Source organism: uncultured Anaerovibrio sp. (assembly GCA_902786545.1).
In the GTDB taxonomy this organism is placed as follows: Bacteria; Bacillota; Negativicutes; order Selenomonadales; family Selenomonadaceae; genus Anaerovibrio.
The window spans coordinates 1-107,207 of sequence record CADACU010000001.1; the positions used below are offsets into that span (position 1 = coordinate 1).

General features: G+C 45.6%; 96 protein-coding genes and 7 tRNA genes. 5 read left to right on the top strand and 98 right to left on the bottom strand.

Annotated features, from left to right (window positions below; translation table 11 throughout):
* Positions 1-479: 479 nt before the first annotated feature.
* The 9 genes from QZV24_RS00005 to QZV24_RS00045 all read right to left on the bottom strand — a co-directional run bounded on the left by QZV24_RS00005 (position 480) and on the right by QZV24_RS00045 (position 6,722).
* Positions 480-564, bottom strand: a tRNA-Tyr gene (locus tag QZV24_RS00005).
* Between the two features lie 8 nt (positions 565-572).
* Positions 573-650, bottom strand: a tRNA-Arg gene (locus QZV24_RS00010).
* 28 nt (positions 651-678) lie between these two features.
* Positions 679-755: transfer RNA gene (locus QZV24_RS00015), tRNA-Ile, on the bottom strand.
* A gap of 57 nt (positions 756-812) precedes the next feature.
* A tRNA-Gly gene (locus QZV24_RS00020) sits at positions 813-888 on the bottom strand.
* 6 nt (positions 889-894) lie between these two features.
* Positions 895-970: transfer RNA gene (locus tag QZV24_RS00025), tRNA-Gly, on the bottom strand.
* Between the two features lie 97 nt (positions 971-1,067).
* Positions 1,068-3,602: a heavy metal translocating P-type ATPase gene (locus QZV24_RS00030; RefSeq protein WP_294518364.1), complete on the bottom strand. Its 2,535-nt coding sequence runs from the start codon at positions 3,600-3,602 to the stop codon at positions 1,068-1,070.
* A 99-nt stretch (positions 3,603-3,701) separates the two neighbouring features.
* Positions 3,702-3,777: transfer RNA gene (locus tag QZV24_RS00035), tRNA-Thr, on the bottom strand.
* A gap of 40 nt (positions 3,778-3,817) precedes the next feature.
* Complete coding sequence (locus QZV24_RS00040) at positions 3,818-5,290, bottom strand: hypothetical protein (protein WP_294518367.1); 1,473 nt, start codon at positions 5,288-5,290, stop codon at positions 3,818-3,820.
* An 85-nt stretch (positions 5,291-5,375) separates the two neighbouring features.
* Positions 5,376-6,722, bottom strand: a complete 1,347-nt coding sequence (locus QZV24_RS00045; RefSeq protein ID WP_290655877.1) for an amino acid permease — start codon at positions 6,720-6,722, stop codon at positions 5,376-5,378.
* A gap of 266 nt (positions 6,723-6,988) precedes the next feature.
* On the opposite strand from QZV24_RS00045, the gene QZV24_RS00050 reads away from it, so the two are divergent.
* Complete coding sequence (locus QZV24_RS00050) at positions 6,989-7,375, top strand: hypothetical protein (protein ID WP_294518374.1); 387 nt, start codon at positions 6,989-6,991, stop codon at positions 7,373-7,375.
* A 49-nt stretch (positions 7,376-7,424) separates the two neighbouring features.
* Here QZV24_RS00050 and QZV24_RS00055 read toward each other — a convergent pair whose 3' ends face one another.
* The 10 genes from QZV24_RS00055 to serA form a co-directional block, all read right to left on the bottom strand.
* Complete coding sequence (locus tag QZV24_RS00055; protein WP_294518377.1) at positions 7,425-9,119, bottom strand: bifunctional diguanylate cyclase/phosphodiesterase; 1,695 nt, start codon at positions 9,117-9,119, stop codon at positions 7,425-7,427.
* Positions 9,120-9,322: 203 nt separating this feature from the next.
* Positions 9,323-10,099, bottom strand: coding sequence for a G5 and 3D domain-containing protein (locus tag QZV24_RS00060; RefSeq protein WP_294518379.1), 777 nt, complete (start codon positions 10,097-10,099; stop codon positions 9,323-9,325).
* A 179-nt stretch (positions 10,100-10,278) separates the two neighbouring features.
* Positions 10,279-11,061, bottom strand: coding sequence for a TatD family hydrolase (locus tag QZV24_RS00065; protein WP_294518382.1), 783 nt, complete (start codon positions 11,059-11,061; stop codon positions 10,279-10,281).
* 108 nt (positions 11,062-11,169) lie between these two features.
* Positions 11,170-13,098: a methionine--tRNA ligase gene (gene metG, locus QZV24_RS00070; protein ID WP_294518385.1), complete on the bottom strand. Its 1,929-nt coding sequence runs from the start codon at positions 13,096-13,098 to the stop codon at positions 11,170-11,172.
* 92 nt (positions 13,099-13,190) lie between these two features.
* Positions 13,191-14,054 (bottom strand): 16S rRNA (cytidine(1402)-2'-O)-methyltransferase, encoded by an 864-nt coding sequence (gene rsmI / locus QZV24_RS00075; RefSeq protein WP_294518388.1) that lies wholly within the window; start codon positions 14,052-14,054, stop codon positions 13,191-13,193.
* Between the two features lie 36 nt (positions 14,055-14,090).
* On the bottom strand, positions 14,091-14,867 hold the full coding sequence (locus tag QZV24_RS00080; RefSeq protein WP_294518585.1) for a tRNA1(Val) (adenine(37)-N6)-methyltransferase: 777 nt from the start codon (positions 14,865-14,867) through the stop codon (positions 14,091-14,093).
* Entirely contained in the window at positions 14,857-15,684 is an 828-nt protein-coding gene (locus QZV24_RS00085) for a stage 0 sporulation family protein (RefSeq protein ID WP_290655888.1), read from the bottom strand. The genes QZV24_RS00080 and QZV24_RS00085 overlap by 11 nt, the downstream gene beginning before the upstream one ends.
* 1 nt (position 15,685) lies before the next feature.
* Positions 15,686-16,696, bottom strand: coding sequence for a DNA polymerase III subunit delta' (gene holB, locus QZV24_RS00090; RefSeq protein ID WP_294518391.1), 1,011 nt, complete (start codon positions 16,694-16,696; stop codon positions 15,686-15,688).
* A complete protein-coding gene (locus QZV24_RS00095; protein ID WP_294518588.1) occupies positions 16,696-17,109 on the bottom strand; it encodes a YaaR family protein in 414 nt (137 codons plus the stop codon). The genes holB and QZV24_RS00095 overlap by 1 nt, the downstream gene beginning before the upstream one ends.
* A gap of 167 nt (positions 17,110-17,276) precedes the next feature.
* A complete protein-coding gene (gene serA / locus QZV24_RS00100) occupies positions 17,277-18,857 on the bottom strand; it encodes a phosphoglycerate dehydrogenase (protein ID WP_294518394.1) in 1,581 nt (526 codons plus the stop codon).
* A 218-nt stretch (positions 18,858-19,075) separates the two neighbouring features.
* Here serA and serC point away from each other — a divergent pair, with 218 nt between their 5' ends.
* Complete coding sequence (serC, locus tag QZV24_RS00105) at positions 19,076-20,167, top strand: 3-phosphoserine/phosphohydroxythreonine transaminase (RefSeq protein WP_294518396.1); 1,092 nt, start codon at positions 19,076-19,078, stop codon at positions 20,165-20,167.
* Positions 20,168-20,221: 54 nt separating this feature from the next.
* Here serC and QZV24_RS00110 read toward each other — a convergent pair whose 3' ends face one another.
* The 6 genes from QZV24_RS00110 to QZV24_RS00135 form a co-directional block, all read right to left on the bottom strand.
* Positions 20,222-21,916, bottom strand: a complete 1,695-nt coding sequence (locus QZV24_RS00110) for a DUF4127 family protein (RefSeq protein WP_294518399.1) — start codon at positions 21,914-21,916, stop codon at positions 20,222-20,224.
* An 11-nt stretch (positions 21,917-21,927) separates the two neighbouring features.
* Positions 21,928-22,605: a hypothetical protein gene (locus QZV24_RS00115; protein ID WP_294518402.1), complete on the bottom strand. Its 678-nt coding sequence runs from the start codon at positions 22,603-22,605 to the stop codon at positions 21,928-21,930.
* A 14-nt stretch (positions 22,606-22,619) separates the two neighbouring features.
* Positions 22,620-23,330: a DUF2225 domain-containing protein gene (locus QZV24_RS00120; protein ID WP_294518405.1), complete on the bottom strand. Its 711-nt coding sequence runs from the start codon at positions 23,328-23,330 to the stop codon at positions 22,620-22,622.
* Positions 23,331-23,376: 46 nt separating this feature from the next.
* Entirely contained in the window at positions 23,377-23,997 is a 621-nt protein-coding gene (locus QZV24_RS00125; protein ID WP_294518408.1) for a hypothetical protein, read from the bottom strand.
* Between the two features lie 81 nt (positions 23,998-24,078).
* Positions 24,079-25,020, bottom strand: a complete 942-nt coding sequence (gene metA, locus QZV24_RS00130; protein ID WP_290655903.1) for a homoserine O-succinyltransferase — start codon at positions 25,018-25,020, stop codon at positions 24,079-24,081.
* Positions 25,021-25,048: 28 nt separating this feature from the next.
* Entirely contained in the window at positions 25,049-25,924 is an 876-nt protein-coding gene (locus QZV24_RS00135; protein WP_294518411.1) for a hypothetical protein, read from the bottom strand.
* Between the two features lie 165 nt (positions 25,925-26,089).
* On the opposite strand from QZV24_RS00135, the gene QZV24_RS00140 reads away from it, so the two are divergent.
* On the top strand, positions 26,090-26,653 hold the full coding sequence (locus QZV24_RS00140) for a hypothetical protein (protein ID WP_294518414.1): 564 nt from the start codon (positions 26,090-26,092) through the stop codon (positions 26,651-26,653).
* 51 nt (positions 26,654-26,704) lie between these two features.
* Here QZV24_RS00140 and QZV24_RS00145 read toward each other — a convergent pair whose 3' ends face one another.
* From QZV24_RS00145 to QZV24_RS00205, 13 genes are all read right to left on the bottom strand, one after another.
* On the bottom strand, positions 26,705-27,556 hold the full coding sequence (locus QZV24_RS00145) for a histidinol-phosphatase (protein ID WP_294518417.1): 852 nt from the start codon (positions 27,554-27,556) through the stop codon (positions 26,705-26,707).
* A 32-nt stretch (positions 27,557-27,588) separates the two neighbouring features.
* Positions 27,589-28,389, bottom strand: coding sequence for an HAD family hydrolase (locus QZV24_RS00150; RefSeq protein ID WP_294518419.1), 801 nt, complete (start codon positions 28,387-28,389; stop codon positions 27,589-27,591).
* 4 nt (positions 28,390-28,393) lie between these two features.
* The gene (gene nirJ2 / locus QZV24_RS00155; protein WP_294518422.1) at positions 28,394-29,386 is read right to left on the bottom strand and encodes a putative heme d1 biosynthesis radical SAM protein NirJ2; all 993 of its coding nucleotides are present in this window, start codon (positions 29,384-29,386) and stop codon (positions 28,394-28,396) included.
* Positions 29,386-30,579, bottom strand: a complete 1,194-nt coding sequence (nirJ1, locus tag QZV24_RS00160) for a putative heme d1 biosynthesis radical SAM protein NirJ1 (RefSeq protein WP_294518425.1) — start codon at positions 30,577-30,579, stop codon at positions 29,386-29,388. The genes nirJ2 and nirJ1 overlap by 1 nt, the downstream gene beginning before the upstream one ends.
* A gap of 30 nt (positions 30,580-30,609) precedes the next feature.
* Positions 30,610-31,209 (bottom strand): TetR/AcrR family transcriptional regulator, encoded by a 600-nt coding sequence (locus QZV24_RS00165; RefSeq protein WP_294518427.1) that lies wholly within the window; start codon positions 31,207-31,209, stop codon positions 30,610-30,612.
* Positions 31,210-31,366: 157 nt separating this feature from the next.
* Positions 31,367-31,444 (bottom strand) — tRNA-Arg (locus tag QZV24_RS00170).
* Between the two features lie 252 nt (positions 31,445-31,696).
* On the bottom strand, positions 31,697-32,056 hold the full coding sequence (locus tag QZV24_RS00175) for a hypothetical protein (protein ID WP_294518431.1): 360 nt from the start codon (positions 32,054-32,056) through the stop codon (positions 31,697-31,699).
* A complete protein-coding gene (gene yqeB / locus QZV24_RS00180; protein WP_294518433.1) occupies positions 32,056-32,919 on the bottom strand; it encodes a selenium-dependent molybdenum cofactor biosynthesis protein YqeB in 864 nt (287 codons plus the stop codon). The genes QZV24_RS00175 and yqeB overlap by 1 nt, the downstream gene beginning before the upstream one ends.
* Before the next feature lie 17 nt (positions 32,920-32,936).
* Positions 32,937-33,599 carry a TatD family nuclease-associated radical SAM protein gene (locus tag QZV24_RS00185; RefSeq protein WP_290655918.1) on the bottom strand — a complete coding sequence of 221 codons (663 nt, stop codon included), beginning with the start codon at positions 33,597-33,599 and terminating at the stop codon, positions 32,937-32,939.
* Positions 33,600-33,615: 16 nt separating this feature from the next.
* Positions 33,616-34,446, bottom strand: a complete 831-nt coding sequence (locus QZV24_RS00190; protein ID WP_290655920.1) for a pyridoxamine kinase — start codon at positions 34,444-34,446, stop codon at positions 33,616-33,618.
* A gap of 7 nt (positions 34,447-34,453) precedes the next feature.
* Complete coding sequence (locus QZV24_RS00195) at positions 34,454-35,665, bottom strand: FtsW/RodA/SpoVE family cell cycle protein (protein WP_294518591.1); 1,212 nt, start codon at positions 35,663-35,665, stop codon at positions 34,454-34,456.
* Between the two features lie 2 nt (positions 35,666-35,667).
* Positions 35,668-36,318: a tRNA (guanosine(46)-N7)-methyltransferase TrmB gene (gene trmB / locus QZV24_RS00200; protein ID WP_290655923.1), complete on the bottom strand. Its 651-nt coding sequence runs from the start codon at positions 36,316-36,318 to the stop codon at positions 35,668-35,670.
* Positions 36,319-36,450: 132 nt separating this feature from the next.
* Positions 36,451-38,367, bottom strand: a complete 1,917-nt coding sequence (locus QZV24_RS00205) for a sigma 54-interacting transcriptional regulator (RefSeq protein WP_294518439.1) — start codon at positions 38,365-38,367, stop codon at positions 36,451-36,453.
* 357 nt (positions 38,368-38,724) lie between these two features.
* On the opposite strand from QZV24_RS00205, the gene QZV24_RS00210 reads away from it, so the two are divergent.
* On the top strand, positions 38,725-39,060 hold the full coding sequence (locus QZV24_RS00210) for a hypothetical protein (protein ID WP_294518442.1): 336 nt from the start codon (positions 38,725-38,727) through the stop codon (positions 39,058-39,060).
* 260 nt (positions 39,061-39,320) lie between these two features.
* Positions 39,321-39,893, top strand: coding sequence for a hypothetical protein (locus tag QZV24_RS00215; protein WP_294518444.1), 573 nt, complete (start codon positions 39,321-39,323; stop codon positions 39,891-39,893).
* A gap of 108 nt (positions 39,894-40,001) precedes the next feature.
* On the opposite strand, the gene QZV24_RS00220 is transcribed toward QZV24_RS00215, so the two are convergent.
* From QZV24_RS00220 to QZV24_RS00515, 60 genes are all read right to left on the bottom strand, one after another.
* Positions 40,002-41,474, bottom strand: a complete 1,473-nt coding sequence (locus QZV24_RS00220) for a DUF6056 family protein (protein WP_294518447.1) — start codon at positions 41,472-41,474, stop codon at positions 40,002-40,004.
* On the bottom strand, positions 41,474-42,964 hold the full coding sequence (locus QZV24_RS00225; RefSeq protein WP_294518450.1) for a DUF6056 family protein: 1,491 nt from the start codon (positions 42,962-42,964) through the stop codon (positions 41,474-41,476). Before QZV24_RS00225 ends, QZV24_RS00220 begins: the two co-directional genes overlap by 1 nt.
* A 38-nt stretch (positions 42,965-43,002) precedes the next feature.
* Positions 43,003-46,104: an efflux RND transporter permease subunit gene (locus QZV24_RS00230; protein ID WP_294518453.1), complete on the bottom strand. Its 3,102-nt coding sequence runs from the start codon at positions 46,102-46,104 to the stop codon at positions 43,003-43,005.
* 69 nt (positions 46,105-46,173) lie between these two features.
* Positions 46,174-47,910, bottom strand: coding sequence for an MATE family efflux transporter (locus QZV24_RS00235; RefSeq protein WP_294518455.1), 1,737 nt, complete (start codon positions 47,908-47,910; stop codon positions 46,174-46,176).
* Positions 47,907-49,508 (bottom strand): anti-sigma factor antagonist, encoded by a 1,602-nt coding sequence (locus QZV24_RS00240; protein WP_294518458.1) that lies wholly within the window; start codon positions 49,506-49,508, stop codon positions 47,907-47,909. The genes QZV24_RS00235 and QZV24_RS00240 overlap by 4 nt, the downstream gene beginning before the upstream one ends.
* A 219-nt stretch (positions 49,509-49,727) precedes the next feature.
* Positions 49,728-50,144, bottom strand: coding sequence for an ATP synthase F1 subunit epsilon (gene atpC, locus QZV24_RS00245; protein ID WP_294518460.1), 417 nt, complete (start codon positions 50,142-50,144; stop codon positions 49,728-49,730).
* A gap of 3 nt (positions 50,145-50,147) precedes the next feature.
* Positions 50,148-51,560 carry a F0F1 ATP synthase subunit beta gene (gene atpD, locus QZV24_RS00250; RefSeq protein WP_294518463.1) on the bottom strand — a complete coding sequence of 471 codons (1,413 nt, stop codon included), beginning with the start codon at positions 51,558-51,560 and terminating at the stop codon, positions 50,148-50,150.
* 12 nt (positions 51,561-51,572) lie between these two features.
* Positions 51,573-52,424, bottom strand: a complete 852-nt coding sequence (atpG, locus tag QZV24_RS00255) for an ATP synthase F1 subunit gamma (protein ID WP_294518466.1) — start codon at positions 52,422-52,424, stop codon at positions 51,573-51,575.
* Positions 52,425-52,443: 19 nt separating this feature from the next.
* Positions 52,444-53,961 (bottom strand): F0F1 ATP synthase subunit alpha, encoded by a 1,518-nt coding sequence (gene atpA, locus QZV24_RS00260; protein WP_294518469.1) that lies wholly within the window; start codon positions 53,959-53,961, stop codon positions 52,444-52,446.
* Between the two features lie 23 nt (positions 53,962-53,984).
* On the bottom strand, positions 53,985-54,527 hold the full coding sequence (atpH, locus tag QZV24_RS00265; RefSeq protein WP_294518471.1) for an ATP synthase F1 subunit delta: 543 nt from the start codon (positions 54,525-54,527) through the stop codon (positions 53,985-53,987).
* A complete protein-coding gene (atpF, locus tag QZV24_RS00270) occupies positions 54,521-55,024 on the bottom strand; it encodes a F0F1 ATP synthase subunit B (protein WP_290655942.1) in 504 nt (167 codons plus the stop codon). Before atpF ends, atpH begins: the two co-directional genes overlap by 7 nt.
* A 44-nt stretch (positions 55,025-55,068) precedes the next feature.
* Complete coding sequence (gene atpE, locus QZV24_RS00275) at positions 55,069-55,320, bottom strand: F0F1 ATP synthase subunit C (RefSeq protein WP_290655944.1); 252 nt, start codon at positions 55,318-55,320, stop codon at positions 55,069-55,071.
* Positions 55,321-55,393: 73 nt separating this feature from the next.
* On the bottom strand, positions 55,394-56,065 hold the full coding sequence (atpB, locus tag QZV24_RS00280; RefSeq protein ID WP_290655946.1) for a F0F1 ATP synthase subunit A: 672 nt from the start codon (positions 56,063-56,065) through the stop codon (positions 55,394-55,396).
* Between the two features lie 61 nt (positions 56,066-56,126).
* A complete protein-coding gene (locus tag QZV24_RS00285; protein ID WP_294518475.1) occupies positions 56,127-56,504 on the bottom strand; it encodes a hypothetical protein in 378 nt (125 codons plus the stop codon).
* Between the two features lie 151 nt (positions 56,505-56,655).
* Complete coding sequence (locus QZV24_RS00290) at positions 56,656-56,883, bottom strand: AtpZ/AtpI family protein (RefSeq protein WP_294518478.1); 228 nt, start codon at positions 56,881-56,883, stop codon at positions 56,656-56,658.
* Between the two features lie 163 nt (positions 56,884-57,046).
* Positions 57,047-58,207, bottom strand: coding sequence for a non-hydrolyzing UDP-N-acetylglucosamine 2-epimerase (wecB, locus tag QZV24_RS00295; protein WP_294518481.1), 1,161 nt, complete (start codon positions 58,205-58,207; stop codon positions 57,047-57,049).
* A gap of 35 nt (positions 58,208-58,242) precedes the next feature.
* The gene (locus tag QZV24_RS00300) at positions 58,243-59,280 is read right to left on the bottom strand and encodes a glycosyltransferase family 4 protein (protein ID WP_290655951.1); all 1,038 of its coding nucleotides are present in this window, start codon (positions 59,278-59,280) and stop codon (positions 58,243-58,245) included.
* 70 nt (positions 59,281-59,350) lie between these two features.
* A complete protein-coding gene (locus QZV24_RS00305; RefSeq protein ID WP_294518486.1) occupies positions 59,351-59,809 on the bottom strand; it encodes a dCMP deaminase family protein in 459 nt (152 codons plus the stop codon).
* A gap of 1 nt (position 59,810) precedes the next feature.
* Entirely contained in the window at positions 59,811-60,218 is a 408-nt protein-coding gene (locus QZV24_RS00310; protein WP_294518489.1) for a pre-16S rRNA-processing nuclease YqgF, read from the bottom strand.
* 63 nt (positions 60,219-60,281) lie between these two features.
* Positions 60,282-61,505, bottom strand: coding sequence for a DUF3084 domain-containing protein (locus QZV24_RS00315; RefSeq protein WP_294518493.1), 1,224 nt, complete (start codon positions 61,503-61,505; stop codon positions 60,282-60,284).
* A gap of 32 nt (positions 61,506-61,537) precedes the next feature.
* Complete coding sequence (locus tag QZV24_RS00320; protein ID WP_363137641.1) at positions 61,538-62,635, bottom strand: LptF/LptG family permease; 1,098 nt, start codon at positions 62,633-62,635, stop codon at positions 61,538-61,540.
* 5 nt (positions 62,636-62,640) lie between these two features.
* Positions 62,641-63,360, bottom strand: coding sequence for an LPS export ABC transporter ATP-binding protein (gene lptB, locus QZV24_RS00325; protein ID WP_290655958.1), 720 nt, complete (start codon positions 63,358-63,360; stop codon positions 62,641-62,643).
* 35 nt (positions 63,361-63,395) lie between these two features.
* Positions 63,396-64,094 (bottom strand): LptA/OstA family protein, encoded by a 699-nt coding sequence (locus QZV24_RS00330; RefSeq protein ID WP_294518499.1) that lies wholly within the window; start codon positions 64,092-64,094, stop codon positions 63,396-63,398.
* A gap of 3 nt (positions 64,095-64,097) precedes the next feature.
* Entirely contained in the window at positions 64,098-64,646 is a 549-nt protein-coding gene (gene lptC / locus QZV24_RS00335) for an LPS export ABC transporter periplasmic protein LptC (protein WP_290655960.1), read from the bottom strand.
* Positions 64,639-65,553: a lysophospholipid acyltransferase family protein gene (locus tag QZV24_RS00340; protein WP_294518502.1), complete on the bottom strand. Its 915-nt coding sequence runs from the start codon at positions 65,551-65,553 to the stop codon at positions 64,639-64,641. Before QZV24_RS00340 ends, lptC begins: the two co-directional genes overlap by 8 nt.
* A gap of 26 nt (positions 65,554-65,579) precedes the next feature.
* On the bottom strand, positions 65,580-66,140 hold the full coding sequence (locus QZV24_RS00345; RefSeq protein WP_294518504.1) for an HAD family hydrolase: 561 nt from the start codon (positions 66,138-66,140) through the stop codon (positions 65,580-65,582).
* Between the two features lies 1 nt (position 66,141).
* On the bottom strand, positions 66,142-67,110 hold the full coding sequence (locus QZV24_RS00350; RefSeq protein ID WP_294518506.1) for an SIS domain-containing protein: 969 nt from the start codon (positions 67,108-67,110) through the stop codon (positions 66,142-66,144).
* 163 nt (positions 67,111-67,273) lie between these two features.
* Complete coding sequence (kdsA, locus tag QZV24_RS00355) at positions 67,274-68,098, bottom strand: 3-deoxy-8-phosphooctulonate synthase (RefSeq protein WP_290655966.1); 825 nt, start codon at positions 68,096-68,098, stop codon at positions 67,274-67,276.
* 17 nt (positions 68,099-68,115) lie between these two features.
* Positions 68,116-68,862 (bottom strand): 3-deoxy-manno-octulosonate cytidylyltransferase, encoded by a 747-nt coding sequence (gene kdsB, locus QZV24_RS00360; protein ID WP_294518510.1) that lies wholly within the window; start codon positions 68,860-68,862, stop codon positions 68,116-68,118.
* Between the two features lie 5 nt (positions 68,863-68,867).
* A complete protein-coding gene (lpxK, locus tag QZV24_RS00365; RefSeq protein WP_294518594.1) occupies positions 68,868-71,351 on the bottom strand; it encodes a tetraacyldisaccharide 4'-kinase in 2,484 nt (827 codons plus the stop codon).
* Between the two features lie 21 nt (positions 71,352-71,372).
* On the bottom strand, positions 71,373-73,103 hold the full coding sequence (msbA, locus tag QZV24_RS00370) for a lipid A export permease/ATP-binding protein MsbA (protein ID WP_294518513.1): 1,731 nt from the start codon (positions 73,101-73,103) through the stop codon (positions 71,373-71,375).
* Positions 73,100-74,260 (bottom strand): lipid-A-disaccharide synthase, encoded by a 1,161-nt coding sequence (gene lpxB / locus QZV24_RS00375; protein ID WP_294518516.1) that lies wholly within the window; start codon positions 74,258-74,260, stop codon positions 73,100-73,102. The genes msbA and lpxB overlap by 4 nt, the downstream gene beginning before the upstream one ends.
* Before the next feature lie 113 nt (positions 74,261-74,373).
* Positions 74,374-75,183 (bottom strand): LpxI family protein, encoded by an 810-nt coding sequence (gene lpxI / locus QZV24_RS00380; protein WP_294518519.1) that lies wholly within the window; start codon positions 75,181-75,183, stop codon positions 74,374-74,376.
* Between the two features lie 16 nt (positions 75,184-75,199).
* The gene (gene lpxA / locus QZV24_RS00385) at positions 75,200-76,039 is read right to left on the bottom strand and encodes an acyl-ACP--UDP-N-acetylglucosamine O-acyltransferase (RefSeq protein WP_294518522.1); all 840 of its coding nucleotides are present in this window, start codon (positions 76,037-76,039) and stop codon (positions 75,200-75,202) included.
* Between the two features lie 157 nt (positions 76,040-76,196).
* Entirely contained in the window at positions 76,197-76,634 is a 438-nt protein-coding gene (gene fabZ / locus QZV24_RS00390; protein ID WP_294518525.1) for a 3-hydroxyacyl-ACP dehydratase FabZ, read from the bottom strand.
* A 24-nt stretch (positions 76,635-76,658) separates the two neighbouring features.
* Positions 76,659-77,486, bottom strand: coding sequence for a UDP-3-O-acyl-N-acetylglucosamine deacetylase (gene lpxC / locus QZV24_RS00395; protein WP_294518528.1), 828 nt, complete (start codon positions 77,484-77,486; stop codon positions 76,659-76,661).
* Between the two features lie 80 nt (positions 77,487-77,566).
* Positions 77,567-78,445, bottom strand: a complete 879-nt coding sequence (locus QZV24_RS00400) for a lysophospholipid acyltransferase family protein (RefSeq protein WP_294518531.1) — start codon at positions 78,443-78,445, stop codon at positions 77,567-77,569.
* Between the two features lie 18 nt (positions 78,446-78,463).
* Positions 78,464-80,485 (bottom strand): LTA synthase family protein, encoded by a 2,022-nt coding sequence (locus QZV24_RS00405; protein WP_363137647.1) that lies wholly within the window; start codon positions 80,483-80,485, stop codon positions 78,464-78,466.
* Positions 80,486-80,607: 122 nt separating this feature from the next.
* Complete coding sequence (lpxD, locus tag QZV24_RS00410) at positions 80,608-81,630, bottom strand: UDP-3-O-(3-hydroxymyristoyl)glucosamine N-acyltransferase (RefSeq protein WP_294518535.1); 1,023 nt, start codon at positions 81,628-81,630, stop codon at positions 80,608-80,610.
* 13 nt (positions 81,631-81,643) lie between these two features.
* Positions 81,644-82,093, bottom strand: coding sequence for an OmpH family outer membrane protein (locus QZV24_RS00415; RefSeq protein ID WP_290655981.1), 450 nt, complete (start codon positions 82,091-82,093; stop codon positions 81,644-81,646).
* A gap of 18 nt (positions 82,094-82,111) precedes the next feature.
* Positions 82,112-83,173 (bottom strand): hypothetical protein, encoded by a 1,062-nt coding sequence (locus tag QZV24_RS00420; RefSeq protein WP_294518540.1) that lies wholly within the window; start codon positions 83,171-83,173, stop codon positions 82,112-82,114.
* A gap of 81 nt (positions 83,174-83,254) precedes the next feature.
* Positions 83,255-83,719: an OmpH family outer membrane protein gene (locus tag QZV24_RS00425; RefSeq protein WP_294518542.1), complete on the bottom strand. Its 465-nt coding sequence runs from the start codon at positions 83,717-83,719 to the stop codon at positions 83,255-83,257.
* A gap of 301 nt (positions 83,720-84,020) precedes the next feature.
* Positions 84,021-85,361, bottom strand: a complete 1,341-nt coding sequence (locus tag QZV24_RS00430; protein ID WP_294518545.1) for an acylphosphatase — start codon at positions 85,359-85,361, stop codon at positions 84,021-84,023.
* The gene (locus tag QZV24_RS00435) at positions 85,361-87,340 is read right to left on the bottom strand and encodes an outer membrane protein assembly factor (RefSeq protein ID WP_294518548.1); all 1,980 of its coding nucleotides are present in this window, start codon (positions 87,338-87,340) and stop codon (positions 85,361-85,363) included. The genes QZV24_RS00430 and QZV24_RS00435 overlap by 1 nt, the downstream gene beginning before the upstream one ends.
* A 58-nt stretch (positions 87,341-87,398) precedes the next feature.
* Positions 87,399-87,944 carry a hypothetical protein gene (locus QZV24_RS00440; protein ID WP_294518551.1) on the bottom strand — a complete coding sequence of 182 codons (546 nt, stop codon included), beginning with the start codon at positions 87,942-87,944 and terminating at the stop codon, positions 87,399-87,401.
* A gap of 129 nt (positions 87,945-88,073) precedes the next feature.
* Positions 88,074-88,706, bottom strand: coding sequence for a sigma-70 family RNA polymerase sigma factor (locus QZV24_RS00445; protein ID WP_290655991.1), 633 nt, complete (start codon positions 88,704-88,706; stop codon positions 88,074-88,076).
* Positions 88,707-88,711: 5 nt separating this feature from the next.
* Positions 88,712-93,151, bottom strand: coding sequence for a translocation/assembly module TamB domain-containing protein (locus tag QZV24_RS00450; protein ID WP_294518553.1), 4,440 nt, complete (start codon positions 93,149-93,151; stop codon positions 88,712-88,714).
* A 105-nt stretch (positions 93,152-93,256) separates the two neighbouring features.
* Positions 93,257-94,615 carry a TolC family protein gene (locus QZV24_RS00455; RefSeq protein WP_294518556.1) on the bottom strand — a complete coding sequence of 453 codons (1,359 nt, stop codon included), beginning with the start codon at positions 94,613-94,615 and terminating at the stop codon, positions 93,257-93,259.
* A 56-nt stretch (positions 94,616-94,671) separates the two neighbouring features.
* Positions 94,672-95,952, bottom strand: coding sequence for an MlaD family protein (locus QZV24_RS00460; protein WP_294518559.1), 1,281 nt, complete (start codon positions 95,950-95,952; stop codon positions 94,672-94,674).
* Positions 95,949-96,695, bottom strand: coding sequence for an ABC transporter ATP-binding protein (locus QZV24_RS00465; RefSeq protein WP_294518561.1), 747 nt, complete (start codon positions 96,693-96,695; stop codon positions 95,949-95,951). The genes QZV24_RS00460 and QZV24_RS00465 overlap by 4 nt, the downstream gene beginning before the upstream one ends.
* A 12-nt stretch (positions 96,696-96,707) precedes the next feature.
* On the bottom strand, positions 96,708-97,478 hold the full coding sequence (locus tag QZV24_RS00470; protein WP_290656000.1) for an ABC transporter permease: 771 nt from the start codon (positions 97,476-97,478) through the stop codon (positions 96,708-96,710).
* Between the two features lie 55 nt (positions 97,479-97,533).
* Entirely contained in the window at positions 97,534-99,582 is a 2,049-nt protein-coding gene (locus tag QZV24_RS00475; protein WP_294518566.1) for a SpoIVB peptidase S55 domain-containing protein, read from the bottom strand.
* Positions 99,583-99,713: 131 nt separating this feature from the next.
* Positions 99,714-101,180 (bottom strand): phosphodiester glycosidase family protein, encoded by a 1,467-nt coding sequence (locus QZV24_RS00480; RefSeq protein ID WP_294518568.1) that lies wholly within the window; start codon positions 101,178-101,180, stop codon positions 99,714-99,716.
* A 56-nt stretch (positions 101,181-101,236) separates the two neighbouring features.
* Positions 101,237-101,722, bottom strand: coding sequence for a rod-binding protein (locus tag QZV24_RS00485; RefSeq protein WP_294518571.1), 486 nt, complete (start codon positions 101,720-101,722; stop codon positions 101,237-101,239).
* Between the two features lie 13 nt (positions 101,723-101,735).
* Positions 101,736-102,854, bottom strand: coding sequence for a flagellar basal body P-ring protein FlgI (locus tag QZV24_RS00490; protein WP_294518574.1), 1,119 nt, complete (start codon positions 102,852-102,854; stop codon positions 101,736-101,738).
* A gap of 14 nt (positions 102,855-102,868) precedes the next feature.
* Entirely contained in the window at positions 102,869-103,411 is a 543-nt protein-coding gene (locus QZV24_RS00495; protein WP_294518600.1) for a flagellar basal body L-ring protein FlgH, read from the bottom strand.
* Positions 103,412-103,495: 84 nt separating this feature from the next.
* Positions 103,496-104,242 (bottom strand): flagellar basal body P-ring formation chaperone FlgA, encoded by a 747-nt coding sequence (gene flgA / locus QZV24_RS00500; protein WP_294518576.1) that lies wholly within the window; start codon positions 104,240-104,242, stop codon positions 103,496-103,498.
* Positions 104,242-105,033: a flagellar basal-body rod protein FlgG gene (gene flgG / locus QZV24_RS00505; RefSeq protein ID WP_290656010.1), complete on the bottom strand. Its 792-nt coding sequence runs from the start codon at positions 105,031-105,033 to the stop codon at positions 104,242-104,244. Before flgG ends, flgA begins: the two co-directional genes overlap by 1 nt.
* Positions 105,034-105,146: 113 nt before the next feature.
* The gene (flgF, locus tag QZV24_RS00510) at positions 105,147-105,953 is read right to left on the bottom strand and encodes a flagellar basal-body rod protein FlgF (RefSeq protein ID WP_294518579.1); all 807 of its coding nucleotides are present in this window, start codon (positions 105,951-105,953) and stop codon (positions 105,147-105,149) included.
* 29 nt (positions 105,954-105,982) lie between these two features.
* Positions 105,983-107,008, bottom strand: coding sequence for a rod shape-determining protein (locus QZV24_RS00515; protein ID WP_294518582.1), 1,026 nt, complete (start codon positions 107,006-107,008; stop codon positions 105,983-105,985).
* Between the last annotated feature and the right edge of the window lie 199 nt (positions 107,009-107,207).

A 107,207-nucleotide genomic window follows, 5' to 3' on the forward strand; every position in this document is an offset into this window, starting at 1 on the left:
TGAGCCAGGATCAAACTCTCCAAAAAAATATTTGAAGAACCTGAATGGCTCTAAAAGTTTCTAGAATTACCTTTTAATAAAGGAATTTCATAGTTTTGCACAAACTATTGTATGTTTACTACTTTTAAAAGTAGTACCATCATCTGGCTTTAAATCATGTGTGCATGATTTAATTGTTGCATTGTTTAGTTTTCAAAGAACACCCTTGCTTGTTATTTTGCTGCAATACTGTGTTGCTTCCTCCTCACCTTCGGTCAACATACTGTTTATGTATGTCTCGGTCAGGTTCGTCGTTGCGCCTTGTCTTGCAACAAAATCCCTGCGCAATAACACGAACATCTCAGCGCCTCGTTCCAGGCAAAAATCACTTCGTGTCTGTACTGACTTTTAAGCTCTTGCTTCGTGAGTCAGCTTGTTTAGTATATCTTTTTATCTATCCCTTGTCAATACCCTTTTTAAGTTATTTTTAAGGGGATAAATGGTGGGCAGGGATGGATTCGAACCATCGTAGCCTACGGCGACGGATTTACAGTCCGTTCCCTTTAACCACTCGGGCACCTACCCAGATAAAATGGTGACCCAGGAGGGACTCGAACCCCCGACCCCTTGATTCGTAGTCAAGTACTCTAATCCAGCTGAGCTACTGAGTCATGTTGTAAATTGTCCCAGAAAAGAAAATGGTGGGCCCACCAGGACTTGAACCTGGGACCGACCGGTTATGAGCCGGTTGCTCTAACCAACTGAGCTATAGGCCCTTCTTTACTGATAGAAAATCTCGCACGGCATACGCAATGCGAGAATCGCAAACAATATGGAGCGGAAAACGAGACTCGAACTCGCGACCCCCACCTTGGCAAGGTGATGCTCTACCAACTGAGCTATTTCCGCATTATATGGAGCGGAAAACGAGACTCGAACTCGCGACCCCCACCTTGGCAAGGTGATGCTCTACCAACTGAGCTATTTCCGCATTTGTATTTTGCCATCAGCCTTTCGCTGACTGACAAAATACATTCTACTTATTTATCAATGCTTTGTCAACACTTTTTTCTAAAATTTAACATCCGTTATTGTATGAGCTCATATCCGGCATCAGCAATTACATTTTTAAAGGTCTCCATTGGAATATCCTTTTGGCATTTCACCAAAGCTGTGCCAGCCTCCAGATTCACCTGAACTGCCTCAACTCCATCCACAGCTCCCAAAACTCTTTCAACATTTTTCTGGCAATGCATACACATCATACCATTGATTTTTAATTCCTTTTCCATGACTGCTTCCGCTCCTTTTGACTTACTATTATAATCTTCTTCCATATAACTATGGTTCAAATTCAAACTCTTTAGCCGCAATGCATTCAGAACTACGCACACACTGCTCAAGCTCATAGCCGCTGCTCCCAACATAGGACTCAGCTTTACTCCCCATATTGGATACAGTAGTCCGGCTGCTGCAGGTATACAAATTATATTATAAAAGAATGCCCAAAACAAATTTTCTTTTATATTTCTCAACACAGCACGACTTAAAAATATCAGGCCCACCACATCCAATAAATTGTTCCGGGCCAAAATTGCATCGGCACTTTCTATGGCTATATCCGTTCCCGCTCCGATAGCGATACCGGCATCGGCCATTGCCAAAGCAGGTGCATCATTTATGCCGTCTCCAACCATTGCCACTTTTTCGCCGTTGATCTGTAATTTTTTTACATACTCCGCCTTATTTTCCGGGCGGACTTCCGCAACATAATCATCAATGCCAAGATTCGCCACAACTGCAGCTGCAGTTTTCTCATTGTCGCCGGTAAGCATTACCACACGCAATCCCAGCTCTTTTAACTTGGCAATAGCGGACCGACTGCTTTTCTTAACAGTATCCGCAATACCAATTATACCCAGCAGCCTCGTCTCCGTCGCCATATATAGCACTGTTTTTCCCTGTCTGGCAATCTTTTCGCCTTGGATAATGTACTTTTCTTCTATATTAAATTGTTTCGCAATAAACTCTTTGCTGCCAAAGTAATGGCTTTCACCATCAATCTGCCCCATTATTCCCTGACCCCAGACAGCTTTAAAACCTCTGACTTCAGAATGGGCAGATTCCTGTGGAGAAGCTGCCGCAACAATCGCCCTGGCAATAGGATGCTCACTGTTTCTTTCCAGAAGAGCTCCCCGTCTTATCAGCTCATCACCAGATATCTCCACCGGAATAATATCCGTTACGGCCGGCTTCCCTTTGGTAATTGTCCCGGTTTTATCCAATACAATGGTTGATACCTTGCTGACCGTCTCCAATATTTCACCAGATTTAATCAACAGCCCATTTTCCGCCCCTTTGCCAATACCGGCCATAATAGCTACCGGAGTGGCAAGGCCCAGGGCACATGGACAGGATATTACCAGCACAGAAACCGCCATGGAAAAGGCCATTTCTCCGCCATAACCTCCGAGAAGCCAAACTGCCCCCGTAAGCAATGATATCATCATTACTATCGGTACAAAAACACCAGCAATCCTGTCCGCTAGTTTAGCCATTGGTGCTTTACTACCGGCCGCCTCCTCCACTAGGGCGATCAGCTGGTTTAATGTAGTCGCTTCCCCCACCTGATGTGCCTGATATTTTATATATCCATTGATATTAACCGCACCGGAAACCAGTTTATCACCAATAGTTTTATCCACTGGAATGCTTTCTCCGGTAATGGCCGATTCATCAATACTTGTTTTTCCTTCTATAATAACACCATCAGCCGCAATAACAGTTCCCGGCTTGGCAATAATCACATCCCCAACCACTAGTTGGTCAGCCTGAATCTCAGTCTCTATGCCATTATACTCCACCAAAACTGTTTTAGGGGCATAATCCATCAGCTTGCGCAGGGCAGCCGTCGTACTGTGCTTGGCTTTAGCCTCCAGATATTTTCCCACGGAAACCAAAGTTACAATCATAGCCGCCGACTCAAAATACAAATTGGCACTATACTGTGTCACCAGATCATACGCCCCATGACCGAGACACCATCCTATATAGTATATATTCACCACACCATAGAGCAATGCTGCCGCCGACCCAACTCCTACCAAGCTGTCCATATTCGGCGAACGGGCAATTAAATTTTTGAAGCCATTGACATAATAGTTTTTATTTAACAGCGTAATCGGTAAAACCAAAAGCAGCTGCGTAAAAGCAAAGGCCAACGCATTTTCCGGCCCATCAAAAACAGTCCGTATAAAGTTCGGCACTGATATACCAAGATAGCTGTATATCATCTGATGCATGGATATATACATTTCCAGCATCAGCAGAGCAATAGACCAGCCAAGCTTTCTTTTTTTTGATTCCATATCATCTTTGGCCTGTTTTTCCGCCGGAAGTGCTTGCTTAGCCCCGTGAACTGCCGCCCCATAGCCGGCCCCCTCCACTGCCTGCATGATATCCTGCTGACTTAACACATTTTCATCATAGGACACCTGCATGGAATTAGTCAGAAGATTCACCGCCACATTATCAATGCCGGAAAGTCCCCCCACTGTTTTTTCCACTCGGGCAGAACAAGCGGCGCAAGACATTCCTGTTATATCATATTTCTCTTTTTTCATCGCTTACTCCATTATATGAATTGATATTCATATATATAATATATTTTATTTTCTTTTTTTGCAACAAAAAGCCCCCTGAAAAACAGGGGGCGAATAATCTGGTGCTGGAGACAGGATTTGAACCCGCGACCTTTTCATTACGAATGAACTGCTCTACCAGCTGAGCTACACCAGCGATACTTTGTAATTATAACCCAAGCACGGATTACTTTCAATTAAAATTTTTCCAACCTTTTTCTGGTGGGCCCGTGAACCTCGTGTTCCTTAAGCCTTTCCAAAGTTTCTACCATAGGCGAAGAAAGCTGATAATCAGCCTGTCGCCACTTATCAATGGTATTGAGGGCAATATTTCTTGTACCGATAACAGGTGAATATAAAGCGGCGCAAATCAGTCGTTCGCCTTTACCAGGCACCAATTGCAGTCCTTGAACCACATAAGAAAGGATACCATAATCCCGGAACTTTTCATCATTACCCAGCTCGTTGGCCGGACCGGTGGCCATTTCATCCAATGGAAGTTCAGCTTCAAACAGGGAAATAATCTCATCGGCATATTGTTTTTCCGGCAACAGCAAATCAATCATATCATATTTGGTGTCCCACTCCCGACGCAGGGTACTCATAGCCCGGGCAGCATAGTCAAGGCCAAGGGCTTTGCCAAGATAAAAGCCTTCACCCATGTCCATAGCCTGCTCCACACAGCTTCGGCAGGAACTCCCCTCCAACAGCTCAGTGAATCGTTGCAATAATGAATCCTTGTTTTCCAGCTGGCTTTTTTGCACAAAATCCCTAATATCAAACAGATTACTGTAATCTTCCAGCTTTTCAGCGTATTTTTCCGCCAAATCCAGATAAACCGCCAAAAGCTCACCTGTCTTTTTATAACCGCTGAGCCCCTGAACCGGGCTGTCCGTCAGTGCCGCTCCCATAAGCTCTCCCGCCAGCGAATACATATCACGGCTGACATTGTCCTGCATAAGGTTGTCCAGCAGTTTACCCCGTTTTATGGCCACCATGGCAGAATACTCCGGCATAATTTCGTTTTTCCAGCCATCCTTTAGCAGCCATTGGGCTATTTCCGGCGTTTCTGCCCGCAGCATGCTTACGGCATGAATTTTCCCCCATCCCCTCAACTTCCGGGCCAAGGAAAATATAAGGTCATTTCCATCCTCAAAATTAGCCAGCATAAATAAGCAAAACAGGGTAAGCTCCTCAGACATAGCCAAATCCAATAAAATATCCTTCAAATCCTGGGTTGGCTCCTGATCCAAGATTTCCAGTACCGTAATGGCAAACTTTATTGACTCAGCATCCTCACTCTGCACCAACAAAGTTCTGGCAAATCGCCCCAGTGCCTCCGGCGATAGTTTTTCCGTATGATCATACACCCAATCCTGCAAGGCATCCATTACTGGCAGCATTACACCACCATTTTGGAAATGCGTAATCAATGCATTGGCCGAATCCTTAAATCGTTCCTGAGAAGCCATTTCCAAAACCAGAGTCAATCCACTGATGTCCGGATTTTGGGTTGGCCCCATATGATAGCGAATAGTACCGTCCATGGCCCCATCGGCAAAAGCCAGACCCTGCTCCGGTGCTTCCCGCAGCACAAAATCCTCCGGCAAAGTGCCATCTGCCAGCATAGCATTCTTTATTCTATTATAGATTGAATTATTTCCCGTCATAAGCCTACCTCTTTTTGATACATTCGAAGTTTACGGAGCCAGATGAAGTGTCTATAAGTTTAGACCCAAAGCCGGCCAATAATTATCACTTGTCCTGTCGGCTCAGCTTAAACCGATAGCCCGCATAAAGAATCCCCAACCATATTGGCAGTGCAATAACCGCATTCTTCATATCCGGAATCTGATACATCATAAATATGACCCCCGCCAAAAAAGCCAGGCTGATGTAATTGGTCAACGGATATAAGATGGACTTGAATTTGGAATCAATATTATTCTCCTGACAATACTGCCGGAATTTTAAATGGGTCATGGTGATGCACACCCAGTTAATAACGGCAGAAATAATAACCACCGCAAACAAATACATAAAAATCTGACTTGGGAACAAATAATTCATCAAAACGATTATCAGGGTTATCCCGGAAGAAACCAAGGTCCCCACAATAGGCACCCCACGGGAAGATACTTTTTTGAAAATCTGCGGGGCATCGCCTTTTTCTGCCAAACCATATAACATACGGGAATTGCTGTAAATAGCAGAATTGTATACAGAAACTGCTGCGGACAATACTACAAAATTCAGAATATGGGCCGCTGCCGGAATACCTACATTATCAAAAATCTGAACAAAAGGGCTGGATTCCATCCCCACCTGATTCCAAGGCCAGAGACACATAAGGATAAACATTGTACCCACATAAAAAATTAAAATTCGCCAGATTACCTGATTGATTGCCCGTGGGATAGACCGGTCCGGATCTTCAGCTTCGCCGGCAGTAATCCCCAGTAATTCAATGCCACCATAGGAGAACATTACAACCACACAGGCCATAGCCAATCCCCAAGCACCATTAGGAAGAAATCCACCATAATTCCACAGATTGCTGATATTATCTGGATATCCGACCGGGTTAGTCAGAATAAGATAGCCGCCTAAAACTATCATACTCAAAATTGCCGCCACCTTAATGAAGGCCATCCAAAACTCCGTTTCACCATAAGCACTGACATTTACCAAGTTTATAGCTGTTATGATAACCAGACAAATAAGGGCAGACAGCCACTGAGGCACATCCGGCCACCAGTAGTTGATATATATTCCTACAGCAGTTATTTCTGCCATACTTACCATAATATAACAATACCAATAATTCCAACCGGCCAAAAAGCCTGGGAAGCCACCCCAATACTTGGTAGCATAATAACTGAAGGAACCGGCTACAGGCTCATGTACGGACATCTCGCCCAGCATACGCATTATAAAATATATAACTATACCACTTATCAGGTAGGCCAACATAACCGAAGGACCGGTAAGGGCAATAGTCGAGGCTGAACCATAGAACAGGCCTGTGCCAATGGCACTCCCCAAGGCCATCATCTGCAGGTGACGGTTCTTCAGTCCCCGCTTTAAATTTTTGTTTTCCATAACTCCAACTCCTACTTTTGAACAAATGTAATGGCCATTTTTTATGTGGATTATGTTGATAACTTATTCACATTTATGTGTATAATGTGGATAAATCAGTGGATAACCCCATTTTTTAGCCATAGCACCGTTATGTTATCCCCATTTTTTGTGGATAAATAACATGGCACACAACGGATTACATTATAGCATATTTTCATAAATTTATAAAATCCCCTTGCCCTCCTACACCGCCTGTGATTTAATTAGCCGTAGAGGTGAACTATATGTCCGAAAACATAAATCAGAACTTGATAGATATGCCCCACGGCATGCAGGAAGAAATCAAAATGAAGCTGCTGGAAATGGTTCAACAGGGAGCTGACCCCTTTGACATGCTATACGAAGTAGCACATTTTCTGGAAAATGTGTCCGCCGAGCGAGGCTACGCTCAGCACATAATCGATAATATCCACACCATTTACGGCATAGCGCTGGATAACAAAAAACCCTTATCAGATGAGATCAATGACTTGAAGGCACGCCGGGACAAAATACAGGCATCTTTATCCAGCGGTAACTTTTCCACTGAGGAGAATGCCCGTATGGATTTTGCCATAAAGGCCCACGAACGGAAAATTGCTCAACTGGAAGAACTGTTAAAAAATAACTAATAAAAAAGATGCTGATTTCTGCAAATCAGCATCTTTTTTATATAACTATTCATTTTAATAACTTGGAAAAATCCTCCACGCTAATCGGCTGAGAGAAATAAAATCCCTGTGCCCAATTGCAGCCAATTGATTTCAGCAAATCAACCTGTTCCTTGGTTTCTACCCCTTCAGCAATAGTTGGCAGCTTCAGGCTATCGGCCATTTGCACCACCGCCGCCAAAATATTGGTTCCACGGCCGGTGCGATCCGTACGCTGCAAAAAACCCATATCGATTTTCAGCACATCAATGTAGATATCCTTCAACATATTTAATGAAGAATATCCGCTGCCAAAGTCATCCATCAGGATACGGAACCCGGCCTTCTGAAGATTCTCAACTACTGAAATTATCATCTGGGGGTCACCAGTGTAGGCTGACTCAGTAATCTCAAGTTCAAACAATTCCTTTGGAACATTATACCTTTCAACAATCTTGTTTAAAACATTCACCAGCTTCGGATCGTACAAATCAATCCTGGATACATTTACTGACACCGGAAGGACTTTTTTACCCTCATCCAGCCATTTTCGTATCTGCCGGCAAACACTTTCCCACATAAATTTATCCAGTTCATAGATTGAACCATTTTTCTCAAATATTGGTACAAACAAGCCTGGCTGAATCCGTTCCCCTTCTTTGTTCACCCAGCGCACCAAAGCCTCTGCCCCAATGATAGTTTCATTTTCCAGCTCAAACTTTGGTTGAAGCATCAGGGAAAATTCATCATTATCCAAAGCGCTGTCCAACTCATTCATTATTTTCTGCTCAATCAGCATCCGGTCCCACATCTTGTCCTCATAGACACAATAAGGCATCATATGGCTGCCGTTTACCTGATTTAGGGCAATATTTGCCCGCTCAATCATCTTATTGACCGGAAGGCTCTTGTCTACCACCTTATACAATCCAAAGGTAAGAACTGTATGATGATTTATTTCAAAACTATTGGCCACTACCTGCAGAGTGTACATAAGCCGCTCTGCTTCGTCATTGCCTGACTCAAAGCATACCACAAAATTATCGGCATAAAGTCGACCAGACAAGCACAGCTTTATATCCACACTTTTCAAAAAATCAGCAATATATTTGAGAAGCTTATCGCCCTGAACCTCACCAAATACTTCATTTATAACCTTGAAGCGTTCTACATTGATACGCAAAATATCAAACGACTTGTCAGGATAATCAGAAATCATATCGGCCGCACGGGAGCAAAAGGCCTCCCGATTTAAAAGGCCAGTAAAACTGTCATAGGCCGAAAGATATTCATAGTCCGCCCGATTTCTGGCGGTAACAATGGTATAGCTCCGTTCCTTTTCCGAATCAATCGCAACATTTATCCCGGAAATGGCATACCCCCCCGGGGTCATCTGATACATAACAGTAATGTTCATCGGAATCATTTTCCGTTGCTTCATGCTGTTGATAGCTACATGAACCACGATAGAAATATGATCTTCGCCCACAAAACGGCGACTGCGGATTTGACTTATACTGCACGGAGCCAACCGTTCATATTCAGACTGTAAAAAATGTCTTACTTCCCAGTTGCCACGGCAAAACGCCCGGATAGCCGGGCTAAATCCCACAACATCATTGGCCAGGGCATTGGACATACCATCAAATATTCCCTTTGAAAAATATTTTTTTATATAGGTTTCTGTCAGCCTTTGAAGGTCATCCTTTTCCACTGATATATCCATAAAAAGCCCTCTTTCCAATTCATGCTACAAACCTGATATATACCATTTTAATGCAATTATTTCCTTTAATCAATAAAGTTGTCCCTGTTAGGACACAAGACTCATTTCTCCAATAGAAAACGGGGAATAGTAAAAGCCGTTGCTCCCATTACTATTCCCCGCTCTCTATTGCGACCCTATTACTAAGGCAACAATCTCCGGTTTTAGTCTAAAATATACACCTCAACATCACCACGGCCAAAGTTAATGGCCTCACGGTAAGTGTTCATGCACAAATCTATTCTATTACCTCTAATAGCTCCGCCAGTATCCGCTGCTATTGCAACGCCATACCCTGGTATATAAACCCTGGTTCCTAACGGAATAACCTGAGGATCCACTGCGATAACACCATGCTGTGCCACCATACCGGTAGCGGTGATACCTGAACCACCACCATCACTTGGAATATATGCAGTAGCCTCCATTGTCATATGCCTGCTGTAGCTCATAGCCCCCTGGCCGGTTTCTACAGTTGGTTGTGCGGGGATAATCACTGGTTCCACATCCGTTACCCGAATATGCATATCAGCTGCAACGCTTATATCTCCGTCTTTATCAATGGCATATCTGTTGCCAACATAGCCGAGTTCCTGCATGATTTCAGCCACTGTTGACTTTGTGGTAAACATTTCTTCCTGCTTACCCTGATATTCTATAACAACTGGTACAGCACGCTTAACATTGATGACCATATCACCTTTGTCATCGGCTGAAATACGATACTCGTCTTTTTCGTTTTTGATCACACCAGCCTGGCTCAAGATATTATCCACAGCGCTGTATGGTGTATTAAGCTCAATCTTCTGACCATCAACGGCAATTGTCACATGTTTGTGTGGTATAAAACCTGCTGTCAACATCATCACAAACATCATTCCAATGCAAATCGGGAACCGGATATCCCGGATACATCGGACATATAACTTTTTAAAAGTCATTTAATTCCCCCTTTGGTAAAAACATATTTGCAAGTATATCAGCAAATTTTTCAATTGTCAAATTTTTAATAATTATCTTCCACTTTTATGGGTATTTTACCCCTAAAATATGAATTTTATCTGATAAAAATACAATATAACGGGAGTCTTCTCCCACATTGGCTTAAAAAAGATAAAAGTTAGGCTAATCTGGTGTATAAATTTTTGGCATTTCTGGTGGTCTGCATTGCAATTTTTTCAAAGGACTCATTTCTAAATTCTGCAATTTTTTCCACCACATATTTTACATATGCCGGTTCATTTCGCTTGCCACGCATAGGAGTTGGTGCCATATAAGGACAATCCGTTTCAGCCAAAATATATTCCAGGGGAATTTCCTTGATTATCTCTGGCAACTTGGCCGCATTTTTAAAGGTCAATGGGCCATCCACGCCGATATACCAACCCATTTTCACCAACTCCCGGGCCATTTCCATACTGCCGGAAAAACAATGCATTACCCCCTGAATGCCCTTTCCCTCTTTTTTGATAATTTCCAATGTATCACCATGGGCCTCCCGATTGTGAATACATACCGGTAAAGCCAGCTGTCTGGCTAAATCCAGCTGCTTTATAAAAATATCCCGTTGCAGCTGCCGTTTGTCATGATCCTTTTCCCAATAATAATCAAGACCAATTTCTCCAACAGCAACAACCTTTTGGTCCTTGGCCCATTGGGCCAGCTGCCCCAAATCCTTGTCCGTCATCGGAAACGCTTCCTCAGGGTGAACTCCCACCCCGGCATAGCAGCAGTCAAATCCTCTGGATAGGGCCAGACAAGCCTTGGATGACTCCATGGTGTCTCCCATATTTATAATTGCCCCTACACCGGCTGCCAGCGCCCGCGCCACCACATCTGGTCGATCTTGGTCAAACTGTTCACTGTTTATATGGGCATGGGTATCTATAATTTTATTATCCATAAAATGCTCCTTTTAAACCAAAGGGGCTGCCGTATTCCACAGCAACCCCATTATGTTTTACATCATCCGGCAAATATCACTCGACAGTGCCACATTCCTAAATTCTAATTACTTTACTACACTGCCGGCTGGCATATCAACCGATACAACCTCCAGCTCATCCCCATTGGAAGCCGCCAAAATCATCCCATGGGAAACAACCCCCCGAATTTTGGCCGGTTTTAAGTTCATTACCAAAATCACTTTCTTGCCAATCAACTGGGCTGGCTCATAATGCTTGGCAATACCCGATACTACTTCCCGAACCTCACTGCCGGTATTAACCTTCAGCTTTAGCAGCTTATCAGCCTTCGGTACAGGTTCCGCTTCCAGGATTTCCACCACTTGTAATTTTACCTTGCCAAAATCATCAATGGTAATTTCATCGTCCTTCGCTTTATTATCCTGCTTAGGCATATCTTGTTTCTTTTCCTTGGCCGCAGGCACCGCATCTTCCTTTTCCAGTTCAATCCGCGGGAACAACTGCTGAGCCTCACCAATATGCATTCCAGCCGGTGTGCCGCCCCATGTCTTTATATCATCCAGCCGTACATCAGCGAAGCTGGTTGGCATATTCAGCTGCTGCCAAATTCGCTCTGCAGTAGTTGGCATAAATGGAGCAATCAGAACACTGATTATTCGCAAAGATTCTACCAAATTGTACATAACATTGGCCAGTTCCTGCTTCTTGTTCACATCCTTGGCCAAAGCCCAAGGTGCCGTTTCATCAATGTATTTGTTGGCCCGACTGATAAAGGCCCACACAGCCTTAATCACCGTACTGATTTTCATATCAGCCATGCCCTCGTCAAATGTCTTGACAGTTGCCATAGCATCCGCAATAAGTGATTCATCCACTTCACTTCGGCCATTGGCTGCCAGCACCTCACCCTTTTGGAACTTCCCTACCATATTCAATGTACGGTGCAGAAGGTTACCCAAATCATTGGCCAAGTCCGCGTTTATCCGCTGTACCAGAGCCAGCTCCGAGAAATTACCATCCTGTCCAAGATTGATTTCCCGCAGGAGGAAATACCGAATAGCATCAGCACCATACTTGTTAATCAGTTCAACAGGATCAACCACATTGCCCAATGACTTGGACATCTTGCTGCCATCTACTACCAGCCAGCCATGACCATAAATCTGCTTTGGCAGTGGCAAATCAAGCGCCATCAAAATACATGGCCAAATGATGGAATGGAACCGGACAATTTCCTTGCCTACCAAATGAACATTGGCCGGCCAGAACTTATTGAATTTTTCCTGATCATCCAAAAAGCCAATTGGCGTCAGATAGTTGGTCAGGGCATCAAACCATACATAAATAACATGCTTCTCATCAATAGGCACCGGAATGCCCCAATCAAAGGAAGTACGGGAAATACACAGGTCATCCAGCCCCTGCTTGATGAAGTTTATCATTTCATTGCGACGGGATACCGGCTGAATGAAGTCCGGGTTATCCTCAATGTATTTCAAAATACGGTCAGCATATTTGGACATCTTAAAGAAATAAGCTTCTTCAGCAACTTCCTTCACCGGGCGGCCACAATCCGGACAACAACCATTCTCATCCAGCTGCAGCTCTGTCCAGAAACTTTCACACGGCGTGCAATAAAGTCCCTTATAGGCCCCCTTGTAAATATCCCCCTTGTCATAAACCCGGCGGAAAATCTCCTGCACTACCTTCTCATGACGCTTTTGGGAGGTACGGAGAAAATCGTCGTTGGAAATATTCAGCATATCCCATAATTTTTGGAATTCGGCCACAATCTTATCCACATACTCAATAGGCTTAATCCCTTGTGCTTCGGCTTTCTCCTGTATTTTCTGACCATGCTCGTCACTGCCGGTGAGGAAAAATACATCCTCCCCTGCCAGGCGATGATATCTGGCCACCGAATCAGCAATAGTTGTGCAATAGGCGTGACCAATATGCAGCTTGGCACTTGGATAATAAATCGGTGTTGTTATATAAAAGCTCTTGCTCTCCACGAAAATTTCCTCCTAGTATTGAATATTTATATATAGTCGCCCCTTCCTTCTTTTATGGAAGAGTTCAACATCATTAACAACTACGGTGTGCATCAGGTGAATTCATCAAGCAATGCTTGATACACATCACGACGGCTAATGCCCAGTTTCTTGGCAGTTTCCCGCATGGCCTCCTTCCGCCCCATTCCGGCAGCTTCCATCTGCTCCACCAGTTCCCTTGGGCTGAGCTGCTCCGCTGGCCCAACCAGGTCAGCTTCATCATTATCATAGCCCCCTACTATAATAACAAATTCCCCTTTTGGTTCATGCTCACTATAGTAATCGGCCAGGTCGCCCAAAGTACACCGACGGAATTCCTCAAATTTCTTGGTAAGCTCCCGGGCCGTTGCCGCCGGCCGGTGGGGTCCCAAGGCCTTTACCAGATCACCTAAAGTGGACTTTAAATGATGCGGTGCCTCGTAAAAAATCAAAGTTTCCGTTTTTCTGGCAATCTGCTCCAACAATTCCCGCCGTTTTTTGCCGGTCTTTGGCAAAAAGCCATAAAATGTAAAGGCTGTAGTATCTAACCCAGAGCAAATCAAAGCTGACAGTGCCGCATTTGCTCCCGGCAACGGACTCACCTTAATACCAGCCTCTATAGCCAACTGGGCTAAATGAGCCCCTGGGTCCGAAATCCCCGGCAAACCAGCATCACTGATACAAACAATGGTATCCCCCGCCAGCATTTTTTTCACCAGCTCCGGTCCTTTATCCAGCTTATTATGCTCGTGATAGCTGGTAAGGGGCGTATGAATATCAAAATGGGCCAACAATTTACGAGAATGGCGGGTATCTTCAGCCGCAATTAAATCCGCTTCCCCTAGCATTCGAATCCCCCGAAGGGTCATATCCTCCAGATTGCCAATGGGAGTAGCGGATAAATAAAGCATTCCCTGTTTAGTTAGTTCCTCAGACATAGCACATTCCTTTTTGGGCGTTAATTGCATCTTGCATCAATTAGCACCATTGTATATTTTCAATACCTCATCGGTATACGAACCATCGTCATTGTGTACAATCAGCGGTATTTCAGCCTTCATCCCCCCAGGCACACCACCTACCACTGCTTCCAACAGCATTAAGTTCGATGGTTTGTCCGCCTTGGGCTGTACCAGCTGCAACCGCTTTATTTCCATTTGGTTGGCATGAAGCGCTACCACAATCTCACCCAACCGTTCCGGCAAATGCACCATCGCAAATTTCCCCCGAAATCTCAGCAGATATCGGGCCGCCTGTACCACATCATTTAGAGTAGCAGTCAGCTCATGCCGGGCTTTGGCTACCCCATCAAGGGAACTTAGCATTCCCTGATTCACAGGGCGATAGGGGGGATTGGCAATAACACAGTCAAAACTTTCCGGCGGATAAAGCTCCCGTATCTGGCGATAATCCCCCGCCTGAACGAAAATTTTATCTGCCAGCTGGTTAAGCTCAACATTTCTTTTGGCCAAATCAGCCATCACCGGGTTTATCTCCAAAGCGTGAATTTCCTTGACCCCATCGGCAATAAGCAGGGGCATAACCCCGGTACCGGTCCCTAAATCAAAGACCCGCCAGTTCTTGTGATAATCCGGATAGTGCGCCAACAACACCGCATCAATAGAAAAACAAAATTCCTTAGTGTTTTGGATTATTTTGCGGCCACGCAACAGCAAATCATCCAACCGCTCATCCGGCCCCAACTGTACATCATCCCAGCCTTCCACCGAAGGCAATTTATTAGATGTCATCTTCATCCTTTTCTATTACATCCTCCCAGGAAGCCACAATAGTGTGACTGTTGTCCAAAAGGATAGTGGCAGTACGCCGCTGCTGATTAAGGTTAATAACCTTGCCCTCACCCTCAGCGGTAATTACCTTGCTGCCCTGCGTCGGTGGTTGGATTTTTACCCGCTTGTTACATTTACCGCAATAGCAGTCATTCTCGTATTTAAGGCAGCACATTAGCCGGCCGCAAATGCCGGAAATTTTGGTTGGATTAAGGGAAAGATTTTGTTCCTTGGCCATTCGAATGGAAACAGGCTCAAATTCTCCCAAAAAAGTGTTGCAGCACAATGGCCGGCCACAACAACCAATGCCCCCCATCAACTTGGCCTCATCCCGCACACCAATCTGTCTGAGCTCAATTCTGGTACGGAATACTGCTGCCAAATCCTTGACCAGCTCTCTAAAATCGATTCGCCCATCCGCTGTGAAGTAGAATATAATCTTATTCACATCAAAGGTATATTCCACCTGCACCAGCTTCATTGGCAGGCCATGTTTCTTTATTTTTTCTTCGCAGATTTCAAAGGCCTCCTGTTCCTTCTGAGCATTGTCAATCACCTTATTACGATCCGCATCCGTGGCCTTACGCAAAACTTCCTTTAAAGGAAGCACCACATCGCTGTCCGGCACTTCCCGAGGACCAATTACGGCCGAACCAAATTCGATCCCCCGAGCCGTTTCCACGATAACATCATCATTGGTCTTAATGTCCAGGTTTCCCGGACTAAAATAGTATATCTTTCCTGCCCGCTTAAAACGGACTCCAACTACTGTCTGCACTTTATTCCTCCAATAAATCCTTTACCTTTATAACAAAGCTTTCCATCATCAGCCGGCATGCTACTCTATAGCGAAGCCGCCCTTGATATTCCCTGGCCAACTTCAAAAAAGCTGTCAACTTACTTTGGGATATTCGACCGGTGAATTGGCTTATTTTCGCTATATCCTGCTGATTATACAGCCTGATTGGACTGCCACTGTACAGCACCAGCTCATCCCGCAAAACCATAATAAGAAAACTAAACCACTGGCTCAATTGGCTTTTGTCCATTCCATCAAAGTTTTTCCCTTCCTGCCAGACCATTTCCATATCCAATCGTTTATCCACACAGGCAGAAAAAAAACGCATGGCCGACTGCTGGAGAGACATACCTTCCTCATCATTGAGAAGAATGGCTTGCCGGACACTGCCATCGGCAAAACCAGCCAAATAATTGGCCCTTTCCGATGAAAGCCCTCTTTTCACCAGCAATGAGGTAATTTCCTCACTGCGTAATCCGGCAAATTCTTCCCGCATACATCGGGAAATGATGGTATCCAACAACGCCATAACCGAATTGGTAACCAAAATAAAGTAAATTTGTTCCCCAGGCTCCTCAATAGTTTTAAGCAAACAGTTGGAAGCCGCCTCGTTCATGGTCTGGGAATCATCTATTATAACCACCCGTTGGCGGGACAAAATCGGCAATCTGGCTATTTTGTCCTGCATTTGGCGTATAGCTTCAATTTTAATAATTGGTGAGCTTGTATTTTCATCCGGCACCACCTGAAAAAAATCCGGATGGGTCCCGGCCAAAAGGGCCTGGCAGGATGGACATCGTCCACAGGCCGTACCATCCACATGGTTATGGCATAAAATAGCCGCTGCCATCGCCTCAGCCACCAGTCGTTTGCCTACGCCATCTATACCGCAAAACAACATGGAGTGGGGCACTCTGTCCTCCCGGCACAATATTTTCAGCCGTTCAATATTCCTTTGGTGTCCGGTAATACTATTCCAAAAAATATTCATTACATATACAAATCAACCAACATACCACGGATAGCATCATGACTGGCTACTACATCCAGCTGCTCAGCTTGCCCCAGACGAATTTTTTCAGCCATATTTTCCAGCTCTGTATCAATCTTTCGGACAGTAGTGTATACCTTCTGACGACCCATGCGGTCCCAGCCGGTCTGCGAACTCACATCATACATCTGACTTACAACAGAGCTGACAAAGTTCTTAATTAGGCTCCTATATTCTCTCAGTTCATCATAAGTCGGAGTTTTGGTAAGCTTTGCCCCCTGCTCATCAATCTGATCCAACAGTCGCTGCAGCTGTTCATGGGATGCACTGCTCCGCTGGTCTTCCAGTTCAGAGGAAAAATCCGACTCCATGGCATTGGTGCGTCGGCTGGCGTCATGACTCATGCTTGGCATACTTTGTCTGGTGCCCAAACCTTCTATTTTCATATCAATCACCTGTTGTCCTTCATACTATCTAAAAGATAACATACCTATTTTAAATTATAGTATTTTTGCTGGTAATTGGCAATATAAAAGCCATTGAATGTTAGTCATCCAATGGCTTTTTACCGTGTTTTATTTTATTTAAAAACAATCATCTTGGCACCGAAAATGTCCTCCATGGAGGTAATCAGCTTCAACACATCAGCCGGAACTTCGCTGTCCAAGGTCAAAATCATCAGGTTGGTGCCTTCCTCATTGGTAGTGGACACCTGCATACCGGAAATATTGACACCAGCTGCCCCCATAATGGAACCAACCTGACCAATAACCCCCGGACGGTTGATATGTGGACACAACAGAATACAATCTCTTGGGGCCAAATCCACATGATTGTCGTTAATTTTTACAATCCGTCCCTTGTCACCAAAGAGAGTCCCCTGCACGCTAACCTTCTTGTCCTTACCGGCAGTAGCTGTTACTGTGATAACATTGGCGAACCGCTCCGTATCCTTATCCTTAACCTCACTGACCTTAATATTGCGCTCCTTGGCCAGTCCTGGGGCATTTACATAATTCACGCTGTCATCCATCTCCGCTGTCAGCATTCCCTTGATAACAGCCGTAGTAATCATCTTGGTATTAACATCAGCGATTTCACCGTTATATGCTACTTCAACCTTCTTTATACCACCATCCAACAACGCTCTGGCAGCACAGCCAAGCCGCTCCGCCAAATCGAAATACGGAGAAATGACATTCATCACCTGCTGGGAGACTGGTGCCATATTTACAGCTGTCATTACAGGTTCACCATTTAAGGCTGCTTTAATGCCTTGGGCAACATCTACTGCCACACCTATCTGGGCTTCAACTGTCGACGCCCCCAGATGCGGAGTAACATAAATCCCTTTTACCCCCAGCAACGGATGATCCGCCGGAATCGGCTCACTGGTAAATACATCCACAGCTGCTCCGGCTACCTGGCCATCCAGAACCGCATCCCGCAGATCTTCTTCCACAATAATGCCACCTCTGGCACAGTTCACCAGCCGGACACCCTTCTTCATCTTATACATGGCCGCCTTATCAATCATCCCACGGGTGCTATCAGTCAATGGCATATGTACGGTAATAAAATCTGATTTGGTGATAACATCATCCAGAGTACCTACCTCAACCCCGATATCCTTGGCATATTCTTCATTTATATATGGATCATAGCCAATAACCTTCATTTCAAAGCCCACGGCCCGCTTGGCCACACCACTGCCGATACGGCCCATACCAATGACACCTAATGTTTTGCCCTTCAGCTCAACACCGGTATACTGCTTCCGGTTCCACTCACCCTTCTGCAGGGTTTCATTGGCGACAGGAATATGCCTGGCCATGGCCAACAGCATAGCCATGGAATGCTCGGTAGCAGCATTGGTATTTCCCCCTGGAGAATTTATTACAATAATTCCTTTGGCTGTAGCTGCTGGCACATCGATATTATCCACACCGACACCAGCCCGGCCAATTATTTTCAATTTTTTCGCTGCATTGATGACCTCTGCCGTTACCTTGGACGCTGACCGCACAATCAAAGCGTCAAAATCAGGGATAAGCTCCAGCAACTCCTCTGCCGGAAGTTTATCCTTAATTACGCATTCAAAATCATCCTTCAAAATGTCCACAGCCGTCTGTGAAACACCATCTGCAATTAAAACCTTCATTGTCCAGCCTCCCAATCATTGAGCTAATTCTATTCATACAAACTATTGTAGAATATACATCTAAAAAAATCAAGTGTGTTTCTGATGAATACTTTTTGTAACACCATCTTTTGTAATCTTGACGGTATCCTCTAAACTGATGTAAAATATTTTGTGATGATTTTATGGAAATTAACCATAAAATCAGGTATATTTCGTAATTTAAGGGGGTCAATCTAGTGGAAGCTAATCGCATTTACAACTTTAATCCTGGTCCTTCCATGTTGCCATTGGAGGTTTTAAAGGAAGCCCAGGCAGAGTTTTTGAATTTTCAGGAAACCGGCATGTCAATTCTGGAAATCAGTCATCGGGCCAAAGCCTATGATGAAGTGCACAATCAGGCCAAGGCAGATATTCTTGAACTGATGAAGCTGGGAGATGATTATGATGTATTGTTCATTCAGGGTGGTGCCAGCCTCCAGTTTGATATGATACCAATGAATTTTGCCACTCCGGAAAAACGAGGTAATTACATCCTCTCCGGCAGCTTTGCCAGCAAAGCCTGCAAGGAAGCCGAAATTCTTGGACGAGGATATGTGGCCGCCTCCAGCAAAGAGGTAGACTACAAGCACATACCAACCCAGGATGAAATCAAACTGAGCGATGACGCGGCTTATCTCCATGTGTGCTACAACAATACCATTTACGGCACCGAATATCATTACATTCCGGAAACCGGCGATGTACCACTCATAGCTGATATGTCATCGGATATTTTGTCCCGGCCGCTGGACTTTTCCAAATTTAGCTTTATTTATGCCGGTGTGCAGAAGAACCTGGGGCCAGCCGGAGTAGTGCTGGTAGTAGCCAAAAAATCCATGCTGGAACAGAGTCCATCTGACCTACCTACTATGCTGAGATATGATACCTTCTACAACAAGAATTCCCTTTACAATACCCCACCGGCTTTCTGTATTTATATGGTGGGCAAGACGGCAAAGTGGCTTAAGGCCCAAGGTGGTCTTGAGGCCATAGCCAAGGTCAACAAAAAGAAAGCTGCGCTGGTCTATGATGCAATAGATAACAGCAACGGCTTCTATCGAGGCCACGCCGACAAGGACAGCCGGTCCTTTATGAATGTGACCTTCCGGCTGCCTAGTGAGGATTTGGAAAAGAAATTTGCTGCTGAGGCCCTGGAAAACGGTCTCAGCGGTGTGAAGGGCCATCGCAGTGTTGGCGGTATGCGTACCTCCATTTACAATGCTATGCCATATGAAGGCTGTGAAAAGCTGGCTGACTTTATGACAAAATTCCAAAAAGCTAACGGTTGATTTTAAATAAAAAAAGTGTGTGAGGCAGATGCTTCACACACTTTTTATTTACATTCACTCCGCAGGGCGGATTCTGGCTTCAAACAGCCGATTCCATGGACTGGTAAGCCGTAAACTCTTTATAAAATCATTCTGAGGCAGATTTTTCTCGGCAAATAACTGCAACAGGCTGGTAGCCCGCCACTCGATCTGGCTTTTGTTTTCACCTAAAACATTGTATACACCTGCGCCCTCAAACCAGGACAATTGTCTTGCCACCACCTGACGGACATTGGCCTGATAAGCCCAATCATCCATATACCGAATGGTCAGCAATCGGTTTTTATCAGTTTCCTTCATAGCTCTGGCCAAAACGCCCTGAGCCAGTGCAAAGCCCACGCTGTTGGTCGGCGTATTCCAGCCGGAATACGATTGCACTTCGTAAAGCAGATGTCGTCTGTTCAATTCCTCCATCAGGGCATTATCCGAACCATTTACAAAGGATACATCAGCTATCCCCACCGGATAGCCTTTTTTCAGGGCATCCTGCACCATATCAGCAAAGTATTTCACCCCAGGGCGCAGATTAGTACCGTTAATGTACCAGTTGGCCCCCATATTTTCCCCATTGGAATTGGTATTAACCAGCAACAGCAAATCAACCCGTTCTGGCGACTCCGAATACCGGCCTCCTATGAGCTGTACATGGTCTTTTACGGTAGTATCAATAGGTTCATCCGAATAAGCAGGAATAATAATTTGACCATTTCCCCAATTATATTGGGATGAAACCACCGGATAACTATCCCTTATGTCATTTACGGCTCTGGTCAACATCAACAAGCCCACTTCATCCAGGCCTGCCAAATTATGCACATGCTCTACGCCCAATTCACTGGCAAAAGCCTTTAAATGCCGACTTTCCATATGGGTCTGGGACCATCTGGCATTATCATCCCGACCTAAAACCAACCGTTCAAAAACATTTGATTTGGCTAATTTTAATAATTCTTTGTTGATATTATAATTCTTTTCCCGACGCCCCAACCAGTCCTTGATATATTCCTTCGGTATCAAGTCCTGCAAAAAAGCCCGCTCTTTTTCCTCCTGGAAAGATAACGGCTGCACATCAGCCATATCACTCAGCACCGTGTAGCGGAAAATATCCAGGCCATAGCGTCGATAATACTCCGGTTCCTCAGTACCGGAATGCTCCCCGGAGCTTGGAGTACGCATAATTGATGCGAAGACATATAATTTTGCCTCCGGATACTTCTCCTTGTACTGTGCAAACCGGGCCGTCCGTTTCTTCAGCGTATTTTCCGGAATATTATGCTTTCTTGAGCCTACCAAACTGCCATATATCATACTGTCCGACGATATTACTATAGCCTTTATTTCCGGATTAAAAGCCTGCACAGGCTCCTTGGACTTATTTTTCTTTTTTTCTTCCTTGGTTGGCTTTCTAAAAATTGTTGTATTCGTTTCCAACCATTCCCACAGCTTGTCAGAATCTCCGAGATTTTCCCGGTTCCCCAACAGCTCTTCCGGCGGGATTATCAGCTCATAGCCCAACTTACTGATAGTATCAGCCGGCATCTCATCCGATACCGGCCGATTATCCTGCGGAATAAATACGATTTTACCCTTGTTAAGGCTATTATTGTACAGTTCAGCCCGACTGCCGTGTTGACTCTTGGAGCCGGCCAGGGCTTCTCCGGTCATCAACAGACACAGCAGGCACATCCATAAAACAATAATCTTCTTCATATTATCTCACATTATCTTATTACAGCATTTATAATCATCTGTTTAATATCATCCGGCAAATCGACCTTAGTTTTAAATGTAATATAACCTTCATGGGGTGTAGCAGACTCTATGCTGAACATATCCAGCAGCCGATGCCCATGCAGCTGGGTAGCCGCCAAATCGCTCTTTTCCAGTGTTTGTCTAAAATCCACCGTCACCCGGTTACCATCTATCTTGGTTGGTAAATCATCGCTTAATACAATCTTTCCGAAAAGATTCTGCACCATGGACAGGGACAGGCGGGAAAAAAACCAGGAACCCAGCCCGTGGTCCTTCAAAGCCCTTTCCTTCACCCGATAAGTTATATAGGTGTTATTCTGGTTGTGAACCATTTCTTCAATATACCCGGATAACTCAATCCGGCCAATAGATTTAGTCGTAGCCTTGATTTCAATCCGACCGTTTTCATGAGAGGCAATCGCCACGCTGGTAATATTTCTGTCTTCGCCGGTGAGTCGTTCAGTCAAGGCATCATTTATCACTGAGTCAGGTACAGCAATGCTACCATTTAGAATATCCACCAAGGATTCATGGCTCCAGGTCTGCTGTACCACCCGTATTACCGGTTCATAATCCTCAATAGCCTGAGAAACCTGTCCCCAGTCTATATTGGCAGCTGCCTCTATTATCGCTGGTGGTAAATCCATACAAATCTCCTTGATTACTTTTTGCCTGTTGCCGCAGCTTTTTCCTCTTCAGCATTCTCCATTCGGATGTCCTGCCACAGCTTTCTGGCATCATAATACAGTTTATTATCAACCATTTTAAGCTCTTTATCGTTAATCAGCCTGCTAAGATATGATGCACACTGCTCCCGATTACCAACCCGATTAAAAAGGGTTGCCAGCAGATACATAACCATATTATCAGTTAGGCTCTCAACCGGATACCGCTCGGTCATCAATGAGCGTTCATACAAATCAATAGCCTTCTTAGCCCATTCCATTTCCTCATCCTTCATTTCCATGAGGCGATAAATCCAAGACATACGCAATGTGAGTCCAGCCAAACGGGACAGAGGAGCATTTACGGCTTCAGCACAATAAATCGCCAACTGATACGAAGCCACCGCATCCGGCAAATTGCGCTCCGGAGAAAAAATGAACGAAACCCGTCTTTCCTTCAAAAATTGGGCCAATGCCGCCCGATGGCGGTCAGGCAAAACGGTGAGGAAATGTTTCTCGTCAGCAGCATAACCACAATGCTCACAGGCCAAAATCGTATAAAAATACGGGTTAAAATCACGATAATGGCAGCAATAATCATCATCGGTCCGCTGTATCATAAGCCGTGATTTAACTTTTACGATACGGGTGTTTTGTCCACACACCGGGCAAGGCTTTTCCACCACAAAAGTAAATTCGTTTGCCATATTTACCATCCTTCTTTTCGTATCTCTTCAAAAGAGAACTTATACATCACTCATTAGCTGCACTCTTACCAGCCTTTTTTTTGGCTTTATATTCTGTTTGAGCTTTTTCCAGCTTCGCTATTGAATTAGCATCCAGTTTACTGTTCACCCGCTTGGCCAGATCCACCTGATGACTCATACCATAATCCAAAATCGCCACATAAAATTTATAGGCAAAACTTTGATGGGACAACTCCTCAAGCTTGATCTCCTGCTCGGCGGGATCCTGCTCAATAACAGTGAATGTATAGTCCAGATAATCCGTGTTCTGTACTTTAACCGTCTTGGCCTTAATGTCGAACTTCAGATATTCGGCCACTCCAGCCAGTTGGTTGAACCCCTCAACAGATTTGCCGTTCCACCGGCGCTTGGAAATAACATCGTGGACCATCAATTCATCATATACCTTCAAAACTGGTGCAATAATAATATTGGTATCCACTTCACCTCTGGCGTTACTCCCAAAGTGAATCTGTTGGCGATTGAAATAATAATCCATTCGTGAAGATGATTGAACCCACTCAAACACCTCCGCCGGGATTTCCTCCAACTCAGGGGATGCCGCACTTACCATGCTTCCTCCCAAGCTGCAAATCAAAATAGAAAAAATAACTAATAACTTCTTCATAAATAAAATTCCTCCAAAACCATTCTTTTCAAAAGTTTATTCTATCCTTCTATGATGAAAAACTAATGAAAATTCCCCATATCAGTCATTATCATCTGAACGGTACAGGGCATCCAGTTCATATGGAGTTTCCTGATAAACATAATAATTCAACCAGTTGGTAAACAGGAGATTGGCCACTGAACGCCATCTCATAATCGGGCGCCTGGACGGATCATCATTGGGATAATAATTCTTTGGCAAATTAACATCGGCCATACCCGCTGCCATATCCCGGTCGTATTCGGCCTTTAATGATAATGGATCATATTCGGCGTGGCCGGTAATGAAAAACTGCCGCTTGGCCAGATTGGCAATCACATAAACTCCGGCCTCACTGTCCGACTCCGCCAGAATATCAAGACAATGAATTTTTTCTATATCCTCCCGCCGAATCTCCGTGTGCCGGGAATGGGGTACAAAAAATTCATCATCAAAGCCCCGGAAAAGCCGCTCATTTTCCACGCAAAGATGATGCCTATACACGCCAAAAATCTTCGGTGCCACATCATACTTCTTTATCCCATAATGATAATACAGTCCTGCCTGCGCCCCCCAGCAAATATGAAAAGTTGAATACACATGGGACTTGCTCCATTCCATTATCTCCGTTATCTCGTCCCAGTATGTCACCTCCTCAAAAGGCATCCGTTCCACTGGTGCACCGGTAATAATAAAACCATCATATTTCTTATGGCGTACCTCTGCAAATGTTCCATAAAACTCGGTTAAATAATCCATAGATGTATGAGTAGGAACATAGGATTCTGTATATATAAAATCCACCTCGACCTGCAAAGGCGTGTTGCCCAACAGCCTCAGCAACTGGGTTTCTGTAGTCTGTTTCATGGGCATCAAATTTAAAATCAAGATTTTTAATGGACGGATATCCTGGCTATAGGCCCGATCCGAATCCATCACGAATATATTTTCACCCTCCAGAATTTTCGTTGCCGGAAGGTTATTTGGTATCTTAATTGGCACAAAATCACCTCAAGGGATATGATATAGCTTATTTATTTGTATCCAAGCTATATCTTTTTACCCAGCTTTCATGGTCTCCCTCATAAACTCTGAGTACTTTAAGAGTCTTCTCACTGTTTGACTCCTTTGCGATGGCAGAATACATGCCATCAGTGGTATCGGTGATATCTTTCCACCCATTATCAGGGGTCCAATTAAGCACTCGAATCACCTTTTCTGTATACTGGGGAATGTTTACCGCCTTTTTCTGGAAGACTATCTTAGTGACAGCATCGCTGGCGTTCTTTATCTCCTGCCATTCCCAGAATATCATATTCTCACCTTTCAGGCGCATGGTAGTGGTATCAGCCATAGCATAAGTTACGCCGCCATCCCGGTTTGACTCCTGCCAAAGGGACAGCCAGCGGTCATCGGCCTGACGCCGTTCATTTTCTCCCAACCCGAATATCGTATCAACGATAAAGCAGTAAAAGTCCTCATCAAATTCCTGGGAATTCATTTCTTTAGGACGCAGCGGGCTGTAAGTTTTTTCCCACACCTTTTCATCAGCCTTATTGAAAAATGTTTCATTAACATAGGCCAAAGTCCGGTTCTGAGGATTTACCTCCACCTCGGCCACACTATAAGACAAATCACCCGGCTTGATGTCAGTCAAACCATAATTTTCCAGTGTTTCCTTGGCGCCGGCAAAACTATAGTTGGTTTTGGTCCAGGCACTTATCTGCACTGCCATCCTGCCAAACGACTTAGTCACCTGTACTTTGGCCGGTGCAAAAAATTTGCTGTATTTATCATCAGAGGAAATCCAGTACCACTCCGCATTATTATTGGCCGCCATGCAGGCTGACATCATCAGCAAAAAACTGCATACACAGACAAATCCAAATATCAATCGGCGTAACAATTTCATCACTCCCACAAATAATTTGCAAATCAAAAGTAAGAAACAATTCGTCAACTTATATATTAACATAAAAAGAAGAATATTTACACCTAATAAGGCAAAAAGTATATCCTTGAGCGTAATAACGGTATATGCTACAATGCCCATATACAGGAGGACTATATTATGACTTACACAAATTTTCAGGTAGGAGAAAAATTCCCTCTGCCCATAAAAAACCAAGGTGATGGTGGCATGTTCCAGATAGATGCCAACGGCTGTATGTTTATTCTGCAGTTGAGCCGAACTGATATCATTGCAGTGGAAGCCTTCCGTACCGGAGCCATGGAGCTGGCCCTATACGAGGAGGACGGGTTGCTGTTTTTCCTCTACAAAATTGATGGAATATTTAAGGACGGATGGGGAGATTCACCTTTGGGGCTGCACCTGCTGCCACCGGGTATGAAGCCATGCATTGCTGATTTGGATGACCCGGTTCTACATCTCTATCTGGTGGATACCAATTTACAAATATTGCTGGCCCAGCGTACAGTAAGCCTTACTCCGGAATTCCATCAGCTGCTGCAGAAAAAGGTGCAGGAGCAGCTGGAAAGCAGTTTATCCCCCGGGGCTTTTGTCAACAAGCTGCAGGACATATGGAAACGAAACACCTCCAAGGACATGAGCGAAAAAGCTCTGGCCAAACAAAAAGTTGAGCTTGATATCCCGGCCCCACCAACATTAAACTAAAAAAGGCAGGAAATAGGATCACAAAATCCTATCTCCTGCCTTTTTCCTGTTTTAATCCAAATCCACCATAGTCCGCTGCCGCTTATTAAAGGTTACCCCCTGGGTATATCCATAGCATTTAACATAGTCGATGGCATCACCGATATAACTGCCACAGTCCTCCGGCTTATGGGCATCCGAACTGGTAATGATTGGCAATCCGGCCTCCGAGGCCAGCTTCATAAACTTGTAGTATGGGGTTATCTCAGCAATCGGATAACGATACACTGTCCCGGTATTTACATCCACGCACATATTAGCCTTTTTCAGAGCGGCTATGGCCCGTTTCAGATATGGCGTTGCATCAAAGTCCGGAATCATCCGATACAGGCGAATATTGTAGGGATGTCCCAACACATCATAGAGGCCACTGGCTACCATATGTTCAATTTCCTGGGTATAAGCCTCATAAATTTCATCCAGGGTGTGATTATCCCATTCTGCCTTTATTTCCTCTGAATCATAAGCCCAGCCCCGAATGAAATGAATCGAACCGATGATATAGTCAAAATCATAGCCCTTTAAAATTTCCGCTACTTGCTCCTGATTTTGGAAATTACATACCTCAATACCGACTTTAGCCGTATATCCGGCTGATTTTAGCTTCTCCATAAATTCAAAATACTCATCCAATGTATATTTGAACTTATTCTTTTTGAGCCACTGCTGCTGAAACTTTCCCACAAAGGACTCATCCAAGATTAAATCATCATAATACAGCTGTTTGAATTCCGGAAAGGTATGGCTATGCTCCGTAATACCGATTTCAGTCAAGCCACGCTTGGCTGCTGCTTCAAAAAAGCCCTTAGCCCAGTCCACATCATAAGAACCTTTTTCAAAGTGCATATGATAATCGTATCTCATAATTTTACCCTCTCTTTCCTTCAAATCAACTGTCAAATAAGCCCCTGACGCATAAATTCCTTTATCTGATACATTACCCCATATTCGGCATTGGTTTTGGTAACAAACCGGGCCGCCGCCTTAATCTCTGGATAGGCGTTACCCATGGCGTAGCTGTAATACACCGCCTGCATCATTTCAAAATCATTCATATAGTCCCCAAAGGCTGCACATTCCTCCGGTTTAAAGCCAAACCTTTTCTGTACCTCTTTGATGGCCCATCCCTTATTGGTGCCGGGATTAAGAATATCCACCCAGTAATTACCGCTAAGGCACACCTGCAAATCCGGCGAAAACTTCTCCATCACCGGCAATATGTTGTGCTCGGCATCTCCCCGCTGACAATCACAAATGGCAATTTTGATGAACTCATCATCCACAGTCTCAAAATCATCCACAATAATACTGTGAGTGAAAAATCGACGGGCTTCCCCAATATATGGTCGCCATTCCTCCCGCACATAGGCATTTTTCTTGCCACATAATATTGGATAAATGCCCGGTGTGGCATCCGCTGCGGCTATTACCTTACGAATATGATCCATCGGCATAGGACTGGAACAGATTTCCTCGTCATTATACACGCTAAAGGAGCCGTTTTCCGCCAAAAACATAAATTCATCCTTGTATTGCGCCATTTGTTCAATCAAGGCAAAATACTGCCGGCCACTGGTTGGAGCAAAAATCACGCCCCGACGCTTCAACTCTCCCATGACTTCGTCAAAGTTCGGTGGCAGATGCCCCTGGTCATCTAACAGGGTTCCATCCATATCCGAAAAAATAATTTTAATCATAAAATCATCCTTTGCGCCCGTGATAAAGGCACCATGGCTCCTCGGCCATATAATCACCATCGTTGTAAAAGGCCGCTCTGGCCCGGCAGCCACCGCAGGCCCCCTTGTATTCACAGGCACCGCAGCCATCCTTATAGTCCAAAGTACGCAAGGTCTTCAGTACTTCATTATTCTGCCATATTTCATCAAATGGTGTTTTTCGCACATCCCCTAATTCCATATTGAGATAAGCGCAAGGCTGTACCTTGCCCCGGGGGCTAATAATACAGTAAGCCGTTCCCGCCAGACAGCCCCGCCGGAATCGGGTTTTTATCCCCATCTGGTCCGCAATCCGCATAAACTGCGGAGCACAGGTTGGCTTCAATTCAATGTCCACCTGCTGTTGTTTTTTCATAATCCGGGTAAGGGTATCCTCGTACTGCTCGGCCCGTAATGACTCTGCTTCAATGGACTTAGCCCGGCCGGTTGGTACCAAAAAGAAAAAATGATGGGCCACCGCACCCTTTTCCACTGCAAAATCCGTAATAGACTCCAGCTCAGCGTTATTCCAATCCATTACCGTAGTATGAATCTGGAATGGCAAACCGGCCTTCCGACAATTATCCATGCCCCGGACGGCACCTTCCCATGCCCCTGGAAATTTACGGAATTCATTGTGCTTAGCCTTATCCAGGGAATCGAGAGAAATCCCCATTCCCATAGCACCGGCCGCCTTTAATTTTTCCGCCATTTCCATAGTAATCAATGTCCCGTTGGTGCCAAATACCGGCCGCAGTCCTAACTTAGTGGCATAAGCCACCAGCTCCACAATATCCGGTCGCATTAGAGGCTCACCACCGGAAAAAATCATTATTTTGAATCTGGCCCTGGCTATCTGCTCCAATAGAGTTTTGGCCTCCTGGGTGGACAGCTCCTCTTCAGCCTTGCAGCCGGCCTCACGGTAGCAGTGATCACAATACATATTGCAGGCATTGGTTACATTCCATGAAACTATCATCAGCCCTTCAAACCTCCTGAAATGCCGATTTCCTCATCTGTTAAATAACATGATGGATCTGACTCCCAAAAATCACCGGTACGGGCTTCCGCTCTGGTCCGGAAATTGCCATTACAATTGTCCAGATACTTGCACTTGCTGCACCGTCCCTTTAACAGGCTCTTACGGTCCTTCAGCCCGGCCATAATTGGGTGGCTGGTATCCTGCCATATCTCACTGAACTTTCTTTCCCTAATATTACCAAAGGTATGGTGCTGGGTAAACTGATCCGGATGAACATAGCCAAACGGATCCACCTCGCCAAAGGCAATACCTGACCGATTGCCTCCGTTAAGGGATATGTATTTCTTTATCTGCTCGGCCAGCTGGGTATCACCAGCGGATACAGCCTTTAAATACATATATACACCATCACAGTGATTATCCACGGTGAGAATTTCCTTCTCCAGCCCCCGATCCTCAAAATCCTTGGTCCGGCGAATAATGGTATCCATAGCCTGGCGGGACTCTTCCGGTGTCACATCCTCATCCATCATATGATTGCCCCGGCCGGAATAAACCAGATGATAAAAACATACCCGGTTAATATTTTCCCGCTCAATAAAATCAAAAATATTATCCAGCTCCTGAATATTGTGATGGTTAATAGTAAACCGCAAGCCCACTCGCTGTCCTACCGCCACACAGTTTTGAATGCCGGCCATGGCTTTTTCATAGGCCCCTTCCTGTCCCCGAAATTTATCATTTACATCCTTTAAACCATCCAGGGAAATCCCAACATAGCCTACGCCAATATCCTTTATCCGCTGGGCTACTTCTTTTGTAATAAGGGTTCCATTGGTGGACAGGGTTGGCCTTACACCCTTTCTCTGGGCATACTCTGCCAACTCAAAAAAATCAGGCCTAATCAGCGGTTCACCACCGGAAAACAACAAAACCGGCACCCTGAAATCAGCTAAATCATCAATAAACCGCTTGGCTTCATCAGTAGTCAGTTCATCCTGATATTTTTTACTGTCAGAATTCATATAACAATGACGACACTTCAAATTACAGGTTTTGGTGGAATTCCACACCACCACCGGTCCCATACCTTCACCGGCCCCGTTTTTTGCACTGCGGGCTCCCTTGGTATATCTCAATGAGTCACCATAATACTCTCTGGCAAATAATAACTTTGTAACACTTATCATTATGTATCCCCTAAATATATATGTCCAGCCCTAATTGCTTATCCCGGCAATTATCAGCTTCAATTTCATTTCTATATTTTTTTCAAACGGTATATCTATATGACTATAGGCCGCCGCCTGAAACATTGAATGAAACATTTCGGAAATAATTTCCGCCGTAACATCCTGTCTGAACTCACCCTTGGCCTGGCCTTCTTTAATCAGTCTCAAAAAGACCCCCATAAACTCCGGTGGCTGCAATCCCGCCGGTCGGCTGCTCCGTCCTTTGGCATGAGTCATGGCCCCGGTGAACAGCAATGGCAACAAATACCGGTTTTTCCCCACCAGCCGGGCGGTAAACAGAACCATTTCCGCAAGAATGACCTTGCTGCTGGTATTGTTGGCCATTATAGTCCGCAGCTCGTCGGACAAGGTACCGGTAAACCGGTTAAGTAGGCTGAGCAGCACATCCTCCTTAGAGGAAAAATAGTTATAAAAGGTACCCAGTCCCATTCCCGCCGTATTCATAATATCAGCAATGGAAGTATCCATAAAGCCCTTTTCTGAAAACAACACCACTGCCGTATCCAGTATCTCATTACGAGCTTTTATTTTCTTTTGCTCCCGCCGGCCCAGTTTTTCTTGTTCCACACTGCCACCTGCCTTCTTCATAAATTATTTTTATTCACAGGCCTTCAATATATGAATGCCATTCATCTTTACAGCCACTAAAGTATAACATAAAAGACCAGTGACTGCAAAAGCAAAAATAAAAAGGCGAAGCAAACGCTTCGCCTAAAATCTCAAATGGTGACCCAGGAGGGACTCGAACCCCCGACCCCTTGATTCGTAGTCAAGTACTCTAATCCAGCTGAGCTACTGAGTCATTGACTGGTCTAAATAACCAGCAGACATATTCTACCTCTATATAATCTTTTTGTCAAATAATTTCTTTAATAACGCAACTGGGCTTCGAAAAGCCAGATGGAGGTCTATAAGGGGACATCAGTTTCCCTTGGCACTTGGCGAGCACAAACCTCAGTGCCGTGCGAGCTTAGTACCATTAGGGAAACTGTCTCGAGCGCGAGCGTGCCCCGTTAGACCTGTATCTGGCTAAAACAGATATGGGATAAAATGGTTACAGTTCAGCCTTCTTCACTCCATCGGGACAAATGGCCTCACTCAGCTTCAAAAACTCCTTATCAGTTCCGCTACAGGAAAAAATCTTCTGCTGATCTGCCTGAACTGGCTGATTTTCCTCTACCCGACTGATATCCAGCTGTATCCGGTTATGCTTATCCTGCCGAAAGGAGTACTCCCCCCGGGTGCTAAGCCATTCATTGACCATCTCCAGATTGATAAAGGAAGCTTTTTTGTTGTACTCCTTATATTCTTCCGTGGCCGCTGCCGCTGCCTGCTTCATATCGGAAAAGCTGCCCAGAAGATACACATCCAAACTAGTTTCTGTAGTAATCAGTTTTGTAACAATATATGCCATCAGCTATCTTTCCTCATCTTTTTCCATTTATACCATGGCAGCCGCGATTTCTTCGGCTGCTGGTTTTCCCAGGCAATTATTGCCTCCAGCACTGAGCCGGACACACAGCGTGACTTGGCGGAAATACTCATACAATTGGCTGGTTTGGTACTTGGATCAATCTCAGCAATTTTCAATCCTGTCCGCACCGGGCAGTCATCGTGGAGCATCCCCCGCAGCACTCCGGCAATCGGTGTACGAATTTCCAGCACATGACCGCCTTCCACATGAAGCTTGGCAATAAGCTCATTTTTATTGATTACATAGGCGGTCGGATGTCCAGCCTCCAAATAACCGTCACAAGGGGAGTTTATGGAATGGGAGGCCTTCATCAGGGCTCTGGCTTCCACTGTTTCCTTCTCCGGCATCGCTATACCATCATAAATTATCCGACCCAGATTGTGCCCACGGGAGGTTTCAATGACACAGCTCACATCCTTGCCGGCTATAAAACCGGGACCTATGCCAATGGTTAATGGAGCCATATCCTTATGGGTTCCCATATTTCGCTTGGCATAAATGGCATCCACCAGCACATTCGGCCTCAGCTTGCCCAAGCACTTGGCCTCTGGGTCAACCATGATAACAATATTCCCTTCCTTCAACAGCCGTTCCGCCTGCTTCAAATCATCCGCCCGATAACAGGTAGTCCGTTCCACACTGGCCTCTCCGTCGTATATTGCCTCCGAAAAAACGATATTTCTCCGGATAGCCGAAGGAAATTGTCGCTCCAGCATTAAAACCTTATAACCAGTATTATATAAACGATGGGCGATACCTGTGGCCAGCTCACCGCCCCCACGAATAACCACCAGTTTCTTCATTGCTCATACACGCCTTTCTAGCTGTCCTCATAAATGCGGACCCGGAGTTTTAATCCCCGTTCATCACATATCTTCTGGCATTTATCGATTTCCTGCTGGTTTTCAACTTTTTCTACTACCGTCATAACCACATTAGAAATATATTCCTTGCAATTCTGGGCAAAATCCAGCATGGCATCAAATGACTTCAGCCCGTACTTCGCCCGGGTGAGTTCCAAGTACCGCTGGGCATTGGATGCATTTAAGCTTATGGAAATAGTATCCAAAATTCCTCCGGCAAAATCACCGGCAGTAGACCGGCCATGAGCCAAATCAGACAATCCATTCGTGTTTAGCCGTGTCTTAACCTCAGGGTGGACTGCCTTAATATACTTTAACAGCTCCACCACTGCGTCCAGACGCATGGTTGGCTCACCAAATCCGCAAAAAACTACTTCAGATACATATTCCCATGGCAAATTGTCCAACTCAGCCTTCACCTGTTCCACTGCAGGCTCAGTCTTGAGCCACAGGCTGCTTTCCTCAGCCATTTCCTTCATATGGCGCAAACAAAAGGTGCAAGCACAATTACATTGATTAGTCAGATTGACATATACGCCCCGTTTACCTTCGGGCTGTTCCCTCAGACTGTCTTTTATGGGCAAATATCGTCCCCCACTATGAGTTGCATATACTATCATATCTTCTCCAGCTTTCCTATTTCAGCTCAGTTAAATACTCCTCAAAAGCCAAGCCGTAATTCCATGGCAGATCCAGTTCCACGGTATATTCCAACACCTTATTTATAAAATCTGCCGCTTTTTCCACTGCTTCATTAAGGGTGAGACCATTTATCAGACTGCCGGCCACAATAGCCGCAAAGGCATCGCCGGTACCGGACCGATCATCCCCCACCTTGTCCTTTACCACGAAATTCTGACTGCCATTTTTCTCGTACACATAATTCTTAATATGCTTATCATCACTAAGGCCTGTGATAACCACCTGCTCTGGTCCCTTTTCCGCCAGAGCCCTGGCCATGGATACCAGCTGCTCTTCGCTGGCCTGGCCATTCTTTGGATATTCAATGTCCAAAAGCTGGCAGACTTCCGTAAGATTTGGTGTCACCAGGTCAGCCCATTTCAACAGGCGTCGCATTTCCCGGCACATCTCCGGCGTATAGGAGGAATACAGCACACCATAATCTCCCATAACTGGATCTACCATCACCTTGGTATCATCATTTTTAAACCGATGAATGAATTCCTCCACAATATTGATTTGTTCCAAAGACCCCAAAAAGCCGGTGCAAATCCCATCAAACTCTATATTATGCTGCTGCCAGTTTTCCATATAGGGCATCATCCGCTGAGTATAATCATCCAGATAATGCGGCTTAAAGCCGGTATGTACTGACAATATCGCGGTTGGTAAAGGACAAGCCTGGATTTTCATAGCGGAAATCAAGGGCAGCTCCACTGTAATGGAGCAACGGCCGAAGCCGGTAATATCATTAACCAACGCGATGCGTTTCTGCCGTTTTTTCATTCGTCAATCACCCTTCTGTGTTATTTTTCACTAACCGCAACGGCGGCCGTTCCGTCTGCGGAGTCTGCCGCAGGGCTCGGGCTATAAGGGCCTGTTCCCGCTGTTTATGGGTCTGGCGACTGATATTGATCAGTATACCCACCGCAAACATAGAAGTTATCAAGGATGTACCACCATAACTGATAAACGGCAATGGTACACCCACCACCGGGAACATACCGCTGACCATAAATAGATTAGCCACCGCCTGTCCACCTATAAGCAACAAAATGCCTACCCCCAGCAGTTGTCCATACAGGTCTCGGGCATATCGGGCAATCTGAGCCGTATACCAGCAAAAAGCCAGATACACCAACAAGATACCTACTACCACAAAAAAGCCCATTTCCTGACTAAAAACTGCAAAGGCAAAATCTGTATGTGCTTCTGGCAAATAATCATATTTGCTGAGACCCTGACCTATTCCCATACCAAACAGGCCCCCAGACCCAATGGACATCAACGACCGGCAGGTCTGATATCCCTTATCCTGCATATACGACCATGGATCATAGGCTACCATTATTCGTTCAATCCGATATGGCTGCATGTAGCACATCCCTATTACCGCTACTGCACCCAGCAGAAGCAACCATTTCAGCTTGTGCCATTTCAGGCCACCAACAACCAGCATAATGGCCGGAATACCAATAATAATACAGGCTGTACCCATATCAGGTTCAAAATGTACCAGCAGTGCCATGAGCAGAATTATCCCATACTGGCGGTTAAATATATTGATTTCCTTGCCAAAATTATTTCGGAAGGAAATATAATACCCTGCCAGCATAATACTGCACATCTTGGCAAATTCCGCCGGCTGTACAGAAAGCCCAGCCACCAGAATCCATCGCTTGGAGCCGTTGACCGACACTCCAAAGCCAAGAATAAACACCAAGGCAATTATTATCAATCCCGATACCGGTGTTATCCAGGCCCGCCATTTGTGGTAGTCCACTCTGGCGGCAATACTGCAGGCCACTGCTCCCACCACCATACTGATAATATGGCGCTTCAAATAATAATATGGTGTACCGCAATCCCGTTCAGCCATAACAAAGGTCGAACTGAACACATTGAACAGTCCGGCTATCAATAATATAATCACCATAGCCAGTACAGCCTCATGATGGTTGTTCCATATCTTGTTGCGTTTCTTCCTATCCAGACGCTCACGCATAGTCACGGGAATGTTACCTCACAACGATTGATTTTTTCACCAAATCCGCTAAACTTCCGCTCATATTCGGTCATTATATTATCCGGCCGATTTTCCCCATGAAGATCAAAGGACACATCATCCACCTTCAGTCCGGCTTCTTCAAACTGTTCCAAGGAAAAATCAAACAATGGCCGATTATCAGTCTTGAATATCAATTTCCCCGGGTGCTTCAGCAGCTTGGAATAACGCCGTAAAAACCCAATATGGGTCAAACGCCGTTTGGCGTGCCGCGCCTTTGGCCATGGATCACAGAAATTCACATAAAACTGATCCACTTCACCCTCGGAAAAAATATTCTCAATGTTATTTATATCAAACACCAACAGCTTTACATTGGTCAGCTCCAGCTCCCGGATTTTCTTGGCGGCCATGTACAGCACATCCTGCTGGGCTTCAATGCCAATAAAATTTATTTCAGGATGCCGCAGGGCCATCTGACTGATAAAATCGCCCTTGCCGGTACCCAGCTCTACATAAAGCTCGCCACTCCGACCAAAGACTTCTGCCCACTTTCCCTTTTGCTCCTCACCCGCCGGATTATCCTTTGGAAATACAAAGTCATCAAAATTATGAATAGCCTGATCCACCCAAGGCTTTCTTCTCAAACGCACAATATCGCTCCTATTCTGTAATTTATAGGTATACTTTTTGCCTACAGCAACTGTCAACCAGATGGATGTCTATACGGGACAAGGGCTCCAACACAAGCGTACCCATTAACCCCGCCTCTGACTTAGTACAGATTATTTCTTATCAAATCCATACTTTTTAAGATACCGATACAAGGTTACCCGGCTGACATGCAGAAGGTTGGCCATCCGGCTTACATTGCCCCCGGCGGCCTTCCACGCCTTGACGAAAATATCCTTATCTTCCTTCCACTTGTTATCAGGCTTAACATCCCCCATCAGATTGATGTCCTCCGGACGAATGACTCCATCAGCGGTCTTAAAGAAGGCTACCTCAATGACCCCCTGCAGTTGCTTTATATTCCCCGGCCAATCGTAGTTCATCAACAGCTCCACGGTTTCCGGGGCAATCTCCTTGACCGCCATCTGGTGCTGGCTGGCCAATTCATTGACAATATGGTTGGCCAAATCCCGGATATCCTCTCTACGGTTTCTAAGAGATGGAATCCTTATCACACTGCGGGAGATAATATCATATAACTCACGGGAAAACAAGCCCCTTTCCGTCAGGCGCTTCAAATCGCTGTCACAAGCCCCAATAATCCGCACATCAATGGAGCGTTCCACATTTTCCCCCACCCGGTTTGACTGGCTGGTATTAAGGGCTGCCGCCAATTCCACCGCGATATTCCGTGGCATTTTCTCGATTTCATCAATAAACAGGGTACCGCCGGAAGCCAGTTCCAGCTTGCCTGGATGACTGATATCCGTATTCAGGGCCACCCCAAACAATTCCTGTTCCAGGATTTCCGGGGTAGTATCACCGCAATGAATAGTAATCAGTGGTCCTGCCGCCCGTGGGCTGGCCTGATGTATACCATGGGCCATGCGCTGCTTACCGGTTCCTGATTCACCCTGAATAAGCATATGATGCTTGTTCCGGGCAATTCGCAGGGCCTTGTCCTTGATGGAATTAAAATTGGTGCCACCGCTGACCAACGAATTGAGGCTGTATTTCGCCGTAAAACCAGCCGCATGGGCCACCAATGTCCGCAAATCTTCAATCGGCATGGAGACGGCTACTACACTATGTACCGTATCATCAGCATTATAATCCAATGGCACTACTGTAGTAATGTCCTCGTATGTCTTGGCCTGAGTAATCCAGGTCACTTCTTTATTGTAGGATGGAACTCCCTTGAACCCCCGATAAATAGGAGTATGACGATAGTTCATAATAACATCATTAAGATTGGTTTTCAGCTCATCATTGCCGTTTTTCTGAGCACCAATCCCCATGAGACGGCTCATACCCAGCTTATTGGCATAGGCCACCTCATCCCCAGCCATTACATGGTACACCGCAAACGGTGTAGCATCCAGGATAGCTTCCTGGGCTTTTATCCGAGTGTATTGGTGCAAATATCCTTCCAATGACTGTTTAATAGTCAGCAGCATGGCAATAATAGCATCCTGAGGCATATCCGACTGCTCCACTGCCACCAAAGTAATAATATAGGAAATCTCATTGTCTACCACTACCGGAGCCGAGCAGGCATCACTTTGCTGACACTCCTTGGCCCACATCTCCGGACCAAACAACCAAAATGGGGACTTATGTTCATAGGTAATACTTATACTGGATGTACCAATGTCCTCGATGCCAACCCGTACACCTTCGATTTCGCCTGGCGTCATCTGATAAAAAGGCATGGAATAGCTTTTTAGAACAGTGCAGTTGGCATCCAGCAAAAGCAGGCTGATATTATACTTTTGGAAAAACTCCCTAACATTAACACTGATATTTTCCAAATAATCAATAGCCGGCTTATTCTGCTTCTGAATCTCCTTCAGTTCCTCCACTGACAGGCGGTTAGCCGTTGACATCTTTTCATAATCCACCCTTAGGCTGGCACTTTTGGCCCAGGATTTGGCTACCCAAGGGTGCACATTGGGGTCAATCTCTCCCTGTTCAATAAATCTATTATAGTACGCTTCCAGCTTCTGTCTGCTCCGTCGTTCCCTAATCATCAATGCGGCCCTCTCTTTCCCGTAATCAAATTTATTCCTTCCCAAAATTTCACATATCATCTTATTTTATCATCAGTGATTTTCTACTGCAAATTTTCTGATGAAAAAGTTACATTTTTAGGCTAATAATTAGTCAAAATATGTAATATTATGTTTACCCTACACTAACGGGTGCTAAGTCTTTCTTTTTAGATGAACGCCAAGCACCTGTGACGCTGAGAATAAATTCGGCTAAACTCAGTGAAAGATTACAGCTCTCGCTGAATAAGTCTCATTTTACTGCTTTATTCAAAGGGGCAAATATGGTATAATTTTTCTGCGTTTGTGCAAATTTTTTTAAGATAGGTGATTATTTCAATGTCTACCCAATATAAGAAAATCCAGAAAAAAACTGCACCAAAAACCAATGCAGTTGCCAAATCAAATTTAAAACCTAAAGCCAGCCGGGATTTGCTGCTGATTATTCTGATAGTATTTACCCTGCTCATTCTTGGGCTGGCCTGGTCCAATATGGATAATCTCGGTCGGGGCATGTATGCCTGCCTCAGTGTTGGTATGATTGTGGTTTATGTGAACCGGCATGCCAACTTCAGCGACAAAGTCCATCGAATTCTCATTGGAGTCAGCCTGGCTACCCTGTGCTCCTCCATCGCGCTCCTGTGCCTGAGTGTATATTACCAGTTCTTCGCCTAAGGCATAATTAAATCCATACTAGTAGTGCATTCTTGCATTCATGTTTTATTTTGCCATAAAAAGACCCCCATAAGTTAGATTGGCCTAACTTATGGGGGTCTCTACAGTTGCGACCTGGGTGGTTTTTCTGTTGATATGATTTATTTGCAATAACACATATTATTGTCTTAGCAGGATTATCCTTTAACCATGAAGAATACTTCTCAGACAAGTAACTATTGAAATAGTCCATTAGCTCATCATAAAGGAGGAAAAATATTATGAAGAAACAATCTATACGAATCCTATTATTGGTTTTAACCCTTGTTTGCGCCATGGCCTCGGTTGCTACAGCCGCAGCCTTGCCCCGGGTGGCCTTGATTTACACCAATAACGCCAACACTACCTACGATACAGAACTGGACAGCTGTGTACTGGATAATCTCAACAAGACCCTATCCCAGCATTTCGAAGTTGTTAAAAATGACACAGTGGTGCAAAAACTGACAGATATGGGTATGACCGATCTTTCCATGGCAGAACGCCGCGATATCCTAGATGCCGTTGCCGGCGAGGAATGTACCTATGTTATTTGTCTTTCCCTGGAGCCGTTTCAACGCAAGGAGAAAATCACCTTCTTCACCCAGGGGATTGAAATGATTGCCACCGTTCCGTGCAAAATTATCGATGTTAAAAACGACCGTTATATCTATAACGGTAAGTTCGTAGAAAAGCAATCGGACAGCACCTGGATTGGCTCTGTTGGCAACAAGTCGGTGGCGCTCCAGGCCCTCCAGAAAGTAAACAAGGGCCTCAACAAAATTTTAAATGAAAAAATGCTTGTGGCTAAATAAAAATGTATGCCATATAGTTCAACCAGGACAATCCCTTCGCTATTCACCAAAAAGGGCCTGACTGAAATATACCCTCCTCCCTGGACATCCAGGAAGGAGGGTATATTTTTATGGAATCCGACGGTCTTCCCCGTCGGTTATTACTTTCTTCCAACCATAGTACTGGGCATACATTATGTTATGGCTGCCCTCCGGCCGTGGCTCCAAATCCGAGCCCCAGGCCAAAATATCCGTATTCCAGGTAACACAAGTCCATACTTCACAAACTTCATCCGCCAGCGGCCATACATCAATCTGATGCACTACCACCAGCTCCTTTTCCCTATTGGCATTTATATAGTCGATGCGGCTCATCCATTGCTGACGCACATCCCACTCCACCTTGCAGGTGAAAGCTGCCGTAACCAGTAACAAGGCCATCCCAATCACTGTAACAGTCTGCCATATAGGCCTGCATTTCTGCCAAACGGCTTGATTGTTCAATAGCTCCTTCAAGGCAGACAGAGAGGCAATTATCACCGCCACGGTGGAAAAAAAGCCCGCCCGGGCTGGTGCTACTGGAACAAACAGCATAATAATCATAACGGATATGGCTCCCCCCAGCATAGCAGCCTGAAATCTGGTGGTCCGGTTCCAGCGTTGCCCAACCGGAAGCTGCCAGATATAAAAGCCAATAAGCCCCAACAAAGGAATCCATAACTTGGTGACAGCCAAAAAACACTCAAAGAAGTTTATTTGAAACATTAACGGGGTCCAATACATATCAGCTGGGAGACCCGGATTATATTCATACAATCTCTGCAGCTCTAACCGGACCATTTCCCCCGGAGCCTGGGTCAGCATCAATCCCCCAATGCACAGGAATAGGAATCCTACTATCATCCATAACTGCAGCTGCCTCTGCTGGCGAAAATAAAGCAGGGCCAATAAAGCAATAAACCCTGTGGCCGCGGCGCCAGTTTCCACGGACCAGCCGGCACACAAGCCGCTTATCGCCATAAGAGGAACTGCCCAGCGAGGTGGTTTTTGCCAAAAATCAGGCTGCCAATATTTTGCCGCAAAGGGCATCAGAAACAGAAATTCCAACAGCCCCATCCATAAAAATACACAGCTGCCACACATCCATAAAGTGGTCAAAAAAGGATCCGGCAGCAGGAACCAAAAACTCAGCACAAGCCATAGCATATAAGTACGGTTCATGGACCGCAGGGAAAGTCCGGTGCCCAGGCGGAAGGCCAGTAACATCAGTCCGCCAAATACCAGTGTATTAAACACATTAAATAGTTCCTTCCCCTGCCAGGCAAACAACTGGGTCAGCCCAATTCCCAGAATCCGTCCCCCCCAGGTAAAATAATGTGACCACTGACTGATGATGATATCACCAAAGGAGGTAATACGCTCTCTTGGCCCTACTCCATCCAGCAGATTGCCCCGATCGGCTCCATCCCAGATAAAAGCGTAAGGAATATCATCTGACACCATAGGCAGCATAAAATTTCTCACTAAAAACAATCCTATAAAAAGCAAAAATATCATCTGCCAAGAAAACAGTTTGTTGATTGATTGTTCGCCATTTTTCACTAGTTGTCTGTCCCCCCGTATTTCTCCCAATCGAACTCCCGGTCAATCCGGATGCTTTTTAAACCATAGTATTGGGCAAATATATTGGAACGGTTATCCGTCGGCTTATATTCAAGGTCTGCCCCATAAATCAGGTGATAGATGGTCAGGGAACGCGGTCCTAACCATTCATCCAGATTGTCGGGTATATATAAGGCAGAAACCACAATTTCATCATCCTGACGATGCTCATTCACATAAACCTTCCGATCCTGCCACTGCTGGGCGTAAGAATTTTCTACATACAAGGCCCCCACAAAGGATAAAACCACATAAACAAAGGCTATAATGCCGGTTCCCAGTGCCAGTCTCCGCCAAAGCAAGGAATTCTGCAATACATCCCGCAAATAAGGAACACATTCCTTTAAGGCCGCCACCGAAGCTATGGTCAAAAACATAGTGGAGTGAAAGCCGGTATGGACCTTAAATTCCGGGGAAAACATCATCAGAACCAGTATTTCCAACCCAGCCAGAAGGAAGGCTATTATATAGGATTTATCACCACGCTTTTTTTCTCTCTGCATAAAATATAGCAGCAAAGGTAAAAACAAAAAGGCTTCCCATAAAATAACCGGCAAAAAACCTTCCGTGAAATTTCGGTAAAACATAGCAGGGGTAAAGAGCTGTTGGGCAGGCAATACATAATCCGCCTCGTACTCCAGCATATATTCCTCCCGCATTATGGAGCCCGGTGCCAGAATCAACAGCATACAGCCAATAACAGCACCGCCAACTCCGGCCAGCATCCATGGACTTAATTTTCCCTCCCGATGGCGGATGGCTATCGAAGCCATTCCCAACAGAGTTATGGTAACTAGGCTACCACCTTCCTGGGACCAGCCAGCCAGCAATCCCAACAGTGCCATCAGCAGCCATGCCCACTTGGGCCAATTCCTGCCAAACTCCCTGTTTCGATACGCCAGGGCATAGGGCAACAATAAACCACATTCCCACAAGCCAGTCCACATATATACACAGGTCCCCGTCATCCAAATCATGGTGGTTATGTAGTCCAATACACCAAAATTTAGTCCAATAATCACCCACAAAAAACATCCCTTGGCTTTTGCCGGTGATATTATTTTTCCCATAGCCAACCAATATAGAACCAGCATCAACAGCAAATACACCAGGGTGTTGCACAGAGCAAAACCAGCTTTTTCCTGCCAGGCAAAAAATTGAATAATCAGCATGGAAAATGTACGACCGCCCCAAGAAAAATAATGGTTCCACTGGGATATGACAATATCCCCAAGGCTTTCAAGCCGTTGCCGTGGTCCGATGTCATCCAATAAATTCCCGCCGTGCTCCGAATTCCAGATAAAGGCATAGGCATAGTCATCACCACTCATGGGCATTAGCTGACTTCGCCAGAAAAATATCAGCCCAAAAATAAGCAATATGGCCTGCCATGGCAATTTATTCCATATTTTCTCTATACCACTTATCATATATAAGCACCTCAACCCACAAATAGAAAAGCTGCATTTCATTCAGCAGCTTTTCCTTGGCGATTTCCCTCATATGTCCGGCTAATCAGTATGAACAGCAGTGGAATAACAAATACACCCAAAACAGTACCAACGGTCATGCCGCTTACTACAGCGACTCCCATACTGCACCGGGATACACTGCCGGCCCCATCAGCAAAGGCTAATGGCAGGCAGCCAACTACAAAGGCAAAAGAGGTCATAATTATCGGTCTAAACCGCAATTTAGCCGCAACCATTACCGCCCTTAACGGAGTCATTCCATTATCCACCCGTTCTTTGGCATACTCCACAATTAGTATGGCATTTTTAACTGTCAGCCCTACCATCAAAAGGATACCAATCTGAACGAATATACTTACCGGGATATCCGTTAACACCATTCCCAGCAATGCGCCACCAATACCCAATGGCACCGACAGCAACACGGCCACCGGCAAGCTCCAGGACTCATACAGCGCCACCAGACACAGGAAAACAAATAATATACCCAAAGCCAAAATGTACACCACATCCTGCTGAGCCCGTTTTTCCTGCTGACTGTCCTTGGACCAGGCCAAACGATAACCCGTCCCTACTACCTTATTGGCAGCCTCTTCAATGGCCTCCATTGCCTCGCCGGAAGAATATCCATCAGCAGCGGTAACTGTCACCTGAAAACTCCGCACACCGTTATACCGGCTGATATAGGCCGGACCAACCCCCTTGTTGGATTGTACCAGACTATTTATCGGTACCATCACTCCGTCTGCACTGCGGACATACAAATACCGCAAATCCGTTTCAGTGGCCCTATAGCCTTGATCAGCCTGCAATACCGTCTTGTACACCTGACCGTAGCGATTAAAATCATTTACTTCCTGACCACCTAGAAGCACTTCCAGGGTAGAATATATATCCGCCAGGTTCACATTCAGCTCCTTGGCCCGGTCCTCATTGACGGTAAAATCAATATAAGGCGTATTTATAGAAAAGCCAATATCCACCTCGTCCAGCTCTTCCCGACTTTTTGCTTCTCGATACAGGGCCAAGGCCAGGTCACTAAGCTCCTGATCCGTATGACCGGTAATATCCATTACTTGCAGAGAAATGTCCCGGGAAATGAACGGGGCCACCACCAGCCCATGTGCCTCTGGTATAGACTGTTGGACTGCTTCATTGGCCGATGCAACAATATCTTCTGTATTAGCCCCCAACTCCCTGCGTTCGTCCCAATCCTTCATGGCCACAAACATTATTCCTGCACTGGACTTGGTAGTATCACTCAATAGATCCGCCCCAGTAACACCTACAATATTGGCCAAAGCATCATTTTGCAGCAAGGCTTCGGTCAGACGGTTGAGGGAATCAGCCGTACGGTTCATAGAGGTTCCTTCCGGCAGATTAACCCCAACCATATAGTACCCCTGATCCTCGCCAGGGATAAATTCAGTTGGCAACAGCCGATAAACAACGACAATTAACGCCGTCAGTACCGCCAATCCGGTCAATATCATACCGGTGCGTCGGATACACCAGCCCAAACCCTTTAAATATCTTTGCTGACAAGACCGGAAAAAAGACTGAAATCGACTTAACAAACGGTTATTATCTTGCTGTACACTCAATGATGGCAAAATAAGCACACAAAGTGCCGGTGTAAGGGACAACGCCACTATTGCCGAGATACCCATGGATACGGCTATAGTCAAGGCAAACTGACGATACAAGATTCCCGTCATTCCCTCAAAAAAAGCCACCGGCAAAAATACAGCCAACAAAACAAAAGCTATGGCTATAACCGGCTTTTGCACAATGCCCAAAGCCGCCATGGTAGCTTTCTTGATATCCTGTTCCCCCCGTTCCTGCTCCTGCATAACGCTTTCAACCACTACGATAGCATCATCTACCACCAGACCAATGGCCAAAATCAAGGCAAACAGTGTAAGAAGATTTAGAGTAAAGCCCAGTAGCCTAAAGGCAATAAAGGTGGCTATAAGCGATACCGGTATAGTCAAAATGGAAATAATTGTCGCTCCACGGTTCTGCAAAAATATATACATGATTATCATAACCATGATAATCGCTTCAATAAAGGTATACGATACCTCATGCATGGATTCAGAAATATACTTCGTCCGGTCTACTACTATTTTTAATTCCATATCCGGCGGGAAAGACTGCTTCGCCGTGTCCAAAATTTCCCGCACTTTAGTGATAGACTCCAACGCATTGGCGTTATCCGCCAGAGAAATGCCATAGGCCGCGGCCGGCTTGCCATCAACGAAGGACAGATAACGGGTATCCTTGGCGCCTTCACTTATCCGCGCCACATCGCTCAAGCGGGTAATAGCGCCATTTTCCGACTTTAACACTATTTTCGCAAAATCTTCCGGGGTCTGCTTAGTGTTCATTACCCGGCCAATCAACTGCTTTTCCTGAATAGACGGCGAAGGCGATTTCCCCAAAGAGCCTACTGCTGGTCGGCTGTTTTGCTCCTTAATAGCGCCAGTAACATCGTTTACAGCCAATCCCCGTACAGCCAACTTATCCGGCTGCAGCCAGATACGCATAGCGTAATCCTCCGAGTATTCGTCCACACTGCCTACACCGGATACCCGCTTTATCTGATCCAGAAAATACGCTTTGGCGTAATTTTGCAGATAAACACTGTCATAGGTTCCATTAGGTGAACACAAAGCCATAACAAAAATCGTGTCCTTAGTACTGCGGCTAACCTGAATCCCAGATTCCTGAACCTCTTGAGGCAATCGTGAAAGAATCGTCTGCAGGCGATTCTGAACATTCACCGTAGCAATATCGCCAGCAATACCATAATCAAAGGTGATGCTCAACTGATAGCTGCCGGAAGAATCCGAATAAGAGCTGAGGTTATCTATCCCCTCTATGCCTCTTATTTCATCTTCAATAATTTTGGCCACAGTATCCTGCAACACTTGGGCATCCGCCCCGGGATACTCAGTGGTAACATTGACCGTAGGCTGATTCATATTAGGATATTCCTCTACAGGCAGCTGCACTGCCGCAAGTATTCCCAGCAATGTCAGCAAAATAGCCCCTACTACAGCCTGTAGCGGATGTTTAATAAAATATTGAGCCAATGATTTTTCCCCCTGCCATCTATAGCAAAATGACTGTCACCCAACGATGAAGCTCGCTTAGGATAAGCCTCAATCAATCTCCAACATAAATCTGTTTTCATCCCCGGCCGACAGATACCGTCGCTTCGGCAAATCAGCCGTAATCGACTCGATAAAGTGCTCCCGCCAGGAAAACTCCCCCTGCTGTACTACAGCAATAATATCATAAGGCGGGGCATTATCCCGCACAGACATGATTATTGCCTCAGCTGGGTCACTGCTCAAAAGAAAGGATATTTCCAATTGAAAAACATTCCCCTCAGCCCGTTCCACCGCATGCATTCCTATCTCTTCCACCAGCAATCGCAGGCGTATTATTTTGGCCGCAGATACTCCCAGTTTCTGCAGGTCCTGGGCTACCTTGACAGACAGATCCATCACTTCATCCATAACGCTATTGATATCGTAGGACAGCTGGCGATTCGTCCGTGCCTTGTCCATCAACAGCAGATTGCGGCCATGATGTCGGAGCTTGACCACAGCCAGGTTAATACCGTAAGCTGCCACAAAGGCACCACCGATTCCAAGCCACATGCCTTCTATACCATACCACTCCCCCAGTAGCATACCTGCCGTGGGCAGGACCAGCAACAGCATGGTTTTTACCAGCAATCCCTGACTCCAGTGCTTTATATAAATATAATAATTGCTGTACATAAGGGTAATACCCAAAAACACCGTAAAAATCAAAAAACATCGCAGGGACCGGGTTGCCTCCACTGCAATAGATTTCTCAGCAACACCAAATATATATGGCAAAATTGGTGCACCTATAATTCCTACAACGGATACCAGCAGGCTAATGGCAATGGTTGCGGCAATGCCCAGCCGCATGGTCTTTTTAATGCACAGAAGATTTCCCTCCGCGTGATACTGACAAACCATTGGTTGCAGGCAATCCACCACCCCGGTATACAGGGCAATCACCAGCACCAAAACATTGGTGATTACCGTTACAACAATAATATGGCTTTCACCCCAACGGGCAATCACATAGGTGGACAGTATCACCGGAAGTACAGATAAGTAAAGGGTATCTATCGAATGATAAAAGCTATAGGTAAGTCCCCGAAATATTTGGCGAAAATCCCACCACCAGCTGAACTTCAGACGGCTTTTATCTGAAAGCAAAAAACGGCATTGCATAAAGCAAGAGATCAAAGTACCAATAACGGTAGCCAGACCAATCCCCATAACTCCCAGCTCATGGCACAGTACAACATCCAAGATAACATTAACCACCATGGCAACTACCGATGCCATAGCACAAATCTGTTCTTCTCCCTCTTGTACCAAAAATGTATATATAAAAATATTCAGAAACACAACCGGTGGAAGCCATTTTATGGCACTGTAATAAGCCAGAGCATAGGCCATCAGCTCCGGCGATATTTTCCAAAAGGCCAATATTTTTTCCTGAAAAGTCCCGAGGAGCACAACTAGACCTATCCCTAGCCCCAGAGATAATATTATGCCCTGGCTGAAAAATTGGCTCACTGCAATCCGATCGTCCTGCCCCTGAGCATAGGCAGCCATCATTCCCAGACCGTCAGCTATCATATAACTGATAAAAAACAACATGGGTAACAATGGAAATACCAGGGACATTGCGGCTACAGCCTCACCGCAAATCATCTGCCCTGCCACAACATTATCAATCAATACAAGTACATATGATATCGTCATGGCCACCATTGACGCCATAAAAACTGACCGAAAACGGGTCGATACAACCGTTTTTTTCCCCAACTCAGTCAAAAATTTCATGCAAGCAGCTCCAATACTGATTTATCCGCTTCCTGTAGCCCCTTCAGCATTTCATCCACCAACTCGGACAAATAGCTCATTTTCCCTTCTGAATACCGACTGGCATCATATTCTATCTTCATACGGTAAGTACCATCGGCTTCAGCCACCACATGAATATCCAAGGAATTTTCCACCGCTGAAGCTTTGTTTTGCGGCAACTCCTGCAACAGGGCCATAGTACCACAAAGCGGAAAATCTCCACCGGCATTCCCCATCAAATTGCCTTTTTGTAAAATAAAGGTTGCACAGTCATCCTCCAGTCCTTCAGTATACACCGTATCAAGACTGTCACGATACTGAAAGCCCTCGGCCACCTTTTTATCCAAATCCTCAATCAATTCCTGTACAGAAATATCGTTATGAAAATCATACCGTATTGGCATCTGAACAAGCATTAGGCCCATCAGTCGCATTTCCGCCCTGGTGGTACGGCCATTATGTACATAACTCATAATAGCCTCCCGACTGCCGGCCGACTTGGCTATAGCCAACATCACCGCAGCCATCAAAAAGGTATGCTCCGGATATTTTGTTTCCGCAAAAAAACTCTTCTGGATATTCTGCAGTTGTCTGAAATGGGCGTTAAATTTCCAGGACCCTTCATGTTTATCACTAGGTGGCAAATGCTTTTTTTCATCAAAGCCCTTCAGCATTTCCCGCCAATAGGCTTCCCCTACTGCATTCCTCGGCCGTCCGCATTCCTGCAATATATAGTCAGCATAGCTAATATCATTCTGCTTTATCGGTCTTCCCTTATAACGGAGATCCAGCTCACGGAAAAATAGCATAGCCGTAGCCACACCATCCATTATTACATGATAAAAATCCAAATACATATATTTCCCGGATGGGGTAATAATCAGATATATACGAAATAAAGGCCGGTCAATAATTTGATATGGGCGCTTCAATTCCAGCTTTCGCTTTTCAAATTCATCCTCAGACAATGACTCAATCCGCACCTTGGACAAACTTCCATCAAAACGCTGGCATATTTCTCCGGTCTCCGGGTGGAATAATATCCGGCAACGGAAAATGTCGTGCGCCGACAGAGTGTCATTTATAGCCCCAGCCAGGCGTTCCATATCCAGGGAATCATCCAGTTTAGCCAGTCCGCCTTCATTCATCATAGTTGAGTTTGCCTTTTGAAAATGGGTATCCATCATCCAACGCTGAATTGCCCGAAGAGGATAAAAGCCCGTCATACTGTCTGACACGGCACCATCTCCCACTTCCGCACTGGTATTGACAATCTCCACAAAGTGATTAAATCCGGTCATATCAAATACATCTGCCACACTGGACTGCGGATTGACTACCCGAAATTTTATATTTTCCCTATCAGCATGTTTTTTGGCCATAAGAATAGCACGAAGGCCCGCCGATGACATATATTCCAGGCGTGAAAAATCCACATCCAGCCTGGATACCTTCGTAGCAAATTCTTCAATACTGTGATTAAAGGCATCTACCGTTGTGGCATCAAGCCGTCCATCCAGTTCCAGCACCAATACCCCGGCCGATATATCCTTCCTCATATTTATTTTAAGACTCATATAAAGCATCCCTTCCCATGTATAAGGTAACTCACTATTTCTTATCTCTAATAAAATTTTACCAAAAAAAGAAAAATTTCTCAGTAGAATTTAAAATTATTTCTCTTATTATCCTTAAATTTAGGAACAAATGCAAGGAAAAGTATTTCAAAAAAATGTACGGCCCGGGCTTATGGCCCAGGCCGTCTGATTGTACAATAGAAAATTTAATTATGTTTTTTATTCACCGTGCTTACCCAAGGCAGTCAATCGGGCTGCAGCACGCTTCAGGGCAGCTTCGGCCCTGATAATATTTATATCCACGCCGCCAGCCTTGTAGTCATCAATGCGCTTTTTAGCCCGGTTAAATGCCTTTTGGGCACGCTCCTCATCGATATCCTCAGGCAGCTCAGCCACGGAAGCCAGCACCGAAATCTTATCCGGCTGTACCTCCATAAAGCCACCACCCACGGCCACCAATTTTTCTGCTCCATCAATTTTTACCCGCATGGCATGGGGAATGAGTCCCGTTACCAATGGAGCATGATGCGGCAAAATACCCAGCTCACCGGCTGTAGAACGGACAATCAGCATTTCGATGTCAGCGGCATAAACCACTTTATCCGGAGATACAATCTCTAGCTTTATTGTAGCCATTGATTATCCCTCCTTTTTCATCTTCTCTGCCTTTTCAACAACCTCTTCGATACCGCCTACCATATAGAATGCAGCCTCTGGCAGGTCGTCGTATTTGCCCTCAAGAATTTCCTTAAATCCGCGAACAGTGTCACGCAATGCAACATACTTACCAGGTGTACCAGTAAAGATTTCTGCAACAGAGAATGGCTGAGACAGGAAACGCTGGATTTTACGGGCACGGGCTACCGTCAGCTTATCAGCATCGGACAACTCTTCCATACCCAGAATAGCAATAATATCCTGCAGCTCCTTGTACTTCTGGAGTACCGCCTGAACGCCACGGGCTACTTCGTAATGCTCAGCACCGATAACATTCGGGTCAAGAATACGGGAAGTGGAATCCAATGGATCCACGGCCGGATAAATACCAAGCTCCGCGATCTGACGGGACAATACTGTAGTAGCATCCAAATGGGTAAATGTACCCGCTGGAGCCGGGTCAGTCAAGTCATCGGCTGGTACATATACAGCCTGTACAGAAGTGATAGAACCCTTGTTGGTGGAAGTAATACGCTCCTGCAAGGTACCGATATCTGTACTCAAGGTTGGCTGATAGCCTACTGCGGATGGCATACGACCCAGCAGTGCTGATACCTCAGAACCAGCCTGAATGAAACGGAAAATGTTATCAATAAACAGCAACACATCCTGGCCCTGAACATCACGGAAATACTCGGCCATGGTCAAACCAGTCAGACCTACCCGCATACGGGCTCCTGGTGGCTCATTCATCTGGCCATATACCAGTGCTGTCTTGTCAATAACTCCGGACTCGGTCATTTCTGACCACAGATCGTTACCCTCACGGGTACGCTCACCTACACCAGCAAATACGGAATAACCACCGTGCTGGGTAGCAATGTTATGGATAAGCTCCATAATAAGAACTGTCTTACCTACGCCGGCACCACCGAACAAGCCGATTTTACCACCGCGGGAATATGGAGCAATAAGGTCAACGACCTTGATACCAGTCTCCAAAATCTGAGTTGCAGTTTCCTGCTCATCAAACTTAGGCGCTGGACGATGAATAGGCCAGAACTCTTTGTTGCCAACTGGTTCTGGGTTATGGTCAACTGTCTGACCCAATACATTAAATACACGGCCAAGGCAAGCATCGCCAACCGGAACCTTAATAGGAGCTCCAGTATCCACTGCTTCCATGCCACGAGTCAGACCATCAGTAGAGCTCATTGCAATACAACGGGTAACAGAGTCACCCAAATGCTGCATTACCTCTACCACCAAATCTATCTCTACCTCGCCGGCTTTACCCTGGATTGTGACTGCATTAAGAATATCTGGCAGTTCACCTGCAGGAAATTCAATATCTACGACAGGTCCAATAACCTGTACGACTTTACCGTTTGCCAATGGTAAACCCCCTTACTTCAATGCCTCAGCACCGCCCACGATTTCTGTAATCTCGCGGGTTATGCCGGCCTGACGAACTTTATTATAGTGCAAATCCAATTTTGCGATAAGCTCCTGAGCATTATCCGTAGCGTTACTCATTGCATTCATGCGGGAACTGAGCTCACTGGCAGCTGCCTGTAAGAGTGCGGCATAAATGGTGGTAACCAGATACTGCGGTAGCAAATACCCCAAAACTTCAGCTGCATCGGGCTCGTAGATATACTCTGTCCGAATACCGCCCTCCTCCGCTGCAAGGCCGCTGAATGGCAGCAGCTTTACTGTTTCCGGAACGCAGTTTATCGCTGAAACAAACCGGGTATATACCATATACACCTCTTCAATATCACCTGATTCAAATCTGGCGATGATATCATCAGCAATAGCCTTGGCATGTTCATACTTTGGCCGTTCGCTGATACTGGTGTATTCGCTGCATATATTGTAGCTACGGTTAGCAAAATAATCTTTTACTTTACGGCCCACAGCTATTATCTGAGTGTTTCCCTTGTCTTCAATCTGAGCCACAGCTTCTTTGATTGCGTTGCTGGAATACGCACCAGCAAGGCCTTTATCAGAAGCCATTGCCAAAATCAGACGCTTCCCTCCTGGATGGGTTTCCAGCAGGGGATGACTGAAATCAGTCACATTAGCGGCAACTTCAGATACTACCTGGGCCATTTTTTCTGCATAAGGCTTATTGGCAACAGCAGCCTCTTTGGCCTGACGAAGGCGGGAGGTTGCTACCATGTTCATGGCATTTGTGATTTGCTGTATACTTTTTACGCTCTTGATACGACGGCGTATATCCTGTAAACTAGCCAAATAAAATCACCTCACTGCCTTATGCCATTTTGTAGGTTACAGTTTCCTTGAATTCCTCAATACACTTGGAAATCTCTGCTTCTAAGGCATCATCAAGCTTCTTCTGGTCAGCAATCTTATTCAGAACATCCTCATGTTCACTGTGCATAAACTTCAGAAGATCAGCCTGGAAAGGAACTACCTTCTCCACAGGAATATCTGTCAGGAAGCCACGAACAGCTGAGAATATAACTACAACCTGCTCCTGAACAGCCAATGGTGCGTACTGAGCCTGTTTCAGGGTCTCAACCATACGGGCACCACGATCAAGCTGTGCCTTAGTAGCCTTATCAAGGTCAGAAGCAAACTGGGCAAATGCAGCCAACTCACGATACTGCGCCAAATCAAGACGCATTGTACCGGCAATCTGCTTCATGGCTTTTATCTGAGCACTACCACCTACACGGGATACAGACAGACCTACACTGATTGCCGGACGGATACCTGAATAGAATGCATCCGTCTCCAGCATAATCTGGCCATCAGTAATGGAGATTACATTGGTAGGAATATAGGCCGATACATCACCGGCCAAGGTCTCGATGATTGGAAGAGCGGTAATAGACCCAGCTCCCATAGCATCAGACAGTTTCGCCGCACGCTCCAACAGACGGGAGTGTAGATAGAATACATCACCTGGATATGCTTCACGCCCTGGTGGACGACGGAGCAACAGGGACATAGCACGATATGCTGCTGCATGCTTGGTCAAATCATCATATACACAAAGAGCATGGCCACCCTTATACATAAAGTACTCAGCCATAGCAACACCGGCATACGGTGCCAAATACTGCAACGGAGCACTATCAGATGCTGTAGCCACAACTACGATGGTGTAGTCCATAGCCCCGGCATCTTCAAAGGTCTTAACCACACGGGCAACGGTGGATGCCTTCTGACCGATGGCTACATATACGCAGATACAGTTCTGACCCTTCTGGTTCAGAATGGTATCTACGGCAATAGCAGTCTTACCGGTACCACGGTCACCAATTATGAGCTCACGCTGGCCACGACCGATAGGTACCAAGGCATCGATAGCCTTCAGACCAGTTTGGAGTGGCTCATGTACTGACTTTCTGTCAGCAATACCAGGTGCCTTATACTCTACTGGGCGATATTCTGTTGTATTGATAGGTCCCTTGCCATCAACCGGACGGCCCAATGCATCAACTACACGGCCAACCATTGCTTCACCGACCGGAACCTGCATGATGGTGCCGGTTCTCTTTACCATATCACCTTCCTTGATGGCTGTATCGCCACCAAGAATAACCGCACCAACATTGTCCTGCTCAAGATTGAGCACCAGACCATATATATCGTTACCGAAATCCAACAGCTCGCCGGCCATTGCCTTACTAAGGCCATGGACATGGGCGATACCATCACCGATTTCGATAACAGTGCCTACATCATCAACATTCAAATCTACATTATAATTTTTGATTTGATCCTTGATAATGGCTGTTATTTCTTCCGGATTCATTTTCATACTTCGCTGTCACCCCATTTTTCTCAATTACTTGCCATCAATTCAGCCTTCAGGGCCTGCAAACGGCCAGTAACACTGCCGTCTATACGCTTATCGCCAAGCTTAACAACTACGCCGCCAATGATTTTCTGATCCTTGTGCATACGAAGCTGTATTTTCTTGCCAGTTACCTCTTCCAATTTGCTGCCAAGGCTTGTCTGGAGTTCCGACTTCAAATCAAAGGCACTGGTAACATCAGCGATAACAATACCCTGCTCCTTGTTGGACAATTCCTGATAGCACTCATTAATGGCTTCCAGTAGCACGATACGGCGCTTGTCCACCAACAGCAGCAAGAACTTAAACATCAAGTCTGAAACCTCTCCCTGCACCAGCTTAGAAAGAATATCCTTCTTCGCCTGAGGCTGTACCTGCGGGTTGGTCAGGAAGCCCTTCAAATCTGCATGAGAAAAAAGGTCTTTGCTAACCTTGGCCAGCTCCTTACCATATTCCTCAAGCTTATTATCCTCTTTGGCAATCTCAAAGATTGCGACCCCGTATTTACGGGCAAGCTGTATATTTAACATGGCAAATCACCAATCTTGTCCTTATCGAGCTGGTCTATAAATTCCTTGATAAGCACTTCGTTCTCATTAGCATCTATCTTCTTGGAAACTATTTTTTCGGCAGCGGCCACAGACAAAGCAATAACCTCGCCCTTGAGCTTTTCAACAGCTTGTGCCCTCTCCCGCTGAATTTCCTGCTGAGCAGCCTGTTTCATCTGCTCGATTTCAGACTTGGTTGCCTGGATGCTAGTCTCGTGCTCCTCGTTAGCACGCTTCTCAGCCTTATCCATAATATCCTGTGCCTTCAAACGGGCTCCGGCCAGCTGGTCCTGATATTCCTTCAGGGTGGCCTGCGCCTTTGCGGCATCATCATCAGCCTGTTTAATACTGTTGGCGATTTTTTCTTCACGCTCTTTCAGGATTTTTACGATAGGCTTGTAAGCAAACACACGAAGAAGAATAACCAAGAGAAGGAAGTTCAGCATCTGCGCAAGTAATGTTGCGTTAATATCTATCAATTCTATTGCCTCCTCTACTTATCACCTCACCAATAAATACAAAATTATTTGATGAGTGGGTTAGCGTACAGCATAATCAGGGCAATAACGGTTGCAATAATACACATTGCCTCAATCAAACCTACAGAAATAAGGGTATTGGTAAAGAGTGCATTCTTTGCCTCTGGCTGACGGGTCAAACCTTCAATAAATTTGCTGGTTACCAGTGAGTCACCGAGAGCGGCACCAACTGCTGCCAAACCCATAATAATACCTACACCGATCATAGCTGCCGCTACCATAATTGCATTTTCCATTAGATAATCCTCCTTAAAAGTAATAAAGATAAATTGCTGCTCCCGTCACGATTTTTGTTCCGGAAATCAGCCACTACTCTTCACTGTCCTTAACTGCGTTTGCAAGATAAGCCATGGAAAGGCTTGTGAAGATAAATGCCTGTACTCCGCCGATAAATATACTGAATGCCAGCCAGATAACTGATGGAATCGGCATCCAGATTGGTACCAGCTTCAGCAGGATAATAATGAGAATTTCACCTGCCAAAATGTTACCAAATAGACGGAAGGCCAAGGTGATTGGCTTCGCCACTTCCTCAATAACATTGATGACTACAAATATTGGGAACGGCTGGAAGAAATGCTTAACATAATGCATCCCTTTCATATAAAGTCCCAATACATGTACTATCAACACAATGAGCAAAGCTAAGCCAAATGTGGTGTTCAGGTCGTTTGTCGGAGATGCCATAGTCGGCACCAGACCAAGCCAGTTGGCTACAATCAGGAAAAGGAACAGCGTAACAATCAACGGGCAAAGGAACTCTCCCTTAGGCCCAAGATTGGTGGCCACCTGTTCTCTCAACCACACGATGAGTGCCTCAACAATGTTTTGTGTACCAGTAGGTACCATTTTGAGGTTCCTGGTGGCAAGTATGGCAATCAATAAAACAATGCCCATACTTATCCAGGTCATCACCAGGGTTTCCCAATTAAAGGTCAGGCCGGCAAACTGCACTGTTTCGCGAACACCGATTTCGTGCATAACCTATACCCCCTTTACTGCGTATGTGCCAAGACACATACATAAGATACTACATTGGACACTAAAGATATCTGCTATAGTTGGTCTGAATCAACAACACCATACCCAGCACATATATAATGGCAAAGCCTGTAACAACTGCTACAAACTGCTCCACCGAAATCTGGATAGCTGCGCCAAAAACCACTACCAACAATATCAGTCGTAAAATAAGACCAGCCGCCATTGTGCTTTTTGCCTGAGCCACAGTCATATCTGCACTGCGCCACAATCGGCCCAGCATAATGCCATACCAGGCAAAGCCCAACAGATAACCGGCAAACAAACCACAAATCAGGCCAAGCTGCTCATATGCCAGCAAAGAAATAATAACCATAATTGTTATCACTGCCAGCATCTTTACCATCTTGCCCATATTGGCCAATATAATATCCCGCATACTTCTCCTCCGACAGCGGATTAACTCCCCTGTCTTCGTTGAATAATATAATTGCTGCATAGAGCAATGAATACCTATGCAGAGTAATTATATCACAAACTATTATAAAGTTTCACCATTATTTCTGAATAGTCAAACCAAAACGGCATATTTATTTTATTTCTTTAAGCTGTTTGTATGTCAAGTAAAAAGCTACAGGAAACCCCAATATAATACCAGTTAATTTCCCGCCATATTCCAACCCCAGCCAGTCATCTGCCATACTGCCCAAGAAAATGCATATACCAATCACTACTGCAAAAAATATACCGATGCTGCCTAAAATGCCAAAGGCCTTCAGGCTCTGCTTCAGTCCGCTGACATCTGAATTTTTTTCCATATCCGGCACCTTCGAATATTTTACTTATCTGTACTATTACAAATACAACAAATAAATTAAAAATCCTCTTTATAAGTAAAAAATAATTGCCTTATCAAAATTATAACAACCAAAAAGACACATTGAAATATGGATTATTTCAATGTGCCCTTGTAATATATGCTTATTTTGCCACGAAACGGTCTGGTTTGGCATGTCCTTTGGCATACTTGTAAAGAATGGCCTCCACTATGCGACGGGATGCCTGTCCATCACCATAAGGATTGCAGGCTTCGGCCATACGATTGTATTCAGCCCTATCCGTCAGCAGCTTCTTGGCTTCCTCGTATACCACCTTTTCATCTGTGCCGATAAGCTTCACAGTACCAGCCTCCACGGCTTCAGGCCGCTCAGTGGTATCCCGCAGTACCAAGACCGGTTTGCCCAGAGCCGGAGCTTCCTCCTGCACTCCACCGGAATCAGTAAGTATCATATAGGCCCGGTGCATAAGATTGGCAAATGGCTCATAATCCATTGGGTCAATAAGATACACCTTATCATGGCCTCCTAATTCCTCCTTGACCACTTCCCTGACCTTTGGATTCTTGTGAACCGGGAATACAATCTCCACATCATCGAATTCCTCAGTAAGCTGCCGCAGAGCCTTATAGACATTCCGCATTGGCTCGCCCAAATTTTCCCGGCGATGGGTGGTAACCAAAATCACCCGTTTATTTTTATAGTCAATATTCTGCAATATTTTGTTTTCAAATATAAAATCATCCCGGACTGTCTTATGGAGAGCATCGATAACCGTGTTACCGGTGACAAAGATTTTCTCAGTGTCAATGGACTCAGCCTTAAGATTGTTTTCCGATGTGTTGGTAGGTGCAAAATGCATATCCGCAATGGAGCCAGTGAGCTTCCGGTTCATTTCCTCCGGAAATGGCGAATACTTGTTATGGGTTCTGAGCCCGGCTTCCACATGACCAACAGCGATTTGATGATAATACGCTGCCAAGGCCCCGGCAAAGGTCGTAGTTGTATCACCATGTACCAGCACAATGTCCGGCTTTTCCTTCTGCAATACCTTATCCAGCCCCATCATGGCCCGAGATGTAATATCAAATAAGGTTTGACCGGCTGCCATAATGTCCAGGTCATAGTCAGGCTTAATACTAAACAAATTCAGCACCTGATCCAGCATATCCCGATGCTGAGCAGTTACTGCCACCACTGGCTTGATTTCATCAGGATGTTTGGCCAGTTCAAGTACAACCGGAGCCATTTTTATTGCTTCTGGGCGGGTACCGAATACGGTCATAACTTTTATTTTCTTACCCATTATTATCCCCTTCTACATTCTGAAACTACTTTATCTCAAGGATTTTTCATCCGAAGAATTCCCAGCTTCTTGGCACCAAGGAATACCACCAACAATACACAAACAACAATAGCGATGGCAATGCCACCGGAAACCTCGTTCAGCAGCACTGCGCTAAAGCCTAACAACGCACTGATAACATACATCAGCAGAACAGCCTGTCTCTGGTTGAACCCCAAATCCAGCAGTCTGTGATGAAGGTGCCCTTTATCAGGCTTAAAGATTGGTACCCCGCCCCGATAACGACGGATAATAGCAAAGGAGGTATCCATAATAGGCACGCCCAAAGCTAAAATAGGTACAATCAGAGCAATAGTGGCAGCGCTTTTAACAGCTCCAATGACCGATATGCCGGCTAGCATAAAGCCCAAAAACATACTGCCAGTATCTCCCATAAAGATTTTGGCCGGGTTGAAATTGTACCGCAAAAACCCGATAGCGGCTCCAGCCAAGGCCGCGGTAAGAATTGTAACCAGCATAAAATCATTCTGAATAGCCACCAGCAAAATTGTAATAGAGGCAATAGTCGCCACCCCGGCGGCCAGACCATCCAATCCATCAATCAAATTAACCGTGTTGGTCAATCCCACAATCCAGAAAATTGTAGCTGGAACGGCAAAATATTCCAAATAAAAATAATCACCAAAGGGATCGGCTATAAAGTCAATCTGCACTCCAAAACCAACCAGCACAGAAGCCGCCACTATCTGGCCCAGCAGCTTTACCTTGGCTGGCAGACACTTATAGTCATCCACAATACCCAACAACACTATCAGGGAACTGCTGACCAGTAACCCGATAACCCCGGTTCGCACATCGTCTGGCAATAAATTCAAATCCAATGCAAACAAAGTACCAGCCATAAAGGCCAGATATATTCCAATGCCACCAATTCGTGGTATTGGCTTCTGATGTACTTTTCTGGCATCCGGAGCGTCCAATGCACCAGTTTTGTCGGCAAACAATATAACAAACGGTGTAATTACCAACGAAACAACTAATGCAATCAATAATGCCCAAATAAAATTCGGCATATAATTCACCTGCTTTCTCAAGACCATACCGATTTTACATCAGTGTGAAAGCATTGTCAATATAGTGTTATCACTTAATATCCTTCGGCTCAACCTCAACAGTGGAACCATCCGGTTCCAAATAAATCACCTTATCAAGCATGGCATTTCTGAGCATTCGGCGACATAACAGGCATGGCTTGCCGGAGGCCAGGGTGCCATCCGCATTATAGCCCACAATATAGGCTGTAGCCCCCTTCATCTTTTCGGGATCGCCATTGATAATAGCATTTTGCTCAGCATGTACTGCTACACATAGCTCATAGTTTTGTCCCGGCTTTATACCCAGACGCTGCCTTTCGCACATGCCGGTATCAATACAGTTGGCCTCCCCCCGGGGAGCTCCATTATAGCCAGTGCTGACAATTATCTTATCCTTGACAATAATAGCCCCATATCTTCGTCTGAGGCAAGTGGACCGGCGCCCCACTGCTTTGGCAATATCCAAAAAATAGTCATTCCATTCCGGTCTTTCCTGTGTTTCTCCCATTTTATTCTCCCCTTCGATCTGACAAGAAACGCCTTGCCAAAATAATTGCCACAAAATCATCCACCGGCTCTGGCGGCACCTGCATACTGGTTGGCAAAAGCTTCCGCCACCCCTTAGGCGGTTTTGCCTTCCAATATTCCTGCCGGGCCAGCTGGGTGGTATAATACTCATCCACCTCCACCAGCTCCAGCTTTGGATAATTTTTCTCTATTTCTGTCTGCGCAGTCTGGCTGGTGGTGCCATTCCCAATTACCAGAGCAGACGCCCCGCAGGCTTCCAACTGCTCCCCGATAATCTTCATAAGATCATCAGTTTTTACAACCTTCTGATAAAGCACCGTTCCTGACGGGTCCAACACCGCAACCCCACACTTATCCCGTCCCGGGTCAACAGCTATGATGTTATCCATCTAATTACCCCTTATTTGTCACAGACTAGATCGAAATACTTGCTTTAGATTTACTAGAAATTGTTAAAACAGTCCTCTGGAACCAATCACCTTCAGGCGCAGGCGTAATGGGCCAAACACCTCACAGGTTCCCTTGGAATAGGCATAAATCATCGCCTTGCCGTTATTATGATGCAATTCATCAATTACCTTGTAAATTTCTTCTCCATCAATCACACCAACATTACCGGAAATCGGGTCCGGCAGCATTCCTTTGCGAGTGGCAATGCCGTTTACTTCCCGCAGGAATGAAGTAATTGCCCCATCAACTTCTTCCTCATTGTTTATATCCACATTGATATTACTTGTAGCAATCAGCTCATCGTCATCAAAAACCTTACGGTTGCGGAACAGCTGTAGCACCGTTCTAACGCTTTCACCCCTCACCATATTTCCAATGGAAATAACGCGGACAATCACATCATCCTTGCTGGTAGAAATCACTTTGGCAGCTCGTTCATATTCGGATTCCAATACCCAAATCTGCTTTTCTTCCTCAGTAGCCTCGTCTCCCAGTCGACGGGAAATATTGTTACGGGCGATTTCCGTCAACATCTGCAAATCACCTAAGATCTCTTCTTCACGACGGCCAGCTTTTACCACACCACTGGATAATACTTCACCGGCCCGGAAGGTTATATCGCCTTCCCGCATAATCTGTATACCGGTGGCCAGATTTTCGTTGCTGACTTCCAGCTGCTTGTTGGCCTCCACCAGCTTGGCATTACCTTCCATCAGCTTGCTGTTACTTTCCTCCAGCTTGGAATTGTTTTCCGACAGGGAGTGATTTTTTTCCGTAAGCTCGTTATTGGCTACTTCCAAAAGACTGTTGCCCCGCTGCAACTCCACAGCGCGCTGTTCAAGTGCATTGCGTTGGGCATTAAGCTTTTCTACCGCTGCCTGAGTTTCTTTTAATTCTTCGTTGGTTTTATTTTGCTCTGCCTTGGCCTGCTCCAGTTCTCTGGAGGCGGTTGACAGGCGCTGCTCCGCTTCTGCCATGGAATATCGCAGTTGTTCCATGCCGAACAAAGCTGTCCGTACATTTTCCGACACTGTAGTCATTACCGCCAAAGTTACGGTGGTAATGCTTATACCGGTCAATATTGTTACCAAAATAGATGTATATTTCGGTCTAAGGCCAAACATGGTCAGCTTTTTCTTGCCGACTCTTGACCCCAGCCGGTCACCGATAAAAGCAATGGCTCCACCTGTAACAACCAGAACCATAATCAAAAACAGACCATACATGCAGAGTCACTCCTCCTCGCTAAACAAATATCTTATCGTGCTGCCCTGTGCATCAGCCAGCAGCCTGCCAACAATCCTATAATATTAGGCAACCATACTGCCAACATAGGATCCACCGTGCCACTCTGTGCTATGGCTCCGGCCATGGTCATAAGACTATAATAAATGAAAATAATTATTATACTAATGACAAATCCACGCGACGAGCTGTTTCTATTTGGCTGCATTCCCAATGGGATAGCCACCAATGTAAATATCAAGCTGGCCATCGGTATAGTTACCCGTTGATAAAGCTCTGCTTCCAGCTTAGAGGTGTTAACATACTGGGCCCGCATAATCTCAATCTGTGCCTTCAGTTCCTTCATGGACATCTCCTCCGGCTTCTTTTGGGAGCGGATTATCTCATTTGGACTCTGATTGATTGGCAATACCTGGGAATTAAAATGCATGGTGTGATGCGTTTCCCCCTTGGATACATCATAAATAATCCCAGAATACATTGTCCATTGGTTGTTCTGCCACTTAGCATATTCAGCATTTTCCACATGGGATAAATTGCCCTCCTCAAAGGCCTGCATGGAAATTCCATACATGGTGTTTGTATCGGCCTCATACTGACGGGCATAAATCAACCGCTGAATCGTGCCTTCACGGATTTCCTTTATAATGATGTGCTCCTGGGATTGAGGAGCCAAATTGCCTTTTATTTCGTAATTCAGTACATTGCTGTACGCTTCATTGGACCATGGCACCACATATTCATTAAAGCCAATGGCAAAAACACTCACCACTGCCCCCAAAGCGATAGCCGGCATAGCAATGCGGTAAAAGCTGATGCCACAGGACTTCATGGCCGTTATTTCACTATTTCCGGACAATCGTCCAATAGTTAAAAGACTGGCCAACAGCATGGACATAGGGAAAGTCCAAATCACAACACCAGGCAAACTCAGAACAAAAATCTTCGCCACTGAAGCCAGCGATGCACCATATTCCGTTACATACTGTGCGATACGGAACAAAGTTCCAGAGCCGATAAATACGGCTGAAAAGGCACAGATGCCAAATATAAAGGTCTTAAAAACCTCTTTTAGTATGTATATATCTAAAATTCTAATACGCATCCGCATTACCTCTATAGTTTAAAGTCCTTACCAAGATAGAATTTCTTGGCAAGCTCGCTGTTGGCAATAGTCTGACTGTCTCCTTCAAGAAGGATTTTACCATTATTCAGAATATAGGCCCGATCCACTATATGCAAGGTTTCCCGCACATTATGGTCAGTGATGAGAATACCCATTCCCCGCTTTTGCAGGTATTTGATAATCCCCTGAATATCGGCCACGGCCAAAGGGTCAACTCCGGCAAACGGCTCATCCAACAGAATAAACTGTGGCTCCAAGGCCAGGCAACGAGCGATTTCCACCCGGCGCCGCTCGCCACCGGACAGCTCGGTTCCCAGCCGGTCAATAACATGGGAAACATGAAATTCTTCCAGCAGCTGCTTCACCCGTTTTTTCCGTTCATCCTTGTCCTTTATACTGGCTTCCAAAATTGCCATTATATTTTCTTCAACAGTGAGATTTCGGAAAATTGATGCCTCCTGGGCCAGATAGCTGATTCCCAGCTTAGCCCGTCGATACATGGGCAAATCTCCTATAGGAATTTCCGACAAAAAAACCTCACCGGCAGTCGGCTTTTCCAATCCCACAATCATATAAAATGTGGTGGTCTTTCCGGCGCCATTTGGTCCCAAAAGACCCACAATTTCCCCCTTGTAAACCTTCAGGGAAACATTGTCCACTACATTTCGCTTCTTGTATGTCTTAACTAAATTCCTGGCCTCAATATGCATTGATCAGCCCTCCAAAACATCTATGTAAATCCTCATTATTTGGCCTTCAATTTTCCATCTTCAGCCAAAAATACGGTCAATTTATTGCTCTTTAAGGTGTTGTTATCCTGCACAGCCCAAGCATTGCCCGTGAGCACTGCCTTACCGTTTTCGCCGCCAAAATAATCCACCTGATCACCGCCGGCTTCCAGATTATTCTTTGGGCTTTCCATATGAGCATTGCCCTTGCCAATAATCCGGTCATTCATCATATAGCCTTCCATATAATCTGCCGTAAAGGTTCCATCTATGGACGAAATGGTTCCACCGGATGGAATAAGGACATACTGGTTTGTATCAAAATATTCCACCTGGGGGCCGGAAAAGTGCTTATCCGCCTTGGTCCCGTTTACAGAACCTACAGCAATAATATGGTTGCTGCCGTCAGTTGACACCAAATCCGCTGTTACCCGCATATCTTCCTTGGTGGCAACCACATTACCGGACACCTTGCCGTCCTTATTATTGACATCAAACTCCGCATAATCACCGGTAACCCTGGCTTCACCCTTAATCATGATAACATTGCCGCTGGCCGTGGCCATGCCGGTATTCATATCATATTCTACCACTTCAGCATCAAGGCTGGTCTTTTCCTGAGATGCATCCGGTGCAGCAAAAATCGTTCCGGAAATGGCGATAGTGGTAATACCTGCTAAAATAATTGCTTTTTTTATGTTAGTCCTGATTTTCATGGCTTAATTTCCTTTCTCAAAATGAGCCCCGCCAACCGCCTTAAATTTTTTAAAGCCGTTACTGCTCTCTATTCGGTCAGCCGTCGCCTTAACATGTTCTTTTTCGTATTCCAGCCGGGCATCCCCCTTCATCGCCAGGGTATCTTCTGCCGGGAGCCATTCCACTTCCTGGCAGGAGAATTTACCTCCGTCACTGCTTTTACCGGCAACCCCATTCACCACAATCAGATGATGAGTTTTATCTTCATAGGTTGCCTTGGGAGCCGTCAACTCCACAGTGCGTCCATCCTCAAAATTGAAGGTTGCCTTCACATTTGTGAGGGACGCATTCTTGGTATCTATATCCATTTCAATATCTTCAGCCTTAATTGTCCACAATATTCGTCCATCTTTTTCCTGACTGATGGTATTGCCATCAAAGCTAACCACCCGTTGGTCCAATGGAGCCGGCTCATTCTGAGGCCCGTTCGGAATATTGGTAACTGCCCAAACAATCAGTATTACCAGCAGTACTGAAGAAATGGCCACTATAGCCTTTCCTTTTTTACTCATTCGCACTTACCTCTGTCTTTACCGTGTGATGCTTCTGAACCCGTTGCTCCGGCGGAGTGTTCCACCGTTTTTGGAACCATAGCCACTGAGTCGGATTGTCCAGAATAACCTTTTCCAATATCTTGGTCATCTTGTAAGTCAGATTAAATAAATCTTTATCCGCATCGCCAGTATCTTCATAACGGAGAATATCCCCCACCAGCACCTTGTGGTGTCCGTCCGGCTGTCGCAGAATAAAAGCAGGAATTATCGGTGAGTTGAATTTCTTGGCAAACACCGCTGCCCCCATGGGCGTAGAAGCCGTCTTCCCTAAAAACTCAATAAATGCTCCGCCAGGACCGGCGTCCTGATCCGCCAAAAATCCTAAAATACGGCCTTTCTTCAAGGCCTTGGCGGCCGACAGCAGCTCACTGGTCCCCCGGGAGAAAATCTCCACATCAATAGTCGCCCGCAAATCATTCAGGGCATTGGTATAATCCATATTAGGCTGTTGCTTGGCAATAGCACTTACCGGCAAATCATTCATGGTGAACGCGGCTGACAGCCATTCCCAGTTACCTACATGCCCGGTCAATACCACCACTCCCCGCTTTTCAGCCAGGGCTGCCTTCATAGTATCCAGATTTATAACCTCAATATGTTTGGTGAAATTTTCCTTGTTAAGCGCCGGCATATATAAAACTTCCATGAAATTTTTTCCCATGTTAATGAAGGATTCCCTCACCAGCCTTTGGGCTTCCGCCTCATCAATCTTCAAAGATTCCCTCATCTGTTTTATCGCCAGATTGCGCTGTTTTTTTATGAACTTGTAATATAATTTTCCCAGACCACTGCCAGCCTTCATCAAGAGACTGTATGGGGTCCGACAGGCTACCCAGCTCAAAAACATCAGAAGTTTATATACCATAAATATCCCCCACCAAAAGAATATACTTATTGGGTCAATTCATCAACCCTTGGTTTTGCCACGAAGCTTTCCACCAGTGAATCCCATTTTCCCTGTTGTTTTAGGATATACTCGATGATATCCCGCACCGCTCCATTACCACCATTATGGTCAGCAATTATTGCCGCGTGCTGCTTTACTTCTTCCATGGCATCACCCACGGCACAGCTTAAGCCCGCCTGCAAAAGTAGTGGCAAATCATTTAAATCATCCCCAACATAAGCTACTTCCGCATCTGTCAGAGAAAATTTTTCCTTCAGCTCAATGTAGGCCTGCCGCTTATCGCTGCAGCCCTGCCAAATGGCTGAAATTTTCAATTCATTAGCCCGGTTTTCTACAATTTTTGACTTACGACCGGTAATGATGGCACTCTTTAGTCCAGCCTTATGCAGTAAAGCAATACCCATGCCATCTCTGGCTGAAAAGGACTTCATTGCCTCTCCATCGTTTCCCATGTAGATATGACCATCGGTTAGCGTTCCATCTACATCAAAAACAACCATTTTTACCCGTCTGGCCGCCTGTACAGCATTGTCTTCAGCAATCATCTCATACTACTCCCTGCCGCAGCAAATCAGTAAGATGAACAATTCCAACTGGTTTATTGTCAGTATCCACCACCGGCAACACGGTGATTGGCCGTGGCTTGTGTTTCTCCATAATACTCAGGGCCGAAGCCGCCAACTGTTCCTTGGCTATAGTCTGTGGATTTCTGGTCATCAGCTTATCTACTGATTCATCCAGGAACTGACTGCCCTTGGCCAACCCCCGTCGAATATCACCATCAGTCACCAAACCGATGAAATTGCCATCATCATCCACCACTGAGGTAGCACCCAGCCCCTTGTCCGTCATCATAAAGAGTGCCTCCTTGGCTGTTGCGCTGTAGTGAATAATTGGATTATCCTCACCACTATGCATAACATTTTCCACGGTAAGCAACAATTTTCGTCCCAAGGAACCACCCGGATGGAACAGGGCAAAATCCTGCTTGGTGAAATTTCTTGCCTCCAGCAGCGCCACCGTAATGGCATCTCCCATGGCCAAGGTTGCCGTAGTGCTGGCAGTAGGTGCCAACCCCAATGGACAAGCTTCTCTCTCCACACTGACATCCACAAAATAATCGGCATTTCGTCCGAGAGAAGACTCCCGTCGGCCGGACATCGCCACGATCTTAGCCCCAATCCGCTTAATAACCGGTAAAATATTCACAACCTCCGCACTTTCACCGCTGTTGGAAATGGCAATAACCACATCATCAGCCGTTACCATTCCCAAATCACCATGAAAGGCCTCGGCTGGGTGCATAAAGAAAGCCGGTGTACCGGTGCTGGCCAGACTGGCCGCAATTTTTCTTCCTACATGCCCTGATTTACCCATACCGGTAATAATTACTCTGGCATGGCAATCCAAAATGCACTGTACTACTTTTTCAAATTCGTCATCTACATGATCAATCAGCTTTATAACTGAATCAGCCTCAATACGCAGAGTCTGAATCGCCGAATCTTTTATCATCAGTCTGACTCCCTCGATTTATTATAACGCCATTGTTCAAATTTTTCTTTTTTCAGAAGAAAAATCTTCCAATTAGCGTTTCAACGAGGTGGGAGATATGCTCACCACCTGTTGTAGTTTGTTTTCACCCCCACCTAAAGAGGAGGGGGACATCTTCACTTCGTTATAACTCTTTTCTTACAATGTCATGAATAGCAATAGCACTCTTTAACAGGTCTTCCAGCTTATCCAGATAAACCATATTAGGTCCATCGCACAGCGCCTCTTCCGGATTATCGTGAACCTCCATGAAAAGTGCATCCACTCCAGCACCTACTGCGGCCCGGACCAAATGCGGTACATATTCCCGATTGCCCGCTGAGCAGGTGCCAGCTCCACCTGGCAGCTGTACACTGTGGGTACCATCAAATACTACAGGATAACCAAAGGATCTCATTATAGGGAATGTACGCATATCTACTACCAGATTATTGTAGCCAAAGGTTGCCCCCCGTTCAGTCAACATAATCTGGGAACAGCCTCCTTCATGAAGCTTATCCACTACATTGCGCATATCTCCCGGTGCCATAAACTGACCCTTTTTGACATTCACTACCGCACCGCTCTTGGCTGCAGCGTAAAGCAGGTCGGTCTGACGGCACAGAAAAGCTGGTATTTGAATGATATCAGCTACCTGAGCTACCGGCTTTACCTGTTCTTCCGTGTGGACATCAGTCACAATAGGAACCTGCAGCTCGTCCTTAATAGTCTGCAGCATTTCCAATCCTTTTTTCAGTCCAGGACCACGGAAGCCATTAAAAGAGGACCGGTTAGCCTTATCAAAGGATGCCTTGAATACATATGGTATTCCCAGGCGTCCGGTGATTTCCTTGATAGTGCGGCCAATCATCAGGCAACGGTCCAACCCCTCCAAAACGCATGGACCAGCCAGCAAGGCCAATGGTTTGCCATTACCAATTTCAAAATTTCCCACCTGAACAGTATTCATAATGCGTACCCACCTTCCTAGGCCTTCGGCCCATTTAAACCATTTTTGTATGCTTTATTCACTGCTTCCAAATCGGCTGGTGTATCCACTCCAACAAAATGGAAATCAGTCTTAATAACCTTAATTTTATACCCATTTTCCAAGGCCCGCAGCTGCTCCAGCGACTCGGTCTGTTCCAGTTCCGTTGGGGCCATTTTGGCATAATTGAGCAGGAACTCCCGCTTATAGGCGTAAATTCCGATATGCTTATAAACCGCCATTCCGGTCTTTTCCCGGAAATATGGCAATGGCGAACGGGAAAAATACAGCGCATAGCCTTTCTTGTCCGTTACTACTTTTACATTATTTGGATTATCGATATCAGCCTGATTGGCCATAGGTGACATTACCGTGGCCATCTGCAGCTCAGGATCATCATCAAAGGACGCGGCCAGTTCATCGATGAGAGCTGGCTCTATCATAGGTTCATCCCCCTGCACATTTATGATTAGCTCTGCTTCCGGATGGGCAGCTGCCACCTCCGCCAGACGGTCTGTTCCGGTGGGATGGTCCTTGGCTGTCATCATTGCGTTTCCGCCATTCTGTACAACCGCATCATAGACCCGCTGATCATCCACCGCCGCAATAACCCCAGTAAGCCTGGTAGCTTTGGCCGCCTGCTCATAGACACGGACTATCATAGGCTTGCCGGCTATATCAGCCAGTGGTTTCCCCGGAAGCCGGGTCGATGCAAACCGGGCTGGAATAACGCAAAGTGTATTCATAATAATCAGCCTTTCTGTTTACGCTGCGCCAGTTTATCCTTCAGCAGCTGTTCAAATTCATTCTTGCCATCCTGCAATACCACTTCAACAGTTAGAATATATACAGGAATAGCCCTTTCCTCCGGCACAGCCGCCAAAAATTCCATTGGCAGCTTTACCGCATCTTTTTCAGTAGTGACAATGGCCTCAGCCCCCTGACGGACCGCCTGCTCCATGGCATCCACCATTTCCTCCTGAGTATACTCATGATGGTCCGGGAACCGGAAGCTTTCAATTATTTCAGCCCCGGTACTGCAAACCGTCTGCTCAAAAGAAGTAGGATTACCAATAGCTGACAGGGCTACAACCTTTTTCCCCTTAATGGTGGAAATCGGCATCCCCTCATCGGCAATATTCCGTTTCCAATCACACAACTCAATACAGGACTGAGGATGATGGATACTTTCCACTACAATTGGATTACTGCCATATTTGGCAATCTGATCCCGGATATACTTGTTAAATCCTGGCAGACCCTGATCCACCTTTGTCATAAGGCATACATCAGCCCGCTCCAGATGAGTTATTGGCTCTCTAAGAGTCCCCCGTGGCAGCACATAGCCATTGCCGAAGAGATTTACTGAGTCAATCAGCACCACATCAACATCCCGCTTCAGCTTCCAGTGCTGGAAGCCATCATCCAGGATGGCAACTTCGGCCCCAAAATGTTCCACAGCATATTGTCCAGTTTTGGACCGGTCCGGCCCTATCAGCACCGGAACCTCCGGCAGATGCTTAGCCAACATATAAGCCTCATCGCCGGCCTGATCTGCTTCCATATAAATGTGTTTTCCATCCGACACCAACCCAACCTCGCCTTGCCATTTGGCCCGATACCCACGGTTGAGAATTACCACCCGGTAACCCAAATCACGGATATACTTGGCCAGATGCTGCGCTGTCGGAGTTTTACCTGTACCACCTACGGTGATATTACCCAGGCTTATCACAAAGCAATCCAATTTTTTGCTCTGGATTATCCCAAATTTATAGCAATCAAGCTTTAAGTTAACCAGCACGCTGTACACATGGGACAACAAATACAATATAATGACAATACCACGGGTAAGCAACCCCTGTGGTTCTTTATTGTGAACAAGCTGCATGAAATATGTCTGAAAGTTTTCCAGCTTGTCAGTGGCTTTAACCTTATTCTGCTCCACCTTAATCAAAAGGTCATTGAGAATATCTGCCGTGCGTTCCGCCGCTCCCCGGTTTTCCCGGCAAATGGCCAGAGTCTCTTCCTCCATGCGATGGCGTTCATCATCATCCTGGAAAAGCTTCAGGGCTTCCTTTGCCAAATCGGCCCCATTTTTTACTGTTACAACGGCATTACGATTTTTGAACAGTACATGGGTATCCTTGAAGTTGAACATATTCGGTCCCACGATGATAGCCTTGCCATGGGCCGCCGGTTCCAGTATATTGTGCCCCCCGTGGGGTATCAGACTCCCCCCAACGAAAATCACATCACCCACACTGTACATTTTCCCCAGCTCGCCAATGGTGTTTAAAATAACCACATCATGACCGGTAGAATATTGTTCCTGCAGCTGGGTTCGAGTAACTGCGGTAAAGCAATATTGATCACACAAATCAAGAATTGCATTAGTTCTTAGTACGGAGCGGGGTGCTATCACCAGCTTAGCCTCTGGAAATACCCGCTTAATATCATTATAAGCCTTTAAAACATGCTCTTCTTCCCCTTTATGGGTGGAGCCGGCCAAAAATACGCCCTGATTATCACCAAGCCCCAGCTCCAACAGAAGGTTGTGCTTTTCCGCCTCACTGACATTGGTATATGTCTGGTCAAACTTGGTATTGCCGGTCACCGTCACCAGTGCCGGATCAGCCCCTAATTTAAGGATATTGTCCGCATCAACCTTGGACTGCATGGCAAACACCTTAATAGAGCTTAATATCTCATCCCACAGGCTGTATAAATAACGATACCGTTTAACGCTCTTGTCACTAATACGGCCATTTACCATCAGTACCGGTATATCCAGTTTCTTGCAAGCCCGGAGGAAGTTTGGCCAAAGCTCTGTTTCCACCGGCATAAACACTCTTGGACGCACCCGATACACCAAATTGGCCGAAAGCCACGGCAAGTCAAACGGAAAATGAATGATACTGTCCGCATCCTTGATAATCCGATTGGCCATTTCGTAGCCACTGCTGGTAAAGACGGATACCAGTATTGGGCTTTGCGGAAATTTCTTGTGGAATTCCGTTATCAGCGGACTGGCCGCCACAATTTCTCCGACAGAAGCAGCATGAACCCATATGCAATTTTTCCGGGCCACCTTATCCAGGGCATGCTTTGGCAAAAAACCAAGCTGTTGCTTTATTCGCTGAACAAAGCCCTTTTCCCGGACAGCCCGAACGCAGAATACCGGCGTAAACAATATGACCGCCAGTATGGCCGCTATATGGTACACTAAACGCAGCATGTAATGTTTTCTCCTCGCTTAGGCGTTGTTATTACGGAACTGTATATTATAGAGATTGCTGTACAAACCATTTTGATTTAACAGCTCTTCATGGGTGCCATGTTCAACTACATGGCCATTCTCTACTACATAAATCTGATTGGCATTGAAAATTGTGGACAGCCGATGGGCGATTACAAAGGATGTCCGCCCTTCCATCAGCTTGTCCAGAGCATCCTGCACAATCTTTTCACTTTCAGTATCCAAAGCCGAAGTGGCCTCGTCTAAAATCAATACCCGTGGATTTTTTAAAATTGCCCGGGCAATAGCCAAACGCTGTCGCTGACCACCAGACAGATTTAACCCCCGCTCACCGATTTTTGTTTCATAGCCTTCCGGCAATTCCCGAATAAACTCATCAGCATTGGCTGCCTTGGACGCCGCAATAATTTCTTCATCAGTGGCATCCAGCCGGCCATAGCGGATATTTTCCATTACGGTAGTACTGAACAGCATAGTTTCCTGTGGTACCAGCCCAATCTGCTCTCTGAGGGAATTGGTGGTAACCTCACGGATATCATAGCCATCAATGCTTATACTGCCGGAATCAATATCATAAAATCTTGGAATAAGATTAGCGATAGTGGACTTGCCGCTGCCGCTTGGTCCTACCAGGGCAATCATCTGCCCCGGCTCAGCCTGGATACTGACATTGGACAGAGCCGCCTGCCCTTCCTTATAGGAAAAAGTAACATTATCAAATATTACCCGCCCCTCAATCGCCGGCAATTCCTTGGCATCAGGCGCATCCTTAATTTTCTCGTCCATATCCATGACATCAAATACCCGGTCAGCCGCCGCCATGGCTTTCTGAATCGCACCATACACCCGGCTCAATCGTTTTACCGGATTTGCCAAATTGACCGCATAAGTCAAAAAAGCCACCAATTCACCGGCAGTAATTGTTTCATTGACTACCTCATAGCCACCGAACCACACGATAAATGTCACTGCAACAGCAGCCAAAAATTCCACCGTTGGAGTCAACAGGCTCATCAGCTTGACATTTTTCATTGCCGCCTGAAAGTTTAAAATGTTTTGATGTTCAAAACGATTGATTTCATAGGCTTCACGCACAAATGACTTCACAACCCGGATAGCGGAAATACTTTCCTGCAGCATGGAGGTAATATCCGCCATTCGCTCCTGTATAAGCGTACCGGAGGACTTCAGCTTGCGGCCAAAAATCTTCATGGCATACCCGACCAGCGGAATGGTCATCAAAGTCAATAAACTTAGCCGCCAGTCCAAATACACCATCATCACCAGCGAACCAACCAATATAGACGACTCAGTAACCATCTCAATAAGGTTATTTACGATAGCATTCTGCATGGCCGCCACATCATTGGTAATATAACTCATCACCGTACCGGTCTGCTGTTTATCATAATAGGATAAGGGCATATTCTGAAACTTCTTGAAAAGAATACTTCTGACATCAATAATTACCCGCTCACCCACATAGGAAACCAGGTAACTCTGCCCATAATAGAATACTCCCCGTATAAACATAACCACCAAAATGCCTATGGCAATCAGGTTCAGCATATACATATCCCGGTCCATAAGCACCTTGTCAATCATATCCTTGATAATCCAAGGCAAATACAGATTGGCTCCAGCTGCCATAATAATGCAGAACACGGCCAGCACCAATCGTTTAATATACGGTTTTATATACATAAGCAACCGCTTATAATTCTTCATTCAGTTCCCTCCCGGCCGGCTTTACCATATTTCTTAGCCGCCGCTATAATTCTTGCTGCTACCCGGACAGCCGCCCCCGGTTCCCCCAGCTTCGCAACGGCTTCCTTAAGTCCCTGGACTACTGTCGGACGATAATCGGCATCAGCATAATATTTTCTTGCCTCTTCAAAAATCCGGGTGCCAGTGACCTCTGACTGAAGGAGCTCCTTTTGAACCTCCCGGCCGGCCAAAATATTCGGCAAAGTGAAAAAATCAATGTCCACCAGCAATTTGCCAATAGCGTAAGACAACGCCGCCATACGGTACAAGCACACACATGGCAACCCCATAATGGCCGCCTCCATTACCACCGTCCCGGAGGTAGCCAGAGCAAACAAGCCAATATTCATCAAATCATAGGTGTTATCCTGAGTATAATGGATATCAACATTATATCTGCTTACAATGGCTTCAATCAGCTGTCGGCTGATCCCCGGTGCCACCGGCAAATAAAATTCCAGCCGATTATTATCTTTTTGCAAAAGCTCTGCCGCCGCCAACATCGGTGGCAGAAGCTGTGTTATTTCATGTTTGCGGCTTCCCGGCAATAATACTACCGGCGAAGCTCCAGGCGTGACTTTAAAAAATTGGCGGGCTTCCTCCTGAGACATAGATGGCTTCACAGTATCAAGCAATGGGTTCCCGTTAAAAGAAATATTCGCTCCGGCCGCTTCATATACCGGCAATTCAAAAGGAAAAATAGCCGCCAGTTCATCAGCAATAGCTCCACATTTCCTGGCCCGCCCTTTACGCCATGCCCAGGCCGATGGTGGAATGTACGAAAACACCGGTATCCCCATAGCTTTGGCTCGTTTGGCCAAGCGCCAATTAAAATCCGGATAATCAATCAGCACCAGCAAGTCCGGTTTTTCCTGTCGCATAAACTCAGTCAATTTATCCAACAGCTCAAAAATCTTGCGGAGATTTTTTATAACCTCCCAGACTCCCATGACACTGTATTCTTTCATATCAGCACAAAGCCTTATGCCCGCCGCCGCCATTTTTTCGCCGCCAAAACCCACCAGCTGAATCGCCGGATCCTGAGCCAAAATGGCCTTAGCCAAGCTTTCGCCGTGCAAATCTCCGGAGGGCTCGCCTGCTGAAAACATTATTTTCATCCTGCTGTCCTCCTTCAAACATAATCGTACACTCTATTATCTCACATTTCGCTTCAACGCACAAGAAAGGGACTGGATTACTCAGCCCCTTTCTCAAATATTTTCATAAAATTTTACTCCATTACGGCAATAGTTATATCATTGGCATCAGCCAACTCAATAACCCGGTCTTTATCCACCAGCAAAGTCCGGCCAGCTTCAATAACCAAAGCCTTGGCTCCCACCGCAATCATACTTTCAATAGTGGTCATACCAACCGCAGGAACATCAAACCGCAAATCCTGTTTTGGCTTGGCAACCTTGGCCACTACTGCGCCACCCCGGGCCAATTCCCCTCCTCGACGGATACAGGCATCGGTTCCCTCTATTGCCTCAAGCGCCATTACGCCCAACTGTTTCACCACAGCCGTCTGCCCCACATCAAGGCGACCAATTTCTCTGGCCATTTCCATTCCAAACTTCATATCCTTAAGCTCATCTTCGGTTGGCTGGCGTTTGGTCAAAACCCCTTTTGCCGGCATCAACGGCTTTATCAGGGCAGTCTGATCCAATGCTTCCAATCCATCCTTGGCCAATTCGGCCACAAAGGACAGCATCAGGGTATCGTCCTTCCGGTCCGGCAAAGTAAAAATAAGGGAAAGCATCCGCAAATCTGGCTGTACATGCTGACCACTGTACAAGATTTCCTTGGTAACCTTTCCCAGCATGGTAACCTTCGTTACCCCATTTTCCTTGAGATAATCTATAATCGCCTGCAGCTGGGCAATACTTATATCCTTATAACCAGCTGTACAGCTTTTTAAATCCTCGTCAACACCTGGAATTAAACCAACTGCATATACCTCATAGCCCATGGCCTTGGCTGCCATTGCACATTCTACTGGCAAACGGCCAACTCCGGCCAACAGCCCTATCTTTTCCATATTCATCCTCCGACAATCAATCCTCTGCTTCATCCGAAGCTTTGGAATTATGTCTGGCGTTAGGCCGACAAATTCCCCGGTCTGCTTTCCTTAAAAATTCCAGCATATGCTCTACTTCTTCGCAGGATTCCACCTGTTCCTCAATGGCACTTATCGCATCCTCCAGCCGAAGACCGGAACGGTACAGCAGTCTATATGCCTGTTTAATTTTCTTTCTTGATTCTATGGATATCCCCGAACGGGAAATACCTACGCTGTTAAGGCCACAAGCCGCTGCCGGCGAACCTTCCACAATGGTAAACGGAACAATATCATGAATATTTCTGGACATACCGCCCACCATAGAATTACGGCCAATCCGAACAAACTGATGTACACCGGCCATGCCGCCCACAACAGCTTTATCCTCAATTACCACATGACCGGCCACCATAGCGGCATTAGCCATGATAACATGGTCACCCAGCACACAGTTATGGGCTACATGAACATAGGCCATCAACAGGCAGTCATCGCCAATACGGGTTACCTCTTCCTCACCACAGGCCCGGTGAATGGTACAAAATTCATGAATCTTGGTGCGGTCACCAATCTCCACATAGCTGCGTTCACCCTTGAATTTCAGATCCTGTGGCTCCTCACCGATGGATGCCCCCTGAAATATATGGCAATCCTTGCCAATTTTGGTCCAGCCAGTAATAACTACACTAGGTCCCACTTCAGTACCGTCACCGATCTCCACATTTTCACCGATAACCGTAAAAGGACCAATTTTTACATTCTTCCCCAGCTTTGCCTTGGGATGAACCACGGCAAATTGATGTATATCTGCAACAGAATTTTTGCTATCTGTCATAAAACTACACTCCTTTAGTATGCCCCACAGTCTATACATACTCTAATATATAATAATAATATACACTGCATCAGCTACACCTGATTTTAGGCCAAATTTGACCGTTTTGGGGGCAAATACTAAACATTCCTCTATTTATCTAGCTAATTTATCTAATTTATTCCTCCGGGCGCTGCAAAGCAAAGGTAAAATCGCCCTGAGCAGCAAAAACATCATCAACAAATGCTTCTGCGTGCAAACGGCCATAATCACCATGAACCTTCATCAATTCAGCCTTCATCACCAGCTGATCACCTGGTATTACCATTTTCTTGAACTTGATATTGTCCATACCGCCAAAGAGGGCAATCTTTCCCCGGTTTTCCTCCGGATAAAGCATAGCAATACCCCCTACCTGGGCCATGGCTTCCAAAATCAATACTCCCGGCATAATTGCCTTGTGCGGAAAATGGCCATGAAACTGTGGCTCATTATAGGTTACATTCTTGATTCCGGTTGCTGACTTGAATGGGTCAATCTCAATAATCCGATCTACCAGCAAAAAAGGAGCTCTGTGCGGCAAAATTTTCTTAATCTCGTCTATCTCCAATACCATAAAAAAATACCTTCTTCCTTTTTATCATTTACAAAATGCTTCATACAACTTCTTGGCCATAGTCGTGTTTAGGGAATGACCGGATTTTACAGCAACAATATGCCCCTTTATAAAGCCAGCCAACCGCAGGTCGCCCACAATATCCAGTATCTTATGGCGCACCAGCTCATCCGGATATCTAAGCTCGTTCATCCAGCCCTGGTCATTGTAAACTATGACATTTTCCATGGTACCACCCAGGCCCAACCCCATTTTTCGCAAAGCCTCAATCTCAGCTTCATAGGCGATGGTCCGGGCCGGAGCCACCTCTTTCCCATAAATCTCCTGATTGATTTCATAATCACCATACTGAATACCAATCACAGGATGGGGATTGATGGAAGTAAAGCTTACACGGAAACCGTCATATGGCAATGCCAGTACAAATTTATCACCGTCATCCACCCGATACAATTTATCGATGACAATCTCCCGGCGGAGTTGGGGTAATTCCTTTCCCCCCGCTTTTTGAATAAGCTCCATAAACACCTTACTGCTGCCATCTGCCACCGGCGGTTCCTCACTGTCAATCAGTATCCGGCAGTTATCAATGCCCATGGCATTAAAGGATGACATAAGGTGCTCTATGGTAAACATCTTTATTCCATTTTCTTCAATAGTGGTTGCCCTAAGGGTCGATGTAACATTTGAGGCCTTGGCCGCCACCTGCGGTTCCCCCGGCAAATCGCTTCTCACAAAAACTATGCCTGTATCAGCTGCAGCTGGTTGCAGGGTCATATGCACATCAACACCTGAATGTAATCCTACACCTACATAACTCACTTCGGAATTAAGGGTAGTTTGATAAGCCAAATTCAGCCCTCCTTGACATAAAATATCAGTTTAATTTTACCTAATCTTTAATTATTCTGCAAGACTATCGGTCCAGCCTACTAATCCAAGCCGATGCTGCGCACCGATTTCCACCGGTCATGGAGCCAGAACCAGTCCTCCGGATATTCCCGGATATGGCTTTCCAGCAAATCCATAACCTTTTGAGTAGCCTGCTCAATATCTGCCTTTTTATTATCGGTCTTTTCCACATAAATCGGCGGATAAATCTTTATATGATGGCCCCCATCAGGACGGTGCATAATCTGTCCGTGAAAAATCGGGGCATTCTGAAACCGGGCCAAGGTTGCCGGTCCGGTAAAGCAGTTGGTCTTTCGGTTGAAGAAATCAAGAATTATTCCATCCCGCAGACTTGGATCCTGGTCTGTAATAAGGCCGATCATCCAGCCCTCCTGAATCATCCTGAACATTTCCCGCACCCCGCTGGTGTAGGTAATATGCATTCCTACCAGGCTACGGTATTCATTGATAAACCGGTCCATGGCGCCATCCTTCTGTTTACGGGCCACACCAACCAACGGTACACCATATTGGGCCAATGCCGCCCCCATAAGCTCCCAGCTATCACTGTGGGAAGTGGCAATTATCCCTCCCTGTTTCTTTTTAATAGCCTCCTGCAGATATTCCAGCCCCTCAATGGTCACATATTCCCTTATATAGCCATCTTTTATCAGCTCCGGGTAACGCAATACTTCCATGAGCATAGGGCCAAACTGCACCCAGGAGGCCCTGGCAATACGCCTTGCCTCCGGCTCATCCACAGCCAGACAACGGATAATATTATCCACCGCCATTTTTTTACGCTTATTGGGTACCACCGCCCACGACAGTCTACCCAAAAAGGTCCCAAGGCGGTTGCAGTGTTTCATTGAGAACCGGCAGGCCAGCCAGCTCAATAATTTCATCAAATAATAACCCATTTAGCTACTCCTCAAAACCTACTGTATTATCTCCGGGTGACGGACCAGCCAACCGGTAATATCCATAAGTGACTCCCGCTCGTTCAAATATTTCTCTACGCCAGTTTGTGTATGAACCGGCTCAGCCGATTCAGCCAACTGTTCGCTGGTTTTTTCCTTATAGGAGCCTATGCTGTCACTGGTCATCCAGCTATAAGGTGTAACCACGCGCTCAATTGGCTCCATAAGAGAGTTCTTTATTGAATAATATTCAAATCCTTTTGGCGCAATCAGTTCCATAATGGTCGGCAATATATTCATATGTTCACCCAAGAGATTTTCGCCCAACATATCTGCTGTAAGCTCCGGGTGATGGATATAAAATGCCGTCAGCATACTTTCCCGAAGCATCTGTTCACGGCGTGGCAAAACTCCTTTGTCAAACGGCAATACCGCTGCCGCATGGTCTCCTGTTACAATAAACAGACTGTCAGGATATTCTGCCTTCATCGTTTTGACAAATTTCATCAAACACCGGTCAGCATAGCACACTCCCATAAAACGCCGTGCTTCCACATCGTCCCGTCGAAGCTTTTCAGGCATCTCCGGCATCAATTTGTCAATATCAAGACCATATTCATGATAAGGAAGATTATACGGTCCATGATTGGAGGTCGTATAAATAAAGTGGAACTGTGGCTCATCATCATGTTGCCTGATGATGTCTGCCACATTATCCAAATAGATATGGTCATAAACGCCCAACCAGGTCTGAGGAGAACCCGGCGGACAAAAATCCGGTCCACCATGTACCTCATCAAACCCCGCAGCCGGTACAAAATGCATAAGACTGCCCCAGTTTAGGCTTCCACCATACCAGAAACTGGTATGATAGCCCAATTTTTTCATCTGCCCGGCCAGGGAGGTGGGAATTTTATTTATATCGCAGCTCCAAAACGCCTTGTTCTCGTTTAGCTCCAAATCACAGTCATACATACCCAACAAAAGGGTACTTAATGCCGTTTGGGATATAAGCCCACCCGGCTGGAAATTGGATATGGTAACCGTTCCCGGTTCCTTTTGAAAATTCTTGCTGGCATCCATCAAATGAAGCTTATCATAAACCTTGTCAAAGGGCGCCTGACATTGGCTTTCACCCAACAAATAAAAGATATGGCGTGGCTTGGTTATCCGTGGTCCTTTGGCAATATGACAAAAATGCTTCAGTGGATTATCATTTTCACCGGTAAACTTAGGGCACAATTGCTTTATACTGTCCTTCGAAGCCAAATCATCCTTCTTTACAAACTCCGGAACCGGATGCTTCAGCACAATCTCCAGGGCAATCAAATCATCTACAGTGGCTTTGCCCAAGAATACATCCTCTTTTACAATGGCTGGTACCTCATCCCATTCCGGCTTATTTCTGTGCCGAAAGGTTCCGCCAAAACGAAACCAGTAAAAAAGGGCGATGCTGAACAGAAACATCAATGTATTAACCGCATATTGCAAATATGCGCTATCCAGTGACACAAATGCAACAGGGGGAACTGCCAGCAGCAGCTGTCCTAACCCAATGCAGATTGCCACATAGGGGATAAAGCTTAACAATATCCACCCGCCGTGATTCTGGTTAAAGAAAATATCCGCCAAATTTTTCTTATCGGCATTTTTGCCAAACAGCAAATTTTTATTTATTATGTCATGATAATGATAATAAAAAATCATTTTGGTCCAAAACAGGACATACAAAACCACCAAATAAAGCGTAATAAAGCTAAGCCGGATGGTATCCCCTACTGCATAATATTCCTTCAGGAACACGCCGGGAATGGTAACAGCTACAAGTGGTATCAAATAGGCATAGGCATTAAAATCCATGCCCCACCAAAAGCCGTAGCGAAAGCAATGGTACAGCTTAATACTGCCCCATTCCTTCAATCTTTTTGGACCAAAATATAATATAAAAACCAATCTGAATAACGCACACATTAAGGGTGGCAATATAGCCAGCTTAATGTCCTGCTGCCATCCCATAAAAAATATGTCAAATAATGTCAATGTCATCACTCCTAATAGCACAACAGTATTCTATCATATTTCTTTATGTTTGTAATATCCCCTTTACCGGGTATAGTTTTTGTTGTCACACACAAAAAATAGCTGCCGGAAGCAGCTATTTTTTATTTTTCTTCCAATTCCTTTATTTTCTTTTCCATAGCCTTCAGCTTCTTGGACATATCGGAAATCTTCTGCAGATGAGCCTGCATCCGAAGCCATTCCTGATGTGGACGAGCTGGGAACCCGGCATAGAACACGCCCTCCGGAGTATTGCCGATAATTCCACTTCTGGCAGCAAATACTGAATTACCACCGATATCAATATGTCCTACTGTACCAGTCTGGCCCCCAAAGGTTACATTAGAGCCTGTATTGGTGGAACCGGAAATGCCCACCTGCGCCACAATCAAATTGTTGGGACCAATATGGCAGTTATGACCGATATGCACCAGATTATCAATCTTAGTACCATGACCGATAATGGTGGAACCAATGGTAGCCCGGTCAATGCCTGCATGAGCACCGATTTCCACATCATCCTCCAGCACCACATTTCCCACCTGAGGAACCTTGGTGTGAACCCCATCCTTGGTAGTAAATCCGAAGCCATCGGCACCGATAACGGCTGAGCTGTGAACAATCACCCGCTTGCCTACTTTGCAGTGCTCCCGCACCGTTACACTTGAGTAAAGGATTGTATCATTATCGACAGTGGCATACTGCCCCACATATACATGCGGATAAATGGTTACCCGATCACCGATAACTGCATGGTCATCAATATAAGCAAATGGCAATATGGTAACCCCTTCACCGACAACTACATCCTGCCCAATGTGGGCTGCCGGGCTAACGCCCTTTTCATGGGCAATCGGTGGAATAAAAGTTGTAAGCAAAACCGCAAAGGCAGCTCTTGGGTTCTCTACATAAATCGCCGGAAGCGGAAAATCAACTGAAACAGAATTAGGCAATAACACTGCTCCAGCCTTGGACTTGGCGGCTTCCTCCACATGAGCCTCATCTGCAAAGGTAATGGTGTCCTTATCAGCCCCTTCAATATTGTTTACACTGCTGATAACCAGATCCGGCTCACCAGCCAAACGCCCCCCTACCAGATTTGCTATGTCCTGTAATGTCATCTTCATAATATTTCTCCCTTTACTGGAGCTTCGCTATAACCTCGTCGGTAACATCCACGCCGCCGGTAATCAGTCCATCCTTGCCATTGCTGTTAACCACAGCGTCCAGCTTCTTTTCCTGGGCAATACCGTCCATAGCGGCATAAATCTTGGATTTTACCTGAGTAGCATACTGCTGCTGAATGCCAGCTGCCTGCATTTTCAATTGCTGCTGCAGCTCCTGGAACTTCTGGGCCTCTGCCTCAGAATTTACTTTAGCTGCCTCTTCCTGCAACTGCTTTTCGGCATCCTTCTGGAAATCCTCCATACGGGTCTTCATCTCGTCCATGGATTCCTTAATCTGCGGAGCCTCCTGCTGAACCCGGGTATAGTCCACATAACCGATATTCACCTTACCGCAGCCCGCAGTCAAAAAAACTGCACACAAAGCTGCTATTACCAAAAACAATGTCTTTTTCTTTGCTTTCATTGAATATGCCTCTTTCACTTATTGTATATTTTTCATTTCCTGCAACATTTCCTGGGTTAAATCCAAAGTATTAAGCCCAAGAACCGGTGACCGCAGCTCATGCCAATCACCCACCTTAAAGGTTTCATACTCCAGCCCCCGGATATTGTCAATCGGATCTGCTATTATCAGATTCAGGTGATGAATAATAGCTAATTTAGCAGCCCTACTGGCTATATCATCAAATATCTTTTGCTTCAAAAGCTTGATTTCCGCCAGCTTTACATCCAGAGTCGCCTGTTTTTTTGCTATATTCATTTTCAACTGTATTGGTTTTATGGCATCATCAATGGCCTGAGCATTCCGCTCCTGCACCTGAGCCATATGCTGCAGCTCCTCTGTTCTGGATCTTTGCTGAATACTGTCCCGCTGCGCAGCCAAGCTACGCCGTTCTTCACCGGTTTCAGCCTCTACCTGGGCTTCGTAGCGCCGCTGCTGATCCTGCAAAAGTTCATTTTGCTTCCTGGCCCGTTCATCCTTCAATCGCCGCCATTCATCTTGCATGGCTTGCTTTTCAGCTTCAGACAATTCCAGTACCACTGCATTATCAGCCTTTAGCTGCAGATTTAAAATTCTATTGCCATATTCCTGATCAAGCGCAGCCCGCTCCCGATCAAAGTCCGGCTTCATCCGCTCATATATGGCATCGGATTTGGCCTTTAGCTCTTCCATTTTCTGGGAAAAGTTGGTGATTATTTCCAGATTGGCCCGTTGCTTTGCAGCATCATCAAACAGCTTTTTATCTGGCTGCACCGCCTTCATGGTCATCTCAAAATCCTTCAATTCCAACTCAGCCGTCAAACTGGCGGCTTCCTGCACCAAGACCTGCAACTTGCCATAATCTTTATGAGCCTTCACCAAGGTTTCCATATCCAGAACACCAATATCAGGTTCATCTACTATAGGTGGTTTTTCTTTTGGATTAGTACACAGGAAAAAAACTACTAAACACAAAACCGTTATAGCAGCTAACCCCAAACCTATCCGTTTCATTCTCAAGCTGTTATTGTGTTTCGGTTCATCCTGCTTGTTAACAGCCATAAGAACTCCCTTCATCCTGCGTAATAAAGTACCGAGCAACCAGTGTGCTCGGTACTTTTGTCATCATATTACAAGTCGTAATTACTTGTTCAACTTCTTGATTACATCCTGGGTCAGGTCGGTACCACCATAAACCACAGCTTCCTTATTGAGCACTACAGTAATACCCTTTGCATCAGCAACTTCCTTAACAGCTGCTTCAATCTTCTGACGAACAGGCTCCATCATATCATTCTGCTGCTGCTGCAGACGCTGCATGGTCTGCTGATAATATTCCTGCTTCTGCTGATCATTCATATTAGCGGACTTCTCTTCAAATTCCTTCTGAGCATCCTTGGCAGCCTGCTCCATCTGAGCCTGGATATCAGTAATGTCCTTGATGGAACCGAACTGCTGATAATCAACTACACCAACATTGGAGGATGCAGCGGCGGAAGCAATGCTGCTGTTGGACTGGGACAATGCCAAAGCTACAACAGAACCAACGAACACCAAAGCAATAATCACACTAATAATTTTTACATGAGCTTTCTTTAACTGAACCATTTTTTTCTCCTTCTTTTCCCTTAAAAAATTTAATATAAATGCACTTGCTATGACAATAACTTACTTGCCACATAACTGCTGATATTATAACGCAGTTGTTCAAATTTTTCCATATTTATATGGAAAAATATTCTTAATTGGCGTTTCGTCGAAGGAAATAAATAATCTCGACATAACGCAGTTGTTCAAATTTTTCCATATTTATATGGAAAAATATTCTAATTGGCGTTTCGTCGAAGGAAATGTATAATCTCGACATAACGCAGTTGTTCAAATTTTTCCATATTTATATGGAAAAATATCAAAAATACCCTATGAACCTAAGCCAGCGATCATGATTATCTACCACACATTCCAGACTCAAAAAATCATGCAGCTTATATCTGAGCGCCAATTCATTTACATTGCCTTCATGACGGTATTCATACAAGAAAGACCACTTACGGGCAAAATCATATTTCATATCGGCCTTCCAATACTTTTCCTTCAGGTCATAGCGGACATTACCCCGTACATTAGGCAAAATATCCCAATAGTATCCCACATCCCAATTCCAACGGGCATGCTGTGGATAGAAATCAAGCAGAGTAAATATCCCATCTCTATTTCTAAACTGCTTTCCCAAAAGCCCCCGCAACATAACGCCATAATCCTTGGCTGTATCACGGCTGTGGCCCACATCAGCCCGGCCTTCAAACCGGAGGAAATACTCATCGGAATTGGAGCGGCTCATAATATCCGTATGCTCACCTGGAGAAATCTTGACCTTGGTATGCACGCTCCAAGCCTTGGCCGTGGCATTGTCATCCACCCGCTTGGCCAGCATCTGTTCAATGGTTGCCTGATGGCGCTTTACAAAAGCCACCGGCACACCTACAAACATATTTACCCCGTCCTGCATATCCTGTCGTTGCGTCAATAGGGCGACATTTGGTAAAGTGTCTGACCGCATGCTTAAATCAATCGTCCGAACCACTGGCAATAAAGGGTAAATATCCACTACGACCTTGGTGTTTTGCTCAACAATCACATCAAAGTCCGCCCTAAATTCCGGCGCCCGTTGTGCCATAAACTCATTAAGGCGATGCTTTACTACACCATTGGTCCAGTCAGCAGCGGCCACCGGCAAATTTATCAGCATCTCATCAAACATCTGCTCAATGCCGGCGATATCCTGGCGAAGAAGCTCTTCTACCACCGGTGGCATCCCCATAATCCGGGTTTCCACCGATAATTTATCAATCCTATCCTGCCAGGCTGACAAAACCACCAGTACCTTTACATCCTTTTCGGGAGATATTTCCACCCTGGAAACGGAATATCCAACCAATACTTTGTCAAATACCTGCTGAATAATGGCCTCATAATAACCCTTACGGGCGAAAACCGCACTGGCAGGCTGACCTTCCAGCAATTGTCCGGCAATGGTTTCAACACTCTTTTCCATGCGGCGGCACACCCCATCCGGAATATGCACATCACCGGTAACTTCAGCCCGTACAGTTTCTATTCTAAGATCCGTCATGGCTGCTTCTGCCCGTTCAGACATTACCCCCAACAGGCAGCACAAAACCACAGCCACAACCGTCATCTTTAATACATAATTTATTAAATTATCATTTTCCCAAAAATCAGCAATCATTAGAATGAAGTACCAATATTGAAATGTACCCGGTTACCCTGAGAACCGTGACCGAAGTCGAGACGCAATGGTCCAACCGGAGTTTCAATCATCATACCGAAACCAATACTGCTGTGGAAATTCTTTGGCAACCAGCCATTGTTCCACGCTGCACCATGATCCGTAAAAATAGCACCCTTCATCTTGCTGCCCAATGGGAACCGAAGCTCAATAGTTTCCAGGAACATACTGTTACCACGGAACTGGTCATCACGATAACCACGGATGGTGTCCTGACCACCCATACGGAACTTGTTAAATTCCGTCAAATCACTGGTGGAATGACCATAAGCGGTATGGAAGGCCAAAATCTGGTTACGGCCAATCTTGCGGTAAATAGCATCATCAATAGTATATTTCCAATACTTGAAGTCACCGCCCAGACCAGCATATTCAGCTGCCAAGGATACACTATGACCGGAAGTAGGATACATGTAGTTATCTCTGGTATCAGTTGTATGAGTCAAAGTTATGGAACGGGTAAGACCAAAGTTCTTCCGCCGCCAATCAGCATAAGCATCAGTACTACGATCAGTATCACCGCTCTTGTGTTTTTCATATCTATCATTGCGGTTGCGGAAATAAATACTGTTGGAGGAATACTCACTCTGTGGCCGTGTAAAGCCAAACTCAAAGCCGGAAGCCTTGCGGAGCATTTCCTCTACCAAAGAACCGGATTCGTTATAATCATTGTATACATAAGTACGATTATACAGACGAACAATACCAGAAGTTTCCCGCTTATCCAGCCAAGGCCGACGATAGGAAAGCGACCAGCCTCGGGCATCTCGTGAATCACCGCTGATGGTAAGTACCAGATTGATGGCATCACCGATACCACGGAAATTAGTGTCGCCCACATTGATCATACCGATGATACCGTCTGCACTACTGTACCCGGCACCGATACCAAAGGTACCAGTATTCTTTTCAGTAATATCAATTTCCAAAATGCAGGCATTCGGCTCCACACCTGGAATTGGTTTCATATCAACTGACTCAAAGTAATTCAGGTTAACAATTCGCTGATAACTGCGCATCATTTGCTTTTTGTTAAGTGGTTTACCCACCTCAGTACGCAGTTCCCGGAGAATAACCTTCTCCTTGGTCTTCTTCAGGCCTTTTATTTTATAGCCTTCCAATATGCCTTCATTGATTGCAATAGACAGCTTGCCATGGTCATCAATACCCATATCATGCACCTTGGCCATAATGTAGCCATCAGTGGAATATTTTTTCTTCAGGGCAGCCATATCCTCCTGCAGGGCATGTCGATTCAACCGATCGCCTGGCTTCTGCTTCATTACCTTGGTCAATTCCGCAGTAGACTCTATTGAAGTATTACCCTTTATTTCAATATCGCTGATAATCGGCGTAACAAACACATGATAAGTCAGCACAACTCCTTCCGGAATTTCCTTGAAGCTTGGATACAAATCATAGAAATATCCGGTATCATATATATTGTTTGCATCCCTGGACAAACCATCAATAGTCAGCTTATCCCCTACCTTGGTATTTAAGGATGCCTGAGCCGTCTTCACCACATCATCAGTTATGCCCTCAAATTCAATGGCCATAATAGTTTTGCCAACCAAACGCTGAGCTGCATTAGTGACTTCCACATCAGTAGGGCGCTGAGCGTTCCACTGGTTCTGGGCAGTGGTCGGTGCCGCTGCTACTTCTTTTTCTTCCTTTACTGGTCCATTTGCTGCTGGTTCTGCGCTTTTTACGCTTTTTTCAGCTGCCTTGGCCTCAACCGTAGGATCAGCCCCTGGCACAATCACCTTTTCATTAGTCTTATTTGCTGCACTTACTGCAGCAGGCTGAGCCACTTCCTCAGCATCCGCCATCTGTGCCACCGAAAAGCTTGTCATCACAGCTAAGGCACAAGCTAAAGCCTTATATTCTTTTTTGGAATGCTTTGAACAAAATCTCAAAGAAAATACCTCCCATTTTACCTTTCTTATGTCATGTATATATAAAAAAGTTAATAACCTATTCACGCAAAGTCTTGCCGGCAGCCTGCATCAGTTTCTGCATATCGGCTTCCGGCAATGGCTTTGATTTTGCCTCTGTATCTGGTTCAACAGCTGGTGGCGTCCTATGCTCATCGGACTGGTACACAGTCTCCTCTCTGGTAGCACCGGATACCTCAGCCTTATTCTCTATAACACCATCACGCCTCAAATCAGACGACTGATTTTCCGGCCTCATCTCCGGCAGCACCTGTGGGCTGGTTTCCTGCTTGGATGAAAAAGCCTCTATTGGGCTCACCACCGGAGTCGGTCTTTCCTGTTGCAAAAAAACCGCATAGCCGATACCAACCAAAGCAGCCAACAGGAGTGGTGCCAATCGCACCAGCCATCTCCGCCAGCCACTTTTCAGCTTGGTTTCCTGTGCCCGTTGCAATTCAGCCTGAGCCAACATCATATCCAAATCGCTGCGTACATCATTTTCCTTATCCATGGAAGTTTCCGCACGCCCCAGCCAGTCCCGGGCTGCCGATATATGTTTTCTTACTTTCTGCCGTTTATTATTCATAATTGCCTCCAAAAGCTCTTATGAAATAAAGTTACAGATTTCAAAAATTTATTAACAGGCAAATATTGGTATTTTGACTCATTTTCAATTAAAATCAGCAATTTCCTCCCCAAATCTTGCAAAATCAACCTATTTCCAGTTGTGCATAAACTTGGATAACATCCCCCGGATACGGCGGACACCACTTTTTTGCAAGCGATAAATATGGGCTGTGCTAACATTTAACATATCAGCCACAGCTTTCACTTCCTGATTTTCCACTAACACCTGATTAAGGACCAACTGCTCTTTTCTCGGCAACCGGTCCAAAGCATCCATGACTACATCAGATGCCATATGGATTTCCGCCAGCTCCGGCACGGTTGTACCGGTATCTACCAACTGGTCCAGCCAGGAAGTGCCATTATCTAAATCATTTTCCAGACAGGCAATATCAGCATTTCCTTCCTCTTTCAGGAAACGATACATACGGCCCCGTATACGATAAACCGCATAAAGGCTGAAGGCCACTCCCTTATCAGGTTCAAAGCCTTCTACCGATTCAATAAGCCCCACCGTACCTTCCTGTATAACATCCATAACATTGTCCAAATGTCTGAACGGCATGGCTGTCTTGAACACCAACGGCTGATAAGCTTCTATTATGGCCCGTCTTGCCTCCATGCTATGATCCGTTTTGAATTGGTGCCAAAGCTGTCGTTCCTGCTCAGGATCCAACAGCTTAACCTTATTCAGTTCCTGAACATACTCCGCCAGCTTCATTGCAACTACCTTCTAACGCTCTTATACCCCATATGATCACGGTATATTTTTTCATCATCCACATCATCACGCGGTGATGCAGTGGAAAATCTGAACTGGGCCCGCACACCAAATATGTTGGCATGCTTCTCATCCCGATAATAAGCCAAACTCGTATTATCTGTAAGCTCATACTCAAAACCAGCCAAATAATCAGCTGTATTCAAGCTCTTGGTGTATTGTAGCATTAACCGGTCTGATAAATTCTTACCCATCTTGACATTATACACTTCAAAGTAGTTTTTGTCGCCTTTTTTTTCATTGATGAATTCGGCTGTATCACGCTCAATACTGAACAAATCCAAATCTAGGACATTTCGTACAGCAGTCTCCACCTCTGAAAGAATTGTCATTCTGAGTCCCACATTGAACATGGAGGAAATCTTACTGCCATCGCTTTGCTTGTTGTTATATTCACTGCGCAAAGTCAATAACTGAAGAATCTCGTGTTCCGACATCGGCGGCGATGACATCAGTCTAAACCGCATATTTTCCACCGGCCCTGACAGGCTGACAAATACCCGGGTATTACTAATCTTAGTAGCTGCCCGCAGAGTGATGGATGGGAATAATGTCTCAAATCTGTCAAATTTGACTACACCCTCTATTACATTGAAGTTAGTTTTTAAATAACTGATTGTGCCCCGCTTCACCGTAATGGCCCCACTGGTCTTTGGACGCAGCGTTGTTCCGCCAAAATGGGCATTGCCAATCAGCTTCAAATTACCAAAATTGGCACTGACAAATCTTACCCCATTTCCCAGTTCCAAATCGAAATCAAGGCCCACCTCCGGCATATCCGAATTATTATCCGGCAAGGTTGGGGTGGACAGTACCACATTATCCAGCACCAGCTTTCCTGAAATCATTGGTATTATCCGTTCATCATAGCTTTTATCATCGATCATTTCTGCCGGCATAGCCTGACTCTTTATAGTGATTTGACTGGTAAGTGGCCCCTTATAGAATGAGCTGCGAATATCCAGCCGATCAAGGTTGGCCTCAAAGCCATAATCAACCGGCGTCAAGCCATCCAACCGAACATATCCGGTGGCAGTATAAGTACCACTTCCCATGGCTCCGTTACATTTTTCCAAAACCAAGGTATTGCCCAGCATCATCAGCTTGATATTAGCATTAGTTACCGGTTTTTCCACACCTTTCAGCTTAAAGGCACCCTCCGGCACGCTTATCATACCATCAAACCGCGGGTGACTTAGTGTTCCGGTGACCTTTATTTCGCCATCGGTCTGACCTACGGCCCAGTCAATGTATTTGGATACGGTTGGCAACAGACTAAGGTCTGCGTCTTCCACGGAAATCTTTAAATCCAGCTGCTCATTTCCGGCAGGATTATCATCTGTCAAAGCCTTTAACGGCATTTTTCCGGTAGCTACAACCCGATTTGTCGTATTGCCTACCTGCTTGGTGGCTACCATTTCATTTACAATAGACAATACTTTATCCTTGACAATGAAATTGCCTCGCAGTGTATCCAAGGATGCACCATAAGCACCAACCTCGTTGGCCTGAATCTCCACTTTAACCGTCGGGTTATGTGTATTGCCGGACGCCACTGCATGACAGTCGATCTTTCCGGAAACCGAATAACTATATCCGGCGGCTCCAATAAGAGCACCGGCATCAATCTGCTCCGCATCTGCCGTAAGGGATAAATCACCATCCAAATCTATCTTCCCCTTGACGCTGAACTGACCAGACTGCCCTTCCCGACCGGACAGATCAACAATATCAACAATGCGGTTGTTTAGTGTAGCAGTACAGGAAACACCGTCCAGCGAATAATCCCCCAGCTTGCCATCCACCACATAGGCAGACATGGCCACACTCGGATTATCAAGGGAACCGCCAATGGCAAAATTACCGTTCAGTTTGCCGGTAACATTATTTCGCTTCCAGCCGGCCATAACCCCCAGAGAACGAATATCGCCCTTTTCCATCTGAATGTTTCCACTCAGCATCTTATAATTTATATGATACTCACCCTGTAGGCTATATCGCCCTTCGCCTTGGTTTAAATGTATGTTCTTGAAGTATATTATGTGATTTTTATAATCAATATGTCCGCCCACTTCATCAAAGGCTTCACCACGAACACTGAGGGATTTTGACTTTATTTCCCCATGGAAAATCGGTGATTTGATATTTCCGGAAAGCTGTCCTTCAAAATCAAACATCCCAACAACCGGCAACGGCAACTTGTTGCTGAAATCATCCATATTGATATCCTTGGCCACCAGTTTAATGTCCAAATCACCCGCTGAAGACACCCGGCCTTCATCAATATGAGCTTTAATACCCGGTGATACCAGATCCACATTGTGCAGTATCAGCTGACTATCACTATAGGTATAGCCGCCCTTAATACTTTGGATTACTATCTCATTGTTATACATTCCCAAACTATAGGAAAAGTTACCTACAATCTTCGGATCAGCCAAAGTTCCGGTCACTTCAATTTCGTTGTCCACATTACCAGTCAGCGGAAAATCCACATCAATGGCCTTCAGCATATTTTCCATTCGGGCATTCTTGGTAGAAACTTTGAGATTTATTCGTTTTTCACCGGCAAACCCCATAATACCGTTTACAACCCAGCGGTTTTCCGGTCCCTTTTCTATGACTAAATCGGAAATCTTAACCCCCCTCAAGCTACCGCCAGCCCGACCGTGGAGCCGGTCATAAGGCTGATCAAAGAGAACACCATTTCTGGCCGCAAAGGAGGCCCTCACCTTCGGATCATCCAAAGTTCCCTTTAAATGTCCCTTAATATCGCCAAAGCCGGAAATCTTCGCCATAGGCTCAATATTCTGCACCAGAGTCATATTAACCCCGGCACCATAAAATTCCATATCAAGTTTATCCCCCAAGGTCATATCCCCTTGGAGTCCTACCGAACCACCTGCTGCCAAGTCGGCCCGCAGGAAATCTATATGAAGTACATTTTTTTCAAAAGCAAACGACCCATTGATACCGTTGGCTTCTATACCCTGCCAAATAAGGCCGTCAGATTTCACATTTCCCGTAACCTTGGTTTCATTCAATGAGTTTATATTTCCCTGCAAAAACAAATCCGCTGATGCCGCACCCGACAACTGGGCCAGTGCCGGAACCTCCCCGGACAATGCCCCCAAGTCAACGCCATCAGCCTGTACTCTGGCCACAAAGGCCTGACTCTTGGAATCAAAATCCCCATTTCCGGTCAAATGGCCGCCAAAGGCATCCGCTGCCAGATTACCTACAGTAACCGCACCATCCGCATATCTTACCTTGGCCGTGCAATTTGTGAAATCATACCCACTGATATTGGCGTTGCCAATTTTTACATCAGCATCAACCACCGGATTAGTGGCATCACCTACTACTCTGGCCACAAACGCCACAGGCCCGTTGTACGGAATATTTTTTACCAATACGCCTGGCTCAAAGCCATCGGAAGCCACCGTCAAATCAAGAATTGGTTTACCCTCAACAAACTTCACCTTGCCTTTGGCAGTAGCCTTTTGTCCGGAAGTGGACGCCCCCATAAACACCTGAGCTTCCTGTTCATCAAAAATAACCAGCCCATTGATGTCTTCTACCTTAGTATCAAGAATGGTCACCTGACCATCAGCCAATTCCAATTGACCTGTGTAATACAAATCCGGACCACACACTTCTCCGGCCACCATAACCTTTGGCACTCTGCCAGAAATTCCCTTCACCACATCATCTGGAATGATTCCCTGTGGAATTAGCGGTACATAATTGGCCAGTTCAACATTTTCAGCAGCAATATCAAATGTTTGACGGGATCCGCCTACTGTAGCCTTAATACTTACATTTGCTCCCTGATTATTGCCACTGCCATCTATCCTTATGGCAGGATAACTGTCAAAATCCAGCTCTGCCTTCAAATCGTTCACCTGCAGAACCTGACCATTATAGCCCAATTGTACCGAGCTATTATCCAAAAATACCTTGCCGGTAAATTTATTATCACTTGGCTCCTCAGATACAAGGTCAGAAAAATTCCAGCTGCCATCCGGCCGCTGATGAATGTCCGCCTCCACCCCGTTCAGATATACCTCCCGCACACCTTCGGCCGGAGAATTTTTAAGCATACTGAAATAACTGAAACCAACTTTGGCATCAGCTATTTTAGCAATAACCCTATCATTTTTGTCATATACAGCCACATCCTGTATAGCAATGGAATTGACTCCATCCACCTTTACCAGCCCAATATCCACCTTGGTAGACAATACATCACTGGCAATAGCTGCCCCATTTTCAGCAGCCATATGCATAAAACTACTGGATGAAATATATATATATACTCCCGCCAACAGGAAAATAAGCGCGGTTAACACCGCACCGGCAATCCCCAGCCCCTTACGGTTCATTCAGGCTCCCCCTAAAAAGAAACGGACTGCACCGAGCACTCCGTTTCTCTTGTTTCGCTCCCCTACAGTATACCACACGCACGGGGAAACTATATAAAAATTAGATTAGTTTTTCTTCGGCTCTGCCTTGAATTTGTTCACATCCAAATCCACCATTATACCCATTGCCCGATCCAAATCAGCCTTACTGCTGTTGTACTGATAAAGGGCATTGTAGTAATTGCTCTGGGCTGTGGTCAGTTTGCTCTCAGCATCCATAACATCCAGGTTGGTACCCACACCAGCCGTATATCTCACCTGAGCAATCTTATAATCTTCTTTGGCTTTTTCCACAGCAACTTTCGCTGTATCAATGCTTTGAGCCGCCGCATTCAAATTAAGATAAGCTGTCCGTACCTCCAGATCGCTGTTTTCCCGCAGGCTCTGGGCATTCTCCTCTGCTTTGAGCGTAGCTGCTTCAGACTGCTTCACCTTAGCCTGGGTAACATTATTATCAAAAATATTCCAGCTCATTCCCAGCCCCATATACCATGTATTCTGGGTATAATAAAAATCAGTCTGCTTAGTATCACTGCCAAATGGCTTTTCACCGGCAAAGCTTCTGGACACTTCCGCATTGACTTTTGGCTTGTTGCCGGCACCAGCAATATCTTCCTGTGCCTTGGCAATTTTCACCTTATAATCTGCTGCCAAAATATCCGGACGATTATCACGGGCATACTGGGTGCAGGAATCCAAAGAAATCTCATAAGGATTATAATCCAGCTCATCCTTCAGGTTGAGATTGGTGTCCGCTGGCTGGCCAATCACATTGTTCAAGGCAGCAATGGCCACATTATAATTATTTTTGGCAGAAACCAGGCCCAGCTGGGCATTGGACAGTTGCACCTGGGAAGCCAAAACATCCGTCTTGGCCACAGTCCCTACACTATACTGTGCATTAACATTCTTCAAATGCTCCTCAATAGTGTTTACTGACTCCTGAGAAACCTTTATCTGATTTCGGCAATTCAACGCTTTAAAATAAGCGGCCTGTGTCTTGGCCTTAATAGACTGTTTTGTGGCTTCAATGGCTATTTCACTGGCATCAAGCCCCAAATCAGCGGCTCGCATGGACGCCTCCAGCTGTCCACCTGTATAAATTGGCATACTAACTGCCACAGTATTTGAATACAAAGCATTCACATTCGCATCATTAGGTGCCGCTCCACCTATCCGACGGGCTGCACTGGTCCAGTTAAGGGTCGGACCTGCGGTACGACGCGCCTCATGGCGTTTCCATACGGCAGCATCATAGTCGGCCAGTGCACTCTTTATGGTATGGTTATTATTTAAAGCCATCTGTACGCAATCTTCAATGTTTACATCCATGCTTTCGGCCGCCATCGCCATCGAAGCAACGGATAAAGACATAAGACCGGCACAAACCATGGCTGATAACTTTTTAAATCTATATGTTTTCATCGGTGTAAGACCTCCTCATTGTTTATCATACTATAAATTTATGAAAAAAAAGTGAATTAAAAATTTCTTCTAAGGCCAAAATAGGTTGCCCGACGATCCCGTTTGTTTATATCGTTGACCTGGGTAAACAAATAGGTGTCCTTGGCTATTTCGTACTGTAGTCTGGATTTCAGTTTAAACTCATTTGGATCAAAGGCATCTACAGAGAGCTGCAGCTTGCTGCCACCGAACAAATCAAGCCCCAACCCGGCCTTGCCTTCAATTATGCCAGCCCGTCCGCCAAAGGCTCCGGACCGCATTCCTCCCTGGAGATCCAGGCGATTTCCTTCACCGATGTCGGTAATGCCAATCTTGCCAAAGCTATTGCCACCACCACTTATCTTAATATCAAAATCCGTTATCCAATCCCGACGCTTACCGCTGTACATAGTTTCCACGCCAGCATTTACCTTTATACCTGCCACTTTTGACATCATACTGTCCGCCTTTTCTGTCAGGCGACTGGTGTTGTGCAAAATATTCTTTAAATCTGCCGCAACCTTCGGATCGGTTACTACCCCCTCCAAGGATGCAGCCATATTATTTATTCTCCGGCTGGACTCCGACAGATTACTGATGGCCTGCTTTAAATTTTCAGCTGTCTGGCCATCACCGCTAAAGGTATTCACCATCGCTTCGACTCCGTTGGAGGCCCGCACCAAGCTACTGGTCATAACATTAAGATTTCTGGCCACATTGCGTATATCCTCCTGACTCTCCACCGTTACATCAGCCAGGGTAGCCGTCAATACATTGACATTGGCTGTTACCTCACGAATATTAAGGGAAATATCCTTTAAGGCCTGTTTGGTTTCATCATTGCCCATAATCTCATTCATGGACGCCAATAGCATGTGAACATCCTTCAATGCCTGACTGACCCCTGCCATAACATTGTCCAAACCGGTCTCACCGGCCCCCTCGATATATTCACCGGGACGATAGCAATCTGACATATCGCAGTCCTTATCCGGCTGAATATTAACAAACTTGGAACCCATTACCCCGTTGGAAGTAACGGTAAATGTCGATTTTCGGGGGACTTGTACATCATTGTTTATCTTGACCGCTACCAGCACACCGGAACCATTTGGCGTAATTGCATCCACACGCCCCACTGACACTCCGGCATAGGCCACACTATCCCCCGGCATCAGCCCGATGGCCTGTTCAAAATTTACATATAAATCATAGCTTTTACTGCCACCAAAACTGAAATTGGTGAGAAAAACGAATACCGCCATCACCATGGCAATACCGCCCAGGGTAAAGGCCCCAACTTTAACCTCTGTTTTCATTTCTGCACCCCCTCATCTATGTACAACTCTCTAAGAAAAGCTCTAACTCTCGGCTCATTGATTCGCCGGAAATTATCTACCGTATCCACAGCAATCAGCTCACCCTCATGGACCATAGCAATCCGGTCAGCAGTTTTTACAGCACTGGCCATATCGTGAGTTACCACCACGGAGGTTACCCCTAGCCGTTTCTGAGTAGAAATTATCAAATCGTCAATCTTATCTGTCATTATTGGGTCCAGCCCTGAGCTGGGCTCATCATAAAAAATTATTTCCGGACCAAAGGCAATAGCCCGGGCCAGGCTGACCCGCTTTTTCATACCACCTGACAGCTCGTCAGGCATCATAGCTTCTGTCCCCGGCAGGCCTACAACCTCCAGTTTTTCCTTTACTATAGCACTAATTTCCTTTTCGCTGTAATCCGTGTGCTCCCGCAGGCCAAAGGCTACATTGTCCCCAACCGTCATGGAATCAAACAAGGCCGAATACTGGAAAACCATTCCCATATGAAGCCTGATTTCATCCAGCTCCTTTTCGTTCATGACCGCCAAATCCTTCCCCTCCAGCCAAATATGTCCACTAGTTGGTTTAATCAGGCCGACCATAAGACGAAGCAAGGTGCTTTTACCAGAACCGGAACCACCGATTATTGCCAAGGTTTCGCCATCAGCGATCTCCAGATTTATATTATTCAAAACCACCTTATCATTGTAGGATTTACAAAGATTTTCCAGCTTTATCATAATACTTCACCATCAATAAATTATCATGGACAACAGCACATTTACCATAAAGATCACCACTATGGCACTTACTACGGATTTAGTGGTAGCTTTGCCTACCCCTTCGGCGCCTTCCGGCGCTTTCATACCGTAATAACAGCCCAAAATAGCGATAACTCCACCAAATACCACAGCTTTTATCAGACCGCCTGTCATATCATTCAAATCAGTATAAGTACTAATAGAATTTATAAACACATAAGTGGAGATACCGGAATAATATTTGGCTACCAGCCAACCACCCAGCACGCCAATCATATCACCATATACCGTCAGTATAGGTACCATCATCATACATGCCAACATTCGCGGTACTACCAAATACCCAGTGGGATTTGTCCCCATGACCCGCAAAGCATCAATCTGTTCCGTTACCTTCATGGTACTGATTTCCGCCGTCATAGCGGAGCCAACCCGGCCAGCCGCCACAACTCCCACCAGTACCGGGCCCAATTCGCGGCCGATGGCAATAGCCAAAATACCGCCAACAGTAGATTCAGCCCCCATTTTAATGAATTCATGGGCAATCTGCAAAGTCATAACCATACCAGTAAAGGTCATTGTCAAAGAAACAATCGGCAAAGTGTCCACACCCAAATGAGACATCTGATTTAACACATGCCTAAAACGAATTTTCACCGGCAGCTGCTTTATCGCTTCAATAAATAGCAAAGTAACATCACCGACAAAATATAACAGCTCCAAAACTGAAGCACCAATAAATTCAAGTAACCTGACAAACATTTATTAAGCCTCCGCCCATAGTCGCCCTGCATAACTTGATTCGTGCAAATCCATTTTAATTTTTCTTATCCAGCACCCGCAGAGAAGTATGAATTACATTGTCAATAATATAGTCTGTGGCAAATTTGACTACCGGTTCCACAGCCTTATCCTGTTTTCCTGGTCGTTTGCCCATCTTGGCTTCTTTCTCAGCCTGCTTGGCCTGTTTAATTGCCTGCTTAATGGCTTCCTTCTGCTGGGCTTCAGTCATAGGTGCCGCCACAGCCGGTTCAATCACAATATCATTATTGTGGCTGGAATCCACCATATCCTTGATAATATCCTCAGTTTTAACTGATTTATCCTCTTCCAGACTGGCATCGCCCCCCTGCTGCGACAGGAGCAATTTAGCAACATTTACTAATCCGCCACCATGCAGGTCCAGATTTAAAGTACCAGGCAACTGAGTCTTTGGTACCGTATACGGGACTTCCAGCACAACCTTGTCCCCCCGGTACGGCTTGATAGTAGTCGTAAAAGTAATGCTTTCTCCCGGGAGTACCTCACTCTTGGACGGTACCGCTGACAAAAGTGATGCCGTCATACGCTTATCCTCAATGAACACATCTACTTTTATATCGTAGATATCTGACTCACGATCCTTGTTGTTACAGATGGTATTCATTATTTCCGTGATTTCACTGATGGCAACCTTGCCCACATCAGAGCCACTGTAAAACATATTACTCCGGTCCACCAGTCCATCCTCAGCCATATTGGTATGCACTGCAAAATGGACCTTGGCTGTACCGCTTATTCCCCGATTTACAGTCTTGCCCAAAGCATCATATACCATCGCCGTGGACAGCGCCGGTATCAATTCCTCATCAAAGGCCAGCATTGAATTATAGGTAATTGATTTCGCCAAATCCACATCATTTATGGTCACATTAACTGGTACAATCTGGGGAAACACACCCAAGATACCGGCAATACCATCTTCCCGATCCTGGTTGATACGCCCGATCAGGGAAGAATTATTCCCCAGCTTCATACCGCTGAGTGGCCCATGAACCGTCGAAATTACATCTGAGCCGGTCATAAAATAATTAACATTACCCCGATGGGAAAAAGGATGGCCAAAAGCCACTACCCGTTTATCATCCACTGCCGTCACCGTGCCAATGGCACCAATGCTGTAGTCGCCTACTGCCGCAGCCACTCCCACGGCACTACCCGGTTCCAATTTAGCGTTATAATCAACTGTATGCGGGCCAGCAAAAGCGTTCCACTCTCCGGCGTCCTTAATTTTAAAGCCCTTCTGCTCCAGCCTCTCCTGCAACAGGCCAATCCCCCGCTGGCTGAAGCCTGTAGTCAAAAGCACCGCCTTCTCCTCAACTTCAGTATCAGCTGAAGGCTGTTCCACCGACTCTACCGCTTCATCGCCGGATTCATCTTCCTGTGGCGGTATGTAATCGTCCCGCAGATTATCGGCCAAATTAGGATTATTCCATGTTTTACGAAGGTTATCAGCCAAATTTGGATTATGTATCTCCGGAAAATTCTCCGGATTCATTTCATTTAAGGCAATCTTTATTTCCCTTACTTTTTTTTCAAAATCTTTTCTGGCGGCCTCCGCTTCTTCCCGGCTCTTCTTTAAATCCAGCTGTGGCAGGGATGTCTTATTCTTCTTGTCAGGATACTCCCAAAGCTTCAGCATATTATCAATCGGGGTCACCATAATTCCCTTATCAATATGCATTTCTTTGATGCTGGCGGATAAGGCCCCTGCTAATTTTCCATTGATATAAATCGGACTACCACTCATACCGGAAATAGCCCCGCCGGTTTCCTCAATCAGCGGTCCGGATACATCTATAAGGATACGGGGAGATTCCAGTTTTCCGCCTCCCATACGGCCAGTAACCTTCACATCAAAGGAACGGATTTCTCCGCTGGAATCAATGACAGTATAACCTTTGCCAGTCATTCCATTTTGAATTTCATCAATGTGAATAATTTCCGGCAACGCAGCAAAAGCCACTGAACTGGCCATCAAACTGATGCCCATACAAATTCCCAGCAGCTTTTTCTTCAACTTTAATCTATCTATAAATTTCTTCACAATCTCACCTTATCCTACAGAATACAGCTCAACAATTATATTATAACGCCGTTGTTCAAATTTTTCCATTTTAATGGAAAAATACACATATTTGCGTTTCGTCGAAGGTTAAATATAACCATTTCACTTCTTTATTTTTTAAATACCAGCAGAGCGTTTCCTATGCTTCGTTCGTTGCCGTCCGATGGCCGGTTGACAATGCGATTATTTACCACCATCTCACTTGATCCACCACCATCATAATTCACAGCTTTTACCGCTCCATATTTTACCATCAGCTGACCCATTTCCACTAGACTGGCACCAATACTATGGCTCTGTCGCCCATCCGCCACCATAAGCAGAATATGACCATCTGATTTAATCCCTACCGCTGTTCTTGGAGCACGGCCATTGGCTATATCATTGGCAATATGTTCAGCTTGGGAAGTCACGCTAACCACTCCATTGGCCACTAATTGTGGTCCGGCACCATAAAAATCATCTTTGGCCCCTATGCCGTCACCGAGGCTTTCTGTAATTATGGCTGCATCGCCGACCTTTACACCATTAAAATAAGCCTGGGACTGGCCATGTACCGATACCACAAAACCATCAGGCGGTATTTCACTGTTACCCTGATTGATGGCCTGAACCCTGCCACGGCGTATTACATATTCCTTACCAAACTCATTGGTCCCGGTACGACTGCCATACAATCCATTGTATAACACTATGGCATCCTTTCCACGAGGGGCATTGACTCCCCAAAAGGAAATTCCCTTGCCATTTATCTCCACTGTGCCGGAATATTGCGCCGGACCAATATCATAGCTTCCATCTGACCGCTTAATCAAACCGGTACGATTCTCGGCCACCATACCGGCAGTTACACCATTCAGCCGTATATTGCCAACCAGGAATTTATCGCTCCAATCGAAATAACCACCATTTATCCCCGCTACGGCATTACAATTTTCTACAACAGTAGACAGCTTTCCCCAGCCGGAGGACACCGTCCCCCATGGCAGTACCATTTTTATATCGAATTTGGTCGGATCAACATCCAGCATATACGCCGTAAACATCCCCCGACTATCAAATCGTACATACTTCCCCTGCAGCAGTCCATCATCCACTTTATTAAGGGATTCTGCTTCGTATTTATTGGTTATGTCTATTACTATACGATCAGGATTTTGAAGAGAATATACCTTGGCTGGCACTGGTACCTTCAAATCCACAATCAGCTGTACCGTGTCCCCATAGGTGGCCAGAATCAAATCTTTAATGGCCCCACGCTTGGTATCCGGGGCTGCCTTCATGGCCGTACTTACCCCATCAATATTTATTACCAGCCGGGTATTGTTATTTTCAAAGCCATAATTATATTTTTTTGCACCGGAAAGATCCATTACAATGCGGGTCTGATTTCCGTCCCCACCAATACGAATATTTTTTAGTTCCGTTCCACCGATTGGCTTTGTTTCAGGCTTCGTTGCCGCTACAGTCGGCTTAGCCGAAGACTGGGCAGCACCATAAGCCACATCAGCAAATACTGTTATATTTATCGAAACGGCTACCGCCAACGCAGCAGCCAACATTTTTTTCAAATTCATAACCGCACTCCCATATAAATAGCTGTCTTCCCCGTAGGGGGAAGACAGCCAATCATTTATTCTTTAGCCACCTTCGGCTGCATTGCCCGAGCCGACATATCATGCCGGGCCTTATCCTCCAGCGTCAGCTGCTTATATAATACATCCGCCAGCCCAACACCACCGGCTGCCGCCATATTATTTACCATTTCTGTATCTAACATATCATGCAAAATCTTGTCTGCATTGGAATCACCAAACAAAGTATTCTCCGGCACCGTATTGCGCATCTCACGATACATCATATTGAGAAACATTGCCTCAAAGCCCTGACAGGCCTCCCGCAGCTTCTTATCGTAGGCCAACTCCTCCGGTGTCATGGCCGTTTTATCCTTCATAGCCTTGACCCCATTGTGTTTCTGAATATCCTTGGTTGCTTCCAAAGCTTCCGAAGCCCGCTGCAGCTGCCCGACAAAATTTTCCGCATCGGACACAGCCTTTGTACCTGTATTAGCCGCCTGCTGGGCCATTATCCAATTACTGTTTATATTATCAATCTGCATATCAATCACCTGCTTAGATAATTTCCAGATCAGCGTGGAGAGCTCCGGCAGCCTTGATGGCCTGCAAAATAGAAATAATATCCCTTGGAGTTGCTCCCACAGAGTTTAACGCACCAACAATATCATTAACATTGGCCGTAGCTGGCAGTACGATGGAATTTGCCGTTGCCTCATCCACCTCGGTAGTTTCTTCTTTGGTAACAACCGTGCGACCTAAACTGAACGGCTGTGGCTGCTCCACTTCCGTCTCCTTGGAAATTCGCACACTTAGACCACCCTGAGTAATGGCTATGCTGTCAACAGAAACATCTCCGCCCATGACGATGGTACCGGTACGCTCATTGACAACTACCTTGGCGATATTATCCGGAGTTACATATATTTCCTCCAGACTGGCTACAAAGCTTACCACATCGCCCCGATAATAAGCTGGTACTATCACATCAACCCGGCCAGGATTAGCGGCCTTGGCCACATTTCCATACTGACGGTTGATGGCATCAGCTATTCGACTGGCAGTAGTGAAGTCCGCCTTGGAAAGGGACAAGGATAAGTTATTGTTAATCGCCGCCAAGTCATCCTCTACCGTCTGCTCCACAATTGCCCCATTTGGCGTTGTTCCCACAGTAGGAAAATTCTTTTGGGCCGTACCATTACCACCCCGACCGGCTACAAAGCCGCCGGTAGATACTGCCCCCTGCGCTACGGCATATACATTGCCGTTAGCCGCTTTTAACGGCGTCTGTATCAGTGTCCCCCCCTGAATACTGGTGGCATCACCAATGGAAGACACAGTAATATCAATAGTATCACCCTCACGAACAAATGGTGGTAATGTGGCTGTTACAATAACCGCGGCCACATTCTTTGGTTTCAGGCTGCTGGTATCAATTGTGACACCAAAGGCCTGCATCATATTACCAATGGACTGCATGGTCTGAGTCATTTTATTGGAATCACCGGTGCCATTCAGACCAACCACCAGGCCATAGCCCACCAGCTGGTTGGAGCGCACGCCCTGCACCTTGGCTATATCCTTTATTCTGGTGCTGGAATTCGCCGCAAACACCACACCGGAGGTCAGCATACACAAACAAACCACCAGTGTTATAATCTTTGCAATGCTCTTCATCATTAGTCCCCCAATTAGAACAGAATATTGAAAATCTGAGTAAGAATACCTTGTCTCTGTTTGGCATTCAACGGACCCTTGCCATCAAACTTCAGAGTAGCATCTGCCACCTTGCTGGATGGAATCGTATTTCGGTAGCTTATATCCTCCGGACGAACCATTCCCTCCAAGGTAATCTTATGTTCATTCTTATTATTCCAAATAGACTGTGTCCCCTCAACAATAAGGTTGCCATTTGGCATTACTTCCTTAACCGTTACCGTTACAGTACCACTGGCCCGGTTGGTATTGGTAGCACTGCCATCGGCCTTAAACTCATCCGAGCCGCTGGCGCTGGCTGCCGCCAAAAAACCAAAAATTCCCGTTCCGGCATTCAGCGTTTGGGAGCCGGACTTGGAGTTGGATGAAGATTTGGTGGTCGAAGTGCTGGCCGTTTCACTGATAAGGATAGTCAAAATATCCCCTACCTGGGAGGCCTTCCGGTCCGTGAAAATATTTCTGTAGCCATCGCCCCACAGGCTAACCGCTCCAGCTGTTTGTGGACTTGTTATTCCCATTTGAATAAACATTATTGCCGCCATGGCAACTGTAATAATATAACGCATAAAGCTCCCCCACTTTCTAAAACAAAGCAGTTTCTTCTACGCCGCTACCTCAACATTGTTTTCATCAATAACCTTAGCTCTCAGTATCTTGCCCGAAACAGCATTCTTCACGGAAATATACCGGTCCTTTCGGCCATTTTCCATGGCAATACCTTCAGTACTTACCAAAATACCATTTACATTGGCATTTATCATCACCTTGGTACCATGTCTGATACATATCGGATACTGAATAATGTTACTATTTAAAATATGCCCCTGGCCAATACTTTTGGTCGGTACCTTGCCGATTACCTCATTTACATCAGTGAAATATCGCCAGTTGGCTCCGGTATCTTCCCGTTCCTCCAGCTTAACATCACTGGCTGTAATCACCTGCTCCTGCCGCAGCTGCTTGGCAGCCGTTACCATCTGGTCATATACCCGGATTCGCATAGAACAGCGAACTGTAGTATATTTTTTGCCATTTACCAGGACATCAAGATTAACCTGGGTCCCTTTGGCAAACCGTATTCCTGCCGGAATATTCGAAGCATACGAAATATTCCCTTCCGGCAATCTTAAGCCAGCTGGCACAATCACAGGGTCAATAGTATGCCGCCTGGTTTCACCAGCCTCTGCCAAAGCGTCTTCGATACACTTGGTAGCCTGCTGAATGAAATTTTCCCGAACCACCACCTGTGGCAGTTGCTCAGTAGGCTGCACTGTTACCGCTGCTCCTTCGGAAACAGCCCATGGTAACATCAAAAATACAGCTATCAGTACTTCAATCAGCCGTCTCATCAGCGTTTTAACTCATTGGCAATTCCCAGCATAGAGTCCGAAGTGGTAATGGCCTTGGAATTGGACTCATATGCACGCTGAGCCACAATCATATTTACCATTTCATCCACAATCTGCACGCTGGACATTTCCAGAGCACTCTGTATCAAGGTTCCGGTTCCGTCCACCCCCGGATTATTCGGAATAGGGTCACCGGAGGATGCTGACTCAATGAAAAGATTTTTCCCCACAGCAGTAAGACCAGCCGGATTTAAAAATCTGGCCAAAACAATCTGTCCCACCACATTAGATGTACCACCGGCCGGGGTATCTGATACCACACCAGTGGAGGAAATAGTGATAGTATCACTTGGCGCATTGGCATCCAACTGAATATTATCAGTCAGTGGATAGCCATCTGTAGTTACCAGATTGCGGTTGGCGTCAATCTTAAAAGAGCCATCTCTGGTGTAAGCAGTAGTACCATCCGGCAAAAGAATCTGGAAGAAACCATCGCCCTCAATCGCTATATCAGTAGGATTATCAGTGGTTTGAACATTTCCCTGAACAAAAATGCGGTTAGTTGCAGTCAATCTCGAACCAAGACCAATCTGCAATGGCGTTGGATACTGGGTACCATCGCCACTTTCTGCCCCGGCAGCCCGCAAATTCTGATAAACCAAATCCTGGAATTCAGCCCGCTGGGCCTTGGCACCAGTTGTATTAACATTGGCCAGATTGTGTGCAACAACATCCATCTGTTTCTGCTGCCCCTTCATGCCGGAAGCCGCAGACCAAAGTGATCTCATCATAAGGCAAGTCTCCTATCTGTAATATAATAATCACTTCAATATATTATGATCATCAAAACCTTTGATTATCTTAATAACCCCATTAAAACTTCATTAAAAAAGTTACCAGTCAATTACATATTCCGGCCAACTTCAGAAACGGACTTTTCCAACATGCTGTCCTGAGTCACCACAGCCTTGGAATTAGCCTCATAGGCCCGGTAATTGGCAATCATATTTACCATTTCCGATACCACATTGGTATTGGACCGTTCCAATATGCCCTGCTGAATTTCCCCAGTTGCATTTAACCGCCGAGGGTTGCCATTAGGGCGGAACAAATTGTTCCCCTGCTTAAACATTACCCGATTACCCCCTTCAAAGGTAAACAGGCCTATTTGAGCTACTGGATTGCCATCGGCCGTTACATTCCCATTCGGACCAACTATAATACTGGCCGCTTCATCTGGAATAACGATTGGTCTGCCGCGGTCATCCAGCACATTATAACCGTTGACATTCACCAGCCGACCGTTGGCCGCACGGTAAAAATTACCGTCCCTGGTGTAACGCTGGCCCTGCGGGGTATTCACCATAAAATATCCATCCCCCATAATGGCCAAATCCAATGGATTGCCTGTGGTCTGGAAAGCTCCCTGGGAGAAATCTGTGGCGATTTCATCCACCTTTGACCCCATGCCCAGCTCACCAATTACCGGGGCGTTATTGTACAGGGAAAATCCTTTGAATGTAGTAACATCCCGGTCTCTTCTGGACAAATCATCTATTCTATGCATAAGCATAGGCTCAAAATCACTACTTACCGCGTCATCCCGCTTGTAGGATGTAGTGTTGGCATTTGCCAGATTGTTTGCAATAACATCAGTACGGTATGACTCCGTAATCATTCCTGTAGCCGCTGTATAAAGTCCGCGCCACATATGCATCCCCCTCTCACATCGGGTTATTATTACTTCTTCCCGAAAAAGGACATAGATTTCTTATCATCCAATTTATCAATATTATCCAAAGCCTTTCCTGTGCCAAGAACCACACAGGAAAGCGCATCATCCGCTAAACCGATTGGAATTTGGGTTTCCCGGTGCAAAAGCTCATCCAGGCCATACAGCATTGCGCCACCACCGGTGAAAACAATCCCCCGATCCATGATATCAGCCGCCAGTTCTGGTGGACATTCCTCCAAAACCTTTTTAACGCAGTCAACAATTTTGCTTACTGGACCGGCCAAAGCCTCAGCCACCTGATCGGTAGTAATCTCCACTACCTTCGGCAAGCCGGACAACAGGTTCCGACCCTTGACTTCCATTTTGCCATTTCTGGCCCCCACATAAGCAGCTCCCACATTCACCTTGATATCTTCGGCAGTCCGCTCACCAATCATCAGGCTAAATGTAGACTTCACATAATCTATAATGGCTTCATCAAAGGCATCACCAGCGACCTTCAGGCTGTCACTGATAACGATACCACCCAAACTGATTACGGCGACATCAGTGGTTCCACCGCCAATATCCACCACCATGGAACCGCAGGCATCGGCAATATCCAAGCCAGCGCCTAAAGCTGCTGCCAAAGGCTCTTCTATCAGGAATGTTTTTCTCGCCCCAGCCTGTTCGGCGGCTTCCTGTACGGCCCGTTGCTCTACCATGGTTACCCCGGATGGTACGCAAATCATTATGCGTGGTCTGAATACAAAACTATGACCTATGACTTTCTCAATGAAATATCTCAGCATTGCTTCTGTAACATCATAATCGCATATTACGCCATCTCGCAGAGGGCGAATTGCTACAATATTACCCGGTGTACGGCCAATCATTTGTCTGGCATCTTCACCTACTGCCAGAACCTTGTTGGTATCCCGGTCCACTGCCACAACAGATGGCTCGCGCAACACAACTCCCTTACCCTTGATATAAATCAAAACATTAGCCGTTCCCAAATCAACGCCAATATCCATTGACATGCCAAACATCAATACATCTTCCTTCCTAATAATTAGTATAATGGCATAGTACACCCATTTATACCGATACACTATAACTATATAATAAATAGGCGAAGTTTACAATCAAAATTTATAACGCCATTGTTCAAATTTTTCTTCTTTAGAAGAAAAATCTTCCAATTAGCGTTTCAACGAGCTGGGAGATATGCTCGCCAGCTGTTGTAGT

Excerpts from the sequence above, each read along its gene's own strand:
- QZV24_RS00030 (WP_294518364.1), bottom strand. The coding sequence starts at position 3,602 with ATGAAAAAAGAGAAATATGATATAACAGGAATGTCTTGCGCCGCTTGT.
- QZV24_RS00040 (WP_294518367.1), bottom strand. The coding sequence starts at position 5,290 with ATGACGGGAAATAATTCAATCTATAATAGAATAAAGAATGCTATGCTG.
- QZV24_RS00045 (WP_290655877.1), bottom strand. The coding sequence starts at position 6,722 with ATGGAAAACAAAAATTTAAAGCGGGGACTGAAGAACCGTCACCTGCAG.
- QZV24_RS00050 (WP_294518374.1), top strand. The coding sequence starts at position 6,989 with ATGTCCGAAAACATAAATCAGAACTTGATAGATATGCCCCACGGCATG.
- QZV24_RS00055 (WP_294518377.1), bottom strand. The coding sequence starts at position 9,119 with ATGGATATATCAGTGGAAAAGGATGACCTTCAAAGGCTGACAGAAACC.
- QZV24_RS00060 (WP_294518379.1), bottom strand. The coding sequence starts at position 10,099 with ATGACTTTTAAAAAGTTATATGTCCGATGTATCCGGGATATCCGGTTC.
- QZV24_RS00065 (WP_294518382.1), bottom strand. The coding sequence starts at position 11,061 with ATGGATAATAAAATTATAGATACCCATGCCCATATAAACAGTGAACAG.
- rsmI (WP_294518388.1), bottom strand. The coding sequence starts at position 14,054 with ATGTCTGAGGAACTAACTAAACAGGGAATGCTTTATTTATCCGCTACT.
- QZV24_RS00080 (WP_294518585.1), bottom strand. The coding sequence starts at position 14,867 with ATGACATCTAATAAATTGCCTTCGGTGGAAGGCTGGGATGATGTACAG.
- holB (WP_294518391.1), bottom strand. The coding sequence starts at position 16,696 with ATGAATATTTTTTGGAATAGTATTACCGGACACCAAAGGAATATTGAA.
- QZV24_RS00095 (WP_294518588.1), bottom strand. The coding sequence starts at position 17,109 with ATGCCAAGCATGAGTCATGACGCCAGCCGACGCACCAATGCCATGGAG.
- serA (WP_294518394.1), bottom strand. The coding sequence starts at position 18,857 with ATGAAGGTTTTAATTGCAGATGGTGTTTCACAGACGGCTGTGGACATT.
- QZV24_RS00110 (WP_294518399.1), bottom strand. The coding sequence starts at position 21,916 with ATGAAGAAGATTATTGTTTTATGGATGTGCCTGCTGTGTCTGTTGATG.
- QZV24_RS00115 (WP_294518402.1), bottom strand. The coding sequence starts at position 22,605 with ATGGATTTACCACCAGCGATAATAGAGGCAGCTGCCAATATAGACTGG.
- QZV24_RS00120 (WP_294518405.1), bottom strand. The coding sequence starts at position 23,330 with ATGGCAAACGAATTTACTTTTGTGGTGGAAAAGCCTTGCCCGGTGTGT.
- QZV24_RS00125 (WP_294518408.1), bottom strand. The coding sequence starts at position 23,997 with ATGAAGAAGTTATTAGTTATTTTTTCTATTTTGATTTGCAGCTTGGGA.
- QZV24_RS00140 (WP_294518414.1), top strand. The coding sequence starts at position 26,090 with ATGACTTACACAAATTTTCAGGTAGGAGAAAAATTCCCTCTGCCCATA.
- QZV24_RS00145 (WP_294518417.1), bottom strand. The coding sequence starts at position 27,556 with ATGAGATACGATTATCATATGCACTTTGAAAAAGGTTCTTATGATGTG.
- QZV24_RS00150 (WP_294518419.1), bottom strand. The coding sequence starts at position 28,389 with ATGATTAAAATTATTTTTTCGGATATGGATGGAACCCTGTTAGATGAC.
- nirJ2 (WP_294518422.1), bottom strand. The coding sequence starts at position 29,386 with ATGATAGTTTCATGGAATGTAACCAATGCCTGCAATATGTATTGTGAT.
- nirJ1 (WP_294518425.1), bottom strand. The coding sequence starts at position 30,579 with ATGATAAGTGTTACAAAGTTATTATTTGCCAGAGAGTATTATGGTGAC.
- QZV24_RS00175 (WP_294518431.1), bottom strand. The coding sequence starts at position 32,056 with ATGGCATATATTGTTACAAAACTGATTACTACAGAAACTAGTTTGGAT.
- yqeB (WP_294518433.1), bottom strand. The coding sequence starts at position 32,919 with ATGAAGAAACTGGTGGTTATTCGTGGGGGCGGTGAGCTGGCCACAGGT.
- QZV24_RS00185 (WP_290655918.1), bottom strand. The coding sequence starts at position 33,599 with ATGATAGTATATGCAACTCATAGTGGGGGACGATATTTGCCCATAAAA.
- QZV24_RS00190 (WP_290655920.1), bottom strand. The coding sequence starts at position 34,446 with ATGAAAAAACGGCAGAAACGCATCGCGTTGGTTAATGATATTACCGGC.
- QZV24_RS00195 (WP_294518591.1), bottom strand. The coding sequence starts at position 35,665 with ATGCGTGAGCGTCTGGATAGGAAGAAACGCAACAAGATATGGAACAAC.
- QZV24_RS00205 (WP_294518439.1), bottom strand. The coding sequence starts at position 38,367 with ATGATTAGGGAACGACGGAGCAGACAGAAGCTGGAAGCGTACTATAAT.
- QZV24_RS00210 (WP_294518442.1), top strand. The coding sequence starts at position 38,725 with ATGTCTACCCAATATAAGAAAATCCAGAAAAAAACTGCACCAAAAACC.
- QZV24_RS00215 (WP_294518444.1), top strand. The coding sequence starts at position 39,321 with ATGAAGAAACAATCTATACGAATCCTATTATTGGTTTTAACCCTTGTT.
- QZV24_RS00225 (WP_294518450.1), bottom strand. The coding sequence starts at position 42,964 with ATGATAAGTGGTATAGAGAAAATATGGAATAAATTGCCATGGCAGGCC.
- QZV24_RS00235 (WP_294518455.1), bottom strand. The coding sequence starts at position 47,910 with ATGAAATTTTTGACTGAGTTGGGGAAAAAAACGGTTGTATCGACCCGT.
- QZV24_RS00240 (WP_294518458.1), bottom strand. The coding sequence starts at position 49,508 with ATGAGTCTTAAAATAAATATGAGGAAGGATATATCGGCCGGGGTATTG.
- atpC (WP_294518460.1), bottom strand. The coding sequence starts at position 50,144 with ATGGCTACAATAAAGCTAGAGATTGTATCTCCGGATAAAGTGGTTTAT.
- atpA (WP_294518469.1), bottom strand. The coding sequence starts at position 53,961 with ATGAAAATGAATCCGGAAGAAATAACAGCCATTATCAAGGATCAAATC.
- atpH (WP_294518471.1), bottom strand. The coding sequence starts at position 54,527 with ATGTTAAATATACAGCTTGCCCGTAAATACGGGGTCGCAATCTTTGAG.
- atpE (WP_290655944.1), bottom strand. The coding sequence starts at position 55,320 with ATGGAAAATGCAATTATGGTAGCGGCAGCTATGATCGGTGTAGGTATT.
- atpB (WP_290655946.1), bottom strand. The coding sequence starts at position 56,065 with ATGCACGAAATCGGTGTTCGCGAAACAGTGCAGTTTGCCGGCCTGACC.
- QZV24_RS00285 (WP_294518475.1), bottom strand. The coding sequence starts at position 56,504 with ATGCGGGATATTATATTGGCCAATATGGGCAAGATGGTAAAGATGCTG.
- QZV24_RS00290 (WP_294518478.1), bottom strand. The coding sequence starts at position 56,883 with ATGGAAAAAAATTCAGATGTCAGCGGACTGAAGCAGAGCCTGAAGGCC.
- wecB (WP_294518481.1), bottom strand. The coding sequence starts at position 58,207 with ATGGGTAAGAAAATAAAAGTTATGACCGTATTCGGTACCCGCCCAGAA.
- QZV24_RS00300 (WP_290655951.1), bottom strand. The coding sequence starts at position 59,280 with ATGCCGAATTTTATTTGGGCATTATTGATTGCATTAGTTGTTTCGTTG.
- QZV24_RS00305 (WP_294518486.1), bottom strand. The coding sequence starts at position 59,809 with ATGGGAGAAACACAGGAAAGACCGGAATGGAATGACTATTTTTTGGAT.
- QZV24_RS00310 (WP_294518489.1), bottom strand. The coding sequence starts at position 60,218 with ATGGATAACATCATAGCTGTTGACCCGGGACGGGATAAGTGTGGGGTT.
- QZV24_RS00315 (WP_294518493.1), bottom strand. The coding sequence starts at position 61,505 with ATGTATGGTCTGTTTTTGATTATGGTTCTGGTTGTTACAGGTGGAGCC.
- QZV24_RS00320 (WP_363137641.1), bottom strand. The coding sequence starts at position 62,635 with ATGCGGATGCGTATTAGAATTTTAGATATATACATACTAAAAGAGGTT.
- lptB (WP_290655958.1), bottom strand. The coding sequence starts at position 63,360 with ATGCATATTGAGGCCAGGAATTTAGTTAAGACATACAAGAAGCGAAAT.
- QZV24_RS00330 (WP_294518499.1), bottom strand. The coding sequence starts at position 64,094 with ATGAAAATCAGGACTAACATAAAAAAAGCAATTATTTTAGCAGGTATT.
- lptC (WP_290655960.1), bottom strand. The coding sequence starts at position 64,646 with ATGAGTAAAAAAGGAAAGGCTATAGTGGCCATTTCTTCAGTACTGCTG.
- QZV24_RS00340 (WP_294518502.1), bottom strand. The coding sequence starts at position 65,553 with ATGGTATATAAACTTCTGATGTTTTTGAGCTGGGTAGCCTGTCGGACC.
- QZV24_RS00345 (WP_294518504.1), bottom strand. The coding sequence starts at position 66,140 with ATGATTGCTGAAGACAATGCTGTACAGGCGGCCAGACGGGTAAAAATG.
- QZV24_RS00350 (WP_294518506.1), bottom strand. The coding sequence starts at position 67,110 with ATGATAAAAGATTCGGCGATTCAGACTCTGCGTATTGAGGCTGATTCA.
- kdsA (WP_290655966.1), bottom strand. The coding sequence starts at position 68,098 with ATGAATACTGTTCAGGTGGGAAATTTTGAAATTGGTAATGGCAAACCA.
- kdsB (WP_294518510.1), bottom strand. The coding sequence starts at position 68,862 with ATGAATACACTTTGCGTTATTCCAGCCCGGTTTGCATCGACCCGGCTT.
- msbA (WP_294518513.1), bottom strand. The coding sequence starts at position 73,103 with ATGAAGAATTATAAGCGGTTGCTTATGTATATAAAACCGTATATTAAA.
- lpxB (WP_294518516.1), bottom strand. The coding sequence starts at position 74,260 with ATGAAAATAATGTTTTCAGCAGGCGAGCCCTCCGGAGATTTGCACGGC.
- lpxI (WP_294518519.1), bottom strand. The coding sequence starts at position 75,183 with ATGGAAAAGATAGGGCTGTTGGCCGGAGTTGGCCGTTTGCCAGTAGAA.
- lpxA (WP_294518522.1), bottom strand. The coding sequence starts at position 76,039 with ATGACAGATAGCAAAAATTCTGTTGCAGATATACATCAATTTGCCGTG.
- fabZ (WP_294518525.1), bottom strand. The coding sequence starts at position 76,634 with ATGGTATTGGAGATAGACGAGATTAAGAAAATTTTGCCGCACAGAGCT.
- QZV24_RS00400 (WP_294518531.1), bottom strand. The coding sequence starts at position 78,445 with ATGGGTTATTATTTGATGAAATTATTGAGCTGGCTGGCCTGCCGGTTC.
- lpxD (WP_294518535.1), bottom strand. The coding sequence starts at position 81,630 with ATGAAGATGACATTACAGGACATAGCAAATCTGGTAGGGGGGCGTTTG.
- QZV24_RS00415 (WP_290655981.1), bottom strand. The coding sequence starts at position 82,093 with ATGAAAGCAAAGAAAAAGACATTGTTTTTGGTAATAGCAGCTTTGTGT.
- QZV24_RS00420 (WP_294518540.1), bottom strand. The coding sequence starts at position 83,173 with ATGGCTGTTAACAAGCAGGATGAACCGAAACACAATAACAGCTTGAGA.
- QZV24_RS00425 (WP_294518542.1), bottom strand. The coding sequence starts at position 83,719 with ATGGTTCAGTTAAAGAAAGCTCATGTAAAAATTATTAGTGTGATTATT.
- QZV24_RS00430 (WP_294518545.1), bottom strand. The coding sequence starts at position 85,361 with ATGATTGCTGATTTTTGGGAAAATGATAATTTAATAAATTATGTATTA.
- QZV24_RS00440 (WP_294518551.1), bottom strand. The coding sequence starts at position 87,944 with ATGAATAATAAACGGCAGAAAGTAAGAAAACATATATCGGCAGCCCGG.
- QZV24_RS00445 (WP_290655991.1), bottom strand. The coding sequence starts at position 88,706 with ATGAAGCTGGCGGAGTATGTTCAGGAACTGAATAAGGTTAAGCTGTTG.
- QZV24_RS00450 (WP_294518553.1), bottom strand. The coding sequence starts at position 93,151 with ATGAACCGTAAGGGGCTGGGGATTGCCGGTGCGGTGTTAACCGCGCTT.
- QZV24_RS00455 (WP_294518556.1), bottom strand. The coding sequence starts at position 94,615 with ATGAAAACATATAGATTTAAAAAGTTATCAGCCATGGTTTGTGCCGGT.
- QZV24_RS00460 (WP_294518559.1), bottom strand. The coding sequence starts at position 95,952 with ATGAAAACAGAGGTTAAAGTTGGGGCCTTTACCCTGGGCGGTATTGCC.
- QZV24_RS00465 (WP_294518561.1), bottom strand. The coding sequence starts at position 96,695 with ATGATAAAGCTGGAAAATCTTTGTAAATCCTACAATGATAAGGTGGTT.
- QZV24_RS00470 (WP_290656000.1), bottom strand. The coding sequence starts at position 97,478 with ATGTTTGTCAGGTTACTTGAATTTATTGGTGCTTCAGTTTTGGAGCTG.
- QZV24_RS00480 (WP_294518568.1), bottom strand. The coding sequence starts at position 101,180 with ATGAATTTGAAAAAAATGTTGGCTGCTGCGTTGGCGGTAGCCGTTTCG.
- QZV24_RS00485 (WP_294518571.1), bottom strand. The coding sequence starts at position 101,722 with ATGCAGATTGATAATATAAACAGTAATTGGATAATGGCCCAGCAGGCG.
- QZV24_RS00490 (WP_294518574.1), bottom strand. The coding sequence starts at position 102,854 with ATGAAGAGCATTGCAAAGATTATAACACTGGTGGTTTGTTTGTGTATG.
- QZV24_RS00495 (WP_294518600.1), bottom strand. The coding sequence starts at position 103,411 with ATGGGAATAACAAGTCCACAAACAGCTGGAGCGGTTAGCCTGTGGGGC.
- flgA (WP_294518576.1), bottom strand. The coding sequence starts at position 104,242 with ATGAGACGGCTGATTGAAGTACTGATAGCTGTATTTTTGATGTTACCA.
- flgG (WP_290656010.1), bottom strand. The coding sequence starts at position 105,033 with ATGATGAGATCACTTTGGTCTGCGGCTTCCGGCATGAAGGGGCAGCAG.
- flgF (WP_294518579.1), bottom strand. The coding sequence starts at position 105,953 with ATGTGGCGCGGACTTTATACAGCGGCTACAGGAATGATTACGGAGTCA.
- QZV24_RS00515 (WP_294518582.1), bottom strand. The coding sequence starts at position 107,008 with ATGTTTGGCATGTCAATGGATATTGGCGTTGATTTGGGAACGGCTAAT.